The sequence below is a fragment of the Burkholderia sp. AU17457 genome (assembly GCF_002223255.1).
GTDB classification, from domain to species: domain Bacteria; phylum Pseudomonadota; class Gammaproteobacteria; order Burkholderiales; family Burkholderiaceae; genus Burkholderia; species Burkholderia sola.
This window is the reverse complement of sequence record NZ_NKFB01000004.1, coordinates 393,542-504,540: the sequence shown is the minus strand read 5'-3', so window position 1 is coordinate 504,540 and position 110,999 is coordinate 393,542. Positions and strand designations below refer to the sequence as shown.

At 68.0% G+C, this 110,999-nt stretch carries 106 protein-coding genes, 1 tRNA gene and 1 riboswitch (2 of these 108 running past the window's edge); of the genes, 55 read left to right on the top strand and 52 right to left on the bottom strand.

What is annotated here, in order from left to right:
* Positions 1 to 1,171 carry the 5' portion of a glycine--tRNA ligase subunit beta gene (glyS, locus tag CFB49_RS14650; protein ID WP_089491641.1) on the bottom strand. It extends 929 nt beyond the left edge of the window, so only the first 1,171 of its 2,100 coding nucleotides appear in the window; the start codon lies at positions 1,169 to 1,171; the stop codon falls past the left edge of the window.
* Positions 1,172 to 1,193: 22 nt separating this feature from the next.
* Positions 1,194 to 2,198 carry a glycine--tRNA ligase subunit alpha gene (glyQ, locus tag CFB49_RS14645; protein WP_006488593.1) on the bottom strand — a complete coding sequence of 335 codons (1,005 nt, stop codon included), beginning with the start codon at positions 2,196 to 2,198 and terminating at the stop codon, positions 1,194 to 1,196.
* A 319-nt stretch (positions 2,199 to 2,517) separates the two neighbouring features.
* Here glyQ and CFB49_RS14640 point away from each other — a divergent pair, with 319 nt between their 5' ends.
* Positions 2,518 to 4,182, top strand: coding sequence for a tetratricopeptide repeat protein (locus tag CFB49_RS14640; protein WP_089491841.1), 1,665 nt, complete (start codon positions 2,518 to 2,520; stop codon positions 4,180 to 4,182).
* A 57-nt stretch (positions 4,183 to 4,239) separates the two neighbouring features.
* Here CFB49_RS14640 and lnt read toward each other — a convergent pair whose 3' ends face one another.
* The 8 genes from lnt to CFB49_RS14605 form a co-directional block, all read right to left on the bottom strand.
* Positions 4,240 to 5,943, bottom strand: coding sequence for an apolipoprotein N-acyltransferase (gene lnt / locus CFB49_RS14635; protein ID WP_089435602.1), 1,704 nt, complete (start codon positions 5,941 to 5,943; stop codon positions 4,240 to 4,242).
* A gap of 52 nt (positions 5,944 to 5,995) precedes the next feature.
* Positions 5,996 to 6,883 (bottom strand): HlyC/CorC family transporter, encoded by an 888-nt coding sequence (locus tag CFB49_RS14630; protein ID WP_021160150.1) that lies wholly within the window; start codon positions 6,881 to 6,883, stop codon positions 5,996 to 5,998.
* A gap of 296 nt (positions 6,884 to 7,179) precedes the next feature.
* Positions 7,180 to 7,329, bottom strand: a complete 150-nt coding sequence (locus CFB49_RS36330; protein ID WP_176730229.1) for a hypothetical protein — start codon at positions 7,327 to 7,329, stop codon at positions 7,180 to 7,182.
* Positions 7,330 to 7,399: 70 nt separating this feature from the next.
* Positions 7,400 to 8,032, bottom strand: a complete 633-nt coding sequence (locus CFB49_RS14625; RefSeq protein ID WP_069619612.1) for a gamma-glutamylcyclotransferase — start codon at positions 8,030 to 8,032, stop codon at positions 7,400 to 7,402.
* 12 nt (positions 8,033 to 8,044) lie between these two features.
* On the bottom strand, positions 8,045 to 8,821 hold the full coding sequence (gene ybeY, locus CFB49_RS14620) for an rRNA maturation RNase YbeY (RefSeq protein ID WP_069619613.1): 777 nt from the start codon (positions 8,819 to 8,821) through the stop codon (positions 8,045 to 8,047).
* A 152-nt stretch (positions 8,822 to 8,973) separates the two neighbouring features.
* Positions 8,974 to 10,020, bottom strand: a complete 1,047-nt coding sequence (locus tag CFB49_RS14615; protein WP_050014641.1) for a PhoH family protein — start codon at positions 10,018 to 10,020, stop codon at positions 8,974 to 8,976.
* Positions 10,021 to 10,053: 33 nt separating this feature from the next.
* A complete protein-coding gene (gene miaB, locus CFB49_RS14610) occupies positions 10,054 to 11,427 on the bottom strand; it encodes a tRNA (N6-isopentenyl adenosine(37)-C2)-methylthiotransferase MiaB (RefSeq protein WP_089491640.1) in 1,374 nt (457 codons plus the stop codon).
* A 213-nt stretch (positions 11,428 to 11,640) separates the two neighbouring features.
* Positions 11,641 to 12,573, bottom strand: coding sequence for a LysR family transcriptional regulator (locus CFB49_RS14605; protein ID WP_089491639.1), 933 nt, complete (start codon positions 12,571 to 12,573; stop codon positions 11,641 to 11,643).
* Between the two features lie 147 nt (positions 12,574 to 12,720).
* On the opposite strand from CFB49_RS14605, the gene CFB49_RS14600 reads away from it, so the two are divergent.
* The 3 genes from CFB49_RS14600 (at position 12,721) to ribB (ending at position 15,958) form a co-directional block, all read left to right on the top strand.
* On the top strand, positions 12,721 to 13,896 hold the full coding sequence (locus CFB49_RS14600; RefSeq protein ID WP_089435844.1) for an MFS transporter: 1,176 nt from the start codon (positions 12,721 to 12,723) through the stop codon (positions 13,894 to 13,896).
* A gap of 219 nt (positions 13,897 to 14,115) precedes the next feature.
* The gene (locus CFB49_RS14595) at positions 14,116 to 14,802 is read left to right on the top strand and encodes a helix-turn-helix domain-containing protein (protein WP_069619617.1); all 687 of its coding nucleotides are present in this window, start codon (positions 14,116 to 14,118) and stop codon (positions 14,800 to 14,802) included.
* 178 nt (positions 14,803 to 14,980) lie between these two features.
* A riboswitch (FMN riboswitch) is annotated at positions 14,981 to 15,129 on the top strand.
* Between the two features lie 118 nt (positions 15,130 to 15,247).
* On the top strand, positions 15,248 to 15,958 hold the full coding sequence (gene ribB / locus CFB49_RS14590) for a 3,4-dihydroxy-2-butanone-4-phosphate synthase (protein ID WP_006489272.1): 711 nt from the start codon (positions 15,248 to 15,250) through the stop codon (positions 15,956 to 15,958).
* Positions 15,959 to 16,029: 71 nt separating this feature from the next.
* Here the strand turns inward: ribB and CFB49_RS14585 are convergent, their stop codons facing one another.
* From CFB49_RS14585 to glpD, 4 genes are all read right to left on the bottom strand, one after another.
* Complete coding sequence (locus CFB49_RS14585) at positions 16,030 to 16,716, bottom strand: HAD family hydrolase (RefSeq protein ID WP_069619618.1); 687 nt, start codon at positions 16,714 to 16,716, stop codon at positions 16,030 to 16,032.
* Positions 16,717 to 16,999: 283 nt separating this feature from the next.
* The gene (locus tag CFB49_RS14575; RefSeq protein ID WP_050014615.1) at positions 17,000 to 17,716 is read right to left on the bottom strand and encodes an MIP/aquaporin family protein; all 717 of its coding nucleotides are present in this window, start codon (positions 17,714 to 17,716) and stop codon (positions 17,000 to 17,002) included.
* Between the two features lie 80 nt (positions 17,717 to 17,796).
* The gene (gene glpK / locus CFB49_RS14570) at positions 17,797 to 19,299 is read right to left on the bottom strand and encodes a glycerol kinase GlpK (protein ID WP_089491637.1); all 1,503 of its coding nucleotides are present in this window, start codon (positions 19,297 to 19,299) and stop codon (positions 17,797 to 17,799) included.
* A gap of 111 nt (positions 19,300 to 19,410) precedes the next feature.
* Complete coding sequence (gene glpD / locus CFB49_RS14565) at positions 19,411 to 20,934, bottom strand: glycerol-3-phosphate dehydrogenase (RefSeq protein ID WP_089491636.1); 1,524 nt, start codon at positions 20,932 to 20,934, stop codon at positions 19,411 to 19,413.
* Positions 20,935 to 21,096: 162 nt separating this feature from the next.
* Between glpD and CFB49_RS14560 the strand changes: the two genes are divergently transcribed.
* On the top strand, positions 21,097 to 21,465 hold the full coding sequence (locus tag CFB49_RS14560; RefSeq protein WP_179234904.1) for a hypothetical protein: 369 nt from the start codon (positions 21,097 to 21,099) through the stop codon (positions 21,463 to 21,465).
* Positions 21,466 to 21,559: 94 nt separating this feature from the next.
* Here CFB49_RS14560 and CFB49_RS14555 read toward each other — a convergent pair whose 3' ends face one another.
* Together CFB49_RS14555 and CFB49_RS14550 are read right to left on the bottom strand one after the other, a co-directional pair.
* The gene (locus CFB49_RS14555) at positions 21,560 to 21,757 is read right to left on the bottom strand and encodes a hypothetical protein (RefSeq protein WP_050014609.1); all 198 of its coding nucleotides are present in this window, start codon (positions 21,755 to 21,757) and stop codon (positions 21,560 to 21,562) included.
* 300 nt (positions 21,758 to 22,057) lie between these two features.
* Positions 22,058 to 22,837, bottom strand: coding sequence for a DeoR/GlpR family DNA-binding transcription regulator (locus CFB49_RS14550; protein ID WP_069619622.1), 780 nt, complete (start codon positions 22,835 to 22,837; stop codon positions 22,058 to 22,060).
* A gap of 211 nt (positions 22,838 to 23,048) precedes the next feature.
* On the opposite strand from CFB49_RS14550, the gene CFB49_RS14545 reads away from it, so the two are divergent.
* The 3 genes from CFB49_RS14545 (at position 23,049) to CFB49_RS14535 (ending at position 26,420) form a co-directional block, all read left to right on the top strand.
* Positions 23,049 to 24,689 carry a gamma-glutamyltransferase family protein gene (locus tag CFB49_RS14545; RefSeq protein ID WP_089491634.1) on the top strand — a complete coding sequence of 547 codons (1,641 nt, stop codon included), beginning with the start codon at positions 23,049 to 23,051 and terminating at the stop codon, positions 24,687 to 24,689.
* A gap of 326 nt (positions 24,690 to 25,015) precedes the next feature.
* Positions 25,016 to 25,843 carry a ferritin-like domain-containing protein gene (locus CFB49_RS14540; protein ID WP_011546143.1) on the top strand — a complete coding sequence of 276 codons (828 nt, stop codon included), beginning with the start codon at positions 25,016 to 25,018 and terminating at the stop codon, positions 25,841 to 25,843.
* 70 nt (positions 25,844 to 25,913) lie between these two features.
* A complete protein-coding gene (locus CFB49_RS14535) occupies positions 25,914 to 26,420 on the top strand; it encodes a hypothetical protein (RefSeq protein ID WP_089491633.1) in 507 nt (168 codons plus the stop codon).
* Here the strand turns inward: CFB49_RS14535 and CFB49_RS14530 are convergent.
* The 3 genes from CFB49_RS14530 to CFB49_RS14520 all read right to left on the bottom strand — a co-directional run bounded on the left by CFB49_RS14530 (position 26,414) and on the right by CFB49_RS14520 (position 30,073).
* The gene (locus tag CFB49_RS14530; protein WP_069619625.1) at positions 26,414 to 27,853 is read right to left on the bottom strand and encodes a DEAD/DEAH box helicase; all 1,440 of its coding nucleotides are present in this window, start codon (positions 27,851 to 27,853) and stop codon (positions 26,414 to 26,416) included. The genes CFB49_RS14535 and CFB49_RS14530 overlap by 7 nt on opposite strands.
* Before the next feature lie 137 nt (positions 27,854 to 27,990).
* The gene (locus CFB49_RS14525; RefSeq protein ID WP_006477897.1) at positions 27,991 to 29,289 is read right to left on the bottom strand and encodes a c-type cytochrome; all 1,299 of its coding nucleotides are present in this window, start codon (positions 29,287 to 29,289) and stop codon (positions 27,991 to 27,993) included.
* Between the two features lie 19 nt (positions 29,290 to 29,308).
* A complete protein-coding gene (locus tag CFB49_RS14520) occupies positions 29,309 to 30,073 on the bottom strand; it encodes a c-type cytochrome (protein ID WP_050014600.1) in 765 nt (254 codons plus the stop codon).
* A gap of 390 nt (positions 30,074 to 30,463) precedes the next feature.
* On the opposite strand from CFB49_RS14520, the gene CFB49_RS14515 reads away from it, so the two are divergent.
* Entirely contained in the window at positions 30,464 to 31,396 is a 933-nt protein-coding gene (locus CFB49_RS14515) for a CopD family protein (RefSeq protein WP_069619626.1), read from the top strand.
* 133 nt (positions 31,397 to 31,529) lie between these two features.
* Here CFB49_RS14515 and dgoD read toward each other — a convergent pair whose 3' ends face one another.
* Entirely contained in the window at positions 31,530 to 32,678 is a 1,149-nt protein-coding gene (gene dgoD, locus CFB49_RS14510) for a galactonate dehydratase (RefSeq protein WP_034208311.1), read from the bottom strand.
* Between the two features lie 145 nt (positions 32,679 to 32,823).
* On the opposite strand from dgoD, the gene CFB49_RS14505 reads away from it, so the two are divergent.
* A complete protein-coding gene (locus tag CFB49_RS14505) occupies positions 32,824 to 33,507 on the top strand; it encodes a FadR/GntR family transcriptional regulator (RefSeq protein ID WP_089491632.1) in 684 nt (227 codons plus the stop codon).
* Positions 33,508 to 33,542: 35 nt separating this feature from the next.
* On the opposite strand, the gene CFB49_RS14500 is transcribed toward CFB49_RS14505, so the two are convergent.
* On the bottom strand, positions 33,543 to 33,788 hold the full coding sequence (locus tag CFB49_RS14500; RefSeq protein WP_006483256.1) for a DUF1272 domain-containing protein: 246 nt from the start codon (positions 33,786 to 33,788) through the stop codon (positions 33,543 to 33,545).
* 148 nt (positions 33,789 to 33,936) lie between these two features.
* Here CFB49_RS14500 and CFB49_RS14495 point away from each other — a divergent pair, with 148 nt between their 5' ends.
* Complete coding sequence (locus CFB49_RS14495) at positions 33,937 to 34,284, top strand: GFA family protein (RefSeq protein WP_089491631.1); 348 nt, start codon at positions 33,937 to 33,939, stop codon at positions 34,282 to 34,284.
* Positions 34,285 to 34,323: 39 nt separating this feature from the next.
* On the opposite strand, the gene CFB49_RS14490 is transcribed toward CFB49_RS14495, so the two are convergent.
* From CFB49_RS14490 to CFB49_RS14475, 4 genes are all read right to left on the bottom strand, one after another.
* Positions 34,324 to 37,431: a transglycosylase domain-containing protein gene (locus CFB49_RS14490; protein WP_089491630.1), complete on the bottom strand. Its 3,108-nt coding sequence runs from the start codon at positions 37,429 to 37,431 to the stop codon at positions 34,324 to 34,326.
* A gap of 247 nt (positions 37,432 to 37,678) precedes the next feature.
* On the bottom strand, positions 37,679 to 38,566 hold the full coding sequence (locus tag CFB49_RS14485) for a LysR family transcriptional regulator (protein WP_089491629.1): 888 nt from the start codon (positions 38,564 to 38,566) through the stop codon (positions 37,679 to 37,681).
* 448 nt (positions 38,567 to 39,014) lie between these two features.
* A complete protein-coding gene (locus CFB49_RS14480) occupies positions 39,015 to 39,326 on the bottom strand; it encodes a cupin domain-containing protein (protein WP_069621228.1) in 312 nt (103 codons plus the stop codon).
* A 59-nt stretch (positions 39,327 to 39,385) separates the two neighbouring features.
* Positions 39,386 to 40,069, bottom strand: a complete 684-nt coding sequence (locus tag CFB49_RS14475; RefSeq protein WP_089491628.1) for a DJ-1/PfpI family protein — start codon at positions 40,067 to 40,069, stop codon at positions 39,386 to 39,388.
* Positions 40,070 to 40,185: 116 nt separating this feature from the next.
* Between CFB49_RS14475 and CFB49_RS14470 the strand changes: the two genes are divergently transcribed.
* Positions 40,186 to 41,160 carry a GlxA family transcriptional regulator gene (locus tag CFB49_RS14470; RefSeq protein WP_089491627.1) on the top strand — a complete coding sequence of 325 codons (975 nt, stop codon included), beginning with the start codon at positions 40,186 to 40,188 and terminating at the stop codon, positions 41,158 to 41,160.
* Positions 41,161 to 41,392: 232 nt separating this feature from the next.
* On the top strand, positions 41,393 to 42,367 hold the full coding sequence (locus tag CFB49_RS14465) for a LysR family transcriptional regulator (protein WP_089435587.1): 975 nt from the start codon (positions 41,393 to 41,395) through the stop codon (positions 42,365 to 42,367).
* 108 nt (positions 42,368 to 42,475) lie between these two features.
* Here CFB49_RS14465 and CFB49_RS14460 read toward each other — a convergent pair.
* The 4 genes from CFB49_RS14460 to CFB49_RS14445 form a co-directional block, all read right to left on the bottom strand.
* A tRNA-Met gene (locus CFB49_RS14460) sits at positions 42,476 to 42,552 on the bottom strand.
* 157 nt (positions 42,553 to 42,709) lie between these two features.
* Complete coding sequence (locus CFB49_RS14455) at positions 42,710 to 44,368, bottom strand: MFS transporter (protein WP_089435586.1); 1,659 nt, start codon at positions 44,366 to 44,368, stop codon at positions 42,710 to 42,712.
* 227 nt (positions 44,369 to 44,595) lie between these two features.
* Entirely contained in the window at positions 44,596 to 46,149 is a 1,554-nt protein-coding gene (locus tag CFB49_RS14450) for a sensor histidine kinase (protein WP_089435585.1), read from the bottom strand.
* Between the two features lie 17 nt (positions 46,150 to 46,166).
* On the bottom strand, positions 46,167 to 46,895 hold the full coding sequence (locus CFB49_RS14445; protein WP_089435843.1) for a response regulator transcription factor: 729 nt from the start codon (positions 46,893 to 46,895) through the stop codon (positions 46,167 to 46,169).
* On the opposite strand from CFB49_RS14445, the gene CFB49_RS36325 reads away from it, so the two are divergent.
* The 10 genes from CFB49_RS36325 (at position 46,894) to CFB49_RS14395 (ending at position 56,281) form a co-directional block, all read left to right on the top strand.
* On the top strand, positions 46,894 to 47,034 hold the full coding sequence (locus CFB49_RS36325; protein ID WP_160300515.1) for a hypothetical protein: 141 nt from the start codon (positions 46,894 to 46,896) through the stop codon (positions 47,032 to 47,034). The genes CFB49_RS14445 and CFB49_RS36325 overlap by 2 nt on opposite strands.
* A gap of 50 nt (positions 47,035 to 47,084) precedes the next feature.
* Positions 47,085 to 48,155: a recombinase RecA gene (recA, locus tag CFB49_RS14440; RefSeq protein ID WP_006486701.1), complete on the top strand. Its 1,071-nt coding sequence runs from the start codon at positions 47,085 to 47,087 to the stop codon at positions 48,153 to 48,155.
* Positions 48,155 to 49,051, top strand: a complete 897-nt coding sequence (gene recX, locus CFB49_RS14435; RefSeq protein ID WP_089435584.1) for a recombination regulator RecX — start codon at positions 48,155 to 48,157, stop codon at positions 49,049 to 49,051. The genes recA and recX overlap by 1 nt, the downstream gene beginning before the upstream one ends.
* Before the next feature lie 146 nt (positions 49,052 to 49,197).
* Positions 49,198 to 49,806 carry a DUF2889 domain-containing protein gene (locus tag CFB49_RS14430; RefSeq protein ID WP_050014576.1) on the top strand — a complete coding sequence of 203 codons (609 nt, stop codon included), beginning with the start codon at positions 49,198 to 49,200 and terminating at the stop codon, positions 49,804 to 49,806.
* Between the two features lie 68 nt (positions 49,807 to 49,874).
* Positions 49,875 to 51,041 (top strand): ADP-forming succinate--CoA ligase subunit beta, encoded by a 1,167-nt coding sequence (gene sucC, locus CFB49_RS14425; protein ID WP_006477915.1) that lies wholly within the window; start codon positions 49,875 to 49,877, stop codon positions 51,039 to 51,041.
* Positions 51,042 to 51,110: 69 nt separating this feature from the next.
* Positions 51,111 to 51,992 carry a succinate--CoA ligase subunit alpha gene (gene sucD, locus CFB49_RS14420; protein ID WP_006477916.1) on the top strand — a complete coding sequence of 294 codons (882 nt, stop codon included), beginning with the start codon at positions 51,111 to 51,113 and terminating at the stop codon, positions 51,990 to 51,992.
* Positions 51,993 to 52,149: 157 nt separating this feature from the next.
* On the top strand, positions 52,150 to 52,851 hold the full coding sequence (locus CFB49_RS14415) for a TerC family protein (RefSeq protein ID WP_089435583.1): 702 nt from the start codon (positions 52,150 to 52,152) through the stop codon (positions 52,849 to 52,851).
* Positions 52,852 to 52,946: 95 nt separating this feature from the next.
* The gene (locus CFB49_RS14410; RefSeq protein WP_089491626.1) at positions 52,947 to 53,543 is read left to right on the top strand and encodes a pilin; all 597 of its coding nucleotides are present in this window, start codon (positions 52,947 to 52,949) and stop codon (positions 53,541 to 53,543) included.
* Positions 53,544 to 53,698: 155 nt separating this feature from the next.
* A complete protein-coding gene (locus CFB49_RS14405) occupies positions 53,699 to 55,477 on the top strand; it encodes a PglL family O-oligosaccharyltransferase (RefSeq protein ID WP_089491625.1) in 1,779 nt (592 codons plus the stop codon).
* A 453-nt stretch (positions 55,478 to 55,930) separates the two neighbouring features.
* A complete protein-coding gene (locus tag CFB49_RS14395) occupies positions 55,931 to 56,281 on the top strand; it encodes a TonB family protein (RefSeq protein WP_069619643.1) in 351 nt (116 codons plus the stop codon).
* Between the two features lie 148 nt (positions 56,282 to 56,429).
* On the opposite strand, the gene CFB49_RS36785 is transcribed toward CFB49_RS14395, so the two are convergent.
* The 4 genes from CFB49_RS36785 to moaC form a co-directional block, all read right to left on the bottom strand.
* Positions 56,430 to 56,618: a hypothetical protein gene (locus CFB49_RS36785; protein WP_249190542.1), complete on the bottom strand. Its 189-nt coding sequence runs from the start codon at positions 56,616 to 56,618 to the stop codon at positions 56,430 to 56,432.
* An 88-nt stretch (positions 56,619 to 56,706) separates the two neighbouring features.
* Positions 56,707 to 56,856, bottom strand: coding sequence for a hypothetical protein (locus CFB49_RS36780; protein WP_249190543.1), 150 nt, complete (start codon positions 56,854 to 56,856; stop codon positions 56,707 to 56,709).
* A 227-nt stretch (positions 56,857 to 57,083) separates the two neighbouring features.
* Positions 57,084 to 57,257, bottom strand: a complete 174-nt coding sequence (locus CFB49_RS36320; protein ID WP_179234903.1) for a hypothetical protein — start codon at positions 57,255 to 57,257, stop codon at positions 57,084 to 57,086.
* Between the two features lie 47 nt (positions 57,258 to 57,304).
* On the bottom strand, positions 57,305 to 57,793 hold the full coding sequence (gene moaC, locus CFB49_RS14380; protein WP_050014564.1) for a cyclic pyranopterin monophosphate synthase MoaC: 489 nt from the start codon (positions 57,791 to 57,793) through the stop codon (positions 57,305 to 57,307).
* A 267-nt stretch (positions 57,794 to 58,060) separates the two neighbouring features.
* On the opposite strand from moaC, the gene CFB49_RS14375 reads away from it, so the two are divergent.
* Positions 58,061 to 59,755: a M48 family metalloprotease gene (locus CFB49_RS14375; protein WP_089491623.1), complete on the top strand. Its 1,695-nt coding sequence runs from the start codon at positions 58,061 to 58,063 to the stop codon at positions 59,753 to 59,755.
* A 39-nt stretch (positions 59,756 to 59,794) separates the two neighbouring features.
* On the opposite strand, the gene CFB49_RS14370 is transcribed toward CFB49_RS14375, so the two are convergent.
* The 6 genes from CFB49_RS14370 to CFB49_RS14345 all read right to left on the bottom strand — a co-directional run bounded on the left by CFB49_RS14370 (position 59,795) and on the right by CFB49_RS14345 (position 64,354).
* Positions 59,795 to 60,382, bottom strand: a complete 588-nt coding sequence (locus CFB49_RS14370; RefSeq protein ID WP_089435578.1) for a DUF2946 family protein — start codon at positions 60,380 to 60,382, stop codon at positions 59,795 to 59,797.
* Entirely contained in the window at positions 60,375 to 61,412 is a 1,038-nt protein-coding gene (locus tag CFB49_RS14365) for a hydrolase (RefSeq protein ID WP_089491622.1), read from the bottom strand. The genes CFB49_RS14370 and CFB49_RS14365 overlap by 8 nt, the downstream gene beginning before the upstream one ends.
* A 33-nt stretch (positions 61,413 to 61,445) precedes the next feature.
* Entirely contained in the window at positions 61,446 to 61,892 is a 447-nt protein-coding gene (locus tag CFB49_RS14360) for a nuclear transport factor 2 family protein (RefSeq protein ID WP_006477934.1), read from the bottom strand.
* A 115-nt stretch (positions 61,893 to 62,007) separates the two neighbouring features.
* The gene (gene waaF / locus CFB49_RS14355) at positions 62,008 to 63,045 is read right to left on the bottom strand and encodes a lipopolysaccharide heptosyltransferase II (RefSeq protein ID WP_027785312.1); all 1,038 of its coding nucleotides are present in this window, start codon (positions 63,043 to 63,045) and stop codon (positions 62,008 to 62,010) included.
* 140 nt (positions 63,046 to 63,185) lie between these two features.
* Positions 63,186 to 63,380 carry a zinc-finger domain-containing protein gene (locus tag CFB49_RS14350; protein WP_006482499.1) on the bottom strand — a complete coding sequence of 65 codons (195 nt, stop codon included), beginning with the start codon at positions 63,378 to 63,380 and terminating at the stop codon, positions 63,186 to 63,188.
* A 50-nt stretch (positions 63,381 to 63,430) separates the two neighbouring features.
* On the bottom strand, positions 63,431 to 64,354 hold the full coding sequence (locus tag CFB49_RS14345; protein WP_089435576.1) for a branched-chain amino acid transaminase: 924 nt from the start codon (positions 64,352 to 64,354) through the stop codon (positions 63,431 to 63,433).
* A gap of 207 nt (positions 64,355 to 64,561) precedes the next feature.
* On the opposite strand from CFB49_RS14345, the gene CFB49_RS14340 reads away from it, so the two are divergent.
* The 3 genes from CFB49_RS14340 to CFB49_RS14330 all read left to right on the top strand — a co-directional run bounded on the left by CFB49_RS14340 (position 64,562) and on the right by CFB49_RS14330 (position 67,114).
* A complete protein-coding gene (locus CFB49_RS14340; protein WP_050014553.1) occupies positions 64,562 to 65,317 on the top strand; it encodes an AzlC family ABC transporter permease in 756 nt (251 codons plus the stop codon).
* Positions 65,314 to 65,637 carry an AzlD domain-containing protein gene (locus CFB49_RS14335; RefSeq protein WP_089435574.1) on the top strand — a complete coding sequence of 108 codons (324 nt, stop codon included), beginning with the start codon at positions 65,314 to 65,316 and terminating at the stop codon, positions 65,635 to 65,637. Before CFB49_RS14340 ends, CFB49_RS14335 begins: the two co-directional genes overlap by 4 nt.
* A gap of 280 nt (positions 65,638 to 65,917) precedes the next feature.
* Entirely contained in the window at positions 65,918 to 67,114 is a 1,197-nt protein-coding gene (locus tag CFB49_RS14330; RefSeq protein ID WP_089491621.1) for a phosphoglycerate kinase, read from the top strand.
* Positions 67,115 to 67,271: 157 nt separating this feature from the next.
* Here CFB49_RS14330 and CFB49_RS36775 read toward each other — a convergent pair whose 3' ends face one another.
* The gene (locus tag CFB49_RS36775; protein WP_256975618.1) at positions 67,272 to 67,400 is read right to left on the bottom strand and encodes a hypothetical protein; all 129 of its coding nucleotides are present in this window, start codon (positions 67,398 to 67,400) and stop codon (positions 67,272 to 67,274) included.
* On the opposite strand from CFB49_RS36775, the gene pyk reads away from it, so the two are divergent.
* From pyk to CFB49_RS14300, 6 genes are all read left to right on the top strand, one after another.
* A complete protein-coding gene (pyk, locus tag CFB49_RS14325) occupies positions 67,399 to 68,835 on the top strand; it encodes a pyruvate kinase (RefSeq protein WP_089435572.1) in 1,437 nt (478 codons plus the stop codon). The two genes, CFB49_RS36775 and pyk, sit on opposite strands and share 2 nt — an antisense overlap.
* 317 nt (positions 68,836 to 69,152) lie before the next feature.
* On the top strand, positions 69,153 to 70,217 hold the full coding sequence (gene fba / locus CFB49_RS14320; protein ID WP_006481730.1) for a class II fructose-bisphosphate aldolase: 1,065 nt from the start codon (positions 69,153 to 69,155) through the stop codon (positions 70,215 to 70,217).
* 233 nt (positions 70,218 to 70,450) lie between these two features.
* Positions 70,451 to 71,341, top strand: coding sequence for a phosphoribosylaminoimidazolesuccinocarboxamide synthase (locus CFB49_RS14315; protein WP_027785305.1), 891 nt, complete (start codon positions 70,451 to 70,453; stop codon positions 71,339 to 71,341).
* Positions 71,342 to 71,357: 16 nt separating this feature from the next.
* On the top strand, positions 71,358 to 71,879 hold the full coding sequence (gene purE / locus CFB49_RS14310; protein ID WP_089435571.1) for a 5-(carboxyamino)imidazole ribonucleotide mutase: 522 nt from the start codon (positions 71,358 to 71,360) through the stop codon (positions 71,877 to 71,879).
* A 90-nt stretch (positions 71,880 to 71,969) separates the two neighbouring features.
* Complete coding sequence (locus tag CFB49_RS14305) at positions 71,970 to 73,166, top strand: 5-(carboxyamino)imidazole ribonucleotide synthase (protein ID WP_089435570.1); 1,197 nt, start codon at positions 71,970 to 71,972, stop codon at positions 73,164 to 73,166.
* Between the two features lie 11 nt (positions 73,167 to 73,177).
* Positions 73,178 to 74,206 carry an L-threonylcarbamoyladenylate synthase gene (locus CFB49_RS14300; protein ID WP_089491620.1) on the top strand — a complete coding sequence of 343 codons (1,029 nt, stop codon included), beginning with the start codon at positions 73,178 to 73,180 and terminating at the stop codon, positions 74,204 to 74,206.
* 89 nt (positions 74,207 to 74,295) lie between these two features.
* Here the strand turns inward: CFB49_RS14300 and CFB49_RS14295 are convergent, their stop codons facing one another.
* The 3 genes from CFB49_RS14295 to dacB form a co-directional block, all read right to left on the bottom strand.
* The gene (locus CFB49_RS14295; RefSeq protein ID WP_089435568.1) at positions 74,296 to 75,435 is read right to left on the bottom strand and encodes an SGNH/GDSL hydrolase family protein; all 1,140 of its coding nucleotides are present in this window, start codon (positions 75,433 to 75,435) and stop codon (positions 74,296 to 74,298) included.
* Positions 75,436 to 75,531: 96 nt separating this feature from the next.
* Positions 75,532 to 76,446: a sterol desaturase family protein gene (locus tag CFB49_RS14290; RefSeq protein WP_089491619.1), complete on the bottom strand. Its 915-nt coding sequence runs from the start codon at positions 76,444 to 76,446 to the stop codon at positions 75,532 to 75,534.
* A gap of 329 nt (positions 76,447 to 76,775) precedes the next feature.
* Positions 76,776 to 78,308 carry a D-alanyl-D-alanine carboxypeptidase/D-alanyl-D-alanine endopeptidase gene (gene dacB / locus CFB49_RS14285; protein WP_089491618.1) on the bottom strand — a complete coding sequence of 511 codons (1,533 nt, stop codon included), beginning with the start codon at positions 78,306 to 78,308 and terminating at the stop codon, positions 76,776 to 76,778.
* A 185-nt stretch (positions 78,309 to 78,493) separates the two neighbouring features.
* Between dacB and CFB49_RS14280 the strand changes: the two genes are divergently transcribed.
* From CFB49_RS14280 to CFB49_RS14255, 6 genes are all read left to right on the top strand, one after another.
* A complete protein-coding gene (locus CFB49_RS14280) occupies positions 78,494 to 79,156 on the top strand; it encodes a response regulator (protein WP_050014536.1) in 663 nt (220 codons plus the stop codon).
* Positions 79,157 to 79,159: 3 nt separating this feature from the next.
* Complete coding sequence (locus CFB49_RS14275) at positions 79,160 to 80,506, top strand: ATP-binding protein (protein ID WP_089435565.1); 1,347 nt, start codon at positions 79,160 to 79,162, stop codon at positions 80,504 to 80,506.
* 112 nt (positions 80,507 to 80,618) lie between these two features.
* Positions 80,619 to 82,100: a DegQ family serine endoprotease gene (locus tag CFB49_RS14270; RefSeq protein WP_089435564.1), complete on the top strand. Its 1,482-nt coding sequence runs from the start codon at positions 80,619 to 80,621 to the stop codon at positions 82,098 to 82,100.
* A gap of 104 nt (positions 82,101 to 82,204) precedes the next feature.
* A complete protein-coding gene (locus CFB49_RS14265) occupies positions 82,205 to 82,642 on the top strand; it encodes a carboxypeptidase-like regulatory domain-containing protein (RefSeq protein ID WP_069621480.1) in 438 nt (145 codons plus the stop codon).
* A gap of 128 nt (positions 82,643 to 82,770) precedes the next feature.
* Positions 82,771 to 83,130, top strand: a complete 360-nt coding sequence (locus CFB49_RS14260; RefSeq protein ID WP_089491617.1) for a DUF427 domain-containing protein — start codon at positions 82,771 to 82,773, stop codon at positions 83,128 to 83,130.
* 28 nt (positions 83,131 to 83,158) lie between these two features.
* On the top strand, positions 83,159 to 83,866 hold the full coding sequence (locus CFB49_RS14255; protein ID WP_089435561.1) for a CoxG family protein: 708 nt from the start codon (positions 83,159 to 83,161) through the stop codon (positions 83,864 to 83,866).
* Between the two features lie 51 nt (positions 83,867 to 83,917).
* Here the strand turns inward: CFB49_RS14255 and CFB49_RS14250 are convergent, their stop codons facing one another.
* Positions 83,918 to 84,931: a helix-turn-helix domain-containing protein gene (locus CFB49_RS14250; RefSeq protein ID WP_089491616.1), complete on the bottom strand. Its 1,014-nt coding sequence runs from the start codon at positions 84,929 to 84,931 to the stop codon at positions 83,918 to 83,920.
* A 152-nt stretch (positions 84,932 to 85,083) separates the two neighbouring features.
* Between CFB49_RS14250 and CFB49_RS14245 the strand changes: the two genes are divergently transcribed.
* Positions 85,084 to 85,749, top strand: coding sequence for a cysteine hydrolase family protein (locus CFB49_RS14245; protein WP_089491840.1), 666 nt, complete (start codon positions 85,084 to 85,086; stop codon positions 85,747 to 85,749).
* Between the two features lie 37 nt (positions 85,750 to 85,786).
* On the opposite strand, the gene CFB49_RS14240 is transcribed toward CFB49_RS14245, so the two are convergent.
* Positions 85,787 to 86,428: a TetR family transcriptional regulator gene (locus tag CFB49_RS14240; RefSeq protein WP_089491615.1), complete on the bottom strand. Its 642-nt coding sequence runs from the start codon at positions 86,426 to 86,428 to the stop codon at positions 85,787 to 85,789.
* A 398-nt stretch (positions 86,429 to 86,826) separates the two neighbouring features.
* Here CFB49_RS14240 and CFB49_RS14235 point away from each other — a divergent pair, with 398 nt between their 5' ends.
* From CFB49_RS14235 to CFB49_RS14225, 3 genes are read left to right on the top strand one after another with little or no spacing between them, the layout of a single operon-like run.
* A complete protein-coding gene (locus CFB49_RS14235) occupies positions 86,827 to 88,101 on the top strand; it encodes an efflux RND transporter periplasmic adaptor subunit (RefSeq protein WP_089435558.1) in 1,275 nt (424 codons plus the stop codon).
* 15 nt (positions 88,102 to 88,116) lie between these two features.
* Positions 88,117 to 91,317: an efflux RND transporter permease BpeB gene (gene bpeB / locus CFB49_RS14230; RefSeq protein ID WP_089435557.1), complete on the top strand. Its 3,201-nt coding sequence runs from the start codon at positions 88,117 to 88,119 to the stop codon at positions 91,315 to 91,317.
* Positions 91,317 to 92,837 carry an efflux transporter outer membrane subunit gene (locus CFB49_RS14225; protein WP_089435556.1) on the top strand — a complete coding sequence of 507 codons (1,521 nt, stop codon included), beginning with the start codon at positions 91,317 to 91,319 and terminating at the stop codon, positions 92,835 to 92,837. The genes bpeB and CFB49_RS14225 overlap by 1 nt, the downstream gene beginning before the upstream one ends.
* 194 nt (positions 92,838 to 93,031) lie before the next feature.
* On the opposite strand, the gene CFB49_RS14220 is transcribed toward CFB49_RS14225, so the two are convergent.
* Complete coding sequence (locus CFB49_RS14220) at positions 93,032 to 94,408, bottom strand: nucleobase:cation symporter-2 family protein (protein ID WP_050016976.1); 1,377 nt, start codon at positions 94,406 to 94,408, stop codon at positions 93,032 to 93,034.
* A gap of 439 nt (positions 94,409 to 94,847) precedes the next feature.
* Between CFB49_RS14220 and CFB49_RS14215 the strand changes: the two genes are divergently transcribed.
* Entirely contained in the window at positions 94,848 to 96,299 is a 1,452-nt protein-coding gene (locus CFB49_RS14215) for a xylulokinase (RefSeq protein WP_089491614.1), read from the top strand.
* On the opposite strand, the gene CFB49_RS36315 is transcribed toward CFB49_RS14215, so the two are convergent.
* Positions 96,283 to 96,423: a hypothetical protein gene (locus CFB49_RS36315; RefSeq protein ID WP_179234902.1), complete on the bottom strand. Its 141-nt coding sequence runs from the start codon at positions 96,421 to 96,423 to the stop codon at positions 96,283 to 96,285. The two genes, CFB49_RS14215 and CFB49_RS36315, sit on opposite strands and share 17 nt — an antisense overlap.
* Positions 96,424 to 96,512: 89 nt before the next feature.
* Here CFB49_RS36315 and CFB49_RS14210 point away from each other — a divergent pair, with 89 nt between their 5' ends.
* The 3 genes from CFB49_RS14210 (at position 96,513) to CFB49_RS14200 (ending at position 99,022) form a co-directional block, all read left to right on the top strand.
* Positions 96,513 to 97,619, top strand: a complete 1,107-nt coding sequence (locus CFB49_RS14210; RefSeq protein WP_006483756.1) for an S-(hydroxymethyl)glutathione dehydrogenase/class III alcohol dehydrogenase — start codon at positions 96,513 to 96,515, stop codon at positions 97,617 to 97,619.
* A gap of 16 nt (positions 97,620 to 97,635) precedes the next feature.
* Positions 97,636 to 98,484, top strand: a complete 849-nt coding sequence (fghA, locus tag CFB49_RS14205; protein WP_089435553.1) for an S-formylglutathione hydrolase — start codon at positions 97,636 to 97,638, stop codon at positions 98,482 to 98,484.
* A gap of 202 nt (positions 98,485 to 98,686) precedes the next feature.
* A complete protein-coding gene (locus CFB49_RS14200; RefSeq protein WP_143328592.1) occupies positions 98,687 to 99,022 on the top strand; it encodes a hypothetical protein in 336 nt (111 codons plus the stop codon).
* 24 nt (positions 99,023 to 99,046) lie between these two features.
* Here the strand turns inward: CFB49_RS14200 and CFB49_RS14195 are convergent, their stop codons facing one another.
* Genes CFB49_RS14195 through CFB49_RS14180 form a run of 4 tightly spaced genes read right to left on the bottom strand, consistent with a single transcriptional unit; the run spans position 99,047 to position 102,152 of the window.
* Positions 99,047 to 99,829 carry a metal ABC transporter permease gene (locus CFB49_RS14195; RefSeq protein ID WP_089435841.1) on the bottom strand — a complete coding sequence of 261 codons (783 nt, stop codon included), beginning with the start codon at positions 99,827 to 99,829 and terminating at the stop codon, positions 99,047 to 99,049.
* The gene (locus tag CFB49_RS14190) at positions 99,822 to 100,712 is read right to left on the bottom strand and encodes an ABC transporter ATP-binding protein (protein WP_089435551.1); all 891 of its coding nucleotides are present in this window, start codon (positions 100,710 to 100,712) and stop codon (positions 99,822 to 99,824) included. The genes CFB49_RS14195 and CFB49_RS14190 overlap by 8 nt, the downstream gene beginning before the upstream one ends.
* 20 nt (positions 100,713 to 100,732) lie before the next feature.
* Positions 100,733 to 101,644 (bottom strand): metal ABC transporter solute-binding protein, encoded by a 912-nt coding sequence (locus CFB49_RS14185; RefSeq protein ID WP_089435550.1) that lies wholly within the window; start codon positions 101,642 to 101,644, stop codon positions 100,733 to 100,735.
* 46 nt (positions 101,645 to 101,690) lie between these two features.
* Positions 101,691 to 102,152 (bottom strand): Fur family transcriptional regulator, encoded by a 462-nt coding sequence (locus CFB49_RS14180; RefSeq protein WP_050017093.1) that lies wholly within the window; start codon positions 102,150 to 102,152, stop codon positions 101,691 to 101,693.
* A 330-nt stretch (positions 102,153 to 102,482) separates the two neighbouring features.
* Between CFB49_RS14180 and CFB49_RS14175 the strand changes: the two genes are divergently transcribed.
* From CFB49_RS14175 to CFB49_RS14140, 8 genes are all read left to right on the top strand, one after another.
* Positions 102,483 to 103,259 (top strand): L-iditol 2-dehydrogenase, encoded by a 777-nt coding sequence (locus CFB49_RS14175; protein WP_089435549.1) that lies wholly within the window; start codon positions 102,483 to 102,485, stop codon positions 103,257 to 103,259.
* Between the two features lie 96 nt (positions 103,260 to 103,355).
* Positions 103,356 to 104,312, top strand: coding sequence for a sugar kinase (locus tag CFB49_RS14170; RefSeq protein ID WP_089491613.1), 957 nt, complete (start codon positions 103,356 to 103,358; stop codon positions 104,310 to 104,312).
* Positions 104,300 to 105,664 carry a D-tagatose-bisphosphate aldolase, class II, non-catalytic subunit gene (locus CFB49_RS14165; protein WP_089435547.1) on the top strand — a complete coding sequence of 455 codons (1,365 nt, stop codon included), beginning with the start codon at positions 104,300 to 104,302 and terminating at the stop codon, positions 105,662 to 105,664. Before CFB49_RS14170 ends, CFB49_RS14165 begins: the two co-directional genes overlap by 13 nt.
* 72 nt (positions 105,665 to 105,736) lie before the next feature.
* Positions 105,737 to 107,062, top strand: a complete 1,326-nt coding sequence (locus tag CFB49_RS14160; RefSeq protein ID WP_006477974.1) for an ABC transporter substrate-binding protein — start codon at positions 105,737 to 105,739, stop codon at positions 107,060 to 107,062.
* Between the two features lie 113 nt (positions 107,063 to 107,175).
* Entirely contained in the window at positions 107,176 to 108,129 is a 954-nt protein-coding gene (locus tag CFB49_RS14155; protein WP_011546081.1) for a carbohydrate ABC transporter permease, read from the top strand.
* Positions 108,126 to 108,977: a carbohydrate ABC transporter permease gene (locus tag CFB49_RS14150; RefSeq protein ID WP_089435546.1), complete on the top strand. Its 852-nt coding sequence runs from the start codon at positions 108,126 to 108,128 to the stop codon at positions 108,975 to 108,977. Before CFB49_RS14155 ends, CFB49_RS14150 begins: the two co-directional genes overlap by 4 nt.
* Complete coding sequence (locus CFB49_RS14145; protein ID WP_089435545.1) at positions 108,974 to 109,702, top strand: HAD family hydrolase; 729 nt, start codon at positions 108,974 to 108,976, stop codon at positions 109,700 to 109,702. The genes CFB49_RS14150 and CFB49_RS14145 overlap by 4 nt, the downstream gene beginning before the upstream one ends.
* Before the next feature lie 62 nt (positions 109,703 to 109,764).
* Positions 109,765 to 110,874 carry an ABC transporter ATP-binding protein gene (locus CFB49_RS14140; protein ID WP_089435544.1) on the top strand — a complete coding sequence of 370 codons (1,110 nt, stop codon included), beginning with the start codon at positions 109,765 to 109,767 and terminating at the stop codon, positions 110,872 to 110,874.
* A gap of 25 nt (positions 110,875 to 110,899) precedes the next feature.
* Here CFB49_RS14140 and CFB49_RS14135 read toward each other — a convergent pair whose 3' ends face one another.
* Positions 110,900 to 110,999, bottom strand: partial view of a LysR family transcriptional regulator gene (locus CFB49_RS14135; RefSeq protein ID WP_089491612.1) — the 3' end only. 785 nt of this gene lie beyond the right edge of the window; the window shows 100 of its 885 coding nt (coding positions 786–885); its start codon lies off the right edge, out of view; the stop codon is at positions 110,900 to 110,902.

Genomic DNA, 110,999 nt, shown 5'->3' with positions numbered 1-110,999 from the left:
CGGCGCCGATCGCCGGGGCGATCTCGCCGGCCAGCGCCTCGAGGCGCTCGACGCGCGCGAGCGCCGAGCCGAGCTTGTTGTGATAGACGACGTTCGCGAGTTGCGGCACGCGCTCGGCGAGCGGCTTCTTCTTGTCCTGCTCGAAGAAGAACTTCGCATCGGCGAGGCGCGGGCGCACGACGCGCTCGTTGCCTTCGATGATCTCGCCCGGCGTCTTCGTCTCGATGTTCGACACGATCAGGAAGCGCGAGCGCAGCTTGCCGGCGACGTCGGTCAGCGCGAAATACTTCTGGTTCGTCTGCATCGTGAGGATCAGGCATTCCTGCGGCACCTGCAGGAATTCGTCCTCGAAGCGGCACGGGTAGACGACCGGCCATTCGACCAGCGACGTGACTTCGTCGAGCAGCGATTCGGGCATCACGACCGTGTCGCCGTTCGCATGTTCGTTCAGTTGCGTGCGGATCGTTTCGCGGCGATCGGCGAAGTGGGCGATCACGCGGCCCTTGTCGCGCAGCGTGTCCGCGTATGCATGCGCATGCTGGATCGCGACGAGGCCGTCGGACAGGAAGCGGTGGCCGAGCGTCGTATCGCCGGCATCGACGCCGAACGCGGTGACGGGCACGACGCGGTCGTCGTGCAGCACCGTCAGGCGATGCACCGGGCGCACGAACTTCACGTCCGAGCCGTCCGGGCGCTGATACGTCATGAATTTCGGGATCGGCAGCTTCGCGAGCGCTTCGTCGAGCGCGGCCTGCAGGCCGTCGGCGAGCGTGGCGCCGGCCGCCGAGTAGTTGATGAAGAATGCTTCGGCCTTGCCGTCCTGCGCGCGCTCGAGATCGGCGATCGACGCGTTCGGGTGGCCGAGCGCCGCGAGCTTCTTCGCGAGCGGCGCCGTCGGCTTGCCTTCGGCGTCGAGCGCGACCGACACGGGCAGGACCTTTTCGCGGACCTGTTTGTCGGGTGCGACGGCGCGCACGTTCTGCACGACGACCGCGAGGCGGCGCGGCGTCGCGTAGCGCTCGAACACGAGTTCGCCTTCGATGAGGTCGCGCGCGGCGAGGCGTTGTGCGACACCTTCGGCGAATGCGTCGCCGAGGCGCGCGAGGGCCTTCGGCGGCAGCTCTTCGGTCAGCAGTTCGACGAGCAGGGGGGCGGGATGATTGTGCGTCATGGTTGGATTGAATCTCGTCTCGTCAGACCTGATCGATCTTGCGTTCGACCTTGAGCGGCGGCGCCCATGCCGGCTGCGCGGCGTCCTGGGCGTCGGTGGTGAGGCCCGGCACGCCCGGCGGGTTGCCGAGCATCGGGAAGCCGAGCTTCTCGCGCGAGTCGTAGTAAGCCTGCGCGACGAGACGCGACAGCGCGCGGATGCGGCCGATGTATGCCGCCCGCTCGGTGACCGAGATCGCGCCGCGCGCGTCGAGCAGGTTGAACGTGTGGCCGGCCTTCAGCACGAGCTCGTACGCGGGCAGCGCGAGCTGCGCGTCGATCATCTTCTTCGCTTCCGCTTCGTAGCTGTTGAAGAACGTGAACAGCAGGTCGACGTTCGCGTGCTCGAAGTTGTAGGTCGACTGCTCGACCTCGTTCTGGTGGTACACGTCGCCATACGACAGGCGGCGCAGCTCGGGGCCGTTCGGGCCTTGCTCTTCCCACTCGGTCCACACGAGGTCGTACACGTTCTCGACCTTCTGCAGGTACATCGCGAGGCGCTCGAGGCCGTACGTGATCTCGCCGAGCACCGGCTTGCATTCGAGGCCGCCGACTTCCTGGAAATACGTGAACTGCGTGACTTCCATCCCGTTCAGCCACACTTCCCAGCCGAGACCCCACGCGCCGAGCGTCGGGTTTTCCCAGTCGTCCTCGACGAAGCGCACGTCGTTCTGCTTCAGGTCGAAGCCGAGCGCCTCGAGCGAGCCGAGGTACAGGTCGAGGATGTTTTCCGGCGCCGGCTTGAGCACGACCTGGTACTGGTAGTAATGCTGCAGGCGGTTCGGGTTTTCGCCGTAGCGGCCGTCCTTCGGGCGGCGCGACGGCTGCACGTACGCGGCGCGCCACGGCTCGGGGCCGACCGCGCGCAGGAACGTGTGGACGTGCGACGTGCCCGCGCCGACTTCCATGTCGATGGGCTGGAGCAGGGCGCAACCCTGCTTGTCCCAGTAGGACTGCAGCGTCAGGATGATTTGCTGAAACGTAAGCATGAAGAGCCTTCGTGGCGCTGGCGCTCCGTTGCGGACGGCGCTCCGGGCGGGCCCGGAGGGTCGGCTCGCGCGGCGGCGCGGCTTGTTAGTGTGCTGAAACGCGTAATTTTACCGGATCGGCGACCGGATGCGGCCGGAAGGCGGATGCGGGCGCCGCCGGCCCGTTTCCGGCGGCCCGCGCACCCATGGCCCGCATGCGCCGCGCAGCCGCGTGCTGGGCCGCCGCGACGCGCATGTCGCGGCGCTTCGCGCGGGCGGTAAGATGCGCGTATTGCGGCGCGCGATGCGTGCCGCGTCACCGCTTGCCGACGCTTACTGCATGGACGAACCGACCGACATCCTGATTCCGCTGCTTCCGCCGTTCCTCGGGCTGCTCGGGCAGGCCGCCGACGCGCGGGCGCGCGGCGAGCACGCCGCACGCCAACAGTGGCTTGCCGCCGCCGCCCATCTGCATGCGGTCGATGCGCCGGCAATCGCGCAGCTCACGGCCACGCTCGTCGCGCGGCAGCGCACGGACGACGCGATTGCGCTCGCCGAATGCGCGGCGCGCGCGCAGCCGGGCGCGGCCACCCACTTCAACCACGGCTACGCGCTGCAGATGGCCGGCCGTCACGCGGAGGCGGTTGCGCCGTACCGCGCGGCGCTCGCGATCGATGCCGGCTGGCCGTCGCTGCGCAACAACCTCGCGATCGCGCTGCGCTTGTCGGGTGCGAGTCGCGCGGAGGAAATCGCGCTGCTCGACGCGGCCGTGAAGCACGATCCGCGGGACGTGCAGGCATGGATCAACCTCGTCGTCGCGCGGATCGCGACGCACGACCTCGACGGCGCGCTCGCGTGCGCCGCGCGGCTCGCGGACCTTGCGCCCGACAACGCGCTCGCGATGAACAACGTCGCGATGGCGATGAAGGAGGCGCAGCGCTGGGACGACGCCGAACGCCATGCGGCGCGTGCATGCGAGCTGGCGCCCGACGACGCGTCGTTCCGCTTCAATCTCGCGATCATCCAGCTCGTGCGCGGCAACTACGCGGCGGGCTGGCGCGGCCATGAGGCGCGCTGGGACGGCGCGGGCGAGCTGCGCGGCCGCCGGCCGGCGCTGCCGGGCCCGCGCTGGCAGGGCGAGCCGCTCGCCGGCAAGACGCTGCTGGTATGGGGCGAGCAGGGGCTCGGCGACGTGCTGCAGTTCTGCCGCTTCGTCGCGCCGCTCGCCGAACGCGTGCATCGCGAGGGCGGCCGGCTCGCGTGGAATACGTTTCCGGCGCTCGGCACGCTGATGCAGCGCAGCCTCGGCGCGCACGCGGACGTGTTCGGCGCGGGCGGCGGCGTCGATGCGCTGCCGGCATTCGATTACGAAGTGCCGCTGATCGGCCTGCCGCTGATGCTCGGCATGGAGGCGTCGACGCTCGCCGCGTCGGTGCCGTACCTGCGGGCCGAGCCGGCCGCATGCGACGCATGGCGCGCACGGCTCGCGGGCGACGGCCGGCTGAAGGTGGGGCTCGTGTGGACGGGCAGCGCGGGCCACCAGCGCAATCCGTTCCGGCGCGTCGGGCTCGAGCGCTACGCGAACGCGTTTCGCGGGATCGACGGCGTCACGTTTTATTCGCTGCAGCCGGGGGCGGACGCGGATGTCGCCGCCGCGCGTGCGGCTGGTTTCGCGATCGAAGACTACACGGACGAATTGAAGCGCTTCGACGATACGGCCGCATTCATCGGCGCGCTGGATCTCGTGATCACCGTGTGCACGTCGGTCGCGCATCTGGCCGGCGCGCTCGGCGCGCGCACCTGGGTGCTGCTCGACGTGAATCCGCACTGGCCATGGCTGCTCGATCGCCGGGACAGCCCGTGGTATCCGACCGCGACGTTGTACCGGCAGCCGACGTTCGGCGCATGGGCGCCGGTGATGGAGGAAGTGGGCCGCGACCTGCGGGCCCTCGCCGCGCAGCCGGAACCATCGGCTCGATCGGAGCGGCCGGCCCGGCACGCCTGAGCGGCCGGCCGGTTCGCGGTCACTGGCCGCCGCGCGCGGCGGCGGCGGTCCGCTGCATCATTCCGCTTCGCCGCCGCCGGGCTGCTTCCGGCCGTTGCGCCGGCGCAGCCCGGGCCCGAACGTGAAGCCGAACGCGAGCAGCACGAACGACACCGCGAGCACGATGTTGTTGCCGCTCGTCACGTACGGCGTGAAGCCGCTCGTGCCTTCGATCCGCACGTCGAGCGAGCCGATCGTGAACGGCTTCAACTGACCGAGCACGCGGCCGCGTGCGTCGATCGCGGCCGTCATCCCCGTATTGGTCGAACGCAGCATCGGCCGGCCCGTTTCGAGCGAGCGCATCCGCGCGATCTGCAGGTGCTGGTCGAGCGCGATCGTGTCGCCGAACCACGCGAGGTTCGTCACGTTGACGAGCACGCCGGGCGGCTGCGGATTGTCGCGGATCGTCGCGGCGATTTCCTCGCCGAACAAATCCTCGTAGCAGATATCGGCCATCACCGGCTGGTTGTGCACGAGGAACGGCTTCTGCACCGGCGCGCCGCGCGCGAAGTCGCCGAGCGGCATCTTCATCAGGTTGACGAACCACCGGAAGCCCCACGGAATGAATTCGCCGAAGGGCACGAGGTGATGCTTGTCGTAGTGATAGATGTCGCGCGAATTCGGCGTCACGCCGTACAGGCTGTTCGTGTAGTCGACGTAGCGGCCGTCCTCGGTCACCGACGCGCCGACCGCGCCGAACAGCACGGCCGAGCCGGTCGTGTCGCTGAACTTGCGGATCGCGACGGCGAACGGCTCGGGCAATTCCTGGATCATCACCGCGATCGCGGTCTCGGGTGTGACGATCAGGTCGGCCGGCTTCTCGACGATCATCTGCTGGTACATCTTGATCGCCGCGTCGATGCCTTCCTGCTCGAACTTGATGTCCTGCTTCACGTTGCCCTGCAGCAGTCGCACGGTGAGCGGCGCGTTCGCGGGCACGGTCCACGTGACCTGCGACAGCCCGAGGCCGGCCGCGACGAGCGCGACGGCGATGCCGGCCGGCGCGGCGATGCGCACGCGAGCGTCGCCGCTCGATGCGCCGGCGTCGCCGTCACGCACCGGCGACGGCCGCGCGGCGGCGAGCGCCTGCACGACGAGTGCGGCGAACAGCGCGAGCACCCACGCGATCCCGTACACGCCGACCACCGGCGCAAAGCCCGCGAACGGGCCATCGACCTGCGGGTAGCCGCTGCCGAGCCACGGAAAGCCGGTGAACACGGTGCCGCGCAGCCATTCGCCGAGCGCCCACGCGCTCGCGAACGCGAACGCGCCGTGCCAGGTCGGCGAGAACGGCCGCGGGTCGGGCTCGCGGCGGTGCCACGCATGACCGGCGCAGAACGACCACAGCCCGGCCGAGAACGCCGGGTACAGCGACAGGTACAGCGCGAACAGCACGAGCGCGCCGCCCGCGAGCGGCGCGGCCATCTCGCCGTACACGTGCATGCTGATGTAGAGCCACCAGACGCCGCTGATGAAGTTGCCGAAGCCGAACGCGCCGCCGGTGAGCGCGGCGCCGCGCCAGCTCGACGTGCGCGTCAGCTGCGCGAAAAACCAGACGAATACGACGAGCTGCAGCCAGCCGCCATGCGGCGTGGGCGCGAAGCTGAGCGTATTGGCCGCGCCGGCGAGCAGCGCGGCCGGATAGTGCCAGCGCGGCAGCGCGCGGCCGGGCGTCGGCGCGAGAAGGCCGCCAGCCGGGCGGGACGGAATCGGATCGTCCATGTGAAGCGGAAGAGGGCGAGCGGTTGAAGGAAGCGCGGCTGGCGCGGAACGGTCAGTCTTCGTGCGAGGTTTCGGCGCGACGGCTGGCGAGCGGGTTGCGGCGCACCAGCAGCACATGAACCTGGCGCGCATCGCCGCGCTGGATTTCGAACACGAGGTTGCCGAGTTGCAGCTTCTCGCCGCGGTGCGGCACGCGTCCGAAATGATGGGTGATCAGGCCGCCGATCGTGTCGACTTCGTCGTCGGGGAAATCGGTGCCGAACGTCTCGTTGAACTGCTCGATCTCGGTGAGCGCGCGTACGCGGTAGCGGCCGTCCGGCCCCGAGATGATGTTGCCGGCTTCCTCGTCGAAGTCGTATTCGTCCTCGATGTCGCCGACGATCTGTTCGAGCACGTCCTCGATCGTGATCAGGCCCGCGACGCCGCCGTATTCGTCGACGACGATCGCCAGGTGGTTGCGGTTCACGCGGAAGTCGTGCAGCAGCACGTTCAGGCGCTTCGATTCCGGAATGAACACGGCCGGGCGCAGCATCCCGCGCACGTCGAACTCCTCCTCGGCATAGAAGCGCAGCAGATCCTTCGCGAGCAGCACGCCGATCACGTTGTCGCGGTTCTCCTCGTATACGGGGTAGCGCGAGTGCGCCTTTTCGAGGACGAACGGGATGAAATCCTCGGGCTTGTCGGCGATGTTGATCGCGTCCATCTGCGCGCGCGGCACCATGATGTCGCGCGCGCACAGATCGGAGACCTGGAACACGCCTTCGATCATCGACAGCGAATCGGCGTCGATCAGGTTGCGTTCGTGGGCGTCCTGGAGGATTTCCAGCAGCTCGCCGCGGGATTCGGGCTCGGGCGAGATGAAGTCGGTCAGGCGCTCGAGCAGCGAGCGCTTTTCTTGCGGTTTGTCGGTTGGCTTACGACTGGGATACGAATCGTTCATGGTGGTGCGCCCGGGTCATGCCGGGGCGCGCGGTCACGGAGTAGGCAAGGATACACCAAGGGCACGACGCGACCGTGTCACCCGGCCGTACGGCCAGGGTGGGCGGCTCACGCGGGCCCCGCTCGCGGACGGCCGCGCCGGGCGCGACGTCGTCGTCGGGTCCATCCTATCGCAGAAAGCGCCGGCGGGGCATGGCGGCAAAAAAATGGCGGCGGGCAGGGCGGCGCGGCCGGACGCGGGAAACGGCCGGCGACGGCGGCATTCCGCCGCAGGCGGGCGCACGCGTCGCGCGCCGCTCAGAACCGCATGCCGGCCGAGCAGCCGCCGGCGGCCGCGCCGTTGGTCGCGGCGCCGCCGCAGCCGAGTATTCCGCAGCCGGACAGCGCAACGCTCGCGACGACGAGCAGTGCGGCGATCCTGCAACGCGACCGGCGTGACGGTTTCATCGGGTGTGTCCTCGTGCGGATGCGCGGGTGGCGCGGAGTCGCATGGCGGCAGCCCGCGCGTCGTGCCGGATCACCGGCATCGCGCCAGCAGCCCTTCGAGCGCGCGGTCGGGGATGCCGCTCGCGCGCAGCGCATCGACCGTGCGGCTCACGTAGTCGAGCGTCGTGCCGTAGCGGCCGGCCGCGCAGCGGAACACTTCCTTGACGACGGGGTCGGTCAGCTTGCCCGTATAGGTCGGTGCGTCGCGGCGCATCACGAACGCGAGCGCGTTCACGCGTTCGCCGGTCTCGAGCGAGCACGGCAGCCACGCGGGCCGGTACGAGCCCATCGGCATTTCGCGCTTCCACAACGTCTCGAGATGCGGCTGCGCGGTCGGGCCGGAGAGCCGGAATGCGATGCCCGAGCACGAGCCGCCGCGATCGAGCGCGAGCACGAGGCCCGGCCGTTCGGGGGTGCCGCGATTCACGCGCGACCACAGGTAGAGCCCGCGATGGTAGCCGTGCACCTTGCCGCGCACGGCGGCGACGGTCGGCAGCCCGGGGTTCCAGATCAGCGAGCCATAGCCGAACAGCCAGAGATCCTGCCGGCCGTCCCAGTCGCGCATCGTCTGCGCGAGCGACGCCGCGAGCTCGTCTTCCGTCAGCAGGCGTCCTTCGCCGATCGACGGCGGGTAGGCGGGCGGCAGCATCGCGGCGTTGCGCATCGGGCGGACGGCTTACTGGTACGGGTTCGGGAAACCCAGTTTCGCGAGAATGTCGACCTCGAGCGCTTCCATTTCGGCCGCGTCCTCGTCGCTCGTCTCGTGGTCGTAGCCCTGCGCGTGCAGCGCGCCGTGCACCAGCAGGTGCGCGTAATGGGCCGCGAGCGGCTTGCCCTGCTCGTGCGCTTCCTTCTCGACCACCGGGCAGCACAGCACGAGGTCGCCGATCACGGTGCCATCGGGCGCCGGGTCGTACGCGAAGGTCAGCACGTTGGTCGGATAGTCCTTGTGGCGGTAGCCGGCGTTCAGCGTACGGCCTTCGTTCTCGCCGACGAAGCGCACGGTGAGCTGCGCGCTCGCGAACAGCGCCGGCTCGATCCATTCGGCGATCAGCTTGCGCTTCGGCAGCGTCTTGCGCACGTCGCTCGTGATCTCGTCGCCGTACTGCACGGACAGGTCGAATTCCAGCGCGCGCGGCTCGTCTTCGGGATCGTCCTCGCGCGGCGCGAACTCGGCGCCGACGTGCAGCGTCACGCTGTCGTAGTGCTCGGGCTGCAGCGCGAGCTTCGCGCGCATCGCCGGATCGTTGTGCTGCGCGACGATCGCGACGGCCGCGTCGCCCGAGCTGCCCGACAGGTCGAACATCAGGCTGCGGCCGTCCGGGAAGTCGATCCGCAGCCCTTGCGCGTTGACGGTCCGGGCTTTGCCCTTCGCGTCGAACAGCGAAAGGCGGGGGGATTCGGACGCGGCGGACGGGGCGCGGCCGGACTTGCGGGAACGGGAGGATTTCATGACGCGTGCGGCGATTGGGACGCGTTGAGGATACACCAAACGGCCGATCGCGCCCGAATTCGGACCGGCCGTGCGCGGGCGAAAAAAAGCCCGGCGCGCCGTCTGGCGGGCCGGGCCGGCAGGCCGGGGGAGCGCGCGGGCGGCCGCGCCGCTCAGCCGTCCTGATGCTGCGCGTGGAACTCGTCGTACGCCTCGACGATGCGCGCGACGAGCGGATGGCGCACGACGTCCGCGCTCGTGAAGCGCGTGAGCGCGATGCCGCGTACGCCGCCGAGCACCTGCTGCGCCTCGACGAGGCCGCTCTTGTGGCCGCGCGGCAGGTCGACCTGACTCGTGTCGCCGGTCACGACGGCCTTCGAGCCGAAGCCGATCCGCGTGAGGAACATCTTCATCTGCTCGGGCGTCGTGTTCTGCGCCTCGTCGAGGATGATGAACGCGTGGTTCAGCGTGCGGCCGCGCATGTACGCGAGCGGCGCGATCTCGATCATCTGGCGCTCGAACATCTTGGCCGTCTTGTCGAAGCCGAGCAGGTCGTACAGCGCGTCGTACAGCGGGCGCAGGTACGGGTCGACCTTCTGCGCGAGATCGCCCGGCAGGAAGCCAAGCCGCTCGCCGGCCTCGACGGCCGGGCGCGTCAGCACGATCCGCTTGACCTGGTCGCGTTCGAGCGCGTCGACCGCGCACGCGACCGCGAGGTAGGTCTTGCCGGTGCCGGCCGGCCCGATGCCGAACGTCACGTCGTGCTGCAGGATCTGCTTCAGGTATTCGCGCTGCGCGGGCGTGCGGCCGCGCAGGTCGGCGCGCCGCGTGTAGAGCTTCGGCCCCGGCTCTTCCTCCGGTTCGCTGGCGTCGAGCTGCGCGACGGGCTCGTCGAACGGATGGTCGGGGTCGCCGCGAAAGCGCACGTCGAGCGTGTCCTGGCGGCCGTTGCCGGCCGTGTGGCGCACTTCGACCAGCGCGAGCTGGATGTCGTCGACCGACAGCGGATCGCGCGCGCGGTTGTAGAAGTTTTCGAGCGCGGCGAGCGCGAGCTTGGCGCCGCGCCCGCGGATCGTGATCCGGTGGCCGCGCCGCGCGAGCGTGACGTCGAGCGCCTGTTCGATCTGCCGCAGGTTTTCGTCGAGCGGACCGCAGAGGTTGGCGAGGCGCGCGTTGTCGTCGCGCGGGGCGGTGAATTCCAGTGCTTGGACGGTCTTCAAAGTAGCGTCGGGCTCCTGTCGGGCGGCGGTCGGTCAGTGGGTGGCCGCGCTCGCGTCGTCGCTGACGAGCACGAGCTCGCCGCGCAGCGAGTGCGGGTACGCATGGTTGATCTTCACGTCGATCATCTGGCCGATCAGGCGCGGGTGCGACGCGAGCGGCGCCGGGAAATTCACCACGCGGTTGTTCTCGGTGCGGCCCGCGAGCTCGTTCGGGTCCTTGCGGGACGGGCCCTCGACGAGGATCCGCTCGACCTTCCCGACCATCGACTGGCTGATGCGCGCGACGTTCTCCTCGATCGTCGCCTGCAGATGTTGCAGGCGTTTGAGCTTCACTTCGCGCGGCGTGTCGTCGGCGAGGTTCGCGGCCGGCGTGCCGGGGCGCGGGCTGTAGATGAACGAGAAGCTGGTGTCGTAGCTCATCTCGTGCACGAGCGCCATCATCTTGTCGAAATCCTCGTCGGTCTCGCCGGGGAAGCCGACGATCATGTCGGTCGACAGCGACAGGTCCGGGCGGATCGCGCGCAGCTTGCGGATCACCGACTTGTATTCGAGCACCGTGTAGCCGCGCTTCATCGCCATCAGGATGCGGTCGGAGCCGTGCTGGACCGGCAGGTGCAGGTGGCTCACGAGCTTCGGCACCTTCGCGTACGTGTCGATCAGGCGCTGCGTGAATTCCTTCGGGTGCGACGTCGTGTAGCGGATCCGCTCGATGCCGGGGATGTCGGCGACGTATTCGATCAGCGTCGCGAAATCGGCGATTTCCGACGAGCCGGCCGCGAGCGCGCCGCGGTAGGCGTTCACGTTCTGGCCGAGCAGCGTGACTTCGCGCACGCCCTGGTCGGCGAGGCCGGCCACTTCGGTCAGCACGTCGTCGAGCGGGCGCGATACTTCATCGCCGCGCGTGTACGGCACGACGCAGTAGCTGCAGTATTTCGAGCAGCCTTCCATGATCGACACGAACGCGCTCGGCCCCTCGACGCGCGCGGGCGGCAGGTGGTCGAACTTCTCGATTTCGGGGAACGTGATGTCGACCTGCGCGCGGCCGCTCGCGCGGCGCGCGTCGATCATCTGCGGCAGGCGGTGCAGCGTTTGCGGGCCGAACACGAGGTCGACGTACGGCGCGCGCGACACGATCGACGCACCTTCCTGGCTCGCGACGCAGCCGCCGACGCCGATCAGCAGGCCGGGCTTCGCTTCCTTCAGCTCGCGCACGCGGCCGAGATCGGAAAACACCTTCTCCTGCGCCTTCTCGCGCACGGAGCACGTGTTGAACAGGATGATGTCCGCGTCTTCCGGCGTGTCGGTCTTTTCGAGGCCTTCGGCCGCATTGAGCACGTCTACCATCTTGTCCGAGTCGTACTCGTTCATCTGGCAGCCGAAGGTCTTTACGTAAACTTTCTTGGTCATGGGGATTCGCCGTTCGCAGTGGTTGACCTGGGGGCGTCGTCAAGGGTGAATCGGGACGGCCGTGCGCGGCACGCGAACGCGCGCATCGGACAGGAAAGGCCGTCGGGAAAGCCTTCCATTATAGCTTTTCACGCCACGACGGACGGGCGGCCGGTTGCGGGCGCGCGACGCCGGTTTTCGCGTTCCGACCCCGGTGGCGTGGCGGGCCGGCCGTCAGCGGCATGCGTTCAGCAGGTCGTCGAGCGCGGCTTCCTCGCGCGCGAACCGTTCGGCGAGAAAGTCGAGCAGCGCGCGTACGCGCGGCGCCATGTAGCGCTTGCTGTGATAGATCGCGTGCAGCGGCGCGTCCTGGTGCCGCCAGTCGGGCAGTAGCACGCGCAGCCGGCCGGCGCGGACGTCGTCGGCGATGTCCCACAGCGACTTCAGCGCAATGCCGTGGCCGCGCAGCGTCCATTCGCGCGTGAGGCCGCCGTCGTTGGTCTCGAACGCGGTCGACACCGGCACCGTATGGATCTGCACTTCGTCGCCGCGCGTGAAATGCCAGGTGTTCATCGGACCGGACGCGATCGTGATCACGTTGCAAGGAAAGCGGGCCAGATCGTGCGGGTCGGCCGGCACGCCATGGCGTTCGACGAACAACGGCGCCGCGCACAGCACGCGCCGGTTGGTCGCGAGCCGGCGGGCGATCAGCGCGCCGTCGGGCGGCGCGGCGAAGCGGATCGCGAGGTCGATCTCGTCCTGCCACAGGTTCGACGATGAATCCGACGCCGTCAGCGAGAACGTGACGCCCGGATGCAGCGTCGTGAATTCGTGGAGCCAGTCGAGCAACTGGTGGCGGCCGAAATCGGACGTCGACGACAGCCGCACCTTGCCGCTCACGACGTTGCGGCCTTCCTGCAGCATCGCATCCGCGTCGTCGAGCGCCTGCAGCGCCTGGCGGCAGCAGTTCAGGTACAGCTTGCCTTCGTCGGTGAGCCGCAACTGCCGCGTCGAGCGCTCGAACAGCCGCGTCGCGATCTTCGCCTCGAGCTTCGCGAGCCGCGCGCTCGCGGCGGCCGGCGTGAGGTTCAGCTTGCGCCCGGCGGCGGACAGGCTGCCCAGCTCGGCCGCCTCGACGAACAGCCGGATGTCGCCCAGTCGGTCCATGCGATTTTCCAGAAATATTTGAAAATGGTTCAAATGCCACGCCAATTATCAAATATAGGCGTCTTCGGGACAATGCGCGCACATCCCGCTTTCTTGTGCGGTGCGGCACCGACCGGGCGCCGCAGCCGCCGCCTTCCGGAGAACGTCATGCCCATTCCGTTACTGGCGCTCGCGATCAGCGCCTTCGCCATCGGTACCACCGAATTCATCATCATGGGCCTGCTGCCCGAAGTCGCGCACGACCTCGCCGTGTCGCTGCCGTCGGCCGGCCTGCTCGTCACCGGCTACGCGCTCGGCGTCGCGGTCGGCGCGCCGCTGCTCGCGGTGCTGACGAGCCGCATGCCGCGCAAGGCCGCGCTGCAGTTGCTGATGGCGATCTTCATCGTCGGCAACGTGCTGTGCGCGACGGCGTCCGGCTACGCGATGCTGATGGTCGCGCGCGTCGTCACGTCGTTCGCGCACGGCTCGTTCTTCGGCATCGGCGCGGTGGTCGCCGCGTCGCTCGTGCCGGCCGACAAGCGTGCGAGCGCGATCGCGCTGATGTTCACGGGGCTCACGCTGTCGAACGTGCTCGGCGTGCCGTTCGGCACGTTCGTCGGCCAACTGCTCGGCTGGCGCGCATCGTTCTGGATCGTCGCCGCGCTCGGCGTGCTCGCGCTCGGCGGCGTGGCCGCGCTGGTGCCGAACCGCCACGACAGCGGGCCGGTCGGCCTCGGCCACGAAGTGCGCGTGCTGAAGGAGCCGCAGGTGTGGCTCGCGTTGCTGATGACCGTGCTCGGCTTCGGCGGCGTGTTCGTCGTGTTCACGTACATCGCGCCGATTCTCGAGACCGTGTCGGGCTACTCGCCGCGCGCGGTCGCGCTGATCCTCGTGCTGTTCGGCGCGGGCCTGACGATCGGCAATACGATCGGCGGCAAGCTGGCCGACCGCGCGCTGATGCCGTCGCTGATCGCGATCCTCGTCGCGCTGATGGCCGTGATGGCCGTGTTCGCGAAGACGAGCCACCTGCCGGTCGCGGCCGCGGTCACCGTGTTCGTCTGGGGGATCGCCGCATTCGCGACGGTGCCGCCGCTGCAGGCGCGCGTGGTCGAGAAAGCCGCGAGCGCGCCGCATCTCGCGTCGACGCTGAACATCGGCGCGTTCAACGTCGGCAATGCGGGCGGTGCGTGGCTCGGTGGCGTCGCGCTGGAACACGGCTTCGCGCTCGATGCGCTGCCGTGGGTCGCGGTCGCGGTGACGTTCGCGGCGCTGGTCGTCACGTGGCTCGCCATGCGGCTCGATGCGCGCGGCCCGGCGCGCGGCGCGGCGCCGGCCGCGCAGTGAGCGTCCCCACGGCGCCCTGCGCGGCGACGCCATAGCGGCGGGAAAAGGTTCGCGAGAAACGTATTCCTCCGCGATGCTGATAACGGTGTGAAGATAACTTCGTTTGCCCGTATCAGGCCGGGTGATAGCGTCTCGATACGCGCCAATGACCGGCGCAACCCGATTCCGATTCCGGCTTACCCCCTACGCAGGGCCGCGCCGCGGCCCGGAGGCAATGCTATGTCTTCATCCCTGGCGCTCGTGCGCGACGTGTCTTCCTTCGAGTCCGGCAATGCCGCCGACGGACGCGGCGCCGCGTCGCTCGACGTCCTCGAGCAGGTCGTCGGCGTGAATCTCGCGCGCTTGCGCGCCGAGCGGCAACTGTCGCTCGACGCGCTCGCGCGGCTGTCCGGCGTGTCGCGCGCGATGCTCGCGCAGATCGAATCCGCGCGCAGCGTGCCGTCGATCAAGGTGCTCTGCAAGATCGCCGCGGCGCTGAAGGTATCGGTCGCCGCGTTCCTGCGGCGCCATGCGGTGAACGGTTTCGAGCATCTGGCGGCCGAGCGCGCGTCGCGCGTCGTCAGCTCGAACGGCCGCTTCTCGGCACGTGCGCTGTATCCGGAAGGCGAGCCGGCCGCGGCCGAATTCCACGAGCTGCGGATCGCGCCGCTGCATACCGAGCCCGGCGCGCGCCGCGCGCCCGGCACGACCGTCAACCTCGTCGTCAGCGAAGGCACGCTCGAAGTGAGCGTGCACGACCGCCGCCAGTTGCTCGCGACCGGCGACGCGATCGTGTTCGACGCCGACCAGCCGTACAGCCTGCGCAACCCGGGCGACAGCGAAGCGCGTGCGTTCCGCGTGACGGTGAGCCCCGAAGTGCCGCCGCGCTGGCTCGTGCCCGACGCGACGCACGCGGCCGTCAACTGATCGCGCAGGCTGCGCGGCGCGGCTGCGATCCGCGCTTTTCGCGGGATCGTGGGTTCGTCCGCCGGCCGTTCGGACGATGCCGTTAGACGGGGTCGTCAGTAAGGTTTTACGCTGCGCGTCGCGCGCGGCTGATGTATGCTTGGCCCGCCGGTCACGGGGTGTTCCCGCCCGGCAATCAGTGCGTCTTCAGGGCGGGGCGAAATTCCCCACCGGCGGTAGGCTGGCGTAAGCCGGCGAGCCCGCGAGCGCCCGCGCATCCGCGCGGGGTCAGCAGATCTGGTCAAATGCCAGAGCCGACGGTCATAGTCCGGATGAGAGAAGATGTGCAGATAGTCATGTCCGTCAGGGCCGCTTCGCGCTGCATGCGAAGCGGATTGTCGTTCTGTCTGTTTGCAATGCCCTGAAACGTTTTTCGCCCAAATCGTATTTGCGAGGAGCGTTTCACATGTCCTTGATGTCCGTTTCGTCGGCGCCTGCCGACGCCTTTGCCGATCTCCCGTTACTGGATTCCGAACCGGTGCCGCCGCGCATCGCCGCCGCGCTCGACGCGATGCGCGCGGGCCGCGCGGTCGTGCTGCAGGACGACCACGACCGCGAGAACGAAGCCGACCTGATCGTTGCCGCCGAGCGCATCACGCCCGAGACGATGGCGCTGCTGATTCGCGAGTGCAGCGGCATCGTGTGCCTGTGCCTCACCGACGACACGGTGCGCGCGCTCGAACTGCCGCCGATGGTGCAGACCAACGAAAGCCGCAACGGCACCGCGTTCACCGTGTCGATCGAGGCGCGCGAAGGCGTGCATACCGGCGTGTCGGCGGCCGATCGCGTGACGACGATCCGCGCGGCGATCGCCGACGGCGCGAAGCCGCACGACATCGTGCGCCCGGGCCACGTGTTTCCGTTGCGTGCGCAACCGGGCGGCGTGCTCGCGCGCCGCGGTCACACCGAAGGCACGGTCGACCTGTCGATCCTCGCGGGCCTGAAGCCGGCCGGCGTGCTGTGCGAGCTGATGAATCCGGACGGCACGATGACGCGCGGCGACGATGTCGAGCGCTTCGCGCAACGGCACGGGCTGCCGATGCTGACGATCGCGGAACTCGTCGAGTTCCGCGAGGCGCTGGCGGCGGCGCGTGAGCGCTGCTGCGAGCCGGCCTGAGCGAAGGAAAGGCGGGCGCGCTCGCGCGCCCGTGGCGCGGCCGGATCGACCCGATCCGGCTCGCATGACGATCAGGACTGCACGTCGCCGAATTCGCCGCGCATGCCGGCTTCGACGAGCGCCGGCAGTTCGTCCATCCTGCGCATGATCCGCGTGATGCCCATCGCGCGCAGCGCGTCCGCGTAGTTGTCGGGGATGTGGCTCGCGCCGACGAACGCGATCGTCTTCATCCCGGCCGCCCGCGCGGCATTCAACCCCGAGATGCTGTCCTCGACGACGACGCAGCGCGCCGGCGCGACACCGAGTGTTTGCGCCGCGTGCAGGTAGACGTCGGGGTAGGGCTTCGGCCGCGCGACTTGTTCGGAACTGAACACCCGCTCGCCGAAGATCTCGGTGAGCGACGCCCGCTTCAGCGAGCTGCGCACGCGCACGAGCCGGCTGTTCGACACGACGGCGGCCGGCAGCGTGACCTTCAGCAGCGCGTCGCGCACGCCGCTGATCGGCGCGAGCGATTGCGCGAGCGCGACTTCGATGTTGTGCTCGATGGTCTCGATGAAGTTGGCGGGCATTTCGATCCCGAAGCGGGCTTCGATGCCGGTGAGGAAACGCGACGTCTGCTGGCCGAATGCCGACTTCGCGGCGGCTTCGAAATCGAGGTTCGGGAACGTGGCGGACAGCGTGTCGAGCAGCACGCGGTCGGCGATGACTTCGCTGTCGACGAGCACGCCGTCGCAGTCGCAGATGAGGTGATCGAGCATGGTGAGGAAAACGCGGGATATCGGCGACGCCGATCGATTCGCCATCATACGTGCTTTCACGCGCAGGCCCCGCGACGCGGCGGTAAATGTGCCCGATGCGGCGCATACGCGTGCCGGGAGCGTTCGGGCAAGAACGGCCCCGGCACGTCCGTCGCGATGCCGCCCGCATGGCGAATGTAGTCGGCCGGCGGCGCGCCCGGGCCGCGGCTCGTGACGGCCGACAGAAAAAAGAGGGGAGTGAAGCGCGCGACAGCGAACGCCGCGCGCTTCGTTCGCACCGCGATCAGGCCATCGCGTGCAGACGCAGATACAGGCCGGCTGCCGCGGCGCCGCCGAGCAGCGGGCCGATCACCGGCACCCACGCATAGCGCCAGTCGCTGTCGCGCTTGCCCGGAATCGGCAGCAGCGCATGCATGATGCGCGGCGACAGGTCGCGCGCGGGGCTCATCGCATAGCCGGTCGGGCCGCCGAGCGAGATGCCGATGCCGAGCACCAACAAGCCGACGGGCAGCGCGTCGAGTGCGCCGAGGCCGACCTGCGGCGACGCGAGGTACAGCACGCCGAGAATCAGCACGAACGTGCAGATCGCTTCAGTCAGCACGTTGTGCGTGGTGCTGCGGATCGCCGGCGCCGTGCAGAACACCGCGAGCTTCAGGTCCGCGTCGGCTTCCTTCGCGAAGTGCTGGCGATACGCGAGCCATACGAGCAACGCGCCCGCCATCCCGCCGAGCATCTGCGCGAGCACGTAGCCGCCGACTTTCGACCACGCGAACTTGCCCGCGAGCGCGAGACTGATCGTGACGATCGGATTCAGGTGCGCGCCGCTGAACGACGCGGTCACGTAGACCGCGACGAATACCGCCATCGCCCAGCCCATCACGATCACGATCAGGTCCGCGCCTTTGCCCTTGGTCTTTGCAAGCAGCACGTTTGCGACCGCGCCGTTGCCGAGCAGCACGAGGATCGCGGTGCCGATGAATTCTGCAATATAAGGTGACATGATTGTCTCTCGAAGTCACGGCGGACTCGCGCGCTGCGCGGTCCGCCGGTGTTGTTGTATTTCGTTTGGCTTTATTTGGATTACTGGGTGTCGTCGGCCCATGCCTTCGCGGCGCGCACCGCGCGCTGCCAGCCGGCCATGCGCTGTTCGACCTGCTCCTTCGGCATCGACGGTGCGAAGCGGCGATCGAGCTGCCACTGGTCGCGCACTTCGTCGAGGTTCTTCCAGTAGCCGATCGCGAGGCCCGCGAGATAGGCCGCGCCGAGCGCGGTCGTCTCGGTGATCTGCGGACGCACCGCGTCGACGCCGAGCAGGTCGGCCTGGAACTGCATCAGCAGGTCGTTCGCGCTCGCGCCGCCGTCCACCCGCAGCTCGCCGATGCTGATGCCCGAATCGGCTTCCATCGCGGCCAGCACGTCGAGCGACTGGTACGCGATCGCATCGAGCGCCGCGCGCGCGAGGTGCGCGGCGCTCGTGCCGCGGGTGACGCCGAACAGCGAGCCGCGCGCCCGCGCGTTCCAGTGCGGCGCGCCGAGGCCGGCGAACGCGGGCACGAGGTAGACGCCGTCGGTATGCGGCACGCTCGCGGCGAGCGCTTCGATCTCGGCGGCCGTCTTGATGAGGCCGACGCCGTCGCGCAGCCACTGCACGACCGCACCCGCGATGAAGATGCTGCCTTCCAGCGCGTACTGCACGTCGTCGCCGATTTGCCACGCGATCGTCGTGACGAGGTTGTTCTTCGACTCGATCGGCTTGTCGCCGGTGTTCATCATCAGGAAGCAGCCGGTGCCGTAGGTGTTCTTCACCATGCCCGACGTCGTGCACATCTGGCCGAACAGCGCCGCGTGCTGGTCGCCGGCGATACCCGCGAGCGGAATCTTCGACGCGAACACGGTGGTCTTCGTGTGGCCGTAGATCTCCGACGACGCCTTCACTTCCGGCAACATGCTGCGCGGGATGTCGAGCAGTTCGAGCAGCTCGCTGTCCCACTCGCGCGTATGGATGTTGAACAGCATCGTGCGCGACGCGTTCGTCACGTCGGTCACGTGCAGTTCGTGCTTCGTGAAGTTCCATACGAGCCAGCTGTCGACGGTGCCGAACGCGAGCTTGCCCTGGCGCGCCTTGTCGCGCGCACCCGGCACGTTGTCGAGGATCCAGCGGATCTTCGTCGCGGAGAAGTACGAGTCGATCGGCAGGCCGGTCTTCGCGCGCACCTTCGCTTCGAGCCCTTGCTTCTTCAGCGAGTCGCAGAAGTCGGCCGTGCGGCGGTCCTGCCAGACGATCGCGTTGTAGACGGGCTGGCCCGTCTCGCGATCCCAGACGATCGTCGTCTCGCGCTGGTTCGTGATGCCGATCGCGGCGATCGACGTGCCGTTCAGTCCCGTGCGCGTGACGGCTTCCGCGGCGACGCCGGCTTGCGTCGACCAGATTTCCTGCGGGTCGTGCTCGACCCAGCCGGGTTGCGGGTAGATCTGTTCGAATTCCTTCTGGGCGATCGATACGATATTGCCCTGGCGATCGAACAGCATCGCGCGGGAACTCGTGGTGCCCTGGTCAAGCGCGAGGATGTACTGGTCCTGCATGTCTCTCATCTCCATCCGTGGATTGGCTTAGTTGTGATGCGCGCCGCATGTGGGCGGCGCGTCGGTGAATCAACGTCGGTCAGGCAACGGCAACTGCAATGTGCATTCGGGTCAGGCGTGCGGTGCATGCGCGGTGGCGAACCACGTGTCGACCGCGGCGGTCACGGCGTCGAGCGTACCGGGCGCGACGTGCAGGCCGAGCTTCGAGCGGCGCCACAGTACGTCCTGCGCGCAGGTCGCCCATTCGGCGTCGCGCAGGTAGCGCAGTTCGGCGTCGTGGATGCCCGGTGCGATTTCGGCGCCGAGGTCGGCGAGCGACTTCGCGCCGTCGACCACGCGCTCCGCACGCGTGCCGTACGCGCGCGCATAGCGGCGTGCGAGTGCGGCGGGCAGCCACGGATGGCGTTTCGCGAACGCGCCGGCGAACACGTCGAACTTCGCATCGGCGATATCGCCGCCCGGCAGCGCGACGCCGGCGGTCCAGGTCTTCGCTTCGCGGCCGAGCGCGCGGCACAGCATGTCGCCGGCTTCTTCCGCGAGCTTGCGGAACGTCGTGATCTTGCCGCCGAACACCGACAGCAGCGGGGCGCCCGCGCCGTCGTCGAGTTCGAGGCGATAGTCGCGCGTGACGGCCGACGCATTCGCCGCGTTCTCGTCTTCCAGCAGCGGGCGCACGCCCGAATAGGTCCAGTGCACGTCGGCAGCCGAGATCTTGCGCTTGAAGTAGCGGTTGATCGAATCGCACAGATATTGCGTCTCGTCGCGATCGATCGCGACCTTCGCGGGATCGTTCGTGTATTCGACGTCGGTCGTGCCGATCAGCGTGAAGTCGTGCTCGTACGGAATCGCGAAGATGATCCGCTTGTCCGGGTTCTGGAAGATGTACGCGTGATCGTGATCGAACAGCCGGCGCGTGATGATGTGGCTGCCCTTCACGAGCCGCACGCTGTGATGCGCGCCGCGGCCGAGCGCGCCGTGCAGCACGTCGCCGACCCACGGGCCGGCCGCGTTCGCGATCGCGCGCGCGTGCACGACGCGGATCGAACCGTCGGCGTGCTGCAGCCGCGCCTCCCATTCGTCGCCGCGGCGTTCGGCGGAAACGAGTTTCGTGCGGGTGAGGATCTCGGCGCCGCGCTCCTTCGCATCCATCGCGTTCAGCACGACGAGGCGGGCATCGTCGACCCAGCCGTCGGAATACACGAAGCCGCGCTTGATCGAGTCGATCAGCGGCGCGCCGGCCGCATGGCGGCGCATGTCGATGCCGCGCGAGCCGGGCAGCAGTTCGCGTTTCGCGAGGTGATCGTAGAGGAACAGGCCGATGCGGATCAGCCAGGCCGGGCGCAGGTTCGGCATGTGCGGCATCACGAAGCGCAGCGGCCACATGATGTGCGGCGCCGCGCGCAGCAGCGTCTCGCGCTCCTGCAGCGCCTTGCGCACCAGTCCGAACTCGTTGTACTCGAGGTAACGCAGGCCGCCGTGAATCAGCTTCGTGCTGGACGACGACGTGTGCGACGCGAGGTCGTCCTGCTCGCAGAGCATGACCGACAGGCCGCGGCCGGCCGCGTCGCGCGCGATCCCCGCGCCGTTGATGCCGCCGCCGACGACGAGCAGATCGTAGCGATTCGGTTGGGTCACCTACTGTCCTTATCGTCTGTTGAAATGAGGCGAACATGAAATGTTCGAATTCGAAATTTAACGAACGAAATCGAAAAAGTAAAGTTCGAAAAAGCGGGGCCAGTAGCGCGCGACACGATCCCGGACGATACTGGCGAAATCGACCGTTTCGCGAGGTGAATCATGCGTATTGGGATGTGGGCCGGCGTGTGCGCCATCCTTCTGGCGGGGTGCGGCGCGGGTACGCCGCCGCTCGCCGGCAATTGGCGCGCGCCGTCGCTCGTCGACCTGCAGACGTCGTGCGGCGGCGCCGCGCGCGACTGGGGCGCGGACGCGCAGCCGGTCTATTCGACGCTGTACGACGCGTACGTCGCGAAACGCTATCGCGGGCTGACCGAAGCAAACTATTGTGCGTTCGTAAACGAACTTTCGATCCACTATGTGGCGCCTGACGCGGCGGCACGCGCGGGCTGGATCGCGTATTTCAACGACGCACGCGCACAGGCCATCAGCTGGCGGGCGGCGGTCGATCCGACGCTGCGCGGCGGTTGAAGCCGGCGGCGGCGAACGGGCAGGCGGGAGGCGGGAACGATCGCGCGGCCGGATGCCGGCCGCGCGATCAGGTCAAGGTCGGGAACAGCGGGGCTTACGAATAGCGGTACTTGACGGATCGCAGCGTGGCGTCGCCGGTCTCGGTCACGCAGTATCTGCGCCCCGAGCCGAGCCCTTCCAGGCGGACGAGCTGTTGTTCGAGCAGGATGTCCAGTTCATCCCGATCCATGTCGCGCTGATCAGGCGCGTCCTTCACAAGCAAGAGCGTGGCGAATTCATGCGGACTCAGCATCGTTCTCTCCATGGCAATCGGACTGCCCGCGCGGCCGGCGCATACGCCGACGCGCGATACCCGCGGGGGTATGGCTTGGGGGGAAAGCTGTATTCGCCGGCCCTGCAATTCGCACCGCCCTGGCACAGGCGGATCGGCGAACGGGCCGGGGAACTGGAGTCTAGTCGAGCGCGCACGCAACGACAAATCGTGCCCCGTTAATTTTCCGTTTGACAGAAGCGCATGCCACAAGCGGTTCGTGCGCGGCGCCAACTTCTTGATTTCACTTGAAGTTTCAGGTGCGGTGCAGCATCGCGACCGTCATTCCGCGACGTACACCTGGGTGCCGGCGGCGGCCACCGTGTCGTCCATCTCGGGCGGCAGCGGCTTGTCGGTGAAGAGCGCGTGCACCTGGCTCAGATGGCCCTGGCGCACGAGCGCCGGGCGGCCGACCTTCGAATGATCGGTGACGAGGTAGACCGTGCGCGCATGCTGCATGATCGCCTCGGCGACGCGTACCTCGCGTGTGTCGAAATCGCGCAGCGTGCCGTCGGCCTCGATCGCCGACGTGCCGATGATCGCGTAGTCGACCTTGAACTGCCGGATGAAGTCGATCGCGAGCTCGCCGACGATGCCCTTGTCCCACGGCCGCACGATGCCGCCCGTGATCAGCACCTCGCAGTCGGGATAGCCGCTCATCATCGACGCGACGTTCAGGTTGTTCGTGATCACGTGCAGCCCGTGATGGCGGTTCAGCGCGCGCGCGACTTCCTCGGTCGTCGTGCCGAGGTTGATGAACAGCGACGCCTGGTCGGGGATGTGCGACGCCGCGAGCGCCGCGATGCGCCGCTTCTCGTCGTGGAACATCCGCTGGCGCGCGGTGTACGACACGTTCTCCGAGCTGGTCGGCAGGCTCGCGCCGCCATGGTAGCGGCGCAGCAGGTTCAGGTCGGCGAGCCAGTTCACGTCGCGGCGGATCGTCTGCGGCGTGACCGCGAAGTGCGCGGCGAGATCGTCGACGGTCACGAAGCCGTCGCGCTGCACCCATTCGAGCAATTCCTGCTGGCGCGCGTTGAGGGTGAGGCGGGGATCTCGGGTCATGGCTCGATGGTCGTGTCGTGAGACGGAGCGGGTATTGTAAGGGCGGCAACGGCGTTCGGCCGGCCTGCCGGACATCGGCGCGCACGATTCATGCGGAAACTACATGGATTCATGTGACAAATGAATTTGTGCGATCGCGCCGATCGCGCTGGAATGGCGGATTGCCCGCTCGCGCGGGCCCGTTCATTCAGCTTTCGACGAGGTGGTCTCGATGAGTGGCTTCAACTGGCACAACCCGTATCCGTCGACCCGTATTCCGGTGTTCGCGCGCAATGTCGTGTCGACGTCGCACCCGCTTGCCGCGCAGGCCGGGCTGCGGATGCTGTGGAAGGGCGGCAACGCGGTCGACGCGGCGCTGGCCGCGGCCGCCGCGATCACGGTCGTCGAGCCCGTGTCGTGCGGGCTCGGCGGCGATGCGTTCGCGCTCGTCTGGGATGGCGAGCGACTGTCGGGGCTCAACGCATCGGGCGTCGCGCCGGCCGCATGGAACGTCGACTACTTCCGCAAGCGCCACGGCGAGGATGCGCGCGGCATCGCGAACAAGCCGACGCGCGGCTGGGACACCGTTACCGTGCCGGGCGTGATCGCGGGCTGGGAAGCGCTGCACGCGAAGTTCGGTTCGCTGCCGTTCGCGGACCTGCTCGAGCCGGCGATCGAGATCGCGGAGCGCGGCTATTCGGTGCCGCCGATCGTCGCGCACAAGTGGGCGGCGGCCGTCCCCGAACTGCAGGGGCTGCCCGGTTTCGCGGACACCTTCATGCCGCGCGGCCGCGCGCCGCTCGTCGGCGAACGCGTGTGCCTGCCCGGTCATGCGCAGACGCTGCGCACGCTCGCGAAGGACGGCGCGCGGGCGTTCTACGAAGGCGCGCTCGCCGAGCGCATCGCCGCGTTCGCGCGCGAAGGCGGCGGCGCGCTGACCGAAGCCGACCTGCGCGCGTACCGGCCGGAATGGGTCGAGCCGATCGGCAAGCGTTTCGGCCGTCACACGATTCACGAGATCCCGCCGAACGGGCAGGGCATTGCCGCGCTGATCGCGCTCGGCATCGCCGAGCATGCGGGCGTGACCGAGTGGCCGGTCGACTCGGTCGATTCGCAGCATCTGCAGATCGAGGCGATGAAACTCGCGTTCGCGGACGTCTATCGCTACGTCGCCGATCCGCGCGCGATGGACGTCACGCCCGAACAGATGCTCGACGATGCGTATCTCGCCGAACGCGCGAAGCTGATCGATCGCGCGCGTGCGACGCACTTCGCCGCCGGCCGTCCGCGTTCGGGCGGCACGATCTACCTGTCGGCGGCCGACGAGCGCGGGATGATGGTGAGCTTCATCCAGTCGAACTACATGGGCTTCGGCTCGGGGCTCGTCGTGCCCGGCACCGGCATTGCGCTGCAGAACCGCGGGCACGGCTTCTCGATGGACCCGGCTTCGCCGAACGTCGTCGCGGGCGGCAAGCGGCCGTTCCACACGATCATCCCGGCGTTCGTCACCGAGGAGGCCGACGGCCGCACCGAGGCCGTGATGAGCTTCGGCGTGATGGGCGGCGACATGCAGCCGCAGGGCCACCTGCAGACCATCGTGCGGATGCTCGGCTATGGCCAGCAGCCGCAGGCCGCGTGTTGCGCGCCGCGCTGGAAGGTCAACCGCGACTTCACGCTCGACGTCGAGGCGACGATGAACCGCGCGACGGTCGACGCGCTGGCCGCCCGCGGCCATACGATCCAGTCGATCGACGATCCTTACATGGATTTCGGTTCGGGGCAGTTCGTGTGGCGCCTCGATCCCGACGATCCGGAGCGCGGCTACGTGGCCGCGAGCGACAGCCGGCGCGACGGGCTCGCGGCCGGTTTCTGACGGATCGCTTCCAGCTCGCGCTGCAGTTTTTCCCCATCACGGGCGGCCCGGCGGCCGCCCGTTTCGTTTGGCGCGCCGCATACCATCGAACGCGCGCAAGCGGTTTGAAGGACTCGTCTAACGAACGGCAACAGACGCCGTGGAACTGCGCTCGTCGGGTATGGTCAGTGCTCTGGAGCACGAACTTCAAAGTCCGGCTAAGATGCCAGGATGGTTCGGCCGGACCGACTCACTATAAACGCAAGTAAAACGCCGCCTGCGGATCGGCTGGCGCCTGTGCCCCAGGCATGGGCCGGCCTCCGCGCGACGACTGGGAGCGCACTACCATGGACACCAAAACGACGCATGTGATGCCGTGGCGTATCGAGGACATCGACCTGAACCGGATCGATCGCCAGCGTGCCGCCGCGAACGAGGATCTGCTGCTGCTGCTGTGCGCGTCGTCGTTCATCGAGAGCGGCTCGGATCTCTATACGAGCAATCTGAGCGAATTCTTCAATGACGATCCGGAAGTCTCCGCATGGCTCAACAATGCATGGGAGCCCGAAGAATTGCAGCACGGCCGCGCACTGAAGGCGTACATCGCGCACGTGTGGCCCGAGTTCGACTGGGATACGGCCTTCGCGAATTTCTTCGCCGAGTATTCGAAGACCTGTTCGGTCGAGGCGTTCGAAAAAACCCGCGCGCTCGAAATGGTCGCGCGCTGCGTCGTCGAGACGGGCACGGCCACGCTCTATCGCGCGATCAACGAATGCTCGGACGAGCCGGTGCTGAAGGAAATCACCGACAACATCCGCACGGACGAAGTGCGTCACTACAAGCACTTCTTCAAGTTCTTCAAGAAGTACAACCAGGTCGAAGGCAACGGCCGGCTCGCGGTGCTCGGTGCGCTCGCGCGCCGCGTGATGGAAATCAAGAACGAGGATTCCGAGATCGCGCTGCGCCACGTGTTCGCGATCCGCTATCCGGACCGCGTCGGCGACAGCCAGTACAACCGCGAGCGCGCCGCGCGCATCAATTCGCTGGTCCGCCGCAACCTGTCGGCCGACATGTGCGTGAAGATGCTGCTCAAGCCGCTCGACCTGCCCGCGAAGATCCAGCCGGGCGTCCACTATCCGCTCACGAAGATCACGCGGCACGTTTTCCTGCGCTGATCGCCGCGGCGCGGCCCGTCGCGCGTATGCTGGCACTTCCTCATCCGATCCGCAGCCGGGCCACGCCATCATGACCGATACTCATCGCCACGCACTCGAACAATGGACGTTCGACGCGTGGCCGTCCGCCGTCGTGTCGCTGTTCGACGGCACCGCGCTCGAGCGTCACGCGGACATTGCCGCGTCGCTGATCGTCGCGACCGACGATGGCCAGCTGCGCACGACGCTGCTCGGCGTCGGCGAGATCTATGCGCACGATGCGCGCACGCTGCTGATCGCGCTCTGGCCGCAGTCGCGGGCGGCGCGCGCGATCGCGCAACGGCGTATGGCCGCGTTGACGCTCGTCGCGGACGGTGCGTTCTTTCAGGCGCAACTGGAGATGATGCCGCTCGAAGGGGATGTCGGCGGATTGGCCGGATTCGCTGCGACGATCGCGCACGGCGATGCGCAGCGGGTGGGCTATGCGCGTCTCGCGACAGGCGTCACGTTCACGCTGGAAGGGGAGCGCGCCGCGGTGCTCGCACGCTGGCGACGCCAGATCGAGCACCTGCGGCGCGCGGCCGCGCGGCTTCAGTGACCGCGCTGGCCGCTGCGCGACGAACGGTTGCGGTTCGGATGCGCGGCATTGCCGCTTGCCGGGCGGGCGCCGTTGCCGCCGCCTGCCGGACGTCCGCCGCCATTGCCACCGGCACCGGCGCCGCCTTGCGTGCGCGGCTTCGCGGCCTTCTGCTGCGTCGCCTTCGGTTGCGCGTTGCCGTCGCGTTTCGCGGCAGGCTGGCCTGAGCCGCCGGCACGCGGCTGGCGATTGCCGCCGCCGCGCGGTTGCTGCTGGCCGCGGCGCTGCTGGATCGGCTCCGGTTTCGCGTTCGGATCGGGTTCGAAGCCCGCGATCACTTCCTGCGGGATCTCGCGCTTGATCAGCCGCTCGATGTCGCGCAGCAGCTGCTTCTCGTCGACGCACACGAGCGACACGGCTTCGCCGGTCGCGCCGGCGCGGCCCGTGCGGCCGATCCGGTGCACGTAATCCTCGGGCACGTTCGGCAGGTCGAAGTTGACGACGTGCGGCAACTGGTCGATGTCGATCCCGCGCGCGGCGATATCGGTCGCGACGAGCACCTGCAGCGTGCTGTTCTTGAACTCGGCCAGCGCGCGCGTACGCGCCGACTGGCTCTTGTTGCCGTGGATCGCCATCGCGCTGATGCCGTCCTTCGTCAACTGCTCGGCGAGCCGGTTCGCGCCGTGCTTGGTGCGCGTGAACACCAGCACCTGGAACCAGTTGTGTTCGCGGATCAGGTGCGTGAGCAGCTCGCGCTTGCGGTCGCGGTCGACCGGGTGGATCTTCTGCGCGACGCTCTCGGCGGTCGTGTTGCGGCGGGCGACCTCGATCAGCGCGGGCGAGTCGAGCAGGCTGTCGGCGAGCGCCTTGATTTCATCGGAGAAAGTGGCCGAGAACAGCAGGTTCTGGCGCTGCGGCGGCAGCTTCGCGAGCACGCGCTTGATGTCGTGGATGAACCCCATGTCGAGCATCCGGTCGGCTTCGTCGAGCACGAGGATGTCGAGATCCGACAGGTCGATGGTCTTCTGCTGCATGTGGTCGAGCAGGCGCCCCGGCGTCGCGACGACGATGTCGACGCCGCGCTTGAGCGCATCGATCTGCGGATTGATGCTGACGCCGCCGAACATCACGGTCGAACGCAGCTTCAGGTACTTGCTGTACGCGCGCACGCTTTCCTCGACCTGGGCGGCGAGTTCGCGCGTCGGCGTGAGGATCAGCGCGCGGACCGCGCGCTTCGCGCCACGGTGCTCCGCGTAGAACGTGTGCAGGCGTTGCAGGATCGGCAGCGTGAAGCCGGCGGTCTTGCCGGTGCCGGTTTGCGCGCCGGCGAGCAGGTCGCCGCCGCCGAGGACGGCCGGGATCGCCTGCTGCTGGATCGGGGTCGGCGACGTGTAGCCGAGCTCGTTGACCGCCTTGACCAGCGGTTCGGCCAGGCCGAGAGATTCGAAAGACATAGATACCACTCTTGAGTTTTATGATCGGCGATGCGTCGCGCGGCCCGCGCGTCAAACCTGCATCGCAAAACAGCCAAAAAGCAAAAGGGCGCGGCCGCGGTTTCCCGCAGCCGCGCCCCGTTTGTGTGAGCCGCTTCTTAGTCGAGCGGCGCGGAACGCAGATCGCTCACCTGTTGCGGCGAGATCGGCGTACCGTTGTTACCCCAAGACATCCGGATATACGTGACGACCGCCGCGACTTCCTGGTTCGACAGCGACTGCGCGAACGGCGGCATCCCGTACGGACGCGGATTCTTGAACGTGCTCGGCGGATAGCCGCCATTCAGCACCATGCGGATCGGGTTGACGGCCGATTCCATCATGATCGAGTGGTTGCCCGCGAGCGGCGGATAGGCCGGCGGCTTGCCCGCGCCGGTCTCGGCGTGGCAGGTCGCGCAGTTGTCCGCGTAGATCTTCTTGCCCTGGTCGAACAGCGCGTTGCCGAACTGCTTCGACGGCTCGTACTGCATGTTCTTCGGCGCTTCAGCCTTCTGCGGGATCGACTTCAGGTACGTCGACATCGCGCGCGTATCTTCGTCGGTCATGTACTGCAGGCTGTTGTGGACCACGTCCGCCATCGGGCCGAATACCGCACCCTTCTGCGACACGCCGGCTTGCAGCAGGTCGGACAGCTCCTGCACGTGCCAGTCGCCGAGGCCGAGTTCCTTGTCGTTCGTCAGCGACGGCGCATACCAGTTCTGCAGCGGGATCAGGCCGCCGGCGAACGCCGACGAGCTCACCGGGCCGCCCATCATGTTGATCGACGTGTGGCACATCGAGCAGTGGCCGAGACCTTCGACGAGATACGCGCCGCGGTTCCATTCGACCGACTTCGTCGGATCCGGCTTGTACTCGCCTTCCTTGAAGAACAGCGTGCGCCAGCCGATCAGCAGGTTGCGGTTGTTGAACGGGAACTTCAGTTCGTGCGGACGGCTCGGCACCGACACCGGCGGGACCGAACGCAGGTACGCGTAGATCGCGTCCGAATCGGCGCGCGTGACCTTCGTGTAGCTCGCGAACGGGAAACCCGGGTACAGCAGGCTGCCGTCCTTCGAGCGACCCGTGTGCATTGCACGGTAGAAGTCGTCCGACGTCCACTTGCCGATACCGTTCTGGTCGTCGGGCGTGATGTTCGGCGTGTACATCGTGCCGAACGGCGTCGCCATCGGCAGGCCGCCCGCGAACGACTTGCCGCCGCGCACGGTGTGGCACGCGATACAGTCGCCGACGCGCGCGAGGTATTCGCCCTTCTTGATCAGCGCGGCCTGGTCGGCCGGCGTGGCCGCGACGGCGGCAGCGCCGTGCAGCGTGTCGTTGCCCGGCCACAGGACCGGCACGAGGGCGGCAGCCGCGACGATCGCGACGGCCGAGAGTGCAAACAGGGACTTGCGTTTCATTGTGTCTGTCTCCCTTGCCTTATTGCGGTTCGCTGCCGCAGGCGAGCGGAGTCTTCATCGAACGCGCCGGGGCCGGCACGGGGTTGGCGGGCGCCGGTTGCGCGGCGAGCCACGCGGTCACGGCCGTCACGTCTTCGTCGGAAAGCTTCGCGGCGATGTCGTGCATGCAATCGGGCGCCTTCGCGTGGCGGTTGCCCGAGCGCCATGCGCCGAGCTGCGCGCTCAGGTAATCGGCGTGCAGGCCGACGAGGCCCGGGATCGCCGGCTGCATGCCGGTCAGCCCTGCGCCGTGGCAGGCCACGCAGGCCGGCAGCTTGCGCGACGGGTCGCCTTGCGTGACGAGCTGCTTGCCGCGTGCGAGCGTCGCGGCCGGCAGCGTCGGCTTCGCCGGCGTCGGGTACGGCGGACGTTCGGCCGAGAAGTGCTCGGCGATTTCCTTCAGGTAATCGTCGTTCAGGTACGTCAGCAGATAGTTCATCGGCGGGTACTTGCGCCGGCCGTCGCGGAAGTTGACGAGCTGGTTGTACAGGTACTCGGCCGGCTTGCCGGCAAGACGCGGGAAGTAGTCGTTGTCCGTGCCCTGGCCGTGGACGCCGTGGCATGCGGTACAGCCGCGCACGCGCTCGGCCATGGTATCGGGTGCCTTGAGCGGCGCCTGCTGGGCGTGCGCTTGCTCCGTGGGCTTGGTCTGCGCTTGGGCAGCGCTCATAAGGCCCGCGCCGCCGATCATCAGAACGGCGAGCAGCGGACGGAAGAGGCGTCTTGAAGACACACGAGACTCCATGTTTATTCGTCGGGGACCTTGTCCGGGCTACGATCGGCTCGGCGCATGGACGGCAGGACAGCCGGGCTGCTGCGACGCGGCATTCTATCATCGATGGGTAATGACGGCTATTTGGCAAAAGGACATCGGTTCCTGTCCGTTTGCGACTTGCGACAATTTGACGCGCATTGCGCCGGCGTCATGTGAACCGGCGTGCGTTTTCCCCATCGAAGACCGTACACTCGCGGGTCGCGCGGCGCCGCCTCCGCCGCAGGTCCAGTCGTTTCTCCCGTTTCCGGATTCATCGATGACGTTTTCTACCGTGCCGTTGCCTGCCTCCCGCCGTCCGTCCCGCCGTCCGCCCCGTTGCCGCCGCACTGCCGGCCTGCCGCTTGCGGGAGGGCGTGCGCGATGAAGTTCGACAGCTTGTGGATCGGTCAGGTCGCGCTCGCGGCGCTGATGGATGCGGCGTTCGCGATGGCGGTCGGCTCGGCGCTGTTCAAGGCGTGGCTCGGCAAGGACGGCGCGCGGCCGGTCATTGCGCCGTCGCACCCCGCATGGCTGCGCGCGCAACATTCGCTCGTCGCGGCGGCGCTGGCGCTCGTGCTCGCCGATCTCGGCTGGCTCGTCTACGAAGCCGCGGCGATGAGCGGCGCGGGGCTCGGCGGCGCGTTCGCCGCGATTCCCGTCATGCTGATGCAGACGCATACGGGCTTCGCGTGGAGCGTCGCGTTCGCCGGCGCGGTGCTGCTCGCGATCGTCGCGCTCGCGAAGCCGGACGGCCCGGTCGCGCATGCGGTGCTGTGGCTCGCCGTGATCGTGGTCGCGGCCGGCAAGGCGTCGCTCGGCCATGCGGCCGATAGCGGCGTGCTGTCCGCGGCGGTCGGCGTGCAGACGCTGCACCTGCTGGCCACCGCCGTGTGGGGCGGCCTCGTGCTCGCGGGCGGGCTCGCGGTGCTGCCGGCGCTCGGGACGTCGGTCGCGCGCGGCGCATTGATCCGCATCGGCCAGCACCTGTCGCGCACGTCGATCGTCGCGGTCGTCTTCGTGCTCGGCACCGGCGTGCTCAACGCGATCCGCGGGCTCGGCGGCTCGCTCGCGCCGCTCGACGGCAGCACGTGGGGGCGCGTGTTGCTGCTGAAGCTGCTGCTCGTCGCGCTCGCGCTCGTGCTCGGCGGGCTCAACCGCTTCTCGGCGCTGCCGCGCCTGCGCCGCACCGCGTCGACCGAGGACGCGTACACGTTCCGCAACATCCTGCATCTCGAAGGGATGACGATGATTGGCGTGTTCGTCGCGGCGGCCGTGCTGTCGTTCAGCGTGCCGGGGTTCGCGGCGCTCGGCTGACGGCCGAACGGCGCAGGGCGGGGCGCCGCATGCGTGGTACGGATGCAAGAACGGCCGCCGTGTCGGGGCGGCCGTGTCGAACGCACTGCGCGGCGCGCGCCGCGCCACACATCTTTCTTATCTCAAGCGTTCATCACCACTCGGCGACGCTGCCGTCCGCGTGGCGCCACACCGGGTTGCGCCAGCGATGGCCGGTCTTCGCCATCTCGCGCACCTTCTCCTCGTTCACGTCGATGCCGAGCCCCGGGCCTTGCGGGATCGCGACGAAGCCGTCCTCGTAGCGGAACACCTCGGGATTGCGCAGATAGTCGAGCAGGTCGTTGCCCTGGTTGTAATGGATGCCGAGGCTCTGTTCCTGGATGAACGCGTTGTAGCTGACCGCGTCGAGCTGCAGGCACGCGGCGAGCGCGATCGGCCCGAGCGGGCAATGCAGCGCGAGCGCGACGTCGTAGCTTTCCGCGAGCGTCGCGATCTTGCGGCACTCGGTGATGCCGCCGGCGTGCGATGCGTCCGGCTGGATGATGTCGACGTAGCCGCCCGCGAGGATGTGCTTGAAGTCCCAGCGGGAGTAGAGCCGCTCGCCGAGCGCGATCGGTGTGTTGGTCTGGTTGACGATGTCGCGCAGCGCCTCGGCATTCTCCGACAGCACCGGTTCCTCGATGAACATCAGCTTGTACGGATCGAGTTCCTTCGCGAGCACCTTCGCCATCGGCTTGTGCACGCGGCCGTGGAAGTCGACGCCGATCCCGACGTGCGGGCCGACCGCATCGCGCACCGCCGCGACGTTCGCGATCACCTGCTCGACCTTGTCGTAGGTGTCGACGATCTGCAGCTCCTCGGAGCCGTTCATCTTCACGGCCTTGAAGCCGCGTTCGACCACCGCGCGTGCGTTGTTCGCGACGTCGCTCGGCCGATCGCCGCCGATCCACGAATACACCTTGATGCGATCGCGCACCTGGCCGCCGAGCAGCGCATGCACGGGCACGCCGTGATGCTTGCCCTTGATGTCCCACAGCGCCTGGTCGACGCCCGCGATCGCGCTCATCATGATCGGGCCGCCGCGGTAGAAGCCGGCGCGGTACATCACCTGCCAGTGATCCTCGATCAAGAGCGGGTCGCGGCCGACGAGATAGTCGGCCAGTTCGTGCACGGCGGCCTCGACCGTGTGCGCGCGGCCTTCGACGACCGGCTCGCCCCAGCCGATGATGCCCTCGTCGGTTTCGATCTTGAGGAACAGCCACCGGGGCGGGACGACGAACGTTTCGAGGCGGGTGATTTTCATGACGCGTGTCTCCATGATTGACCGGCGCGCCCGCGCGGGCGCGGCGCACGATCCGTGCTTTCGCGGTTATCCTAGCGTAGTCGAACAAAAAATAGTATTAATAGCATTAATGTGCAGATAGTGGGCAGCCGCCCGACGGAGAACGATCATTCAACGCGACCTGCATGGACAGACGGCCTTCCGGCTCGCGACGGCGATCCTGCGCGGCGACTATCCGCCCGAATCGCTGCTGCCGAGGGAACCCGACCTGATGGAGATGTACGGCGTGAGCCGCACGGTGATGCGCGAGGCGCTGCGCACGCTGACGTCGAAGGGGCTGGTCGAATCGCGGCCGAAGGTCGGCACGCGCGTGCGGCCCCGCCGTGCGTGGAACCTGCTCGATGCCGACCTGCTCGACTGGTATGCGCGGGTCGCGCCGCCGCTCGCGTTCGCGCTGAAGCTGCAGGAGATGCGCGAGATGATCGAGCCGCACGCGGCCGCGCTCGCCGCGCGCACCCGTACGCCCGAAGCATTCGACGCGATCGATGGCGCGGTGCGCGCGATGGCCGCCGCGCGCAACGTCGACGAATGGGTGCGCGCCGACCTGCACTTTCACCTGAGCGTGCTGGAGGCCGGCGGCAACGAGTTGCTGGTGCCGCTCGGCGCGCTGATCGATCGCACGCTCGAGGCGCAACTGCAATTGAATGCGCGCCGGGCGGACGTGTACAACGCGTCGCTTGCCGAGCATGCGGCCGTCAGCGACGCGATCCGCGTACGCGACGAGAACGGCGCGCGCCGCGCGATGGCGACGCTGCTCGCGGTGACGCGCGCGCGGATCGAGCTGTCGTGACGGGAGCGGGGCGGGCGGCGCCCCGCAGCGTACCGTCAGGCGTTCGCGCAGCCGCCCGGCTTGTGGATGCGCTCCGTTGACGGCGGGTACTTCGCGAGCAGGCTCGCCGGCCGCCGCGGCCGCGCGACCAGGTCGCCGCCGCAATTCGGGCAGCGGCCCTTCAGCACGTCGTCCGCGCAAGTCGCGCAAAACGTACATTCAAACGTACAGATGCGTGCTTCCGCCGAATCGGGCGGCAGGTCCTTGTCGCAGCATTCGCAGCCGGGGCGCAGTTCGAGCATGATGGTCTCCTGGGTCGACGAGGGATGGGCGCCGCCCGGACATTGCGTGCGGCGCATGCGAGCGCTACTGTACGCGTTTGGATCGGCCCGGCCAACGGCGTCCCGCCTGGGCGCCGGTGCTGCGCACGGGCTGCACCGGGAGACGACCATGCATTATCGCGGAAGCTGTCATTGCGGCGACGTGACGTTCGAGGCGGAAGGCGACCTGCAGGGCGTGATGGCGTGCAACTGCTCGATCTGCCAGCGCAAGGGCGCGCTGATGTGGTTCGTGCCGCGCGACCACATGACGCTGCTGACGCCCGACGAAAATCTCGCGACCTACCTGTTCAACAAGCACGTGATCCGGCATCGCTTCTGCAAGCGCTGCGGGATTCACGCGTTCGGCGAAGGCGTTCATCCGGACGGCACCGCAATGGCCGCGATCAATGTGCGCTGCGTCGAGGGCGTCGATCTCGACGCGCTGCCCGTCACGCACTACGACGGCCGCTCGCACTGAGCGGCGCGCGGTTGCGGGCGCCTGCGCGGCGCGACTCGATCACGACGGTTGCACGGCCGCCACGTTCGCCGCAGGCGTTTCCGTCTGCGGCGCCGGGCCGGCGGTGCGCGTGCCGGCGTCGGCCGGGCGTTCGATCAGCGGCGCGAGCGCCGGCGCCATCGACTTCAGCAACTGCACGGCCATCGCGCTCGTGAAGTCGTAGCGCGCCGCATACGGCTCGTGCGCGGTCGCCGTCAGCACGCCGAAGAACCGGTCGCCGATCGCGAACACGAAGGTGCCGCTGCGGTTGACCTTGCGCGACTCGATCAGCCGCGCGCCGCGTGCGTAGACGTTGAAGCGCTGGTCGCCCGTCCCCGTCTTGCCGTACACGTCGAGCGTCTTGCCGTCCGGCAGCGTGAGCCCGCCCGCCAGGCGGCGCGCGGTGCCATGGAGCACGACGTCGCGCAGCAGCGTGTGCGCCACGTTGACGATCTCCGGCGCCAGCATCGGCTGCGGTTGCGCGGCCGCGCGCACGAAACGCGTTTCGTACGGCGTGCCCTTCGCGAAATCGAGCCGCGTGATCGTCTCGGTCGGCGCCTTCTGGCCGCCGTTCGCGATCAGGCCGATCAGCTTCGCGAGTGCGTCCGGCTGGTCGCCCGACGCGCCGATCGCGGCCGCGTACGACGGCGTCACTTCCGCGAACGGGTAGCCGAGCGCGCGCCACGACTTCGTGATCTCCGCGTACGCGCGCAGCTCGACCATGCGGCGGATGCGGCGGTCCTGCGTCGCGTGGTAGCGGGTCTTGTACAGCCACGAGTACGTGTAGAAACGCGCATCGCGACTGTCGCGCTGAACCTCGGCGAGCGACGCGGTCGGGTGCGCGCGCAGGTAGTTGAGCGTCCACAGCGCGAGCGGATGGACGCTCGCGATATAGCCGCGATCGTTGAGATTGAAGCGGTCGATCGCATACTTCGCGTAGAGCGCGGCGAGATCGTCGTCGGACAGCGTCGCGGCTGGCGTGCCTTTCAGTTGCGCGCGCATCTGCGCGTCGAACCATGCGAGCGATTCGTTCGGCGCGACGCTGCGCAGCACCGTCGCGAGCTTCGGCGGCGACTTGCGTACGTCGCGCAGCATCAGCGCGAGTGCTTCGTCGGGCGCCTTGCCCGCATAGCGCGTGTAGTAGCGCTTCACGTAGACCTGGCTTTCGCCGTCGACGAATTGCTGCAGGTAATGCTGGCGCTGCGCGGGATCGTTGAGCCACGACGACGACGGGCCGGCCGCCTGCAGCGTTTCGTAGTGAACGATGTCGCGCATCAGCCGCACGAACACGAGGTTGACCGAGTGCTCGAACGCCGCGTGCAGCGTCAGGATGCGGCCGTTGTCCGACTTCTCGAAGTTCGAAAACACCTGCGCGCCGCCGCCCGTGTAGAACACGTCCGGGCTCGCCGAATACTTGCGCTCGACCGACGCATCGAGCATCGCCTGCAGCGAGCGCTCGCGCGTATGCGACAGGTAGTCGAGCGCCCAGCGCGACAGCCCGTCGATCGGATCGGGCTTCACGCGCGCCAGCTCCGCGTTCGACAGGTGCGCATAGCGCGCGTGCAGGTCGGCGACGATCTGCAGGTACGTGATCAGCGTGCGCAGCTTCGCGGTCGAGCCCAGGTTGATACGGCCGCCGCGATTCACGTCGAACGGCTGGTTCACGCTGTCGGTCTGCACGCGCAGCATGTTCGCGCCGTTGCGGTGCTCGTACAGCGTGAAGCTGTACGTGAGGTGCGACGGGTCGTCCTTCGGCGCGAGCATCTCGAAACCGTACAGGCCGGCGGCCTGCGCGCCGCCGCGTGTCGATGCCCGCGCGAGCCGCTCGGCGACCGCCTGCTGCACGCCGTTGTCGAGCGTGCTGGTGGCCTGCAGGTCGAGCTGGTCGAGCTGGTACAGGTCGCTGATGCCGAGCGCCGACAGCAGCGACGCGCGCGCGGAGGTCACGGCCTTGCGCGACACGAACGACTGCACGCGCGCGGCGGCTGGCGGCGCGCTGCGTTCGATCTGCGCGGCCAGCGCGGCATCGCGCAGCGCGGGCGAGATCACGCCGCCGTTCGACAGCAGCCGCAGATAGCTGTCGGTCAGCTTTTGCAGCGCCGGATAGCCGCGGTTGAGGAAGTACGACGGCGCGCGCTGCGCGATCAGCAGCGACAGCGCCTCGCGGAACATCTTGCCCTGCTGATCGACGTTGTCGCCGGTCGTCGGCGCGGACAGCACGCGGTTCACGTCGTTGAAGTCGCGGCCGTACCACGCGGCGAGACCGTCGCCGATGCCGGTGATTTCTCCGATGTGCGGCCGCGCGGCGAGCGGCACCGAGTTCAGGTAGCGCACGACGATCGTGCGGCGCGCGAGCATCGTCTGCGGGCCGTTCAGGTACGCGCGCACCGACGCGGACGCGATCTGCCGCAGCTTCTCGGGCGGCGTCGCGGTGCGGCCCTCGGGCGAATGGCGGAATTTTTCGATCTGCGTCGCGAGCGTGCTGCCGCCCGGGCGTGCCTGATGGCGATTGACCACGTGCAGCGCCTGGTCGGCCAGCGCGCGGCTGAAGCGCCCCCAGTCGATCGCCGGGTTGCGGTTCGGTTCGTTCGCATCGAGCAGATAGCGATCCTCGATGAACAGCAGCGAATCGGTGATCACGCGCGGCACCGTGTCGAAGTCGGCATAGACGCGCTGCGGGAACACGGTCGCGAACAGCGGCGAGCCGGTCGAATCGAACAGCATCAGGCCCGTCTGGTCTTTCTCTTCGTATGGGAGAAACAACCCGCGCTCGCCGAGCGACAGCATCCGCTGCGAATCGCGCGCCTGTTCGCTGACGACGAAGCCGCGCGCGAGCAGCCGCTGCTGGAACGCGGGGATCATCGCGTAGCCGAAGCGCTGGTCGTACGGACCGTTCCCGGGGAAGCGGATGTGATCGCTCGGCCCCGCTTCGACCGTGTAGCCGACGTCGCGGGTGAGCTCGGACAGGTAGCGCGCCTGCAGCCGGGACGTTTCGATCTCGGTCTGCACGAGCCGCGCGACGATCGCCACCGCGATCAGCAATGCGGCGAGCAAAGACCACTTGACCCACGTCCAGACCGATGCGGGACCGGTCACGCGCGGGAGGATACGATTCAGCGGCCGATTCATGGCGGCGTCTCCCTGAGGGCGCGGTTGTCCGGCCACACCCCATTAAGGATTAGTGTAGTCCTCCGCGGCGGACTGCCAAGGGCGGTTGACTACCGAGATGCGCCGGCGCAACAGGCGTGCCCGCCCCAGCCGGGCGACGGGTCGATGGCGGTCGGGGCGCCAGCCGGCGCGGGCGCGCCAGCCCGGCGCGGTCGAGCGGGCGGCGGCGAGCCAGCGTGGAAAAATGGTGCGCGCTTTCACCGTTCATTCAACTGACGAAATGCTCGATCAGGTGATCGACGAACAGCCGTGCCTTGCGCGGAAAATGCCGACGGGTCGGGTACGCGACATTCATCTCGAGGGCCTCCAGTCGATAGCCGGGCAGCAGCGCGAGCAGCCGGCCGTCGTCGAGATCCGGCTTGACGAGGAAATCGGGCAGGACCGCGATGCCCATGCCGGACCGCGCCCAGTTCCGGATCAACCCGACGTTGTTCGACGATGCGGATTTGTTCGGGCGCACGGTGATGCGCGTCTGTTCGTGTTCGAACGACAGGTATTCGCCCGCGAAATCGGCATGGAATGCCAGGCCCGCGTGCGACGCGAGATCGTGCGGATGACCGGGCGCGCCGTGCCGTTCGACATAGTGCGGCGCCGCGCAGACGATCCGGTTGATGCGCGTGAGCGGGCGCTTCACGAGCGTGTTGTTGCTGATGTGCTGCGACAGCAGCAGCCCGATGTCGAAGCCCTCGGACACGAGGTCGACGTGACGGTCCACGATCGTGACTTCCGGCACGATGGCCGGATGCCGCGTCTTGAACGTGTCGATGGCCGGCGCGAGCACGTGCATGCCGAACATGACCGGCGCGGCGATTTTCAGCGAGCCGATCGGTTCGTGATGCATCGAGGCGATCGTTTCCTCGACCCGGTCGATCTCGTCGATCACGTGACGTATCTGCGCCAGATAGAGGTGGCCCGCGTCGGTCAGCGACAGGCTGCGGGTGGTGCGATTCAGCAGGCGTGCGCCGAGCCGATCCTCGATGCTCATCACGAGGCGGGTGGCCGACGAGTTGGAGATGTTCAGTTCCGTGGCTGCGCGCGCGAAACTGCGAAGTTCGGCGACCTTGACGAATAGTCGCATCGGGAGGAGTTCGTCCATTTTTTATCGATAAACAGAAAGCGTGGATTCAATTCTATCCATCGATTTGATGAATTTTAACGGACGTTTTTAACGAATGATTATTATGGAATCGCGTATTTATCGGGTGCGAGAACGGTCGGAGAATGACGGGTTTCAAGGCCTTAAGGTCATTGAATTGGCGATTTGATTGCGATTGCAATTAGACCTTTTTGATGAATTTGTATTTAGTAATTGTACGAAAATATAGGCTAATTTTTTCGTTAAAGCCTCGGACGTTATCGATGCGATGTGATACCGAACCGTATACGTCCCTGTTGCGTTGGCAGCTTCGCGCGTTCGTGCCGGCGCACGGCCTCGACGGAACGGCGGATCGGGTAGTCGCAGGCAAGCGGGACGATTTCGGGCTGGGCCCCGCCGCGCGCAGGCGCTCGTCGCCCGCGCGGCATCGAGGCCCCGATAGCCGCCGTCAGACGCTGCCCGCGGTCTCGATCACGAGGATGCGCGCAGCGCCGAGCGGATGCGCGACGTGCTCCGTGCCGACTGTCGCGTGAAAGACGTCGCCCGTCTCGAGCACCGTCGCATGCTCGACGCCTGCGTCGCGGTAGCGCATCTCGACGCGGCCGTCGAGCACCGCGAACACTTCCTCGCCGTCGTTCACGTGCCAGCGATACGGCTGGTCGGTCCAGTGCAGCCGGACCGTGATGCCGTTCAGGTTCGCGATGTCGAGCGCGCCCCACGCGCGGTCCGCCGTGAATGCGGCACTCCGGATGATCTTCATCGATGTGTTCTCCGGCACGCGTGTGTGCCGCCTTCCCGTGATTTTTCCGACATCCGCATTCAGCGCGACGTCGCGCGCAGCGCCTGCTCGACGATCTGCTTGCGCTTCGCGAAGCCGGCTGCCGTCCGTTCGGTGACGCGCGTCACGACCGCAGCCGGCGCGGTGTCGGGCGAGCCGGCGTCGAACGGCGGCGCGGGCGCATATTCGAGCTGCAGCTGGATCGCCTGCGCTTCTTCGTCGCCGACCAGCTCCGCGGCGATCGTCAGCGCGAAGTCGATGCCGGCCGTCACGCCGCCGCCCGTGATCAGGTTGCCGTCGCGCACCACGCGCTCGCGTACCGGTATCGCGCCCAGCGGTTCGAGCAGCGAGTGGAACCTCCAGTGCGTCGTCGCGCGCCGGCCGCGCAGCAGGCCGGCCACGCCGAGCAGCAGCGCGCCCGTGCAGACCGACGTCACGTAGCGCGCGGTGGCCGCGCGCTGCTGCACGAACGCGATCGTTTCGGCATCGAGCAGCAGCTCGTTGATGCCGATTCCGCCCGGGATGCAGATCACGTCGAGCGGCGGGCAGTCGTCGAACGTACAAGTGGGCGCGAGCGCGAGGCCGCTGCTCGACGCGACCGCGTCGCGCGACTTCCACACCAGATGGACGGCCGCATCGGGCAGCGACGCGAGCACGTCGTGCGGACCGGTGAGGTCGAGTTGCTGGACGCCCGGAAAGACGAGAAGGCCGATATGCAGGGTCATGCGAAGACTCCGTCTGGAAGGGAACGCGCGCCGTTCGGCACGGGATGGACAGATCGATTCTAGGCGCGTAGTGTTTGGCGAAATTGCCATATCACCCACGTTTTAAGCCAATCGCCATGCCTGCCGCCGCCCCGCGTTCGATCCTGGTCCTCGCGTTTCCCCGTGCGCAACTGCTCGATGTAACGGGGCCGCTGCAGGTGTTCGCGTCCGTCAACGAGCTCGCGCTGGAGCGCGGGCAGCCGGCGCCGTATGCGCCGCGCGTCGTGGCCGTCGAAGCCGGGCCCGTCGAGACGTCGTCGGGCCTCGTCGTGATGGCCGAGTCGCTGCACGCGGCCGCGCGCCGTCCCGATACGCTGATCGTCGCCGGCGGCAAGGGCGTGCATGCGGCGTCGAAGGATGCTCGCGTGGTGAGTTGGGTGCGGCAGCAGGCCGGGCGCGCGCGGCGCGTGGCGTCGGTCTGCACCGGCGCGTTCCTGCTCGCCGAGGCCGGCCTGCTCGACGGGCGGCGCGCGGTCACGCACTGGGCGCGCTGCGACGAATTCGCGGCGCGCTACCCGAACGTGCGCGTCGAACCGGACCCGATCTTCATCCGCGAAGGCGCGCTGTGGACGTCGGCCGGCGTGACGGCCGGCATCGACCTCGCGCTCGCGCTCGTCGAGGAGGATCTCGGGCGGGCGACCGCGCTCGACGTCGCGCGCGAACTCGTCGTGTTCCTGAAGCGTCCGGGCGGGCAGGCACAGTTCAGCACGATGCTGTCGATGCAGCGCACCGCCGACCGGTTCGGCGAACTGCACGCGTGGATGGCCGAGCACCTGACGGCCGACCTGTCGGTGCCCGCGCTCGCCGAGCGCGTGAGCATGAGCGAGCGCAGCTTCGTACGCCACTATCGTGCGGAAACCGGCCGCACGCCCGCCCGCGCGGTCGAGCAGATCCGGGTCGAGGCCGCGCAACGCCTGCTCGGCGAAACGGCGTGGCCCGTCAAGCGAATCGCTGGGCGGTGCGGCTTCGGTTCCGAGGAGACGCTGCGGCGCAGTTTCGTGCGCGTGCTCGGCGTGTCGCCGCAGGGATATCGCGAGCGGTTCGTGCGGTAACGGACGACGGCTTCATCCCGGTGCGATGATCCGACGATGTTTGCGGGTGCGGCGCGTCGCCGGGATGAGCGGGGCCGGCGCGGGCGCTGCCGGAAGGAACTGCGCGGAAACCGATCGATTTCCGGTCCGAAGCGCCGAAACTATTCAGGATCGGACAACAATAGGCGGGGGCTTGTGCCGCGCCCGCCGCGGGCTCTATTCTGTTCCGTTGGCGATTCGAAGGGGAAGCAGCATGGACCGAATCCAGGCAATGGAAGTTTTTACCCGCGTGGTCGACGCGAACAGCTTCACGCGGGCGGCCGACACGCTGGCGATGCCGCGTGCGTCGGTGACGACCATCATCCAGAATCTCGAGGCGCTGCTCGGCGTGCGCCTGATGCACCGGACGACGCGCCGGCTGTCGTTGACGCCGGAGGGCGCCGCGTACTACGAGCATTGCATGAAGATCATTGCGGAGATCGCCGAGGCCGACGCGAGTTTCCAGGCCGGCAACCGCAAGCCGAGCGGCATGCTGCGCGTCCACATGCCGAGTTCGCTCGGGCGGCGCGTCGTGCTGCCGTCGCTGTCGATCTTCCGGCAGCGCTATCCGGACATCACGCTCGAGCTGGGGCTGTCCGACCGCTACGTCGATCCGGTCGAGGAGGGCATCGATTGCATGATCCGGGTCGGGCCGCTCGAGGATTCGTCGATGGTCGCGCGGCGCATCGGGATGCTCAAGCGCGTGACGTGCGCGTCGCCCGATTACCTTGCCCGCCACGGCGAGCCGAACGAGATTGCCGATCTCGTCGAACATCATGCGGTGAATTTCCGCGCGAGCCACGGCGCGCGGGCGATTCCGTGGGTGTTCATGATCGATGGCAAGCCGTTCGAGGTGCGGATGAACGGCAGCGTCACGGTCAACGATTCGGATGCGTACGTGACGTGCGGGCTCGAAGGCTTCGGGATGATCCAGCCGACGCTGTTCATGGTGCTGCCGCACCTGCTCGACGGCTCGCTGGTCGAGGTGCTGCCGGACAGCAATCCGAAGCCGAAGCCGATCTCGATCGTGTATCCGCACAACCGGCATCTGTCGCAGAAGGTGCGCGTGTTCGCCGACTGGATCGCGGAGGTGTTCGAGTCGACGCCGGCGCTGGAAGGTGGGGAGAACTGGCGGGGGAAGGTGGGGGTGCAGGCGGCGAAGGCGCAGCGCGGAGCGGTGGTGGCGTAGTCGAGGCGCGTGGCTGGGGGGGACGGGCAACGCGCCGCGACACCGCGTGCGCCGGATGAAGCAATGAAAAAAGCCGCTGTTTCTTTCGAAACAGCGGCTTTTCGCATTTGGTGGCGAATCAGGGATTCGAACCCCGGACCTGCGGATTATGATTCCGTCGCTCTAACCGACTGAGCTAATTCGCCGAAGACTTGAATTATGTCGATCGGCCGGTCGGCTGTCAATACCTTTTTCCATCTTTCCCGAAAAAAGTTGCCGGCAGTCCGTGCCGGCCTCGGTCACTGGCGGGGGCGGCCACCGGAAGGCGTCCCTCCGCCGGCCGTCCCCGCTCCGCGCCCAACATCAATCCTGCGCGTAGATGTCCGAGTCCTTCGTCTCCTTGACGAACAGCAGGCCGATCACGAACGTGACCAGTGCGATCACGATCGGATACCAGAGCCCCGAATAGATGTTGCCCTTCGCCGCGACGATCGCGAACGCGGTCGCCGGCAGGAAGCCGCCGAACCAGCCGTTGCCGATGTGATAGGGCAGCGACATCGACGTGTAGCGGATCCGCGTCGGGAACATCTCGACCAGCATCGCGGCGATCGGGCCGTAAACCATCGTCACGAAGATCACGAGGATCGTCAGGATCACGATCGTCATCGGCCAGTTGAGCTGCGCCGGGTCAGCCTTGGCCGGGTAGCCGGCCCCCTTCAGCGCCGACGCGAGCGTCTTGTCGAATGCCGCGCCCTGCGCCTTCGCGTCGGCCGCCTTGCCGTCGTAGGTCTGGATCACCGTGTCGCCGACCTTGATCTGGGCCGGCGTCCCGGCCGGCGCCGCGACGTTCTCGTAGTTCAGGCCGGCCTTCGCGAGCGCGCTCTTCGCGATGTCGCACGAGCTGGTGAACTTCGACGTGCCGACCGGATTGAACTGGAACGAGCAGGCGGCCGGATCGGCGATGACCGTGATCGGCGCCTTCTGCGTCGCGAGTTCGAGCTGCGGGTTCGCGTAGTGCGTGAGCGCCTTGAACAGCGGGAAGTACGTCAGCGCCGCGATCAGGCAGCCCGCGAGGATGATCGGCTTGCGGCCGATCTTGTCCGACAGCGACCCGAAGAACAGGAAGAACGGCGTGCCGATCAGCAGCGCGATCGCGATCAGGATGTTCGCGCTGGCGCCGTCGACCTTCAGCGTCTGCGTGAGGAAGAACAGCGCGTAGAACTGGCCCGTGTACCAGACGACGGCCTGGCCGGCCGTCAGGCCGATGAGCGCGAGGATCACGATCTTCAGGTTCTTCCACTGGCCGAACGCTTCGGTCAGCGGCGCCTTCGACGTCTTGCCTTCCGCCTTGATGCGCAGGAACACCGGCGATTCGTTCAGCTGCAGCCGGATCCACACCGACACCGCGAGCAGCAGGATCGACGCGACGAACGGCACGCGCCAGCCCCAGCTGCCGAACGCTTCCTCGCCGATGAACGTGCGCACGCCCAGGATCACGAGCAGCGACAGGAACAGGCCGAGCGTGGCCGTCGTCTGGATCCACGCGGTGTAGAAGCCGCGCCGGTTGGCCGGCGCATGCTCGGCGACGTAGGTCGCCGCGCCGCCGTACTCGCCGCCGAGCGCGAGGCCCTGCAACAGCCGCATCGCGATGAAGATCACGGGAGCGGCGATGCCGATCGACGCGTAGCCGGGCAGGAAGCCGACCACGAACGTCGAGACGCCCATGATCACGATCGTCACGAGGAACGTGTGCTTGCGGCCGACGAGGTCGCCGAGCCGGCCGAACACGATCGCGCCGAACGGCCGCACCGCGAAGCCGGCCGCGAAGCCGAGCAGCGTGAAGATGAACGCGGCGGTCGGATTGACGCCGGAGAAGAAGCTCTTGCTGATGTAGGCCGCGAGCGAGCCGGCCAGGTAAAAGTCGTACCACTCGAACACGGTGCCGAGCGACGACGCGAAGATCACCTTCTTCTCTTCGCCCGTCATCGGCGAGTGCGAAATTTGCCCGCCTAACGTTGCCATGAATCGTCTCCAAGTCCCTTGATATAAATGTGCGGCCGCCTTGGGAGGGGCGGGCCTGTCGACGATTATTGGCACGGAAACTTACGGCCCACTGACTCGCGCGTACAAAACGACTGCGCGTTAACCCGCGTCGAATCGGCCGCTTCGCGCGCCGATCGTGGCGTGAACGGCCGGTAAATCCCCGGTCTCGACGTGGTTGCGCCGAGCCGCGGCGGCGCGCGTCAGGGTTAATCCGGGGCGGTGTCGGCGAGCGGCAGGCTGATGCGCACGAGCGTGCCGGCGAGGCGCGGTGCGTGCTGGTAGACGTGATCGTCGAGCGTCAGCGTGCCGCCGTGCTGCGTGGCGATCTCGCGCACGATCGCGAGCCCGAGGCCGCTGCCGTCGCCTTCACGGCCGAGGATCCGGTAGAAGCGCTCGACGACGCGCTCGCGCTCGCCGGCCGGGATGCCGGGGCCCGTATCTTCGACTTCGAGATGGACGCGCCGCGCCGCGCGGTCGGCGCGCACGCGCACCGTGATGCGGCCGCCTTCCGGCGTATAGCGGATCGCGTTGTCGACCAGGTTGCCGAGCATCTCGCGCAGCATCACCGGATTGCCGTCGACGTCGAGCGGCGCGTCGTCGTCCGGGCCTTCGTAACCGAGGTCCATCCGTTTCGCGAGCGCGGCCTGCACCCAGTCGCGCACCGTGCGCCGCGCGAGCGCGCCGATCTCGACCGGCTCGAACGTGAGCCCGCTCGCGCGGTTTTCGGCACGCGCGAGCGCAAGCAGTTGCGTGACGAGACGCGCGGCCTGCTCGGAGCTCGTCGCGATCTGCTCGAGCGAGCGCTGCACGTCGGGCGGCACCGGGTGGCGCAGCGCGAATTCGGCCTGCGTGCGCAGGCCCGCGAGCGGCGTCTTCATCTGGTGCGCGGCGTCGGCGATGAAGCGTTTCTGCAGCGCCATGTTCTGCTCGAGCCGCGCGAGCAGGTCGTTGAACGACGTGACGAGCGGTTCGATCTCGGGCGGCGCGCGCTGCGCCTCGACGGGCGACAGGTCGTCGGGTCGCCGCGCGCGGATGTGCGCCTGCAGCGCGTTGAGCGGCGCGAGCCCGCGCGACAGCCCGAACCAGACGAGCAGGATCGCGAGCGGCAGGATCACGAATTGCGGCAGGATCACGCCCTTGATGATGTCGTTCGCGAGCGCGTTGCGCTTGTCGAGCGTCTCGCCGACCTGCACGAGCACGGGCTGCGCGCCGCTCGCCTGCGGCAGCGCGACGGTCGTATAGGCGACGCGCACGTCGTTGCCGCGCAGCAGGTCGTCGCGGAACACGACGACGCCCGGCGGCGGGCGGTCCTCGTCCCGCGGCAGCGGCATGTCGGCTTCGCCCGCGACCAGCTCGCCGCGCGTGCCGAGCACCTGGAAGTAGACGCTGTCGATGTTGTCCGCGCGCAGGAAGTCGCGCGTCTGCTCCGGCAGCGTCAGTTCGGCGACGCCGTTGACCGGATGGATCTGCCGGGCGAGCACGTACGCGTTGGTCTCGAGCGCGCGGTCGAACGGACTGTTCGCGATCGTCTTCGCGACGAGATAGGTGACGGCGATGCTCATCGGCCACAGCAGCAGCAGCGGCGCGAGCATCCAGTCGAGGATTTCGCCGAACAGCGAGCGCGGGCGCGGCGTTTCGGGCGATTCGGTTTCGTCGGGCGGCGCGAACGGGTTCTCGTAACGGGCGTCGCGCGCCTCGTCGGCAGCGGACGACGGCGCGCCGGTCGGGTGGCGGGAATGGGAATGGGCCGGCGTGGCCATCGCGGCGCCGCCCGGCGTCAGCGCAGCGGCGTGCCGGCGGCCGCGGGCTGGGACGCTGCGGTGTCGGCCGGCGTCGCGGGCGCGACCTTCTCGAGGCAATAGCCGAGGCCGCGCACGGTCGAGATCCGCACGCCGCTCGGTTCGATCTTCTTGCGCAGCCGGTGCACGTAGACTTCGATCGCGTTGTTGCTGACTTCCTCGCCCCATTCGCACAGGTGGTCGACGAGTTGTTCCTTCGACACGAGGCGGCCGATCCGCTGCAGCAGGACCTCGAGCAGGCCGAGTTCGCGTGCGGAGAGATCGAGCACGTGATCGTTCGCATACGCGATGCGGCCGACCTGGTCGAATGCGAGCGAACCGTGGCGCACGACCGTCGGGCCGCCGCCCGCGCCGCGCCGGGTCAGCGCGCGCACGCGCGCCTCGAGCTCGTTGAGCGCGAACGGCTTGGCCATGTAGTCGTCGGCGCCGAGGTCGAGCCCTTTCACGCGTTCGTCGACGCTGTCGGCGGCGGTCAGGATCAGCACGGGGAGATTGGAATTGCGCGCGCGCAGGCGCTTGAGCACGTCGAGCCCGGACATTTTCGGGAGCCCGAGATCGAGGATCAGCAGGTCGAAAGTCTGCATCGACAGCGCGGTGTCGGCGTCGACGCCGCTCTTCACGTGATCGACGGCATAGCCCGATTGGCGGAGTGACCGGGTGAGGCCGTCCGCGAGTATGCTGTCGTCTTCGGCGATGAGAATTCGCATGTTGCTGACCGATGCCGGCAGGGCGTTCGCGCCGGCGCGGCTGTCTCCGAAGTTATTCGTGTACAACGCAACCCGCATTGCGGGCTTGCATAAACCACTGTTTTTTTATACAGTGTCTGCATTCGTGGGCAGCGCTTGAATGCGGGCGCGCCTCCAACAGACGCTGCTCATCATAGCAAAGGACGATTCATGGAAGATAGCAAGAAGGGCTCCGGGATGACCGCCGAGAAGAGCAAGGCGCTGGCGGCCGCGCTCGCGCAGATCGAGAAGCAGTTCGGCAAGGGCTCGATCATGCGCATGGGCGACGGCGAAGCGGCCGAGGATATCCAGGTCGTCTCCACGGGGTCGCTGGGTCTCGACATCGCGCTGGGCGTCGGCGGCTTGCCGCGGGGCCGGGTGGTCGAGATCTACGGTCCGGAATCGTCCGGTAAAACCACGCTCACGCTGCAGGTCATCGCCGAACTGCAGAAGCTGGGCGGCACCGCGGCGTTCATCGACGCCGAGCACGCGCTCGACGTTCAATATGCCGCGAAGCTCGGCGTGAACGTGCCGGAGTTGCTGATTTCGCAGCCGGACACCGGCGAGCAGGCGCTCGAAATCACCGACGCGCTGGTGCGCTCGGGCTCGATCGACATGATCGTCATCGACTCGGTCGCGGCGCTCGTGCCGAAGGCCGAAATCGAAGGCGAGATGGGCGATTCGCTGCCGGGTCTGCAGGCCCGCCTGATGTCGCAGGCGCTGCGCAAGCTGACCGGCACGATCAAGCGCACGAACTGCCTCGTGATCTTCATCAACCAGATCCGGATGAAGATCGGCGTGATGTTCGGCAACCCGGAAACCACGACGGGCGGCAACGCGCTGAAGTTCTACTCGTCGGTGCGTCTCGACATTCGCCGGATCGGCTCGATCAAGAAGAACGACGAGGTGATCGGCAACGAAACCCGCGTGAAGGTCGTCAAGAACAAGGTGTCGCCGCCGTTCCGCGAAGCGATCTTCGACATCCTGTACGGCGAAGGCATTTCGCGTCAGGGCGAAATCATCGATCTCGGCGTGCAGGCGAAGATCGTCGACAAGGCCGGCGCCTGGTACAGCTACAACGGCGAGAAGATCGGCCAGGGCAAGGACAACGCGCGTGAATTCCTGCGCGAAAATCCGGAAATCGCGCGCGAGATCGAGAACCGCATCCGCGAATCGCTCGGTGTCGTCGCCATGCCCGACGGCGCGGGCAACGAAGCCGAGGCGATGGACGAAGAAGAGTGATGATTGCGCGCCGAGGTCAGGCCGGCGAGCCGGAGGAGCACGACACGCCCGAAACGGCGGGTCGCTCCGGCCAGCGGGCCGGCCCCTCGGGCGCCAGCCGGCGGGACGCAAGCGGCAACGCAGCGAACCGCACCGCGACGAGGGCATCCGACGATGCCCTCGTTTCGTTTGAGATTGCCGCACCGGACGATCCGTTCGACGACGATGAATCGTTCGACGCACACGATCGCTCCCGCCGTCGTGTGTCCGGTGTCCGCTTCCCGGGCGATCGCGCCCCGAGCGATCGCGCCCCGGACGATCGCACAGCCGATGCGCCCGCGACGGAAGATGTCTATACGCGCAGCAGCCAGCATCCGCGCCGCACACGCCGTGCATCCGGCGCATCTTCCGGCGGCGCTGCTTCAAGCGACACCCCGGGCGCTCGCGAACGCAAGTCGTCGAAGCCGCCGCGGTCGTTGAAGGGGCGCGCGCTCGGCTACCTGTCGAGGCGCGAATACAGCCGTGCGGAGCTCGCGCGCAAGCTCGCACCGTACGTCGGCGAGGACGAATCCGTCGACCCGGTGCTCGATGCGCTGGAAAAGGAAGGCTGGCTGTCCGACGCGCGCTTCGCCGAGAGCCTCGTGCATCGCCGCGCGTCGCGCGTCGGCGTCGCGCGCATCGTCAGCGAACTGAAGCGCCATGCGGTCGGCGACAGCCTCGTCGAAGAGGTGAATGCCCAATTGCGCGAGACCGAGTGGACGCGTGCGCAGGCCGTGTGGCGCAAGAAATTCGGTGCGCTGCCGCAAACGCCTGCGGAGCGCGCGAAGCAGGCGCGCTTCCTGGCCGCGCGCGGCTTCTCGAGTGCGACCATCGTGAAGTTGCTGAAGGTCGGCGACGATTTCCCGATCGACGACTGAGCCGCCCGGTCGCGCGCGTGGCGCGCGATTTTGCTGCATCGCAACCGCTTCCGGACAGGCGGGAATACCCGCCGTCGGGGCCGAATGCCTCAAATACCCAATATGCTAAAATCCACGGGTTTTCCTCTTCGGCCTCAACCTCCAGCATGCCGCTATCCGAGCCCGTGCCCCGTCAGTTGCGACATCGACGCGCAATCCGAGCGGAAGCCTACGAGCGCGGCGACGGCTTGTGGGACATCGAAGCCTGCCTGACCGACCACAAGCCGCGCGATGTCGCGCTTGCGTCGGGCATCCGGCCCCAGGGCCTGCCGATCCACGAACTCTGGCTGCGCGTGACCATCGACCGTGACCTCAATGTCGTCGACGCCGAAGCGTCTTCGGAATGGGTGCCCTATCCCGGTCACTGTCAATCCGCTTCCCCCGCCTATCGGGCCCTCATCGGGCTCAATCTCTTCCGCAATTTCCGCCGCAACGCGAACCGGCTGCTCGCCGGCGTCGCAGGCTGTTCCCATCTCACCGAACTGTGCGCCGTGCTGCCGACGGCCGCGATCCAGGCGTTCGCCGGTGACGTATGGAACGTGCGCGAGGAGGGCGGCGAAGGGCCGGATCACGACGGCGTGCACGCCGAACCGCCTTTCCAGCTCGGCCGCTGCCGGGCGCTGCGATTCGACGGCGAGGTCGTGCGGCAATACTACCCGCGCTGGTATGGCCCGATTCGGCCGGATCTGCCCGGTGAAGGCAGCACGAAGGAATGAACGGAAATCATTCGAAGAAGCGTCTTAAGCGACATTTCATCCAACTCTCAGACTGAAGGGAATCACGCATGAAGATTCACGAGTACCAGGGTAAGGAAATCCTGCGGAAATTCGGCGTCGCGGTACCGCGCGGCAAGCCGGCGTTCTCGGTTGACGAAGCCGTCAAGGTGGCGGAAGAGCTCGGCGGCCCGGTATGGGTCGTGAAGGCTCAGATCCACGCGGGTGGCCGTGGCAAGGGCGGCGGCGTGAAGGTCGCGAAGTCGATCGAGCAGGTGCGCGAATACGCGAACCAGATCCTCGGCATGCAGCTCGTCACGCACCAGACGGGCCCGGAAGGCCAGAAGGTCAACCGTCTGATGATCGAAGAAGGCGCGGACATCAAGCAGGAACTGTATGTCAGCCTCGTCGTCGACCGCATCTCGCAGAAGATCGTGCTGATGGGTTCGAGCGAAGGCGGCATGGACATCGAAGAAGTCGCCGAAAAGCACCCGGAACTGATCCACAAGGTCATCGTCGAGCCGTCGACGGGCCTGCTGGATGCGCAGGCCGACGATCTCGCCGCGAAGATCGGCGTGCCGGCCGCATCGATTCCGCAAGCGCGCGCGATCCTGCAAGGCCTGTACAAGGCATTCTGGGAAACCGACGCATCGCTGGCTGAAATCAACCCGCTGAACGTCTCCGGCGACGGCAAGGTCACCGCACTCGACGCGAAGTTCAACTTCGACTCGAACGCGCTGTTCCGCCACCCGGAAATCGTCGCGTACCGCGATCTGGACGAAGAAGATCCGGCTGAAATCGAAGCGTCGAAGTTCGACCTCGCATACATCTCGCTCGACGGCAACATCGGCTGCCTCGTGAACGGCGCAGGCCTCGCGATGGCCACGATGGACACGATCAAGCTGTTCGGCGGCGAGCCGGCGAACTTCCTGGACGTCGGCGGTGGTGCGACGACCGAGAAGGTTACGGAAGCGTTCAAGCTGATGCTGAAGAACCCGGACCTGAAGGCGATCCTCGTGAACATCTTCGGCGGCATCATGCGCTGCGACGTGATCGCGGAAGGCGTGATCGCCGGTTCGAAGGCCGTGAACCTGAACGTGCCGCTCGTCGTGCGCATGAAGGGCACGAACGAGGACCTCGGCAAGAAGATGCTGGCCGATTCGGGCCTGCCGATCATCTCGGCCGACAGCATGGAAGAGGCTGCGCAGAAGGTCGTCGCGGCTGCCGCAGGCAAGTAAGCACGCGCTAATGAACACGTAGGGCGGCGCGGCTTGCACGCGACGCCCATCGAACAGAGGTCAAAATACATGTCGATTCTGATCAACAAGGACACGAAGGTCATCACGCAGGGCATTACCGGCAAAACCGGTCAGTTCCATACGCGCGCCTGCCGTGAATACGCAAACGGCCGCGAGGCATTCGTCGCGGGCGTGAACCCGAAGAAGGCCGGCGAAGATTTCGAAGGCATTCCGATCTACGCGAGCGTCAAGGAAGCGAAGGCGGAAACCGGCGCGACCGTGTCGGTCATCTACGTGCCGCCGGCAGGCGCGGCTGCTGCGATCTGGGAAGCGGTCGAAGCCGATCTGGATCTCGCGATCTGCATCACGGAAGGCATTCCCGTGCGCGACATGATCGAAGTGAAGGACCGCATGCGTCGCGAAGGCCGCAAGACGCTGCTGCTCGGGCCGAACTGCCCGGGCACGATCACGCCCGACGAGCTGAAGATCGGCATCATGCCGGGTCACATCCACCGCAAGGGCCGCATCGGCGTCGTGTCGCGTTCGGGCACGCTGACGTATGAAGCGGTTGCGCAGCTGACGGCGCTGGGCCTCGGCCAGTCGTCGGCAGTCGGTATCGGCGGCGACCCGATCAACGGTCTGAAGCACATCGACGTGATGAAGATGTTCAACGACGATCCGGATACGGACGCGGTCGTGATGATCGGCGAAATCGGCGGTCCGGACGAAGCCAATGCCGCCGAGTGGATCAAGGACAACATGAAGAAGCCGGTGGTTGGCTTCATCGCGGGCGTCACGGCGCCTCCGGGCAAGCGCATGGGCCACGCCGGCGCGCTGATCTCGGGCGGTGCGGATACGGCCGAAGCGAAGCTGGAAATCATGGAAGCGTGCGGCATCACCGTCACGCGCAACCCGTCGGAAATGGGCCGTCTGCTGAAGAAGGCGCTGTAAGTATTTCCATCGGGTCCGTCCTGCAGAAAACGCCGGCCTTGCCGGCGTTTTTTGTTATGCTCCCGCAATGAATTCGTAAGCACCAGGCATGCGTCCTGCATGTGCCGACGATGAACCGGGTCGCCCGTGAGGCGGCCGCTGCCCTTTCCTCACCGCCATGCTCGAATTCCTGACCTCGCTCCACTGGGGCGCCATTCTCCAGATCGTCATCATCGATATCCTGCTCGGCGGCGACAACGCGGTCGTGATCGCGCTTGCGTGCCGCAACCTGCCGGCGAACCAGCGGCTGCGCGGGGTCGTCTGGGGCACCGCAGGGGCGATCCTGCTGCGCGTCGCGCTGATCACGTTCGCGGTCGCGCTGCTCGACGTGCCGTTCCTGAAGCTCGGCGGCGGTCTGCTGCTGCTGTGGATCGGCATCAAGCTGATGGCGCCGGCCGCCGACGCGCACGACAACATCAAGCCGGCCGACCGGCTGTGGGATGCCGTGAAGACGATCGTGATCGCCGATGCGGTCATGAGCCTCGACAACGTGATCGCGATCGCCGGCGCGGCCGAGCAAGCCGATCCGTCGCACCGGATCGCGCTCGTGATCTTCGGGCTCGTCGTCAGCGTGCCGATCATCGTGTGGGGCAGCACGCTGGTGCTGAAGCTGCTCGACCGTTTCCCGGTCGTCGTGGCGCTCGGCGCCGGGCTGCTTGGCTGGATCGCGGGCGGGCTGATCGTGAACGACCCGGTCGGCGACCGCTGGCCCGTGCTCGATACGCCGGAAGTGATCTACGGCGCGAGCATCGTCGGCGCACTGTTCGTCGTCGCGATCGGTTACGCGCTCAGGAAACGCCGCGACGTGCCGCAGCACTGACTGGCCATCCGGCCGACTGCCGGCTTCGCGGCCCGCTGGCTACGATCGAGACGCCTGCCTTTGTCGGCAGGCGTTTTTCGTTTCCGGAGCCTGCCATGTTCGAAGCCTTTTCCGTTTCCCTGTTCCGTCGCGTTGCCGCCGATCTGCGGCGCGCGAACCGGCCGTCGTCGCGCTGGCGGCTGGCCGGGTTCACGCTGATCGAACTGATGATCGTGTTGGCGATCGTCGGCGTCGTCGCAGCCTATGCGATTCCCGCGTACCAGGATTACCTCGCGCGGTCGCGTGTCGGCGAGGGGCTTGCGCTCGCGTCGTCGGCGCGGCTCGCGGTCGCCGACAATGCCGCGAGCGGCGCGAGCCTCGACGGCGGCTACAGCCCGCCTGCCGCGACCCGCAACGTCGAATCGGTTGCGATCGACGGCGCCACCGGCCAGATCACGGTCGCGTTCACCACCCGCGTCGCCGCGGCCGGCACGAATACGCTGGTGCTCGTGCCGTCGGCGCCCGACAAGGCCGACGCGCCCACCGCGCGCGTGCCGCTTAAAAAGGGGGCGATACAGGCGGGCGCGATTGCGTGGGAATGCTTCGCCGCCGGCAAGGACGCGTCGTCGCTGCCGGCGCCCGGCGCGGGGCCGTTGCCCGGTAATGCCGCGACGCTGCCCGGGAAATATGCGCCCGCGGAGTGCCGTGCATAAGGCTGGCGGAGAAGGAGGGCGGCCGCGCATGCGGCCTCGCCGGCCGCTGCTTCGGCCGGCGAGGCTGCGGCTCGCGCCGGCTCGCGGAGCGACAGCCCCGCACAGAGCAGGGAAAGTTTTGTATAGTGCGCCGGTTGCTGACATCCGGTTCGCTCATGCCTTCCACTTTTTCCCGTTCGTTGTCGCTCGTTGCGCTGGCTGTCGCCCTGATCGTGCCGTACGCGATCACGAATCACACGTATCCGATCCCGACCTTCTATTCCGAGTTTTCCGCGCTGGTGCTGTATCTGCTGCTGGGCGTGTCCGTCGTGCTGCTCGCACGCACCGGCCGCCCGGCCCAGCCGTTTGCCGCGCCGGCGGCGTTCACCGTGCCGCTCGGTTTTGCGGTGGTGCTGATCGCGCAGGTCGCGCTGATCCCGCTCAAGGTGCCGTCAATGAACTGGCTGGCGGTCGGCTATCTCGCCGCCGCGCTGGTCGCGATGCAGGCCGGGTATGCGCTGGCGCGCGACGGGATGGCGGAAATCGTGTCGCGGATGATGGCCGGTGCGCTGCTCGTGGGCGGCGTGTTCGCGGTCGGCACCCAGATCGTGCAGCTGTTCCACCTCGAATCGGCCGTCTCGCCGTTCGTCGTGGTGTACAACATCGCGGTCGACCGCCGCCCGTACGGCAACATGGCGCAGGCGAACCATCTGGCCAGCTACATCGCCTTCGCGCTCGCGGGTGCGCTGTATCTGGTGCAGACGCGCCGGCTCGCGGTGTGGGCATGGCTCGCGTTGTCGCTCGTGCTGTCGGTCGGTCTCGCGCTGACGGTGTCACGCGGGCCGTGGCTGCAGGTGGCGGTGATGGTCGTCGCGGGTTTCTGGATGGCGTGGGTCGAATCGCGCCGCACGCCGGGCAATGCGCGTGCGTGGCTGATACCGGTCGTGCTTGCGGTCGCGTTCATCGCAGTGAACGTCGCGGTGCGCTGGGCCAACGTGCACTACCACCTGAATCTCGCGGAGTCGGCAGCCGACCGGATGCGCGATGCCGGGCAGATCGCGCCGCGCCTCGCGCTGTGGAAGTACGGGCTCGCGATGTTCCGCGAGCATCCGCTGCTCGGGGTCGGCTGGGGCGAGTTCCCGTCGCACCAGTTTGCGCTCGTGCGCACGCTCGGCGGCGTCGAGATCGCGAACAACTCGCACGACATCTTCATCGATCTGCTCGCGAAGTCCGGTCTCGTCGGGCTCGGCGTGCTCGCCGTCACGCTCGTCACGTGGTTCGTGCGCGCGGTGCGGGCGCCGCAGTCGAGCATGCGCGTGTTCGGCTTCGCGCTGATCGGCATCCTGCTGATGCATGCGCTGGTCGAGTATCCGCAGCAATACATGTTCTTCCTGCTGCCGGCGATGTTCGTGATCGGGCTGCTCGAGGTGAAGCCGCTGCGTATCCTGCCGGGGCGCGCGGCATTCGGGCTGTTCGCGGTGCTGTCGTTCGGCGGCGTGCTGGCGGCGGTGCCGGTGCTGCGCGACTACCAGCGCGCGGAAGTGCTCTATTACGGCAGCAATCCGGCCGCGCAGTACCGCGATGCGCCGTCGCGGCTGTTCGGCGCGTGGGGCGATTACGGTGCGGCGACGCTGCTCACCATTTCGTCGGACAACCTGCCGCTCAAGCTCGCCGCGCACGAGCGCGCGATCGCGCTGCTGCCCGGCGAGACGGTGCTGCGCCGCTATGCGGTGCTGCAGGCGTTGGCCGGCCGTGAAGCCGACGCGCTCGATACCGTCGCGCGGCTGCATGTGTTTGCGAAGGAATTGAAGGACTGGCCGCAACAGTTGGCCGCGTTGTACAAGCTGTGCGACCAGGAGCCGGCGCTGAAGTCGTTCAGGGCGGCCGTCGTCGCGAAGTACGGGGAAGCGCCGGCAGACGAGGGCGACGATTCGGACGACGACGATTCGGATTGACGCCCGTCGTGCACGCCGGAACGGGACATTCCGGCGTCGACCGCGCCGCGCTGACGGCGGCTGACGTCGGAGCAACACGGCCCGACGCATGGCGCGCCAAACCGGTCGGGGTATCGATTACGTCGCGGATCGCGTGGATTCCGGTCGAATGGGCAGCGATTCGCGTCAACCATTGTCAAATCGCCGCCACTGACGGGGCGGCGCGTGCACAATGCGCGAAAGCGCTCGCGTGCCGCCGGCGCGGGGCGTAGCCGGTGTGAATACGGAGAATGTCCCGGCCATCCGGGCATTCCCCCGAGCAGGATCGCGATCGAGCATCGCTCGGCCGCGCGGCCGTAACGGGGCGCCGGTCCGATGGCCGCGGCGCAGTGCGACACATGCGATGCGGCCGACGGAAGGCTGCCGGCGCACGACGCATGTGCCCAGAACAGTACTGAAGAACGACATTCGACCATGGCCTTTCGCTCCACACTCCTGATCCTGCCTGCCGTCGCCGTGCTGTTTTCCGGCTGCGCGATGCTGTCGTCGTCGCAGGAAAGCAAGCTGACCTGCCATATCCCGCGTGCCGTTTATCCGGATAGCGCGAAACCGCTCACGCGTCCGGTCACCGTGCTCGTGCGCGCGCTGATGACGACGTCCGGCGAAGCGCAGAACGTGACCGTGACGACGAGCAGCCGCAACGCGGCGGCGGACCGCGCGGCCGTCGACGCGATGACGCACGCGACCTGCGTGCAGACCGGCGCGACCGCGAATCCTTTCTTGTTGACCCAACCGTTCGTGTTCGAGCCGCGGCGCGCCCAGTGACGGGCGTGCCGCGCGCCGATGGCCGTATCGTTGCACGCGGGCACCGAAAGTCGATCCGTGCGGCGGCTGTGCCGCGCGCTCGACGTGCGCTGCCGCGGAGCCGGCACCCGAATCGCGACGGCGCCCCGCGGGAATCGCATCGGAACGGTCAGAACTGCCGCTTCTTGAGCGTATAGGCGACCAGCGAATACAACGTGTTCGTTTGGGCATTGAGATACCAGCCCTGAGTCGGTTTCTCCCTGCTCGAGCTCCGGGTCTTTCCCGCGTTGCTGCTGACGAACGTGAGATCGAGCGGTGTGCCGTTGCGGCTGGCGCCGGTTGCGTAGACGAGCAGCAATCCGTCCCCGGCCGACGCTCAGGCTATCGAGCGTCAGCGTGTCGTCAAACGAATGCAACTGCCGCACCTGTTCGGGTGCGCCGTTCGTTCAGGTCGAAATGGCGCCGACGCGTTTTCCCTTGTCGGCGGGATTATCGAAATTGCGCGGTTCGCCGAGACGCGACAGCGCGTACAGCGCATAGTGATCCGACGCGGTCGGTGACGAGGACAGGTTGACGATCCCCTGTTCAGGCAACACGGTGTCCAGGACGAACCCGGATTGTTCCTAGCCGAGCCGATAGACAACGCTTCTGGCGGGAGCGTACTCGGATTTTTCGACGTGGTATGCCATGCGCAAGGTACCGTCCGGGCCGAGGTCGATGCCGTCAAAGGTGCGACGGGGTTTGCCGGCGTCCGCGGCACCCGGTCAGAACGATGAACACGACTGCCGCGCCGAGCGACAGCGTCGGGAATTTTCTCGTCATTTCATTTCGGCCTCAGTCCAACAGGCCCGAGCCCGGCCGGAGCGTCGTCGAGACAGGCGAGAGGATGGGTCTTGAACGCGTCAGTCTTGAAGGTGCCGTCGTCCAGTTCGAGCGAGTACGACGGCACGTTCATCGTGCAGCTATCGCTATTCGGCTTCTTGCCCCTGGTCGACATGGCGTCGCCGCGCATGTTCTGCTGCCGGGCCGGCTGCGCCCGGCCGTTCACCCCGCCGCGTCTTCCGCCTTCCAGTCCCCCGACTTCCCGCCGCGCTTTTCCCGCACGCTCACGTCCGTGATCACCATCCCGCGATCGACGGCCTTGCACATGTCGTAGACGGTCAGCAGCCCGACCTGGACGGCCGTCAGCGCTTCCATCTCGACGCCGGTTCGGCCGAACGTCTCGACCTGCACGACGCAATGCACGCCCGGCAGCGCGTCGTCGAGTTCGAAGTCGACGGCCACGCGCGTCAGCGCGAGCGGGTGGCACAGCGGAATGAGGTCGGCCGTGCGCTTCGCGCCCTGGATCGCCGCGATGCGCGCGACGCCGAGCACGTCGCCTTTCTTGGCCTTGCCGTCGCGGATCAGCGCGAACGTGGCCGGCAGCATCCGGATCGTGCCGCGCGCGATCGCGATGCGACGGGTTTCCTGCTTGTCGCCGACGTCGACCATGTGCGCATGGCCGGCGGCATCGAAATGGGTGAGTCCTGACATGTCTTCCTCTCGTGGAGCGGCGTGCGCGCGCACGTCCGTCGATCCGGCTTCGCGATCGGCCGCGCGTCGAATCCCGTACCGGCGCGACGAACCGATCCAACCGCGCAGCGGGCGCCTATCATAGCAGCGGCGTCCGCGTTGCCGCAGGCGCAGATGACGCACGCGCGGCACGGGACAGTCGTCGCGGCGCCGGTACAATGACCCGAATATTCAGACCACACGCCGCGATGCGCGCCGCGCGCGGGACGGCGTCGTTTTCATCCTGCCATGCGTGTCAAACAGTTGCTTGCCGTGTCGCTGTCGGCCGCGCTCGCGCTGCCGCCGGGCGGCCATGCGCAAAGCGCATCCGCGCCGCCGCTCGAGCCGGCGGCGGGCGGCGCGACGTCGATATCCACCGTGCCGTCCGGCATCGCGACCGGCGTGTTCGGGACGTACGGCGGCGCGGAGAGCCGGTTCTCGGGCGCGGACGGTGCGTCGGCGCCGGTCGCGAGCCTGCGCGCGCCGCTGCGTGCGCTGGAGCTGCCCGATCTCGGCGACGGCTCCGGCGGCGCGCTGACGCCGCAGGCCGAGCGCCGGCTCGGCGAGCGCGTGATGCGCGAAGTGCGGCGCGATCCCGACTATCTCGACGACTGGCTCGTGCGCGACTACCTGAACGCGATGGCGGCGCGGCTCGCGGCCGCGGCGGCGGCGCGCTACATCGGCGGCTACACGCCCGACTTCGACCTGTTCCCGGTGCGCGATCCGCAGATCAACGCGTTCTCGATGCCGGGCGGCTTCATCGGGATCAACAGCGGGCTGGTGGTGACGACGCAGACGGAGTCGGAGCTCGCATCGGTGGTCGGCCACGAGATGGGACATGTGCTGCAGCGCCACATCGCACGGATGATCGGTGCGAGCGAGAAGACAGGCTACACGGCGCTCGCGACGATGCTGCTCGGCGTGCTGGCTGGCGTGCTCGCGCGCAGCGGCGATCTCGGCAGCGCGATCGCGATGGGCGGGCAGGCGTACGCGGTCGACAACCAGCTGCGCTTCTCGCGTTCGGCCGAGCGCGAGGCCGATCGCGTCGGCTTCCAGCTGCTCGCGGGGGCCGGCTACGACCCGTATGGCATGCCGGGCTTCTTCGAACGGCTCGACCGCGCGTCGATGGGCGATGCGGGTGTGCCGGCCTACGCGCGCACGCACCCGCTGACCGGCGAGCGGATTGCCGACATGGAGGATCGGGCGCGCCGCGCGCCGTACCGACAGCCGCGCCAGTCGGCCGAATACGGGTTCGTGCGTGCGCGACTGCGCATCCTGCAGAACCGGGCGCCGACCGACATCTCGGCCGAGGCGCGCCGGATGCAGCTCGAGATCGACGATCGCACCGCGCCGAACGTCGCGGCGAACTGGTACGGCATCGCGCTCGCGAACACGCTGCTCGGCCAGTACGATGCGGCGGACAAGGCGCTCGCATCGGCGCGCGGCGCGTTCGACGAGCGCGAGCGGCGCGACGACGATCCGGCGACCAGTTCGCCGAGCCTCGACGTGCTGGCCGCCGACATCGCCCGCCGCGCGGGCCGGACCGACGATGCGGTACGGCTGTCGGCGCTTGCGCAGCGGCGCTGGCCGGCGTCGCACGCGGCGATCGTCGCGCACCTGCAGGCGCTGATCGCCGCGCGGCGCTTCGCCGACGCGCAGACGCTCGCGCGGGCGCAGGCGAAGGCCGACCCCGAACAGCCGGACTGGTGGGATTACCTCGCGAAGGCGAGCGACGGCAAGGGCGACGTGCTCGCGCGGCGCCGGGCGCTGGCGGAGAAACTGGCGCTCGACGGCGCGTGGCCGTCGGCGATCCGGCAACTGAAGGAAGCGCGCGACGCGAAGGACGTGTCGTTCTACGAGCAGTCGATCATCGGCGCGCGGCTGCTGGAATTCGAGGCGCGCTACAAGGAAGAGCGCGACGACGAGAAGAACGGCCGCGGGTAGCGACCGCCGCGCAGCGAGCGCGGCCGGCGCCGCCGCGGCTCACTGGCCGCTGTCGGCGGCGTCGCGCGCGTGGCGCGCCGGGCTGGCGACGTAGCCGAACCGCGCCGGTACGTCGGCGCACGCGATGCGGCCGAGCCGCAGCGTACGGCCGTCGCGCCAGCGCAGCACCGGCGGCTCGGCATCGAAATCCGCGTGATCGGCGAACAGCCCGAGGTCGTGATCGTGCAGCGCCGCGATGCGCGCGGGTGTGCCGGCATCGCGAAACAGCACGCCGCCGCCGTCGTCGAGCCACGCTGCATCCGGTTCGAACGGGGCACCCGTCTGGTCGGTGAGCGCAAGCTGTCCGTCATGCTCGGCGAGCCGCACGACCCACGGCGTATAGGCGAGTTCGACGTATACGCGCTGCGGCCCGTTCTGGAAGAACCACTGGCCCTGCGCGTCGCACGCGTAGTTGCGGCCGATGAACGCGTTCAGCGCCGCATGCCGGATCGGCGAACCGAGTTCGCCGGCCGCCTGCGCGGCGTCGTCGCGCAGCCGCCATGCGCCGCGCCGGTCGAGCAGCAGCCAGCCGGTGCAATGCGGCACGTTCGGCCATTTGGCGAGCGCCTGTCTGACGATGTCATCCATGGTCGACGAATTTCGAGCAATAGCCGAACACCCGCGCCGACAGCCAGTCGAGGCGGCCGGGGAACGGCCCGGTCATGAAACCCGCATGGCCGCCGTGCGCGGGCTGGTCGAGCTCGACGGCCGGCGACACGTCGGCCGGGCCCGGCAGCGCCGATTCGGGCAGGAACGGATCGTTGCGGGCGTTGAGGATCAGCGTCGGCACGTCGATCGCGGGCAGCAGCGGCCGCGTGGTCGCCTTCGTCCAGTAGTCGTCCGCGTTCGCGAAACCGTGCAGCGGCGCGGTCACGACCTCGTCGAAGTCGCGCATCGTCACGGCCTGCAGCATCGCGTCGCGGTCGAACAGCCCCGGATACTGGTCGAGCTTGGCGAGCGCCTTGCGCTTGAGTGTCTTCAGGAAGCTGCGCGTGTAGACCATCGCGAACCCCTGCGACAGCGCGCGGCCGCCGGCGTGCACGTCGATCGGCGTCGAGATCGCGGCGGCGGCGCGCACGATCGACGTGTCGCTGCGATGCTCGCCGAGCCAGCGCAGCAGCACGTTGCCGCCGAGCGACACGCCGGCCACGACCAGCGGCCCGCGGTGCTGCGCGGCGAGCCGGCGCAGGATCCAGTCGACCTCGGCGCTGTCGGCGAGATGGTAGAAGCGCGGCTGGCGGTTGATCTCGCCGCTGCAACTGCGGAAGTGCGGGACGACCGCGTGCCACCCGTTCGCGCGCGCGGTGGCCATCATCGCGAGCGCGTAATGCGAGCCGGAACTGCCTTCGAGGCCGTGGAACAGCACGAACAGCGGCGCGTCGGGCGCTGGCGCCGCGCTGTCGAGGTGCGCGACCCAGTCGAGGTCGATGAAGTCGTGGTCGGGGGTTTCCCATCGCTCTCGCCGATAAGCGACAACCGGACGCCGCGCGAACAGCGCGGGCACGATGGTTTGCACATGGCTGTTCGGCAGCCAGCGCGGTGCGCGATAGCGCAATGAATCGTCGTCGGGGGCCGGGGGCCCGGTCAGCGGCGAGGTGGGCGGAGAAGCCGTACTCATGATCGCCCCGCTAATGCGTTGCTTCGTTTTTCGTCAGTGCAGCGGACCCTGCCCGTGACGGATCTTCGCGGCGAATTGTCCGGCCGCTTGTTCAGGAATCGGGCTCGCGTGGATGTGCGCGATGCGCCATTCGCCACGTTCGTGGATCATCACGTACGTCGCGAAAACCATGTCGGGTTCGGCCGTCAGGTCGGCCTGCTGATGCGCTTCGGCGATCGTATAGACGACCGTGCCGAGGCTGTCGTACACGCGGATGTCGAGCGGCTCGATCGTGACCGGGCGCGTCGCGAGCCGGTTGGCGAGCCCGCCGCGGATCTGGTCGAGGCCGTGCAGATGCTCGCCGTCCGCCCAGACGCAGCTGGCGAAATCCTCGTCGATCCACAGCGCCAGCAGCGCGTCGAGATTGGCATCCGCGACGGCCTGGTAGTAGGCGTTCAGCGTATCGGCAGCAGCTTCGAACAGGCGGGCAAAACGTGGCATCGGGGTTGTCTCTCGCGCGCATCGCGCGCCGTATTCAGCACGGCGGCCCGGATCGAGCCGCCGTACACCGGTGAATCGGATTGCCCGGCGCGCCGTGCGACGCTGCCGGTCAGGGTCAGCGCTGCCCGACGAGCATGCCGCGCAAATCGCCGAATACCTGCTCGGGACCGAGTTCGCGCAGGCACTTCAGGTGGCCGAGCGGGCACTCGCGTTCGAAGCAGGGACTGCATTCGAGATGCAACCATTGTACCTTCGCCAGATCCGACAGCGGAGGGGTGTGGCGCGGATCGGTCGATCCGTACAACGCGACGAGCGGCCGGCGCAACGCGGCGGCGACGTGCATCAGCCCCGAATCGTTGGTGACGACCGCGTTCGCGCGCGCGATCAGCGCGCACGCCTCGGACAACGACGTCTGCCCGCACAGGTTGCGCACGTTCGGCGCGTGGTCGGCGATCGCCTGCGCGGCCGCCGCATCCTTCTGCGAGCCGAGCGCGACGATCTGCGTATACGGGAACGACTGGTGGACGATGGTCGCGAGCGACGCGAAGTGCTCGGGCGGCCAGCGCTTGGCCGGGCCGTATTCGGCGCCGGGGCAGAACACGACGAGCGGCTTGCGCGTATCGAGATTGAAACGTGCGGACACGCGCGCCGTCTCGTTCAGGTCGGCATCCAGGCGCGGCGCGGGCAGCGTCTTCATCGACTCGGGCAGCTTCGCGCCCGGCGCGTACGCGAGCGCCGCGTAGTGGGTCGTCATCGGCGGCCGCTCGCCCGACTTGGTCGGGTTCGCGTGCCGCACGTTCAACAGCCCGTAGCGGTGCTCGCCCGTATAGCCGATCCGCAGCGGGATGTTCGCGAGCCACGGGATCACCGCGGATTTCAGCGAATTCGGCAGCACGTACGCCGCGTCGTAGCCGACGTCGCGCAGGTCGCTCGCGAGCTGCCAGCGGCGCAGCAGCTGCAGCTTGCCGTGCGCGAGATCGGTCGCGTAGACATCGTGGATCTCGGGCATCCGCTCGAGCACGGGCGCGACCCAGGAGGGTGCGACGGCATCGATCGCGATGCGGGGATGGAGCTTTTTCAGCAGCGCAAAAAGCGGCTGCGCCATCAATGCGTCACCGATCCAGTTCGGTGCGATAACCAGCGCTCGACGCATCAGGTCGACTTCCGATGTCGTAATGAAGCACGGCGCACGGGCGCCGCGTTCGGGTTGCCATAATGGGGAAGGGCGGCGCGCCGGATTTCCGGCTGCGCCGCCTTGCGGGTCGGCGGGCCCACGGGCCCGGCCACCGGGGCTCAGTGGCCCTTGACGACCTCGCCGTCGCGCAGCTTGTAGCGCGTGCCGCAGTACGGGCAGCGCGCCTCGCCGTGCGATACGTCGATGAAGACGCGCGGGTGCGCATTCCAGCGCGTCATGGCCGGGTTCGGGCAGTAGGCGGGAAGATCCTTGGCCGTCAGCTCGACCAGCGGCATTTCCTTGATTTCGCTCATGAGACTTTCTCTTATCACTCTTGTGTGGGGCGGTCGGTGGCGCGGCGCGCTCAGACCTTCGTCAGCCAGTGCGCGTACTTCGCGTTCTTGCCCGACACGATATCGAAAAACGCCGACTGGAGCTTTTCCGTGACGGGGCCGCGCGCGCCGCTGCCGATCGTGCGGTTGTCGAGTTCGCGGATCGGCGTGACCTCGGCGGCCGTGCCGGTGAAGAACGCTTCGTCGGCCGTGTAGACCTCGTCGCGCGTGATGCGCTTCTCGATGACGTCGATGCCGGCGTCCTTCGCGAGCGTGATGACCGTGTCGCGCGTGATGCCGTCGAGGCACGACGACAGGTCGGGCGTGTACAGCTTGCCGTTGTTCACGAGGAAGAAATTCTCGCCGGAGCCTTCGGACACGTAGCCGTCGACGTCGAGCAGCAGCGCTTCGTCGTAGCCGTCGGCCGTCGCTTCCTGGTTCGCGAGGATCGAGTTCACGTACCAGCCCGACGCCTTCGCCCGCACCATCGACACGTTCACGTGGTGGCGCGTGAACGACGACGTCTTCACGCGGATGCCCTTCGCGAGGCCGTCCTCGCCGAGGTACGCGCCCCACGGCCACGCGGCGATCGCGACATGGATGGTATTGCCCTTCGCGGCCACGCCGAGCTTTTCCGAGCCGACCCAGATGATCGGGCGCAGGTAGCACGACTCGAGGTGGTTCTCGCGCACGACCGCGAGTTGCGCGGCTTCGAGCGTTTCACGGTCGAACGGCACGTCCATCTGGAAGATCTTCGCCGAATTCAGCAGACGTTTGGTGTGCTCGCGCAGGCGGAAGATCGCGGTGCCGCCGTCGGCCGTCTTGTACGCGCGCACGCCCTCGAAGACGCCCATGCCGTAGTGCAGCGTGTGGGTCAGGACGTGGATCTTGGCGTCGCGCCAGTCGATCAGCTTGCCGTCCATCCAGATCTTGCCGTCGCGGTCGGCCATTGACATAGGATTCTCCTGGAAGCGGTGATGTGCTGCGGGTGGTGTGCAGCGTTGAACCGGAAAGACGCTTATTTTAGCGTCATTTGGGGACGATCCGGTCGGGTGGCACGGGGCCGGCGCTATAATCGTCCGGTACCGATTCCAATAACGATGGGTCGCACCGGCAGGAGGCGCCGGCGGCCCGACGAACCGCCCGCCGCGGCCCGCTTTCCGATGCTCGCTCGATTGTCCGCCACCGACCGCTTCGCGCTGATCCAGGGCGCGCGCGACTATTCCCCGACACTGATGGCGATCCTGTCCTGGGGGCTCGTCACCGGCATCGCGATGAGCAAATCCGTGATGACGCTCGGGCAGGCGAGCGCGATGTCGCTGTTCGTCTACGCGGGCTCGTCGCAGCTCGCGGTGCTGCCGCTCCTCGCGGCGAAGCTGCCGATCTGGACCGTGCTGCTCACGGCCGCGATGGTCAACCTGCGCTTCGTGATCTTCAGCGCCGGGCTCGCGCCCCATTTTTCCTACCTGCCGCTGTGGCGGCGCCTCGCGATCGGCTATTTCAACGGCGACGTGATCTATCTGCTGTTCCAGAAACAGGGCTTCGCGTACGGCCGCGTGCCGGGCAAGGAAGCCTATTTCTGGGGGATGGCGCTCGCGAGCTGGGCGTCGTGGCAGGTGTCGTCGCTCGCCGGCATCCTGCTCGCGAGCGTCTTTCCCGCGAGCTGGGGGCTGGAGCTGGCCGGCACGCTCGCGCTGATCCCGATCATGGTGTCGGCGGTCGCGAACCGCTCGACGCTCGCGGCCGTCGCGGTCGCGGGCATCGTGTCGCTGATCGCGTTCGACCTGCCGTACCGGCTCGCGCTGCCGATCGCGGTGCTGGCCGCGCTCGCGGCCGGCTGCGCGGCCGATTTCTTCGTCGAGCGCGCCGACTGGCGGCGCATCCGGACCGAAACCGTGCACGAAAAGGACATCGAATGAGCGCGACCGAGATCTGGATCGTCATCGTCGGGATGACGATCGTCACGGCCGTCACGCGCGCGCTGTTCCTGATCGGCGGCGAGCGCACCGTGCTGCCCGAACGCGTGCAGCGCGCGCTGCGCTACGCGCCGGCCGCCGCGCTGGTCGCCGTCGTGCTGCCCGACGTGCTCGAAACGCCGGCCGGGCTGTCGTTCGGGCTGTCCAATCATCCGTTCTACGCGGCGCTCGCCGGCCTCGGCTGGTTTTTGTGGCGACGCAGCATGCTCGGCACGATCGTCGTCGGCATGCTCGTGTTCACCGCGCTGCGCCTGATCTTCTGATGCGCCGCCGTTCCGGCTTGCCGGGCACGGCCCGCCTGCGTCTGCGGATTGCTGCAATGCGGCAAGGCTTCCGTTCCGGCGCGCGATCCCAAATAGGCGGAATTCGCCGCCGCACGGGTCAGTCTGTCGGATGGATCGGCTAGAATGCCCGTTCGAGATTTTTTACCCGTGCGCGTCTTGCGAACCGCCAGCCACGGCCGCATCCGGCGCCCTTTCGCGGCAGCCCGCGCACGTCCAGCGTGAACCCCCTTTCCCCATCCACTACTTCAATCTGTTCAACATGAGCCAAGTCAAGCGTCTTACCGACCTGATCGCCGCCGGCCAGCTCGCCGGCAAGCGGGTGTTCATCCGCGCCGACCTGAACGTCCCGCAGGACGACCAGGGCAACATCACCGAGGACACGCGCGTGCGTGCGTCCGTGCCGGCCATCCAGGCCGCGCTCGACGCCGGCGCGGCCGTGATGGTCACGTCGCACCTCGGCCGTCCGACCGAAGGCGAATTCAAGCCGGAAGACTCGCTCGCGCCGGTCGCGAAGCGTCTCGCCGAACTGCTCGGCCGCGACGTGCCGCTCGTGTCGAACTGGGTCGAGAACGGCGTGGACGTCGCGCCGGGCCAGGTCGTGCTGCTCGAGAACTGCCGCGTGAACAAGGGCGAGAAGAAGAATTCGGACGAGCTCGCGCAGAAGATGGCGAAGCTCTGCGACGTGTACGTGAACGACGCGTTCGGCACCGCGCACCGCGCGGAAGCGACCACCCACGGGATCGCCAAGTACGCGCCGGTCGCGTGCGCGGGCCCGCTGCTGGCCGCCGAGCTCGACGCGCTCGGCAAGGCGCTCGGCAACCCGGCGCGCCCGCTGGTGGCGATCGTCGCCGGCTCGAAGGTGTCGACCAAGCTGACCATCCTGAAGTCGCTGGCCGGCAAGGTCGACCAGCTGATCGTCGGCGGCGGCATCGCGAACACGTTCATGCTCGCGGCCGGCCTGTCGATCGGCAAGTCGCTCGCGGAAGCCGATCTCGTCGCCGAGGCGAAGGCGATCATCGACGAAGCGCGCGAGCGCGGCGCATCGGTGCCGATCCCGACCGACGTCGTCACCGCCAAGGAATTCTCGCCGACGGCCGCGGCCACGGTGAAGCAGGTCGCCGACATCGAAGCGGACGATATGATCCTCGACATCGGCCCCGATACGGCCAGGGCGCTCGCCAGCCAGCTCGAGAAGGCCGGCACGATCGTGTGGAACGGCCCGGTCGGCGTGTTCGAGTTCGACCAGTTCGGCAACGGCACCAAGACGCTCGCCGAAGCGATCGCCAAATCGTCCGCGTTCTCGATCGCGGGCGGCGGCGACACGCTCGCGGCCATCGCGAAGTACGGCATCCACGACCAGGTCAGCTACATCTCGACGGGCGGCGGCGCCTTCCTCGAGTTCCTCGAAGGGAAGAAGCTGCCGGCGGTGGAAGTGCTCGAAACGCGGGCGGCCTGAGCGTGGCGGCGCGCGCAGGGGTGACGAAGGCCGCGCGCTCCGCGAAAGCGGAGCAGCCGGCCGGCGCGGGCAAGCGCACACGCGCGCCCGCGCGGGCGAACACCGCCCCGCGCGCACCGGCGGCCGCCGGCGACGCGGCCGTGCAGCACCACGAGATTCAGAACAAAGCGATGCCGGGCGCCAGCACCGGCACGCCCCCCGGAACGGCGGCCGCTGGGCCTGCCGGTTCCGGCTCTCGCAGCGTTTCACCCAGCGCATCCACCTTGATCCAGATGAGGAGTTTCATGCAGCGCGCCACCAAGATAGTCGCCACGATCGGCCCGGCATCCAGTTCGCCGGAGATTCTGCTGCAGATGATGCAGGCGGGCCTCGACGTCGTGCGGCTCAATTTTTCGCACGGCACGGCCGACGATCACCGCCAGCGCGCCGAAATGGTGCGCGAGGCCGCCCGCAAGGTCGGCCGCGAGATCGCGATCATGGCCGACCTCCAGGGCCCGAAGATCCGCGTCGGCAAGTTCGAGAACGGCAAGACGACGCTCGCGCCGGGGCAGCCGTTCATCCTCGATGCGGGCTGCGAACTCGGCAACGACGAGCGCGTCGGTCTCGACTACAAGGAACTGCCGCGCGATCTGAAGCCGGGCGACCTGCTGCTGCTGAACGACGGCCTGATCGTGCTGACCGTCGAGCGCGTGCTCGGCGACGAGATCCACACGATCGTCAAGGTGGGCGGCGAGCTGTCGAACAACAAGGGGATCAACCGCCAGGGCGGCGGCCTGTCGGCGCCGGCGCTGACCGCGAAGGACATGGAAGACATCCGCACCGCGATGTCGCTCGGCGCGGACCTCGTCGCGGTGTCGTTCCCGAAGAATGCGACCGACATGGAAATGGCGCGCCAGCTCGCGAACATCGCGGGCGCGCCATACGGCATCAAGCCGAAGATGATCGCGAAGATCGAGCGCGCGGAGGCGATTCCGGCGCTGCAGAGCATCCTCGACGCGTCCGACGGCATCATGGTCGCGCGCGGCGACCTCGCGGTCGAAGTGGGCAACGCGGCCGTGCCGGCGCTGCAGAAGCGGATGATCCGGATGGCGCGCGAGTCGAACAAGCTCGTGATCACCGCGACGCAGATGATGGAATCGATGATCTACGCGCCCGTGCCGACCCGCGCGGAAGTGTCGGACGTCGCGAATGCGGTGCTCGACGGCACCGACGCGGTGATGCTGTCGGCCGAGACGGCCGCCGGCAAGTACCCGGTCGTCACGATCGAGACGATGGCGGCCGTGTGCGTCGAGGCGGAAAAATCGGAAGAAGTCGAGCTGGACAAGGATTTCCTCGACCGCACGTTCACGCGGATCGACCAGTCGATCGCGATGGGCGCGCTGTTCACCGCGTACCACCTCGGCGCGAAGGCGATCATCGCGCTGACCGAATCGGGCGCGACCGCGCTGTGGATGTCGCGTCACTACACGCACGTGCCGATCTTCGCGCTGACGCCGCGCGTCGGCAGCGAGCGCACGATGGCGCTGTACCGCAACGTGACGCCGCTGCACGTCGACTTCAACAGCGACCGCGATTCGGCGCTGCAGGCGGCGCTGGAGATCGTCGTCAAGCAGGGCTACGTGCAGCACGGCGACATGGTCGTGCTGACCGTCGGCGAGCCGATGGGGCAGGCGGGCGGCACCAACACGCTGAAGATCGTGCGGGTCGGCGAGCACTATTGAGTGCCGGCTGAGCCGTATCGAACCGGCCCGCGGGCCGGCGGCCCGGATCGGCCGGAATCGATCCGGCACTGTTTTTTGCGCAAGCGCCGCGCGGGGTCCGAAGCCCCGCGCGGCTTTTTTTCTCCTTTTTGGCCGGATTGTGCCGTGCGAACGTAACAAATTGCGAGCGGGCGCCACCCAGCGGTCGGAATCGGAGGCGCTTCGCGATAAAATGCGGCTATTCGACGCTCAGCCGCGCCGCGCCGTCCCGGTTCAGAGGGGAGCGAGCGCCGCGCCGGCGTCAGGGCGCACCGGTTTTCATTCCAAGGAGTTCCACAATGCCTCTCGTATCAATGCGTCAATTGCTGGACCACGCGGCAGAGCACGGTTACGGCCTGCCGGCCTTCAACGTGAACAACCTGGAGCAGGTCCAGGCGATCATGGCGGCGGCGGATCAGGTCGGCGCGCCCGTGATCATGCAGGCATCGGCCGGCGCGCGTAAGTATGCGGGCGAGCCGTTCCTGCGCCACCTGATCGAAGCGGCGGTCGAATCGTATCCGCATATCCCGGTCGTGATGCACCAGGATCACGGCCAGTCGCCGGCGGTCTGCACGGCCGCGATTCGCAGCGGCTTCACGAGCGTGATGATGGACGGTTCGCTGGAAGCCGACGGCAAGACGGTCGCCTCCTACGAATACAACGTCGACGTGTCGCGCAAGGTCGTCGAGATGGCGCACTCGATCGGCGTGACGGTCGAAGCCGAACTCGGCGTGCTCGGCTCGCTCGAGACGATGAAGGGCGACAAGGAAGACGGCCACGGCGCGGAAGGCACGATGACCCGCGAGCAGCTGCTGACCGATCCGGAGCAGGCTGCCGACTTCGTGAAGCTCACGCAGTGCGACGCGCTCGCGATCGCGATCGGCACGTCGCACGGCGCGTACAAGTTCTCGAAGAAGCCGACGGGCGACATCCTGTCGATCCAGCGCATCAAGGAAATTCACGCACGCATTCCGAACACGCACCTGGTGATGCACGGTTCGTCGTCGGTGCCGCAGGAACTGCTGGCCGAGATCCGCGAATTCGGCGGCGACATGAAGGAAACCTACGGCGTGCCGGTCGAGGAAATCCAGGAAGGCATCAAGCACGGCGTGCGCAAGATCAACATCGATACCGACCTGCGTCTCGCGATCACCGGCGCGATCCGCCGCTACCTGTTCGAGAACCCGGGCAAGTTCGATCCGCGCGACTACCTGAAGCCCGCGCGCGAAGCCGCGAAGAAGGTGTGCGTCGACCGTTACCTCGCGTTCGGCTGCGAAGGCCAGGCCGGCAAGATCAAGCCGGTGTCGCTCGACAAGATCGCCGAACAGTACAAGTCCGGCGCGCTCGCGCAGGTCGTGCGCTGAGACTGTAGTACGATTGCCCCGCCCGGTTCTGCCGCCGGGCACGGGCTGGCCGCCCGGTTGGCCGGATCCGATCCGGCCCCGGCAGCCGTTCCGTCCGGCCGAACGAGGGCCGGCCGGCAGCCGCCCGGGCGTTGCGCCCGCCGGTTCGCCGACGTATTGCAAGACCGCCGTTCCCGCCTGCCGCGGGGAACGGCGTTTCCCTTTTTGTTTGGCTCCTTATCTGCGAAAAGACGATGTCTACCCTTTACGAATCCACGCTCCGCTCGCTGCCGCTTCTCGGTCGCGGCAAGGTTCGCGACAACTACGCGGTCGGCAACGACAAGCTCCTGATCGTCACGACCGATCGCCTGTCGGCTTTCGACGTGGTGATGGGCGAGCCGATTCCGAACAAGGGCCGCGTGCTGAACCAGATGGCGAACTTCTGGTTCGACAAGCTCGCGCACATCGTGCCGAACCACCTGACGGGCGACGCGCCGGAAGCGGTCGTCGCGGCCGACGAGGTCGAGCAGGTGAAGGGCCGCGGCGTGGTCGTCAAGCGCCTCGAGCCGATCATGATCGAAGCGGTCGTGCGCGGCTACCTGGCCGGCAGCGGCTGGAAGGAATACCAGGCGTCGGGCGCCGTGTGCGGCGTGCAACTGCCCGAAGGCCTGCAGAACGCACAGAAGCTGCCCGAGCCGATCTTCACGCCGGCCGCGAAGGCCGAGATGGGCGAGCACGACGAGAACATCACGTTCGAGGAAACCGAGCGCCGCATCGGCACCGAGCTGGCCGCGACGATCCGCGACATCTCGATCCGCCTGTACAAGGAAGCGGCCGACTACGCGGCGACGCGCGGGATCATCATCGCCGACACGAAGTTCGAATTCGGCCTCGACAACCACGGCAAGCTGTACCTGATGGACGAAGTGCTGACCGCCGATTCGTCGCGCTTCTGGCCGGCCGACCAGTACGAAGTGGGCACGAACCCGCCGTCGTTCGACAAGCAGTTCGTGCGCGACTGGCTGGAGGCGCAGCCGTGGGGCAAGACGGCGCCGGCGCCGGCGCTGCCGGCCGACGTCGTCGAGAAGACGGCCGCGAAGTACCAGGAAGCGCTCGAGCGCATCACGGGCCAGTCGCTTGCCTGATCGAGGAAGATAAGAAATGAGTGAAGTCCAGACCGCCCACACGCACGGCGCGCCGCTCATCGGCGTGCTGATGGGCTCGAGTTCCGACTGGGACGTGATGAAGCATGCGGTCGCCATCCTGCAGGAATTCGGCGTGCCGTACGAGGCGAAGGTCGTGTCCGCGCACCGGATGCCCGACGAGATGTTCGACTATGCGGAGAAGGCGCGCGAGCGCGGGCTGCGCGCGATCATCGCGGGCGCCGGCGGCGCCGCGCACCTGCCCGGCATGCTGGCCGCGAAGACCACGGTGCCCGTGCTGGGCGTGCCGGTCGCGAGCAAGTACCTGAAGGGCGTCGATTCGCTGCACTCGATCGTGCAGATGCCGAAGGGCGTGCCGGTCGCGACGTTCGCGATCGGCGAGGCCGGCGCCGCGAATGCCGCGCTGTTCGCGGTGTCGATCCTGTCCGGCAACTCGGTCGACTACGCGAACCGGCTCGCCGCGTTCCGCGTGCGCCAGAACGAAGCCGCGCACGCGATGGTGCTGCCGCCGCTGGAATGACGGCATGGCGCGCGGCCGCACGAGGCGGCCGGCGCCGGATTTTCCTACTGCGGCGGGCATTTCCGCGTTCCGCCGCGACCGACCACTGACATGACCGCAACTCCTGATTCCGTTTCCCCGATCCTGCCCGGCGCGTGGCTGGGCATGGTCGGCGGCGGCCAGCTTGGCCGCATGTTCTGCTTTGCCGCCCAGTCGATGGGCTACCGCGTCGCCGTGCTCGATCCCGATCCGACGAGCCCCGCCGGCGCGGTCGCCGATCGCCACCTGCGCGCGGCGTACGACGACGAAGCCGCACTCGCCGAACTGGCGGACCTGTGCGACGCCGTATCGACGGAGTTCGAGAACGTGCCGGCCGCGAGCCTCGATTTCCTCGCGCGCACGACGTTCGTCGCACCGGCCGGCCGCTGCGTCGCGGTCGCGCAGGATCGCATCGCGGAGAAGCGGTTCATCGAGGCGTCGGGCGTGCCGGTCGCGCCGCACGTCGTGATCGAATCGGCGGCGGCGCTCGCCGCGCTCGACGATGCGGCGCTCACCGCGGTGCTGCCGGGCATCCTGAAGACGGCCCGCCTTGGGTACGACGGCAAGGGCCAGGTGCGTGTCGCCACCGCGCAGGAAGCGCGCGACGCGCATGCCGCGCTCGGCGGCGTGCCGTGCGTGCTGGAGAAGCGCCTGCCGCTGAAATACGAAGTGTCGGCGCTGATCGCGCGCGGCGCCGACGGCCGCTCGGCCGCGTTCCCGCTCGCGCAGAACGTGCATCACAACGGCATCCTCGCGCTGACGGTCGTGCCGGCGCCGGCCGCCGATGCCGCGCGCGTCGAGGAGGCGCAGCAGGCGGCCGTGCGGATCGCCGATACGCTCGGCTACGTCGGCGTGCTGTGCGTCGAATTCTTCGTGCTGGAGGACGGCTCGTTCGTCGCGAACGAAATGGCGCCGCGCCCGCACAACTCCGGCCACTACACGGTCGATGCGTGCGCAACGAGCCAGTTCGAGCAGCAGGTGCGCGCGATGACGCGCATGCCGCTCGGCAACCCGCGCCAGCATTCGCCGGCCGCGATGCTGAACATCCTCGGCGACGTGTGGTTTCCCGATGGTGCGGCGGCCGAGGCCGTCACGCCGCCGTGGGACACGGTCGCCGCGATGCCGGCCGCGCACCTGCACCTGTACGGCAAGGAAGAAGCGCGCGTCGGCCGCAAGATGGGCCACGTGAACTTCACGGCCGAGACGCGCGACGAAGCCGTCGCCGCCGCCACCGCGTGCGCGCAACTGCTGCGCGTGCCGCTCGACTGAGGCGCCGGCCGATGTCCATCGATCTCCCGAAGCACGTGACGCCCGCGCAGATCGACGCGGCCGCCGCGTTGCTCGACGCAGGCCAGCTCGTCGCGTTTCCGACCGAGACCGTCTACGGGCTCGGCGGCGACGCGGCGAACCCCGAAGCCGTCGCGCGCATCTATGCGGCGAAGGGGCGGCCCGCGAACCATCCGGTGATCGTGCATCTGCCGCCCGGCGGCGATCCGGGCTATTGGGCCGACGACCTGCCGGCCGACGCGCACGCGCTGATCGATGCATTCTGGCCGGGCCCGCTCACGCTGATCCTGAAGCGCCACGCGCGCATTCCGGATGCCGTGAGCGGCGGGCAGGATTCGGTCGGGCTGCGCTGTCCGTCGCATCCGGTCGCGCAGGCGCTGCTGGCCGCGTTCAGCGCGCGACGCGGCGGCCACGGCGGCGTGGCCGCGCCGTCCGCGAACCGGTTCGGCCACGTGAGTCCGACGACCGCGCAGCACGTGCGCGACGAATTCGGCGATACCGTGCACGTGCTCGACGGCGGCGCATCCGAAGTCGGCATCGAATCGACGATTCTCGACCTGTCTCGCGGTTTCCCGGCACTGCTGCGCCCGGGCCACGTGACGCCGCAACAGATCGCCGACGTGCTCGGCCGCGCGCCGAAACTGCCGGACGGCAGCGACGCGACGGCGCCGCGCGCGTCGGGCACGCTGAAAGCGCATTACGCGCCGCGTACGCCGCTCGCGCTGCTGCCGTTCGACGCGCTCGAGCCGCTGCTCGCGGCCGCGCAAACCGACGGCGAGCGCGTCGCGCTCGTTGCCCGCGCGTCGCGGGCAGGACACTGGGCGCAGGCCGACGGCGTGCATTTCGTCGCGGCGCCGGAAGATCCGCAGGCCTATGCACGCGACCTGTACGGGATGCTGCGGGCGCTCGATCGCGCGCAGGTCGCGCGCATCCTCGTCGAGAAGCTGCCCGAGACCGTCGAATGGATCGCGGTCAACGATCGCCTCGGCCGCGCGGCGGCCGCGTTCGACGCGCGCGATTGACGCAGTCTTCGCCTTCCGCTCGGGAATGAAAAAACGCCTGACCGGCGCGAACCGGTCAGGCGTTTTCGTTTGCGCGCGTGGCCGGCGGCTTACTTGCCGACGCCGGATTTCGCGATCTGCTGTTCGACGTACTGCGCGAACAGCGCATGCAGGCGCGTCGTCGGGTGAACCGTGTCGGCGAACATGTAGGTCTGGTCCGCATTCGCGACCGTGTAGGTCTGCGGCGAGCAGAACAGCGACGAGCCGAACGCGGTCGCGTTCGCGACGCCGTACTGCGTCGCGGCCTGGACCATCGCCTTCAGGTTGCAGGCCGTATCGGTGTTCTTCACGCTGAAGCCGTTCGCCTGGTAGTTGGCCGCGATGCCGTCCTGCCACGTGAACGAATCGACCACCGCAACCTTCGTCGGGTCGACCTTCAGCGCGGCCAGCGTGCCGGCCAGCGTCTGGTTGAAGAGGCCCGACAGTTGCGTGAACGCGGCCTGCGTGCCGCCCTGCAGCGCGAGCGGCGTGCCGCCGATGTCCGGCACGTTCGCGACGAACACGTGCGTGGCGCCCGCCGCGACGATCTGCTGGACGATCCCGCCGAGCTGCTGCGCGGCCAGGCCGATCGCCTGCGCCGCCGCGAGCTGCGCGGCCGGCGTATTGCCTTGCGCCTGCGCGACCTGGGCCTGGTAGAAGATGTCGTTCGCGCCGCCGTTGATCAGCACGATCTGGCCGGCGTTGAAGCTGCCGTGCTGCGTCAGGTACTGCTTGACCTGGTCGGCGATCGGCGTGGTGGTCGCCTGCGCGTAGTCGGGGTTCGGCACGCTGGCGTCCGCATGGCCGATGCCCGGCTGCAGCGTCACGCGCGAGCCGCCCTGCGCGTAGCCGAGGCCGCCGGTGGCCTGCAGCGGGATGCCGAAGCCGCCCTGGTTCGCGGGCTGCAGCGTGTCGCCGTAGTACTGCGCGACGTTCTGCGTCCACACCTGGCCCGGGTTGGTCGTGAAGCGGCCGCCGCCGAAGCCGAGCTTGATCTGCGAGTAGGTGCCGACGTCGGACAGGCTGTCGCCGAACGACACGATCTGCATCTTCACGCCCGACGGCGGCGTGGTCGATGCGCTGCTGCCGTTGTTGTCGTCACCGCCGCCGCATGCGGCGAGCAGCGCGAGCGCGGCGCCGGCGATCGCGACCTGGGCGGTGCGCAGCATGCGCTGACGCGTGCGGGAAAGTGCGTGTTGTTGTGTCTGCATCGTTCTATCTCCTCGTAGATATGGCCCTGATGTGTTTCTCATCTGCCGCGTGCCTGCTCGGTTCCGGGCTGCGCGGCGGCCGTTGGCTGAAACGGTTTATCGGTCGCGCGCAGCCGCCGGCGGCGCGGTGCGCGAATCCTGGTTCGCGGCCTCGGCAATCTGCGCATGATAAGCGCTCGCCCATTCGGGCGGGCCGAAAATCGCGCGCAGCTTGTTGCGCCATCCGCCGACGCGCCACGCGTCGGACGCCATCGCCACCCACTCGTGGAACGTCGCGACGAGCGGGTTGTTCGAGTCGAGCCGCTCGACGATCCCGTACTGCGGCGGATCGTCGGGCGTTTCGTCGACGTAACTGCCGAACAGGCGATCCCAGATCACCAGGACGCCTGCGTAATTGCGATCGATGTAGCGCGCGTTGCGCGCGTGGTGCGCGCGGTGGATCGACGGCGTGTTCAGCACGTATTCGAGCCAGCCGAGCTTGCCGATCGCCTGCGTGTGCACGAAGAACTGGAACGCGAGGTTGATCAGCACGATGCCGACGACCTGTTGCGGCGGAAAGCCGGCGAACGCGAGCGGCAGCCAGAACAGCCACATGCCCGCGACCGGGTACATCAGGCTCTGGCGGAACGCGGTCGAGAAATTCATCCGCTCGGACGAGTGGTGCACGACATGCGCGGCCCACAGCCAGCGCACGCGATGGCTCGCGCGATGGAACACGTAGTAGAGGAAGTCCTGCGCGACGAACAGCACGGCGAACGACAGCCAGCCGTCGTGCCACGTGTAAAGACGATAGTGCCGGTAGCAGTACGCATAGACGGGAATCACGAACAGCCATGCGAGCTTGTCGGCGCCCTGGTGCATCAGCGCGAGCGCCGCGTTGCACAGCGTATCGCGCCACGCATAGATGCGGTCCTGCGCACGGGTGCGGGCGAGGTGCCAGGCCTCCCACGCGATGCAGAGCAGGAAGACGGGCGCCAGCGCGAGCAGAAGCAATTCGACGTCGAATCGCATGGGCGTGTCTCCTTCGTTCCCCTGCAAGCCATGAGGCCGGGCGTGTGGCCCGTTGTAGATATCGGTCAGGCCAACAGCCTACGCAATCGTCACGCGCTAGGCGAGGGGGGAGCGTAGAGGGTTCCCTCTGAGGACAGGGTTTCTACGGAATCCGTACTGCGCGGGGCCGGGCGGTGCGGCCCCGTTTTGCGTGCGCGGCGTGCGCGCCGCGCGTCACGCGAGAGGGGCGGCGGCGTTTCAAACCGCGCGGCGCGAAATTTCGCGGGCGAAAGAGGACGGGAAGCGCGGGCCGCGTTGTCACGACGGCCCGATGCACGGTGCGCGGACCGTCAGTGCGCGCCCGCGTAGATCCACTCGAGCAGCGTGTCGTGCGCGGCGCGTGCGCCTTCCGCGCGATCGTCGTTGATGAAGCTGACCACGACGTAGCTCTGGCCGTCCGCGCCGGCGACGTAGCCGGCGATCGCGCGCACGTCGCGCAGCGTGCCGGTCTTGATGTGCGCGTTGCCGAGCACGCCCGCGTTGGTGAGGCGGTTCTTCATCGTGCCGTCGATGCCGGCGATGGGCAGCGAATCGACGAACGCCTGCGCGACGGGGCTCGCGTTCGCGGCTTGCAGCAGCGCGGCGAGCGACAGCGCGCTCACGTGCTCCTCGCGCGACAGCCCCGAGCCGTTCTCGAGCACGAGGTCGGACATCGCGATGCCGTTCTTCTGCAGGAATGCCTGGATCGCGCGGCTCGACTGCTCGGGCGTCGCGGGCGGCTTGCCGCTGACCGCGCCGATCGTCAGGAACAGGTTGCGCGCCATCACGTTGTTGCTGAACTTGTTGATGTCGTAGACGATGCTGCCGAGCACCGGGCTGTGATGCACGGCGAGCGGCCGCGCGGTGGTCGGCACCTTGCCTTCGCTCACCGGCCCCGTGATCGTGCCGCCGTCCTGCTGCCACAGCGCGAGGAAGCCGCGCGCGAAGAACGTCGTGTGATCGAGGATCGCGAGGTTGGTCGTGTGCGCGCCGCAGCGCAGCGGGTAGTCGCCGGCGAACGACGCGGTCATGATCCCGCCGCCGGCCGTCAGCGTCGGGCGTGCGGCCGCGGCGGCCGCGCTGCACGAGCCCGAGCCTTCGACGAGCTGGTTGTCGATCGACAGGTCCGCGAGCGGCGGCAGCACGTCGACGGCGACCTTGCCGTCGTCGCCCGGCGTGACCGTGAACGACACGGCCTTGAATGCGTACAGCAGCGGATCGGGGCCGACGTTGTAGGGTGCGCTCGCATCGTCGTCGAACGACGGCAGGTCGCGCGTCGACGCCGCGAAATAGCTCTTGTCGAGCACGAGGCCGCCGGCCACGCGCTTGACGCCGGCCTTGCGCAGCTTGTCGACGAGGTCGATCAACTCTTCGGGCACGAGCTTCGGATCGCCGGTGCCCTTGATGTACAGGTTGCCCTGCAGCGTGCCGTCGGGGTCGACCGTGCCGTCCGTGTACGCGGTCGTGCGCCAGCGGTAGTCGGGGCCGAGGATCGACAAGCCCGAGAAGGTCGTCACGAGCTTCATCGTCGAGGCCGGCAGCATCGGCCGGCTCGCATTCCATGCGATCAGCGGTTGCGGATCGCCGACGCGCTCGACCACCACGCTCATCGCCGACGCCGGCACCTTCGCGCGCTGCAGCGCGACGAGCACTGATGCGGGCAAGCCGGCCGCGCGCGCGGCCGGCGACACGACGGCGCTCTTGCGTGCTTCCTTGTGGAGTTTCTTGCGGGCCTGCGCGGACGGCGCGAACGCGAGCGCCGTGCAGGTGGCGACGACGGCGGCCGCCCGCAGGCAGACGCGGGCGCGGGGGGCGAACCGCGCGGAAAGATCGGAAATCGGCATGGGCGAATACGGGAAAAGCAGGGGCTCGGGCAGGGCGCGCGGGGCGCCGAAGCGCACATTGTAGAGACAAGTCGCGGCAGGCCCCTTGCAATCCGCCTTACTGTTGCATTGCAGCGTGCCGCGCACGCGATTCGCGGCGCTACAATGGTCGCCGTGTTTGACTCGCCCCATGGATGCGTGGCCCGATGCGGATTCTGCTTGTCGAAGATGATCGAATGATTGCCGAGGGCGTGCGCAAGGCGCTGCGCTCGGACGGCTTTGCGGTCGACTGGGTGCAGGACGGCGACGCCGCGCTGACGGCGCTCGGCGGCGAGACGTACGATCTGCTGCTGCTCGATCTCGGGCTGCCGAAGCGCGACGGCATCGACGTGCTGCGCACGCTGCGCGGGCGCGGGCTGGCGCTCCCCGTGCTGATCGTCACCGCGCGCGACGCGGTCGCCGATCGCGTGAAGGGGCTCGACGCGGGCGCCGACGACTACCTCGTCAAGCCGTTCGATCTCGACGAGCTCGGCGCGCGGATGCGCGCGCTGATCCGCCGCCAGGCCGGGCGCAGCGAGTCGCTGATCCGCCACGGTGCGCTGACGCTCGATCCGGCCGCGCACCAGGTGACGCTCGACGGCGCGCCCGTCGCGCTGTCCGCGCGCGAGTTCGCGCTGCTCGAGGCGCTGCTCGCGCGGCCGGGCGCGGTCCTGTCGAAGAGCCAGCTCGAGGAGAAGATGTACGGCTGGGGCGAGGAGATCGGCAGCAACACGGTCGAGGTCTACATTCACGCGCTGCGCAAGAAGCTCGGCTCGGACCTGATCCGCAACGTGCGCGGGCTCGGCTACATGGTCGTCAAGGAAAGCTGACGCGTGCGGTCGATTCGTCATCAATTGCTGATCTGGCTGCTCGCGATCGTCGTCGCGGGCGTGGGCATGGCCGGCTGGCTCATCTATCGGCAGGCGCTCGCCGAGGCGAACGAACTGTTCGACTACCAGTTGCAGGAAATCGCCGCGGCGCTGCCGTCGGAGCCGTTCTCGCAGGTGTTCGGCTCGCGCACCAACGGCGACGAAGGCATCGTGATCCAGATCTGGAATCGCAACGGCGTGCTGATGTACTTCTCGCATCCGCGCGCGCCGATCGCGCCGCGCGCGGAGCTCGGCTTCTCGACCGAGCGCACCGATCGCGGCGAATGGCGCGTGTATGGCGCGATCGTCGGCGACAACGTCGTGCAGCTCGCGCAGCCGCTGTCGGTGCGCAACCGGCTGGCGGCGAACGTCGCGCTGCGCACGCTATGGCCGCTGATCGTGCTGCTGCCGTTCCTCGGTGCGGCGGTGTGGGGGATCGTCGGGCGCGGGCTCGCGCCGCTCGGCCGCGTGACGCGCGCGGTCGAGGCGCGCCGGCCGGAAGCGCTCGATCCGCTCCCCGACGGCCGGCTGCCGCTCGAGGTGCAGCCGCTCGTGCGGGCGCTGAACGGGCTGCTCGCGCGATTGTCGTCGGCGCTCGACACGCAGAAGGCGTTCGTCGCCGACGCCGCGCACGAATTGCGCACGCCGCTCGCGGCCGTGCAGATCCAGGCGCAGCTCGTCGCGCGCGCGAAGGACGATGCGTCGCGCCGCGAGGCGATCGCGGATCTCCAGGACGGCGTGTCGCGCGCGACGCGTCTGACCGAGCAACTGCTCGCGCTCGCACGCGCCGAGCCGGACGGCGCGACGATGCGCGAACCGGTCGACCTGCAGGCGCTGCTCGCCGAATGCGTGGCCGCGCATGCGCCGCTCGCGCAGCGGCACGACATCGATCTCGGCTTCGAGGAAACGCACGCGGCGAGCGTCGTCGCGGACGTCGGCGCGCTGCGCGTGATGTTCGGCAACCTGCTCGACAACGCGGTGAAGTACACGCCCGACGGCGGCCGCATCGACGTGTCGCTGACGCGCGACGCGGCCGGCCGCGCGTGCGTGCAGATCGCCGACAGCGGGCCGGGCATTCCGGCCGACGAGCGCGAGCGCGTGTTCGACCGCTTCTATCGCGACAGCACGGCGCGCGCGCGCACCGACGTGTCGGGCAGCGGTCTCGGGCTCGCGATCGTCAAGCGCGTGGCCGCGCAGCAGGGCGCGACGGTGTCGCTCGGCGATGCGGCCGCGGGCGGCCTGCTCGTCAGCGTCGTGTTCCGCGATGCCGAGATGCCGGCCCAGGCGCCGCAGCCTTCCGAATCCGCCTGAACGGGCCGTGCCAGCCCCGCGACGGAGGCCGCTTAAGCCCCGCTTAAGGCTGATTAAGCCTCCTTTAAGTCAGGGTCGTTACGCTGCGTCCTAACAACGAGGAGGTCCTACGATGAACACCCGATTCCTTGCGCGCGGCACCGTCGCGGTCGCCGTGGCGGCCGCCCTGTCGGCAGGCTATTTCGCCGGTACCCGCCGCGCCGATCCGCAGATCATCACGCCCGCGCAGGCCGCCATGATGCCGGCCGAAGCCGCCGCCAAGACCGGCATTCCCGATTTCTCCGGGCTCGTCGAGACCTACGGCCCGGCGGTCGTGAACATCAGCGCGAAGCATGTCGTGAAGCAGGTGTCGCGGCGCGCGCCGCAGCCGCAACTGCCGATCGATCCGAGCGACCCGTTCTACCAGTTCTTCAAGCACTTCTACGGCCAGGTGCCGGGCATGGGCGGCGACGCGCAGCCGGACGACCAGCCCAGCGCGAGCCTCGGGTCGGGCTTCATCGTCAGCGCCGACGGGTACATCCTCACCAACGCGCACGTGATCGACGGCGCGAACGTCGTCACGGTCAAGCTGACCGACAAGCGCGAATACAAGGCGAAGGTCGTCGGCTCCGACAAGCAGTCCGACGTCGCTGTGTTGAAGATCGACGCGAGCGGCCTGCCGACCGTGAAGATCGGCGATCCGGCACAGAGCAAGGTCGGCCAGTGGGTCGTCGCGATCGGCTCGCCGTACGGCTTCGACAACACGGTCACGTCGGGCATCATCAGCGCGAAGTCGCGCGCGCTGCCGGACGAGAACTACACGCCGTTCATCCAGACCGACGTGCCGGTGAACCCCGGCAACTCGGGCGGCCCGCTGTTCAACCTGCAGGGCGAAGTGATCGGCATCAACTCGATGATCTACTCGCAGACGGGCGGCTTCCAGGGCCTGTCGTTCGCGATCCCGATCAACGAGGCGATCAAGGTGAAGGACGAACTCGTGAAGACCGGCCACGTGAGCCGCGGCCGTCTCGGCGTGGCCGTGCAGGGGCTGAACCAGACGCTCGCGAGCTCGTTCGGGCTGCCGAAGCCGGACGGTGCGCTCGTCAGCTCGGTCGACGCCAACGGTCCGGCCGCGAAGGCCGGCCTGCAGCCGGGCGACGTGATCCTCGCGGTCAACGGTTCGCCGGTCGCCGATTCGACGTCGCTGCCCGCGCAGATCGCGAACCTGAAACCGGGTTCGAAGGCCGACCTGCAGATCTGGCGCGACAAGTCGAAGAAGTCGATCAGCGTGACGCTCGGCGCGATGGCCGATGCGAAGCTCGCGTCGAACGACGGCGGGCCGGTCGAGCAGGGCCGCCTGGGTGTCGCGGTGCGGCCGCTGTCGCCGCAGGAGCGCAACGCCGACAACCTGTCGCACGGGCTGATCGTGCAGCAGGCCGGCGGGCCGGCCGCCAACGCGGGCATCCAGCCCGGCGACGTGATCCTCGCGGTGAACGGCCGCCCGGTCACGAGCCCCGAGCAGTTGCGCGACGCGGTGAAGGGCGCGGGCAACAGTCTTGCTCTCTTGATCCAGCGCGATAATGCACAGATCTTCGTGCCGGTCGACCTGAGCTGACCGGCCACGGCCGACGGCCGGCCCGGCCGGCCGCGGCGGGCGCCGCCGCCGCTCGATCGCGTGACGCTGCGCCCCGTATGTGTTCCGACCCCAAGGAGAGAGCCATGCAATATCTACGCAACGTGTCCCGATTTGCCGTCGCCGCGGCGCTGACCGTCGGCCTCGCGGCCGGTGCGACCGGCGCGTACGCGCAGTCGGACGGTCTGCCCGCCGCGAGCCAGCAAGGCGATATCAGCTATGTGTCGGGCGGTATCGGCAAGGACCAGTCGACGGCATTCCAGAATAACGAGGCGTCATGGCCGCTCGCGCTGCGCTTCACCGGCAAGGGCGGCGAGTTCCTGGCCGACGTCCATGTCCGGATCGTCGACGGCAAGGGCACCGAGGTGCTGGCGACCGACGCGCGCGGGCCGTACATGCTGGTGAAGCTGCCGCCGGGGCGCTATACGGTGCATGCGTCGTACCAGGGCAGCGATGAATCGCGCGCCGTCACGGTCGGCGCGAAGGGCGGCGCGAAAGCCGCGTTCCAGTGGAGTGCGCAGTAGCCGCCGGCGCGCGGTCCGGGCCCGGGACGCGCAATCGGACGCAGTTTCGCCCATAATGAAAGCCACGGCATGCGTGCCGTGGCTTTTTCGTTTCCTGCCCGGCCTGGCGGCCGCCCGAAGGAGAAACGATGTCCGATGCAGCCGACCCCCGACTCGAAATCGTGCCGAACCGTCATCGCGTGCGCGTGATCCATCGCGGCATCACGTATGCCGATTCGCACGGCGCGCTGACCGTGCGTGAAGCGGGGCTCCCGGACATCCACTACCTGCCGCGCAGCGACGTCAACATGCACCGGCTCGTGAAATCGGGCGTCACGACAGCCTGCCCGTTCAGGGGGCAGGCCGTACATTTCGATTTGCAGACGGAAGACGGCGTGATCGAGAACGCCGCATGGAGTTACGAAGAACCGAAGGAGGCGGCCGCCGTGCTCGCGCACTACGTCACCTTCGATGTCGCACGGGTCGACAGTCTCGTCGAGACGTCCTGATGCGGCGCGCGTTCATCGGGGAGGCGTCATGGAATTGAACGACACGTTACGCGTACCGCTCGCGCCGCCTGTCGTGCGGGAAGCGCTGGAGGATCTCGCGCTGCTGCGGGCGAGCTTCGATCATTGCGAATCGTTCGTGAAACTCGCGCACGGCGAGTTCGCGCTGACGATCACGGTGCCGCTCGGCCCGCTGCGCGCCCGCTACGACGTGCGCGCGCATGCGGCCGCCGAGCAGGGCGACGCGCAAGGGCAGTCGCGCCGCGTGCTCAACTTCAAGGCGCGGGCCGACGGCCTCGGCGCGCTGCGCGGCCAGGTCGAACTCGTGCTGATGCCGGATGACGAGGCGACCGCCACGCGAATCGAGTACGTGGTCTGGGCGACGGCGAGCGGGCCGCTCGCGGAGTTGCCGGGGCGGCAGATCGACAATGCGCTGCGCGAATGGACCGACACGTTCTTCCGTGAGTTCTGCGCGGTCGTGCAGGCGAAGCACGGCCTCGCCCCGAATCGCGCGAGCGCCCCCGCACAGCGACGCCAGCATGTATTTCTGCGGCCGGCATCGCTGATGGCCGCAACGAAGCGTTCGCTGCCGCCGCACCTCGGCGGCACGCTGAGCGGGCGGGCGGCGAGCGCGCTCCGGCATCGCGATTCCGGCACGGTGCCCGTGTGGGCGTGGGCGGTGATGATCGTGTTCGTCGCGCTGCTGCTTTACGCGGCACGCTGGTTCAACGGCGGCTGAGCGGCTGCCCGGCTTTGCGTCACGACGTGTCCGCCGCCCGCGCGGCGGGCGTCACCGTCCCGCGTCGGCACCGGTGCCGGCGCCGCGAAATTCCCTTCGATACGCAGACGGCGACGTGCCGAGCGCGCCCGCGAAATGCTGGCGCAGCGACACGCTCGAGCCGTAGCCGGCCGCCTGCGCGATCGCGTCGATCGATTGTCCGGTGGTTTCGAGCAGGTGCTGCGCGCGCGCGAGCCGCTCGGCCTGCAGCCACGCGGTGACGGTCGTGCCCGTCGCCTGGCGGAAGTGGCGCGTGAACGTGCGCCGGCTCATCAGCACGCGTTCGGCGAGCGAATCGACGCTGTGCGCGGCGTCGAGATGGGCGCGCACCCAATCGAGCAGGCTCGCGAGCCGGGCGTCGCGCGGGTGCGCGGCGACCGGCTGCGGCACGTACTGGGCCTGGCCGCCCTGGCGGTGCGGCGGGATCACGAGGCGGCGCGCGATCCGGTTCGCGGCGTCCGAGCCGAAGCGCCGCCGCACGACGTGCAGGCAGCAGTCGAGGCCTGCCGCCGTGCCGGCCGACGTCATCAGGTTGCCGTCGCTTACGTACAGCACGTCGGGATCGAGTTTCACGCGCGGAAAGCGCTGTGCGAAATCGTCGGCCCACGCCCAGTGCGTGGTGGCCGGGCGGCTGTCGAGCAGGCCGGCCGCGGCGAGCACGTAGGCGCCGAGGCACAGGCCGACGAGCTCGGCGCCGCGCGCGGCGACCGCACGCACTGCATCGAGCAGCGCGTCGGGCGGCGTTTCGTCCGGGTCGCGCCAGGAAGGCACGATGACGATATCCGCATCGTCGAGCGCGTCGAGCCCGTACGGCGCGGTGATCGTGAAGCCGCCCGTCGTCGCGAGCGGGCCGCGCTCGGCCGAGCAGACGCGGAATTCGAACACGGGCGACACGGCCGCATCGCGTTCCTTGCCGAACACGACCGACGGCACCGACAGGTGGAACGGGCTGATGCCGTCGTACGCGATCACGGCGACGACGGTCGGTGCGGACGTGGCAAACGGGATGGACGCGGCGGCGGGCATGGCGGACTCCGGAACGGCGATGGCCCGATTTTATCGAAGAATGGCTATCGGGCCACTATCGGCGCACGCCACGCGGTCCGACAATGCATCGCATCGCACTGCTGGCCGCCCCGCTCCGGGGCGGGGCAGCGCCTCCCGACCAGGAGCCCGCCATGTCGAACACCGTCCCGCATTCCGCTTCCCGTCCCGCCAACCGCCGCGCACTGATCGTGATCGACGTCCAGAACGAATACGTGACGGGCAACCTGCCGATCGAATATCCGCCGCTCGACGTGTCGCTCGCGAACATCGGCCGTGCGATCGACGCCGCGCACGCGGCCGGCGTGCCGGTGATCGTGGTGCAGCACGTCGCGCCGGCCGGCGCGCCGATCTTCGCGCCCGGCAGCGACGGCGTCGCGCTGCACGCGGTGGTCGCCAGCCGGCCGTACGCGCACCGGATCGAAAAGGCGCACGCAAGCTCGTTCGCCGGCACCGATCTCGCCGCGTGGCTCGACGCGCACGGGATCGACACGCTCGCGGTGGCCGGCTACATGACGCACAACTGCAATGCGTCGACGGTCTATCACGCGGCGCATGCGGGGCTGAAGGTCGAGTACCTGAACGACGCGACGGGCACGCTGCCTTACGAGAACGAAGCGGGTGCGGTGAGCGCGGAAGAGATTCATCGCGCGTACGGGGTGGTGTTCCAGTCGAATTTCGCGGCGGTGATGTCGACCGACGCGTGGATCGCGGGACTGGCCGGCGCGCCGATGCCGGCGCGCGATTCGGTGGCCGCGTCGAACCGGCGGGCCCGCGCGCGGCGCGCGAAGGCGGCCTGACCCGGCGCGGCGGCGCGGCGCGCGATGCGCCGCGCGCTCAGTCGCCGTCCTTCAGCATCGCCGGGCTGTAGCGCAGCATGTCGAAGCAGCCGTCGACGAGCTTTTCCGCATGCTGCTCGGCGTCGATCTCGTCGGGCAGCATCAGCATGTCGCGCACGAAGCCGCTGACGAGCGTGTGCAGCATCAGCGTCGCGCGCCACGTATCGAGCCGCTCGGGCAGCAACCCGAGCCCCACGGCCACCGCGAGATCGGCGTCGATCATGTGCAGCGCCTCGCTCATCCCCGCGCGGTTGCGCTGCAGCAGCGGCTCCATGTCCGCGACGTATTCGCACTTCATGAACAGGATGCTGAACACGCGCCGCAGCTGCGGGTCGCGCTGCACGCCGAGCAGGCACCAGATCAGGATCTGGCGCACCTTCTCGAGCGGATTGCCGCCCGGCGCGTCGAGCGGCATCCGCTTCAGTTCGTCGATCGGCAGGAACACGCGGTCGAACATCGCATCGAACAGTTCGGTCTTGTTCGCGAAATGCCAGTAGATCGCGCCGCGCGTCACGCCGGCGTGCTTGGCGATGTCCGCGAGCGACGTGTGCGACACGCCTTTCTCGAAGAACACGTGTTCGGCGGCGTCGAGAATGCGATTGCGCGTCTCGAGTGCCTCCTCCTTGGTACGTCTGACCATGTGCAGGCCTGATTGGATCGATCGTCGGTGAATAGAGGGTCGCCACCCCTCGTCGCCGTCATGCAGACGGGCTATGCTTGCTTCCGGTAACAATTCGTAAGACTAGACAGCCGGTGGCGTACAAACGGGCTTTTTACATACATTCGTGAATGTATATACAATACCACCCTACGATCGAATGACCCAAGTGGCAATCAGTTAATATCCCACTCTGCTGATTCCCGCCCTAGTACTTGTCCGCAGTTCGCGGCATCCCGTCGGCATGGAGGTCTCGTGCCGACTTGCTGTATCCAGTAGTCCAGTAATTCAGGTGTTCGATCAGCGCCGCGAGGCGCATCCGTGTTGCGCTCCGCTCGGGCGCGGCACTCATTCCATTGGTTATACACAGAGGTCGCTCCATGCGCGTCGAACGGGTTCCATACCGCTTAATCACTGTCGCGACGGCCGCCGTTTTCCTGGCCGCGTGCGGGAAGAAAGAATCGGCACCGCCGCCGCAAACGCCGGAAGTCGGCGTCGTCACCGTCCAGCCGCAAGCCGTACCGGTCTTCACCGACCTGCCGGGCCGCACCAGTGCATTCCTCGTCGCGCAGGTTCGCGCACGGGTCGACGGCATCGTGCTGCGCCGCGAATTCACCGAAGGTACCGACGTCAAGGCCGGTCAGCGCCTCTACAAGATCGATCCGGCGCCGTACATCGCCGCGCTGAACAGCGCGAAGGCGACGCTCGCGAAGGCGCAGGCGAACCTGGTCACGCAGAACGCGCTGGTCGCGCGCTACAAGGTGCTGGTCGCCGCGAACGCGGTCAGCAAGCAGGACTACGACAACGCGGTCGCCACGCAGGGCCAGGCCGCGGCGGACGTCGCGGCCGGCAAGGCGGCGGTCGACACCGCGCAGATCAACCTCGGCTATACGGACGTCGTGTCGCCGATCAGCGGCCGCGTCGGCATCTCGCAAGTGACGCCGGGCGCATACGTGCAGGCGAGCCAGGCGACGCTGATGTCGACGGTGCAGCAGCTCGATCCGGTGTACGTCGACCTCACGCAGTCGAGCCTCGAAGGGCTGAAGCTGCGTCAGGACGTGCAGAGCGGCCGTCTGAAGACGAGCGGCCCGGGCGCGGCGAAGGTGTCGCTGATCCTGGAAGACGGCAAGACCTATTCGGAAGCCGGCAAGCTGCAGTTCTCGGACGTGACGGTCGACCAGACCACCGGCTCGGTGACGATCCGCGCGGTGTTCCCGAACCCGGGCAAGGTGCTGCTGCCGGGGATGTTCGTGCGTGCGCGGATCGAGGAAGGCGTGAACGAGAACGCGTTCCTGGTGCCGCAGATCGGCGTCACGCACGACCAGAAGGGGCAGGCGATCGCGATGGTGGTGAACGCCAGCAACAAGGTCGAGCCGCGTCCGCTGAAGACCACCGGCATGCAAGGCCAGAACTGGATCGTCGAAGGCGGTCTGCAGGCGGGCGATCACGTGATCGTGCAAGGCGTCGACAAGGTGCGCCCGGGCGCGACCGTGAAGACGGTCCCCGCGCAGCTCGCACCGGCGGCCGATGCCGCCTCGGGTGCTGCTGCCCCCGCCGCGCCGGCCGCCGCCGGGTCCGGCGCCGCTGCCGCTTCCGGTGCCGCCGCATCGGGCGCCGCGCCGGCGAGTGCTGCCGCTGCCTCGAGCGCGAAATAACAGGGAGCCTGTTTCATGGCAAAGTTTTTTATCGATCGCCCGATCTTCGCGTGGGTGATCGCCATCATCCTGATGCTGGCCGGGGTTGCGGCGATCTTCACGCTGCCGATCTCGCAGTATCCGACGATCGCGCCGCCATCGATCCAGATCACCGCGAACTACCCGGGCGCTTCCGCGAAGACGGTGGAAGACACGGTGACGCAGGTGATCGAGCAGCAGATGAGCGGTCTCGACAACTTCCTGTACATGTCGTCGACGAGTGACGACTCGGGCAACGCAACGATCACGCTGACTTTCGCGCCGGGCACCAACGCCGACATCGCGCAGGTCCAGGTGCAGAACAAGCTGTCGCTCGCGACGCCGGTTCTGCCGCAGGTCGTGCAGCAGCTCGGTCTGTCGGTCACGAAGTCGAGCAGCAGCTTCCTGCTGGTGCTCGCCTTCAACTCCGAAGACGGCAGCATGAACAAGTACGACCTCGCGAACTTCGTGGCGTCGCACGTGAAGGATCCGATCAGCCGGTTGAACGGCGTCGGTACCGTCACGCTGTTTGGCTCGCAGTACGCGATGCGGATCTGGCTCGACCCGAACCGCCTGACCAACTACGGCCTCACGCCGGTCGACGTCAGCTCGGCGATCACCGCGCAGAACGTGCAGATCGCGGGCGGCCAGATCGGCGGCACGCCGGCGAAGCCGGGCACCGTGCTGCAGGCGACGATCACCGAATCGACGCTGCTGCAGACGCCCGAGCAGTTCGGCAACATCCTGCTGAAGGTCAACCAGGACGGCTCGCAGGTTCGCCTGAAGGACGTCGCGCAGATCGGCCTCGGCGGCGAAAACTACAACTTCGACACGAAGTACAACGGTCAGCCGACCGCGGCACTCGGTATCCAGCTCGCGACCAACGCGAACGCGCTCGCGACCGCGAAGGCCGTGCGCGCGAAGATCGACGAGCTCGCACCGTTCTTCCCGCACGGCCTCGTCGTGAAGTATCCGTACGACACGACGCCGTTCGTGAAGCTGTCGATCGAGGAAGTGGTCAAGACGCTGCTCGAAGGCATCGTGCTCGTGTTCCTCGTGATGTACCTGTTCCTGCAGAACCTGCGCGCGACGATCATCCCGACGATCGCGGTGCCGGTCGTGCTGCTCGGTACGTTCGCGATCATGTCGATGGTCGGCTTCTCGATCAACACGCTGTCGATGTTCGGTCTCGTGCTCGCGATCGGCCTGCTGGTCGACGACGCGATCGTGGTGGTCGAGAACGTCGAGCGCGTGATGGCGGAAGAGGGGCTGTCGCCGAAGGAGGCGACCAGGAAGGCGATGGGCCAGATCACTGGCGCACTCGTCGGCGTGGCGCTCGTGCTGTCGGCGGTGTTCGTGCCGGTGGCGTTCTCCGGCGGGTCGGTCGGCGCGATCTATCGTCAGTTCTCGCTGACGATCGTGTCGGCGATGGTGCTGTCGGTGCTGGTCGCGTTGATTCTGACGCCGGCACTGTGCGCGACGATCCTCAAGCCGATCCCGCAAGGGCATCACGAAGAGAAGAAGGGCTTCTTCGGCTGGTTCAACCGCACGTTCAACACCAGCCGCGACAAGTACCACGTCGGCGTGCACCACGTGATCAAGCGCTCGGGCCGCTGGCTCATCATCTATCTGGTCGTGATCGTCGCGGTCGGGCTGCTGTTCGTGCGCCTGCCGAAGTCGTTCCTGCCCGATGAAGACCAGGGCCTGATGTTCGTGATCGTGCAGACGCCGTCGGGTTCGACGCAGGAAACGACCGCGAAGACGCTCGCGAACATTTCCGACTACCTGCTGAAGGACGAGAAGGAAATCGTCGAATCGGCGTTCACGGTCAACGGCTTCAGCTTCGCGGGCCGCGGCCAGAACTCCGGTCTCGTGTTCGTGCGCCTGAAGGACTATTCGCAGCGTCAGCATGCGAACCAGAAGGTGCAGGCGCTGATCGGCCGGATGTTCGGTCGTTACGGGAGCTACAAGGACGCGCTCGTGATCCCGTTCAACCCGCCGTCGATTCCGGAACTCGGTACGGCTGCCGGCTTCGACTTCGAGCTGACGGACAACGCCGGTCTCGGCCACGATGCGCTGATGGCCGCGCGTAACCAGCTGCTCGGGATGGCGTCGAAGGATCCGACGCTGCAGGGTGTCCGTCCGAACGGCCTGAACGACACGCCGCAGTACAAGGTCGACATCGACCGCGAGAAGGCGAATGCACTGGGCGTGACGGCGGATGCGATCGACCAGACGTTCTCGATCGCGTGGGCGTCGAAGTACGTGAACAACTTCCTCGACACCGACGGCCGGATCAAGAAGGTGTACGTGCAGGCCGACGCGCCGTTCCGGATGACGCCGGAAGACATGAACATCTGGTACGTGCGCAACGGGTCGGGCGGGATGGTGCCGTTCAGCGCGTTCGCGACCGGTCACTGGACGTACGGTTCGCCGAAGCTCGAGCGCTACAACGGCGTGTCGGCGATGGAAATCCAGGGCCAGGCCGCACCGGGCAAGTCGACCGGTCAGGCGATGGCGGCGATGGAAACGCTCGCGAAGAAACTGCCGGTCGGTATCGGCTATTCGTGGACGGGCCTGTCGTTCCAGGAAATCCAGTCGGGCTCGCAGGCGCCGATTCTGTACGCGATCTCGATCCTCGTCGTGTTCCTGTGTCTCGCGGCGCTGTATGAAAGCTGGTCGATCCCGTTCTCGGTGATCATGGTCGTGCCGCTCGGCGTGATCGGTGCGCTGCTTGCGGCCACGATGCGTGGCCTCGAGAACGACGTGTTCTTCCAGGTCGGCCTGCTGACCACCGTGGGCTTGTCCGCGAAGAACGCGATCCTGATCGTCGAATTCGCGCGCGAACTGCAGCAGACGGAGAAGATGGGGCCGATCGAGGCCGCGCTGGAAGCGGCGCGCCTGCGGCTGCGCCCGATCCTGATGACGTCGCTCGCGTTCATTCTCGGCGTGCTGCCGCTCGCGATCAGCAACGGCGCGGGTTCGGCCAGCCAGCATGCGATCGGCACGGGCGTGATCGGCGGGATGATCACGGCGACGTTCCTCGCGATTTTCATGATCCCGATGTTCTTCGTGAAGATCCGTGCGATCTTCAGCGGCGAGAAGGAAGATGCCGACGAGGCGCTGCGCCTGGCTCAGGAGCACTCGCACCACGAAGAGAAGCCGGGCAACGGCGACCAAGGCAACAAGGGACAGTGATGATGCAAAAACACGCTTTGACTGCAATCGCAGTCGCGCTCTTTGCCACGGGCTGCACGATGGCGCCGCATTACAAGCGGCCCGACGCGCCCGTCGCGCAGGCGTACCCGGCCGGCGGCGTCTACGCGACGCAGCCCGGCGCGGCCGGCGCGCGCAGCGCGAACGGCCAGGCGGCGACTGCCATCGGCTGGCGCGAGTTCTTCGTCGATCCGCGCCTGCAGCGGCTGATCGAGATCGCGCTGAAAAACAATCGCGACCTGCGCGTGTCGGTGCTGAACATCGAGGCCGCGCGTGCGCAGTACCAGATCACGCGCGCGGGGCTGTTCCCGACGCTCGACGGTACGGGCACGGGCAGCATCCAGCGTTTCCCGGCCGGCGTATCGCAGACGGGCCAGCCGCTGATTTCGCGTACCTACAACGTCGGATTGTCGGCGTCGTGGGAGCTCGATCTGTTCGGTCGCGTGCAGAGCCTGAAGGACCAGGCGCTCGCGCAGTACCTGTCGACGTCGTACGCACGGCAGGCGTCCGAGATCTCGCTGGTGTCGCAGGTGGCGGATCAGTACCTGACGCTGCTGTCGACCGATGACCTGCTGAAGGTCACGGAGGACACGCTGAAGACCGCGCAGGCGTCGTACGACCTGACCAAGCTGCAATTCGACAACGGGACGGGTTCCGAGCTCGAGCTGCGTCAGGCGCAGACGGTGGTCGAGACGGCGCTTGCGAACCAGCAGGCGCAGGCACGCGCTCGCGCGCAGGCGCTGAACGCGCTGGTGCTGCTGATCGGCGAGCCGCTGCCGGACGACCTGCCGGCGGGCATGCCGCTCGACGCGCAGAACCTGCTGACGGACGTGCCGGCTGGCCTGCCGTCGGACTTGCTCACGCGTCGTCCGGACGTGATGCAGGCCGAGCAGACGCTGCTGGCCGCGAACGCGAACATCGGCGCGGCGCGTGCGGCATTCTTCCCGAAGATCTCGCTGACAGCCGCGTTCGGCACCGCGAGCCCGACGCTGGGCGGCCTGTTCAAGGCCGGCACGGCGGCGTGGTCGTTCGCGCCGAACATCGCACTGCCGATCTTCGAGGGCGGGCAGAACATCGCGAACCTGGATCTCGCGAACGTGCAGAAGCGCATCGAGATCGCGAACTACGAGAAGGCGATCCAGTCGGCGTTCCGCGAAGTGTCGGACGGGCTTGCCGCACGCGGCACGTACGACCAGCAGATCGCGGCGCTGGAGCGCAACGAGCACGCGCAGCAGCGTCGCTTCGATCTGTCCGACCTGCGTTACAAGAACGGTGTGGACAGCTACCTGTCGGTGCTGACCGCGCAGACGGATCTGTACTCCGCACAGCAGTCGCTGATCAGCGCGCGCCTGGCGCGCTGGACGAATCTGGTCGATCTGTACCGCGCGCTCGGCGGCGGCTGGATCCAGCGCGCGGGCGAAGCGCCGCGCGCGCCGGATGCACCGGTCGACTACGACAAGGCGGCGGCCCCTGCGCCTGCGTCGGCGGCAGCGAACGGGTAAGCACCGAGAAGGGCGGGCGCGGGTTACCGCGCTTGCGCTTCGAACCGGCTGTATGCGCAAGAGAAAACGCCACGGACGAAAGTCCGTGGCGTTTTCTCTTGCGCTGTCGGATCGCGCGGTGAATCAAGCAAAACGCCACGGCATGCCGTGGCGTTTTTCGTTACTGCGTTGAGCCGTCGTTCGGCGCGGCGCAATCAGTGGTGTACGTCGGCGGGCCGTCCGTCGAAGTCGTGCCCCGCGCGCCGAATCTCGCAGCGCGCATCCTTTTCGCCTTTCACGCCGTTGAACACGATGTTCAGGATCACGGCCGACGCCGACGCGAGCAGGATACCGCTGTGCAGGATCGGCGCGAGCGCGGGCGGCAGCTTCGAGAAGAAGTGCGGCGACACGACCGGCACGAGGCCCATCCCGACGCTCACGGCGACGATGAACAGGTTGTGCGAGTTGTTCACGAAGTCGACCTTCGACAGCACCTTGATGCCGTTCGCGGCGACCATCCCGAACATCACGATGCCTGCGCCGCCGAGCACGAACGGCGGCACCGACGCGACGACCTGCGCCATCTTCGGGAACAGCCCGAGCAGCACGAGGATCACGCCGCCCGTCGCACACACGAAGCGGCTCTTCACGCCCGTCACGCCGATCAGGCCGACGTTCTGCGAGAACGACGTATGCGGGAACGAGTTGAAGATGCCGCCGATCAGCGTGCCGAGGCCGTCGACGCGCAGGCCGCGCACGAGGCGCTCCTGGTTGACCGGGCGATCGACCATGTCGCCGACCGCGAGGAACATGCCGGTCGATTCGATGAACGTGACGAACATCACCGTGACCATCGTCACGATCGACAACGGGTCGAAGTGCGGCCAGCCGAAGTGGAACGGCATCACGAAGCCGACCCATGGTGCAAGCGACACGCCTTCCGTATTCACGCGGCCGATCGCGAACGCGATCACGAAACCGGCGACGATGCCGAGCAGCACCGAGATGTTCGCGATGAAGCCGCGGCCGAACTTGTTGATCAGCAGGATCAGCGTGAGCACGAGCAGCGACAGGCCGAGATAGACAGGGCTGCCGTACTCGGGATTGCCGACGCCGCCGGCCGCCCAGTTGATGCCCACTTCCATCAGCGACAGCCCGATCACCGCGATCACCGTGCCGACCACCACGGGCGGGAAGAACCGCAACAGCTTGCCGATCGTCGGCGCGAGCACGATGCCGATGATGCCGGCCGCGATGGTCGAACCGAAGATGTCGAGAATGCCGAGGCCCGGGTTCGTGCCGATCGCGATCATCGGGCCGACGGCCGCGAACGTGCAGCCCATGATGACGGGCAGGCGGATCCCGAAGATCCACAGGCCGAGCGTCTGGATCAGCGTGGCGATGCCGCACGAAAAGAGATCGGCGCTGATCAGGAACGCGATCTGGTCTTTCGGCAGCTTGAGCGCCGCGCCGACGATAAGCGGCACGGCGACGGCGCCGGCGTACATGACGAGGACGTGTTGCAGGCCAAGCGTTACCAGCTTGCCGGTCGGCAGCACCTCATCGCACGGATGGACCGTGTTCGATTGCATCTGTCTCACTCCATGATCTTGTTTTCGGGGTGATACGAAGTTATTCGGATTGAATCCATGCAACAAGAGCACTGGGTTCTATTCCGTTCTTTGCTGGTTCGATATGCCATTTCGGTATGGAACAGGGGGGCGATCATCGGGAAACTGCCGCGGGAGTGAGGTGTACCGGTTTTATAGCGCTTCAAAATAGCGCCGGCCCCCCTGTCAAATATGGGGTGCTTTATGGTGTGTATCGGGCGGGCCGCATAGTGGCAAAAAGCGGTGTGCGCAAATCGTGCCGGGTTAACCCGCGAACGGCCGCTTTTGCGTGCAAGGTGCAGCCCGGTGGAACGCGGCGGCCAGACCGCACGTTCGATGCGTCGAAGCGGCGGCAAAAAGCGGGGCGCGCATCGCGATCCCGTTATCATCGACATCCGTTCATTCGAATCCCGCTTACCTCATGCGCCTGCTCGGAATCGACCTCGGCACCGGCTCCGTCAAACTCGTCACGCTCGATGCCGACGGCGTCGAGCGGGCCGTCGCGAGCGAACCTTACGGGTTGTCGTCGCCGCAGCCCGGCTGGGCGGAAATCGCGCCCGACGCGTGGTGGCAGGCGCTCGTGCGCGCGGCCGCGCGGCTGCCGGCCGACGAGCGTGCGCAGGTCGCGGCGATCGGCTTTTCGGGCCAGATGCATGGCGTCGTGCTGATCGACACGGCCGGCCAGCCGGTGCGGCCCGCGCTGCTGTGGCCCGACACGCGCGCGGTGCGCGAGGCGGACGCGGCCGGCTGGCCCGTCGCCGGATTACCCGTCGTCCCGAACCCCGTCGCGCCCGGCATGGCGGGCCCGCTGTTGCGCTGGCTCTCACTGCACGAGCCCGACGCGCTGCGCGCCGCGCGCTGGGCCGTGCAGCCGAAGGACTGGCTGCGCATCGCGCTCGGCGGTGACGTCGCCGCGGACCCGAGCGATGCGTGCGCAACGGCGCTCGCGACGCCCGACGGCGCGTGGGACAGTGCATTGATCGACACGCTCGGCCTGCCGGCCGACCGCTTCGCGCCGGTTCGCGCGTCCACGGCGCGCTGTGGCGTGCTCGGCGCGCAGGCCGCAGCCGCGCTCGGTCTGCCGGCCGGCGTGCCGCTCGCGACGGGCGCGGCCGATACCGCGTGCGCGGCGCTCGGCAGCGGACTGGCCGCGGCAGGCGATGCGTTGCTGACGACCGGCAGCGGTGGGCAGATCGTCGTGCTCGCGGATGCGTTGCCGCCCGCGCGGCGCGGCTTGCATCGCTATCGTGCGGCGACGGGCGGCGGCTATTACACGATGGCGGCGATGCAGAACGTCGGGCTCGCGCTCGAAGCCGTGCGCGGCTGGCTTGGCTACGCGCGATGGGCCGATGCCTATGACGACGCGTTCGCGCAACCGGCGTCCGAGCGGCTGTGCTTCCTGCCGTACCTGACCGGCGAGCGTTCGCCGTGGATGAATCCGGATGCGCGCGGCGGCTGGCTCGGCCTCGGGCTCGGCGACACGCGCGGCGCAATGATGCGCGCCGCGTTCGAAGGCGTCGCGTTCGCGCTGCGCGCGGGGCTCGATGCGATCCGCGACGCCGATCGTCGCGACGCGGTGACGACGCTGCGCCTCGCGGGCGGCGGCTCGGTCGATCCGCGCTGGCGCCAGTTGCTTGCCGATGCGCTCGGCGCGTCGCTGCACGCGATCGATTGCCCGAACGCCGCGACGCGCGGCGCCGCATTGCTCGCGGGCGTCGCGATCGGGCATTGGCGTGAAGAGGCGTTGCGCGCGCTGGCGCCGAGCGCATCGCCGGTCGCGGCACCGCACGACGACCGTCTGCTGGCCGCACGCCATGCGCGCTTCGTCGATCTGTACGCGCGCACGGATGCATGGTTCACGACGGGCGTTTAAACTCGGACGCTTGTTCTTTTGCGCCAGCGATGACGCATCCTGGCAAGCCGACGACCGTTTCGCGCACGCGATGCGCGGCGGGAGCGGCCATCATGGCGAGCACGATATTGTTGCGCCGTGCCATGCGGCACGGTTTCTACGCCTTGCATGAAACCCCGGCCGGCGTCGACGCGCCGGCCCGGGCCGACCTCACAGACACACAGGAGTGACACGATGAAAACGAAAGCCGCGATTGCATGGAAGGCCGGTGCGCCGCTGACGATCGAGGAAGTCGATCTCGAAGGGCCGCGCGCCGGCGAAGTGCTGATCGAAGTGAAGGCGACGGGCATCTGCCACACCGACTACTACACGCTGTCGGGCGCCGATCCGGAAGGGATCTTCCCGGCGATCCTTGGCCATGAAGGCGCGGGCGTGGTGGTCGACGTCGGCCCCGGCGTCGGCACCGTGAGGAAGGGCGACCACGTGATTCCGCTCTACACGCCCGAATGCCGCGAGTGCAAGTTCTGCCTGTCGCGCAAGACCAACCTGTGCCAGAAGATCCGCGCGACGCAGGGCAAGGGCCTGATGCCCGACGCGACGTCGCGCTTCTCGCTCGACGGCAAGCCGCTGTTCCACTACATGGGTACGTCGACGTTCTCGAACTACATCGTCGTGCCGGAAATCGCGGTCGCGAAGGTGCGCGAGGACGCGCCGTTCGACAAGATCTGCTACATCGGCTGCGGCGTGACGACGGGCGTCGGCGCGGTCGTGTACTCGGCGAAGGTCGAGGCGGGTGCGAACGTGGTCGTGTTCGGCCTCGGCGGGATCGGCCTGAACGTGATCCAGGGCGCGAAGATGGTCGGCGCGGACAAGATCATCGGCGTCGACATCAACCCGAAGCGCGTCGAGCTCGCGAAGAAGTTCGGGATGACGCACTTCATCAACCCGAACGAAGTCGAGAACGTCGTCGACCACATCGTGCAGCTGACCGACGGCGGCGCCGACTACTCGTTCGAATGCGTCGGCAACGTGAAGCTGATGCGCCAGGCGCTCGAATGCACGCACAAGGGCTGGGGCCAGTCGTTCATCATCGGCGTGGCGGCAGCGGGCGAGGAGATCAGCACGCGTCCGTTCCAGCTGGTGACGGGCCGCGAGTGGAAGGGTTCCGCGTTCGGCGGCGCGCGCGGGCGTACCGACGTGCCGAAGATCGTCGACTGGTACATGGAAGGCAAGATCAACATCGACGACCTGATCACGCACACGCTGCCGCTCGAGCGGATCAACGAAGGCTTCGACCTGATGAAGGCCGGCGAGTCGATCCGCTCGGTCGTGCTGTACTGATCGAGAGGGCGCGACCATGCTCGAACTCGTTTCAGCGCACGCATGCCACGGCGGCGAGCAGCGTTTCTACCGTCACGATTCGGCGGCCATCGGCCTGCCGATGAAGTTTTCGGTGTATCTGCCGCCGCAGGCTGCGCACGGGCGCGTGCCGGCGCTGTTCTATCTCGCGGGACTCACGTGCACCGACGAGACGTTCGCGATCAAGGGCGGCGCGCAGCAGTACGCGGCGCAGCACGGCATCGCGCTCGTGATGCCCGATACGAGCCCGCGCGGCGCGGGTGTGCCGGGCGAGACCGATGCGTGGGACTTCGGTGTCGGCGCGGGTTTCTACGTCGATGCGACCGAAGCGCCGTGGTCGACGCATTACCGGATGGAATCGTACGTGACGGGCGAGTTGCGCGAACTCGTCGCGGCCGAACTGCCGATCGACGGCGCGCGGCTCGGCATCTTCGGTCACTCGATGGGCGGGCACGGCGCGCTGACGCTCGCGTTGCGTCATCCGGGCCTGTACCGGTCGGTGTCTGCGTTCGCGCCGATCGCCGCGCCGACGCGCTGCCCGTGGGGCGAGAAGGCGTTCTCCGGCTACCTCGGCGCCGATCGCGAGACGTGGAAGGCACATGACGCGAGCGAGCTGGTCGCACGCGCCGATGCGCCGAAGTTCGCGGACGGCATCCTCGTCGATCAGGGGCTCGCCGATCAGTTCCTCGCGAACCAGTTGAACCCCGACGTGTTCGAAGCCGCGTGCGCGAAGGCGGGCCAGCCGCTGACGCTGCGCCGCCATCCGGGCTACGACCACGGCTACTACTTCATCTCGACGTTCATCGCCGATCACCTCGCGCATCACGCACGCGTGCTGGCGCGGTGAGCCGTCCCTGACGCCACGTCGTTGCGCTTCAACGGGCGACGTGGCTGTCATCCATCGTTACGCATTCTACCGGGGCATTCGCCCGGAAAAATCACCTGCCGTCGCAAATTCGTACTCGTTCTATAGGATGCCAAATCGATTCACCGAATAACGACCGACGATTTAATCGTGGTGAATTTGTTTGAGCGAGGCTTTGGCCTGAATGAGCGACAGGAAGGGCGAGGTGTTAAACAATTCCCCGAACGGTCGTCCCCTTCGCTTCGTCATTCATGTCGCATGTGTCATCGGATTGCTCGTCGTTGTCACGATCACCGGGAACAAGTATGCGTGGATGCACGAAATCGATCCATCCGTCGCGCTCGACGCGATCAAGGGCGAAGCCGGCGACCATACGCTGGTCAGTTATGCACTGCTCATGGTGGTTGCGATCACACAGATCGTGTTGCTCGCGAGGTCCAGGGCCACAGGCGCCAAACCCTGGGTCGGGTTCCTGATGCTCGCGGCAACGGCGGTGTGCGCATGGAAAACGATCACGTAACACCATCCCCACGCATGCGAGTCGTCATGCCCTGCGCAACAGGCTCGCCCCGTACACGAGCGCCGACAGCGCGGTGATCCAGAAGCTCGTCGGCCAGTCGGTGTGATACGCGAGCACGATGCCGGCCCACGCTTCGAACAGTGCGAACAGCGCGGCGAGCAGCACACCCGTCGACAGTCGCGTCGACACGTTCTGCGCGGCCGCGGCCGGCCCAACCAGCAGCGTGAACACGAGCAGCACGCCGACGATCTGCGTCGCCGCGGCCACCGCGAGCGCGCATACCGCGAGGAACAGCATCGACACCGTGCGGAGCGACACACCCTTCGCTTCGGCGAGTTCGGGCTGCAGCGAGGCGAACAGCAGCGGCCGCGCGATCAGCGCGAGCGCGGCGAGGCTCACCGCGCCGATGCCCGCGAGCACCGCGAGCGTGTCGTGACTGACCGCGAGCACGTTGCCGAACAGCAGCGCGGTGACCTGCGTCGCGAACGACGTGTAGAAATGCAGGAACAGCAGGCCGAAGCCGAGCGCGCCGGACAGGATCACGCCGATCGCGACGTCGCGGCCCGCGAGCTTTTCGCCGAGCGCGCCCATGCCGATCCCGGCCGCGAGCGTGAAGCCGACCATCCCCCAGATCGGCGAGATGCCGAGCAGCACCGCGCCCGTCGCGCCGGTGAAGCCGACGTGCGACAGCGCGTGGCCGGCGAAGGTCTGCCCGCGCAGCACCAGGAAATAGCCGACGATGCCAGCGAGCACCGCGACGATCCCCGACGCGGCGAACGCGTTGATCATGAAGTCGTATTCAAACATCGTGCGAATGCCCGGGATGAGCGTGTCCGTGGTGGTGATGGCCGTGGCCGCCGCCACCGCCGTGCGAATGGCCGTCGTCGTCCTCGTGTTCGTGATCGTGCTTTTCGATTTCGACGTCGCCCGACATCACGAAGATCTTGCCGTTCACGCGCATCACGTCGATCGGCGATCCATAGAGCCTCGACAGCACGGGCTTCGTGATCACCTCGTCGACGGTGCCGAGCGCGGCCACGCCGTTGCCGAGATACAGCACGCGGTCGAGCGCGTTCAGCAGCGGATTCAGTTCGTGCGCGGAGAACAGCACGGTGATGCCGAGCTCGCGCTGCACGTTGCGCACGAGTTCGACGACGCCGCGCTGGTGGTTCGGATCGAGGCTGATCAGCGGCTCGTCGAGCAGCAGCAGCTTCGGGTTGCCGAGCAGGCATTGCGCGAGCAGCAGGCGCTGCCGTTCGCCGCCCGACAGTTCGGACAGCGGCCGGCGCGCGAGCGACGGGCCGCCGACGAGATCGAGCACGCGATCGACGTCGCGGCGCGTGGCCGCGTTCGTGTGCGGCAGGCCCCAGCGATGGCCGTCGGCGGCCATCGCGACGAAATCGTAGCCGCGCATCCGGCGGTTCGCGAGGCCGCTTCTGATCTGCGGCATGTAGCCGATCGACGCGTTGCCGCGCGCGACCGGCACGCCGCCGACCGACAGCGTGCCGGCCGACACGGGGACGAGGCCGAGCACCGCGCGCATCAGCGTCGTCTTGCCCGCGCCGTTCGGTCCGAGCACGCCGACGAATTCGCCGGGCTCGATCGAGAAGCTGACGTCGCGCAGGATCGTGCGGCCGCCCAGTTCGAGCGTGACGCGATCGAGTGCGAGGGCGTGGGGAGTGGCGGTCATGTCGTAACGGTCGTCTTCTATTACTTGCCGGCTGAAAGCGCGCTGCCGAGCGCGTCGAGCTGGCCGATCATCCATTGCTGGAATGTCTTGCCGGCCGGCTGCGTCTCGGTGACGCTGACGGTCGGCACGCCGCCGTCGCGCGCGATCTTCAGCATGCGCTTGGTCATCGGTTCTTCGGCCTGGCTGTTGTAGATCAGCGCGCGCACCTGCTTCTTGCGCAGGTCGCCCTCGAACGCGGCGACGTCTTGCGCGCTCGCCTCGGTGTCGTTCATCGTCGCGAGCTGGAAGCGCTGGTTGCGCATGTCGAGGCCGATCGCGTCCGACATGTAGCCGAACACGGGCTCGGTAGCCGTGACCGGCACGCCCTTGTACTTCGCGCGCAGCGCGGCGACCTTGTCGTCGACGGGCTTCAGCGATGCGACGAACTTCTGCAGGTTCGCATCGTACTCGGCCTGGTTCGCCGGGTCGGCGCGGCCGAGTTCGGCCGCGATCGCGCGTGCGGCCGCCGGCATCGTCGCCGGGTCGTACCACAGGTGCGGGTTGTCGCCGGCCTTCTTGCCGACCAGATCGGCGACGACGATCGTCGCGCGCTTCGCCTGCTTCGATGCGCCGAGCAGCTTGCCCATCCACGGATCGTAGTCCGCGCCGTTGTAGATCACGACCTGTGCGTGCTGCAGCGCGCGGGCCGTCTTCGGGCTCGCTTCGAACAGGTGCGGATCCTGGTCCGGATTGCTGAGGATGCTCGTGACCGCGACGTGGCGGCCGCCGATCTGCGACGCGACGTCGCCGTAGAAATTCTCGGCGGCGACGACGTTGACGGTCGCCGCCTGCGCGAACGCGGGCGCGGCGAACGACAGCGCGGCGACGGCGGCGGCGAGCCAGCGGACAGGCGACAGGGCGCGCCGCGGCGCGCGCTTCAGGGCAATGGACATGGAACTCCTCGTTGGAAGGGCGGCGCGGGCGCCGCGCGATGCGGCGTCAGCGCTGCGCGGGCTTGCGCTTGCAGTGCCCGCACAGGCCGTTCAGCTCGACGACCTGGTGATGGACTTCGAATCCGTGCGCGGGCTCGCTCGCGGACAATTGTTTCGCGAGGTCGCTGCCGGGAATCTCGACGGTGTCGCCGCACGAATCGCAGATCAGGAACTGGCCTTCGTGCGGCACCCCGATCTCGCAGCACGCGAGGAACGCGTTCTTCGATTCGATCCGGTGGATGAAGCCGTGCTCGACGAGGAAATCCAGCGCGCGGTAGACGGTTGTCGGCGGCACGCGGCCGCGTTGCGGTTCGAGTTCCGCGAGCAGGTCGTACGCGCCGATCGGGCGCTGCGCGGCCAGCACGCGTTCGTAGACCTGGCGGCGCAGCGGCGTCCACGCGAGCCCGTGCTCGGCGGCGAATGCGTCGGCCCGGGACAGCCGGGCGTCAATGGACGATGAGGTAGCCATGGCGTGAAGCAGGGCGATGAAACACAGTATCGCGATGATATAACGTATCGCCGCGCCGTGCAGCGCGAATTCCATTTTCCGTCGTCGCTCCGTCCCCTTCATCGTCGATGCCACTGCGCCGCACCGCGCGCTTTCCGCCTTGCGGTGCGGGCGCGTCGCCGCGTCGTCGCGCGCCCTCGTGCCGCAGCGCGTCATAGAAAGCCGCCGCGTCGTCTTGACAGCGCGTATCGCGTATCCGATCATTCGATCACTAACAGAGCAATTGATCGGTCGAAGAGCGTTCGCTCACCCCGCGACCGTCGTGCAGCAAGAACGAACCGGAGACAGCCAGTGAGACTGGAAGACAAGGTCGCGATCCTGACGGGCGCCGCAAGCGGCATCGGCGAGGCGGTCGCGCAACGCTATCTGGACGAGGGCGCGCGCTGCGTGCTCGTCGACGTGAAGCCGGCAGGCGGCTCGCTCGCCCGGCTGATCGAGGCCAACCCCGGCCGCGCGGTGGCCGTCACGGCCGACGTCACGCGCCGCGACGACATCGAGCGGATCGTCGCGACGGCGGTCGAGCGCTTCGGCGGCGTCGACGTCCTGTTCAACAATGCGGCGCTGTTCGACATGCGCCCGCTCCTCGACGAATCGTGGGACGTGTTCGACCGGCTGTTCTCGGTCAACGTGAAAGGGCTGTTCTTCCTGATGCAGGCCGTCGCGCAGCGGATGGTCGAGCAGGGGCGCGGCGGCAAGATCGTCAACATGTCGTCGCAGGCCGGCCGTCGCGGCGAGGCGCTCGTTTCGCACTACTGCGCGACCAAGGCCGCGGTGATCAGCTATACGCAATCGGCCGCGCTCGCGCTCGCGCCGCACCGGATCAACGTGAACGGCATCGCGCCGGGCGTGGTCGACACACCGATGTGGGAACAGGTCGATGCGCTGTTCGCGCGCTACGAGAACCGGCCGCTCGGCGAGAAGAAGCGGCTCGTGGGCGAAGCCGTGCCGCTCGGCCGCATGGGCGTGCCGGGCGACCTGACGGGCGCCGCGCTGTTCCTCGCGTCGGCCGACGCCGACTACATCACCGCCCAGACGCTGAACGTCGACGGCGGCAACTGGATGAGCTGACGTGGCGCCGCTCGCACGCGCCAGTCGCCAGCCGGCCCGCGACGCGGCGGCATCGCCGCACGCCGCGGCCGTCGTCGACCGAGGAGGGCTCGCCTGATGGCCGAGATCGTCGTCGCCGGCGAACTGCTGGCCGAATTCGTCGCCGTCGAGCGCGGCCAGGGTTTCGATACGCCCGGCCTGTTCGAAGGGCCGTTCCCGAGCGGCGCGCCGGCGATCTTCGCCGATCAGGCCGCGCGGCTCGGCGCGCGCGTCGCGTATGCGGGCTGTGTCGGCCGCGACGCGTTCGGCGATGCGATCGTCGCGCGGCTCGCACGCGACGGCGTCGACGTCGCGCGCATCCGCCGCGTCGCACGCCCGACCGGCACCGCGTTCGTCGCGTATCGCGACGACGGTTCGCGCAGCTTCGTCTTCACGCTTTCCACGAGTGCGGCCGCATGCGTCGATGCGTCCGACGTCGACACCGCGATGTTCGACGGCTGCCGCTACTTTCACGTGATGGGCTCGTCGCTGACGAGCGAATCGGCGATCGCGGCGGTGCAGCGCGGCGTGATCGAGGCCGCGCGCGCGGGCGCCAAGGTGTCGTTCGATCCGAACGTGCGGCCCGAAATGCTGAGCTTTCGCCCGATGCGCGCGGCGCTCGACGAGATGCTCGCCGCGTGTCACTTGTTCCTGCCGAGCGAAGCCGACCTGCCGTTCTTCTGCGGGCCGCAGCCGGCCGAGCGCGCGATCGCGGGCCTGCTCGCGACGCATCCGCTTCTCGAGCGCGTCGTGCTCAAACGCGGCGCGCAGGGCAGCGTCGCGTTCGATCGCGCGAACCGGGCCGAAGCGCCGGCATTTCCGGTCGACGAAGTCGATCCGACCGGCGCCGGCGACTGCTTCGGCGGCACGCTGGTCGCGAGCCTCGTCGCCGGCGTGCCGATCGACGTCGCATTGCGTCGCGCGAACGCGGCCGGCGCGATCGCCGTCACGCGGCGCGGCCCGATGGAAGGCAACGGCAGCGCGGCCGAGATCGACCGTTTCCTGACCGAACGAGGTATCGCATGTCCGGCCTGACGACCGTTGCCGAGCGCACGCGCACCGCGCACGCGCACGCCGTGCTGCGGATGATCTTCGACGCGAACCGCGCGGACGCGCAGCGCGGCATCTATTCGATCTGCAGCGCGCACCGGCTCGTGCTGGAGGCCGCGTGCGAAGCCGCGCGCGCGGACGGCTCGCCGCTGCTGATCGAGGCGACCTGCAACCAGGTGAACCATCTCGGCGGCTATACGGGCATGACGCCCGCCGATTTTCGTCGCGACGTCGATGCGATCGCCGCACGCTGCGGGCTCGCGCCGTCGGCGCTCGTGCTCGGCGGCGACCATCTCGGCCCGAACCCGTGGCGGCACCGCCGCGCGGCCGACGCGATGCGTGAAGCGGCCGCGATGGTCGCGGCCTACGTCGAAGCCGGTTTCGAAAAGATCCATCTCGATGCGAGCATGGCGTGCGCGGACGATCCGGCGCGGCTCGACGATCGCACGATCGCCGCGCGCGCGGCCGAGCTGTGCCGCGTCGCGGAAGACGCGGCGGCGCGCGCCGGGACCGCGCCCGTCTACGTGATCGGCACCGAGGTGCCGACGCCGGGCGGCGAAGTGAGCGGTGATGCCGGTAGTGACGCGAGCGGCGACGCAATCGCGCAGATCGCGGTCACGCGCAGCGACAGCATCGCGGCGACGCTCGATGCGCACCGCCGCGCGTTCGCGGCGGCCGGGCTCGACGATGCGTGGGCGCGTGTCGTCGCGATCGTCGCGCAGCCGGGCGTCGACTTCGACGATCGCCACGTGCTCGATTACGACAGCGCCAGGGCGGCGTCGCTCGGCGCGAGTATCCTGCAGACACCGCGCCTCGTGTTCGAAGCGCATTCGACCGATTATCAGACCGAAGCCGCGCTCGCCGCGCTCGTGCGCGATCACTTCGCGGTGTTGAAGGTCGGCCCCGCGCTGACGTTCGCGCTGCGCGAGGCGCTGTTCGCGCTGACGTTCATCGAGGACGCGCTGATCGACGACGTCGCGCAGCGCTCGCGATTGCGCGACGTCGTCGATGCGGCGATGCGCGCGCAGCCCGAACACTGGGCGCCGTACTACCGCGGCGACGAGACCGCGCAGCGGCTCGCGCGCCAGTTCAGCTACAGCGACCGCATCCGCTATTACTGGCTGCAGCCGGCCGTCGCGGCCGCGGTCGAGCAACTGTTCGACAACCTCGCGCGGCAGCCGGTGCCGGAGACGCTCGTCGCGCAGTGGCTGCCGGACGTCTACGCGGCGTGCCGCGCGGGCGGCCTCGCGAAGGAACCGCGCGCATGGGTGCGCCACCGGATACGCGACGTGATCGCGCACTATGCGCGCGCGTGCGGGATGCAGCGGCCGGCATGACGGGGCCGCGAAGGAAACGACGCAACACCACGCAAGACCGACGACATTTCGAACAATCACAGGAGACATGCCATGCAACGAAAGATGCTCGACGCCGCCGCACGCTGTTTCGCCGGAGCCGCGCTCGCGACGGCGGCCTGCGCGGCGTCCGCCGGCACGCTGACGATCGCGACGCTGAACAACCCCGACATGATCGAGTTGAAGAAGCTGTCGCCGGCATTCGAGAAGGCGAACCCCGACATCAAGCTGAACTGGGTGATCCTCGAGGAGAACGTGCTGCGCCAGCGCGCGACGACCGACATCACGACCGGCAGCGGCCAGTTCGACGTGATGGCGATCGGCACCTATGAAACGCCGCAGTGGGGCAAGCGCGGCTGGCTCGCGCCGATCACGGGGCTGCCGGCCGACTACGACCTGAACGACATCGTGAAGACCGCACGCGACAGCCTGTCGTACAACGGCCAGCTGTACGCGCTGCCGTTCTACGTCGAAAGCTCGATGACGTTCTACCGCAAGGACCTGTTCGCGGCGAAGGGGCTGAAGATGCCCGACCAGCCGACCTACGACCAGATCGCCGAATTCGCGGACAAGCTGACCGACAAGTCGAAAGGCACCTACGGGATCTGCCTGCGCGGCAAGGCCGGCTGGGGCGAGAACATGGCGTACGTGTCGACGGTCGTGAACACGTTCGGCGGGCGCTGGTTCGACGAGAACTGGAATGCGCAGCTCACGTCGCCCGAATGGAAGAAGGCGATCAATTTCTACGTGAACCTGCTGAAGAAGAACGGCCCGCCGGGCGCGAGCTCGAACGGCTTCAACGAGAACCTGACGCTGACCGCGTCGGGCAAGTGCGCGATGTGGATCGACGCGACGGTCGCGGCCGGGATGCTGTACAACAAGCAGCAGTCGCAGGTGGCCGACAAGATCGGCTTCGCGGCCGCGCCGGTCGCCGCGACGCCGAAGGGTTCGCACTGGCTGTGGGCGTGGGCGCTGGCCGTGCCGAAGACGTCGAAGCAGCAGGACGCCGCGCGCAAGTTCATCGCGTGGGCGACGTCGAAGCAGTACATCGAGATGGTCGGCAAGGACGAGGGCTGGGCGTCGGTGCCGCCGGGCACGCGCACGTCGACGTATCAGCGGGCCGAGTACAAGGCCGCCGCGCCGTTCTCCGACTTCGTGCTGAAGGCGATCGAGACGGCCGATCCGAACGATCCGTCGCTGAAGAAGGTGCCGTACACGGGCGTGCAGTACGTCGGGATTCCTGAATTCCAGTCGTTCGGCACGGTGGTCGGCCAGTCGATCGCGGGCGCGGTTGCGGGCCAGATGTCGGTCGACCAGGCGCTTGCCGCGGGCCAGGCCGCAGCCGACCGCGCAGTGCGGCAGGCCGGCTACAAGAAGTAACGCGCAAGCCGTCGCGCGGCCCGCATCGTGCGCCGTGGCACACGGCGCGGGCCGGCGAGGCCGACAGGCGGGCAGGCCGTTCGCGCCCGCGCATCAACCGGAGGGACTCCGTCATGCGTCACCTGCGTCTTCCCCTGAGTCACGCTCACGCGCCGTCGGTCGGCGACGCGTCGTCGCCGCCCGGTGCGCCGCGCCGGGCGCGCGGCGGCGCGAGCTGGCTCGTATCGCCGTCCGTCGCGGTGCTGCTGCTGTGGATGTCGATTCCGCTCGCGATGACGATCTGGTATTCGTTCTCGCGCTACAACCTGCTGAACCCGGACGTGAAGGGCTTCGCCGGGTTCGACAACTACCGCTTCCTCGCGACCGATCCGTCGTTCCTGCCCGCGATCTGGCACACGCTCGTGCTGATCGGCGCGGTGCTCGCGATCACCGTGATCGGCGGCGTGCTGATGGCCGTGCTGTTCGATCGCAAGTTCTACGGGCAGGGCGTCGCGCGCCTGCTCGCGATCGCGCCGTTCTTCGTGATGCCGACGGTCTCCGCGCTGATCTGGAAAAACATGATCCTGCATCCGGTGTACGGGCTCGTCGCGAACGCGATGCGCGCGCTCGGGATGACGCCGATCGACTGGTTCGCCGACTACCCGTTGACCGCGGTGATCATCATCGTCGCGTGGCAATGGCTGCCGTTCGCGTTCCTGATCCTGTTCACCGCGATCCAGTCGCTCGACCAGGAGCAGAAGGAAGCCGCGCGCATCGACGGCGCCGGCCCGATCGCGATGTTCTTCTACATCACGCTGCCGCACCTGAAGCGTGCGATCGCCGTGGTCGTGATGATGGAGACGATCTTCCTGCTGTCGATCTTCGCGGAAATCTACACGACGACCGGCGGCGGCCCCGGCGACGCGACGACCAACCTGTCGTACCTGATCTACGCGCTCGGCCTGCAGCAGTTCGACGTCGGCCTCGCGTCCGCGGGCGGCATCATCGCCGTCGTGGTCGCGAACGTCGTGTCGTTCTTCCTCGTGCGGATGCTCGCGCGCAACCTGAAGGGGGAGTACGAGAAATGAGCGACCTGACTTTGGAAGGCCGGCGCGCGCCGGCCGTGTTCGACCTCGTGCGGCGCGCGCTGCCCGGCACGCTCGCATGGCTGATCGCGCTGTTGCTGTTCTTCCCGATCTTCTGGATGGCGATCACCGCGTTCAAGACCGAGCAGCAGGCGTACGCGTCGTCGCTGTTCTTCATCCCGACGCTCGACAGCTTCCGCGAGGTGTTCGCGCGCAGCAACTACTTCGGGTTCGCGTGGAATTCGGTGCTGATCTCGGCCGGCGTCACGCTGATCTCGCTGCTGTTCGCGGTGCCGGCCGCGTATGCGATGGCGTTCTTCCCGAACCATCGCACGCAGAAGGTGCTGCTGTGGATGCTGTCGACGAAGATGATGCCGTCGGTCGGCGTGCTCGTGCCGATCTACCTGCTGTGGAAGAACGCGGGGCTGCTCGATACGGTGTCGGGGCTCGTGATCGTCTACACGCTGATCAACCTGCCGATCGCGGTGTGGATGACCTTCACGTATTTCAACGAAATCCCGAAGGACATCCTGGAGGCCGGGCGCATCGACGGCGCGTCGACGTGGCAGGAGATCGTCTACCTGCTGATGCCGATGGCGCTGCCGGGGCTCGCGTCCACCGCGCTGCTGCTCGTGATCCTGTCGTGGAACGAGGCGTTCTGGAGCATCAACCTGTCGAGCTCGAACGCGGCGCCGCTGACCGTGTTCATCGCGTCGTACTCGAGCCCCGAAGGGCTGTTCTGGGCGAAGCTGTCCGCCGCATCGCTGCTCGCGGTCGCGCCGATCCTGATCGTCGGCTGGCTGTCGCAGAAGCAGCTCGTGCGCGGGCTCACGTTCGGGGCGGTTAAATGAACGATGCAAGCAAAGACGCGGCCGGCAAACGTGCGGCCGGTCACGGCATGAACGTGCTGATCTGCGATTGCGACGGCGTGCTGATCGACAGCGAGGCCGTCGCCGCCGACGTGATCGTGCGCGAACTCGATGCGCGCTGGCCGGGCGTCGATGCGCGGCCGGCCGTGATGCCGCTGCTCGGGCTGCGCATCGAGCGCGTGCTGGCCGGCGCGTCCGAGGCGGTGGGGCAGGCGCTGACGAACGACGACGTCGATGCGATCCGTCGCGCAGTCGAGGCGGCGGCCGTCAATGCGCCGATGGTCGAAGGCATCGACGCGGCGCTGGCCGCGATCGACCTGACGACGGCCTGCGCAAGCAACAGCTATCGCGCGTACGTCGAAGCGGCGCTCGCGCGCACCGGCCTCGCGCGCTTTTTTGGCGACCGGCTGTTCTGCGCGGATTCGGTCGCGCGGCCGAAGCCGGCGCCGGACGTGTATCTGGCAGCCGCACGCGCGCTCGGCGCGGTGCCCGCGCAATGCCTCGTGGTCGAGGACAGCGCGACCGGCATCACCGCCGCGGCCGCGGCCGGCATGACCGTGCTCGGCTTCATCGGCGGCGGGCACGCATCCGCGGCCCAGATCGACGCGCTGCGCGGCATCGGCGCGCGTCACGTATTCGACGACATGCACGAGCTGCCCGGCTACGTCGCGCGCTGGCAGGCGACGGGCGAGGTGCTGCCGAACTAGCAATCAGGAACGAAGGCGCGCCGCTTTCAACGCGGCGCATCACGAACGAACGGAGACAGATCATGGCAAGCGTGCTCCTGCGCAACATCGCGAAGCGCTACGACGACACCGAAGTGCTGCGCAACGTGAACCTCGACATCGCCGACGGCGAATTCGTCGTGTTCGTCGGCCCGAGCGGCTGCGGCAAATCCACGCTGATGCGGATGATCGCCGGCCTGGAGGACATCTCGAACGGCGATCTGCTGATCGACGGCGCGAAGGTCAACGACGTGCCGAGCGCGAAGCGCGGCATCGCGATGGTGTTCCAGTCGTATGCGCTGTACCCGCACATGACGCTGTACGACAACATGGCGTTCGGCCTGAAGCTGGCCGGCGCGAAGAAGCCCGAGATCGACCAGGCGGTGAAGCAGGCCGCGAAGATCCTGCACATCGATCACTTGCTCGACCGCAAGCCGAAGCAGTTGTCGGGCGGCCAGCGGCAGCGCGTCGCGATCGGCCGCGCGATCACGCGCAAGCCGAAGGTGTTCCTGTTCGACGAGCCGCTGTCGAACCTCGACGCCGCGCTGCGCGTGAAGATGCGGCTGGAATTCGCGCGGCTGCACGACGAGCTGAAGACGACGATGATCTACGTGACGCACGACCAGGTCGAGGCGATGACGCTCGCCGACAAGATCGTCGTGCTGTCGGGCGGCGCGGTGCAGCAGGTCGGCACGCCGAACGCGCTGTATCACGCGCCGGCGAACCAGTTCGTCGCGGGCTTCATCGGCTCGCCGAAGATGAACTTCCTGAAGGGCACGGTCGAATCGGCCGATGCGGGCGGCGTGCTCGTGCGCTTCGACAGCGGCGAGACGCAGCGTGTCGCGGTGGACGCGGCGGGACTGCAGCGCGGCGCGGCGGTGACCGTCGGCGTGCGCCCCGAGCATCTGCTGGTCGATGCGGCGGCGCCGGGCGTGGCCGCCCGGACGATGGCCGTCGAGTCGCTCGGTGACGCCGCGTATCTGTATGCGGAGTCGGCCGTCGCGCCGGACGGGTTGATCGCGCGGATTCCGCCGCTCGACACGTACCGCACCGGCGACACGCTGCGCGTGCATGCACAGGCCGAGCACTGCCACCTGTTCGACGAAAACGGGCAGGCGTTCCGGCGGCTGAGCGTGCACGCGAAGGCGGCGTGACGCACGGCACGTGCGCCTGCGCGGCTCAGAGGCGCAGGTGCTCGGCCATGTAGTCGACGAACGCGCGCAGCTTCGGCGTCGGGTGCCGGCCTGACGGCCACAGCACGTAGAACGGCGTGCGGCTC

Coding starts and splice junctions, on each gene's coding strand:
- CFB49_RS14330 (WP_089491621.1), top strand. CDS start 65,918: ATGAGCCAAGTCAAGCGTCTTACCGACCTGATCGCCGCCGGCCAGCTC.
- CFB49_RS36775 (WP_256975618.1), bottom strand. CDS start 67,400: ATGAAACTCCTCATCTGGATCAAGGTGGATGCGCTGGGTGAAACGCTG.
- CFB49_RS14475 (WP_089491628.1), bottom strand. CDS start 40,069: ATGACCCTGCATATCGGCCTTCTCGTCTTTCCGGGCGTCCAGCAACTC.
- CFB49_RS14250 (WP_089491616.1), bottom strand. CDS start 84,931: ATGCCCGCCGCCGCGTCCATCCCGTTTGCCACGTCCGCACCGACCGTC.
- CFB49_RS14305 (WP_089435570.1), top strand. CDS start 71,970: ATGACCGCAACTCCTGATTCCGTTTCCCCGATCCTGCCCGGCGCGTGG.
- CFB49_RS14405 (WP_089491625.1), top strand. CDS start 53,699: ATGCCTTCCACTTTTTCCCGTTCGTTGTCGCTCGTTGCGCTGGCTGTC.
- CFB49_RS14605 (WP_089491639.1), bottom strand. CDS start 12,573: ATGGACCGACTGGGCGACATCCGGCTGTTCGTCGAGGCGGCCGAGCTG.
- CFB49_RS14270 (WP_089435564.1), top strand. CDS start 80,619: ATGAACACCCGATTCCTTGCGCGCGGCACCGTCGCGGTCGCCGTGGCG.
- CFB49_RS14530 (WP_069619625.1), bottom strand. CDS start 27,853: ATGTCTTTCGAATCTCTCGGCCTGGCCGAACCGCTGGTCAAGGCGGTC.
- CFB49_RS14210 (WP_006483756.1), top strand. CDS start 96,513: ATGAAAACGAAAGCCGCGATTGCATGGAAGGCCGGTGCGCCGCTGACG.
- CFB49_RS14470 (WP_089491627.1), top strand. CDS start 40,186: ATGCCTGCCGCCGCCCCGCGTTCGATCCTGGTCCTCGCGTTTCCCCGT.
- CFB49_RS14555 (WP_050014609.1), bottom strand. CDS start 21,757: ATGCTGAGTCCGCATGAATTCGCCACGCTCTTGCTTGTGAAGGACGCG.
- CFB49_RS14375 (WP_089491623.1), top strand. CDS start 58,061: ATGCGTGTCAAACAGTTGCTTGCCGTGTCGCTGTCGGCCGCGCTCGCG.
- CFB49_RS36320 (WP_179234903.1), bottom strand. CDS start 57,257: ATGTCGACCAGGGGCAAGAAGCCGAATAGCGATAGCTGCACGATGAAC.
- CFB49_RS14220 (WP_050016976.1), bottom strand. CDS start 94,408: ATGCAATCGAACACGGTCCATCCGTGCGATGAGGTGCTGCCGACCGGC.
- CFB49_RS14595 (WP_069619617.1), top strand. CDS start 14,116: ATGTCTTCATCCCTGGCGCTCGTGCGCGACGTGTCTTCCTTCGAGTCC.
- CFB49_RS14335 (WP_089435574.1), top strand. CDS start 65,314: ATGAGCGCGACCGAGATCTGGATCGTCATCGTCGGGATGACGATCGTC.
- CFB49_RS36330 (WP_176730229.1), bottom strand. CDS start 7,329: ATGAAACCGTCACGCCGGTCGCGTTGCAGGATCGCCGCACTGCTCGTC.
- CFB49_RS14360 (WP_006477934.1), bottom strand. CDS start 61,892: ATGCCACGTTTTGCCCGCCTGTTCGAAGCTGCTGCCGATACGCTGAAC.
- CFB49_RS14445 (WP_089435843.1), bottom strand. CDS start 46,895: ATGCGAATTCTCATCGCCGAAGACGACAGCATACTCGCGGACGGCCTC.
- CFB49_RS14410 (WP_089491626.1), top strand. CDS start 52,947: ATGTTCGAAGCCTTTTCCGTTTCCCTGTTCCGTCGCGTTGCCGCCGAT.
- ybeY (WP_069619613.1), bottom strand. CDS start 8,821: ATGAAATCCTCCCGTTCCCGCAAGTCCGGCCGCGCCCCGTCCGCCGCG.
- CFB49_RS14160 (WP_006477974.1), top strand. CDS start 105,737: ATGCAACGAAAGATGCTCGACGCCGCCGCACGCTGTTTCGCCGGAGCC.
- CFB49_RS14150 (WP_089435546.1), top strand. CDS start 108,126: ATGAGCGACCTGACTTTGGAAGGCCGGCGCGCGCCGGCCGTGTTCGAC.
- CFB49_RS14500 (WP_006483256.1), bottom strand. CDS start 33,788: ATGCTCGAACTGCGCCCCGGCTGCGAATGCTGCGACAAGGACCTGCCG.
- CFB49_RS14515 (WP_069619626.1), top strand. CDS start 30,464: ATGAAGTTCGACAGCTTGTGGATCGGTCAGGTCGCGCTCGCGGCGCTG.
- waaF (WP_027785312.1), bottom strand. CDS start 63,045: ATGCGTCGAGCGCTGGTTATCGCACCGAACTGGATCGGTGACGCATTG.
- dgoD (WP_034208311.1), bottom strand. CDS start 32,678: ATGAAAATCACCCGCCTCGAAACGTTCGTCGTCCCGCCCCGGTGGCTG.
- CFB49_RS14195 (WP_089435841.1), bottom strand. CDS start 99,829: ATGTTTGAATACGACTTCATGATCAACGCGTTCGCCGCGTCGGGGATC.
- CFB49_RS14240 (WP_089491615.1), bottom strand. CDS start 86,428: ATGGTCAGACGTACCAAGGAGGAGGCACTCGAGACGCGCAATCGCATT.
- CFB49_RS14535 (WP_089491633.1), top strand. CDS start 25,914: ATGACCGATACTCATCGCCACGCACTCGAACAATGGACGTTCGACGCG.
- CFB49_RS14315 (WP_027785305.1), top strand. CDS start 70,451: ATGTCTACCCTTTACGAATCCACGCTCCGCTCGCTGCCGCTTCTCGGT.
- CFB49_RS14540 (WP_011546143.1), top strand. CDS start 25,016: ATGGACACCAAAACGACGCATGTGATGCCGTGGCGTATCGAGGACATC.
- glyQ (WP_006488593.1), bottom strand. CDS start 2,198: ATGCTTACGTTTCAGCAAATCATCCTGACGCTGCAGTCCTACTGGGAC.
- CFB49_RS14185 (WP_089435550.1), bottom strand. CDS start 101,644: ATGTCCATTGCCCTGAAGCGCGCGCCGCGGCGCGCCCTGTCGCCTGTC.
- CFB49_RS14235 (WP_089435558.1), top strand. CDS start 86,827: ATGCGCGTCGAACGGGTTCCATACCGCTTAATCACTGTCGCGACGGCC.
- CFB49_RS14430 (WP_050014576.1), top strand. CDS start 49,198: ATGCCGCTATCCGAGCCCGTGCCCCGTCAGTTGCGACATCGACGCGCA.
- recA (WP_006486701.1), top strand. CDS start 47,085: ATGGAAGATAGCAAGAAGGGCTCCGGGATGACCGCCGAGAAGAGCAAG.
- CFB49_RS14560 (WP_179234904.1), top strand. CDS start 21,097: ATGCGTATTGGGATGTGGGCCGGCGTGTGCGCCATCCTTCTGGCGGGG.
- miaB (WP_089491640.1), bottom strand. CDS start 11,427: ATGACCAAGAAAGTTTACGTAAAGACCTTCGGCTGCCAGATGAACGAG.
- purE (WP_089435571.1), top strand. CDS start 71,358: ATGAGTGAAGTCCAGACCGCCCACACGCACGGCGCGCCGCTCATCGGC.
- moaC (WP_050014564.1), bottom strand. CDS start 57,793: ATGTCAGGACTCACCCATTTCGATGCCGCCGGCCATGCGCACATGGTC.
- CFB49_RS14200 (WP_143328592.1), top strand. CDS start 98,687: ATGAGCGACAGGAAGGGCGAGGTGTTAAACAATTCCCCGAACGGTCGT.
- fghA (WP_089435553.1), top strand. CDS start 97,636: ATGCTCGAACTCGTTTCAGCGCACGCATGCCACGGCGGCGAGCAGCGT.
- CFB49_RS14640 (WP_089491841.1), top strand. CDS start 2,518: ATGGACGAACCGACCGACATCCTGATTCCGCTGCTTCCGCCGTTCCTC.
- CFB49_RS14265 (WP_069621480.1), top strand. CDS start 82,205: ATGCAATATCTACGCAACGTGTCCCGATTTGCCGTCGCCGCGGCGCTG.
- CFB49_RS14495 (WP_089491631.1), top strand. CDS start 33,937: ATGCATTATCGCGGAAGCTGTCATTGCGGCGACGTGACGTTCGAGGCG.
- CFB49_RS14455 (WP_089435586.1), bottom strand. CDS start 44,368: ATGGCAACGTTAGGCGGGCAAATTTCGCACTCGCCGATGACGGGCGAA.
- CFB49_RS14625 (WP_069619612.1), bottom strand. CDS start 8,032: ATGCGCAACGCCGCGATGCTGCCGCCCGCCTACCCGCCGTCGATCGGC.
- CFB49_RS14300 (WP_089491620.1), top strand. CDS start 73,178: ATGTCCATCGATCTCCCGAAGCACGTGACGCCCGCGCAGATCGACGCG.
- CFB49_RS36325 (WP_160300515.1), top strand. CDS start 46,894: ATGTTGCTGACCGATGCCGGCAGGGCGTTCGCGCCGGCGCGGCTGTCT.
- CFB49_RS14350 (WP_006482499.1), bottom strand. CDS start 63,380: ATGAGCGAAATCAAGGAAATGCCGCTGGTCGAGCTGACGGCCAAGGAT.
- CFB49_RS14190 (WP_089435551.1), bottom strand. CDS start 100,712: ATGACCGCCACTCCCCACGCCCTCGCACTCGATCGCGTCACGCTCGAA.
- CFB49_RS14480 (WP_069621228.1), bottom strand. CDS start 39,326: ATGAAGATCATCCGGAGTGCCGCATTCACGGCGGACCGCGCGTGGGGC.
- CFB49_RS14575 (WP_050014615.1), bottom strand. CDS start 17,716: ATGTCACCTTATATTGCAGAATTCATCGGCACCGCGATCCTCGTGCTG.
- CFB49_RS14485 (WP_089491629.1), bottom strand. CDS start 38,566: ATGGACGAACTCCTCCCGATGCGACTATTCGTCAAGGTCGCCGAACTT.
- CFB49_RS14145 (WP_089435545.1), top strand. CDS start 108,974: ATGAACGATGCAAGCAAAGACGCGGCCGGCAAACGTGCGGCCGGTCAC.
- CFB49_RS14345 (WP_089435576.1), bottom strand. CDS start 64,354: ATGTCAATGGCCGACCGCGACGGCAAGATCTGGATGGACGGCAAGCTG.
- CFB49_RS14365 (WP_089491622.1), bottom strand. CDS start 61,412: ATGAGTACGGCTTCTCCGCCCACCTCGCCGCTGACCGGGCCCCCGGCC.
- CFB49_RS14525 (WP_006477897.1), bottom strand. CDS start 29,289: ATGAAACGCAAGTCCCTGTTTGCACTCTCGGCCGTCGCGATCGTCGCG.
- CFB49_RS14165 (WP_089435547.1), top strand. CDS start 104,300: ATGTCCGGCCTGACGACCGTTGCCGAGCGCACGCGCACCGCGCACGCG.
- CFB49_RS14550 (WP_069619622.1), bottom strand. CDS start 22,837: ATGACCCGAGATCCCCGCCTCACCCTCAACGCGCGCCAGCAGGAATTG.
- CFB49_RS14245 (WP_089491840.1), top strand. CDS start 85,084: ATGTCGAACACCGTCCCGCATTCCGCTTCCCGTCCCGCCAACCGCCGC.
- CFB49_RS14255 (WP_089435561.1), top strand. CDS start 83,159: ATGGAATTGAACGACACGTTACGCGTACCGCTCGCGCCGCCTGTCGTG.
- ribB (WP_006489272.1), top strand. CDS start 15,248: ATGTCCTTGATGTCCGTTTCGTCGGCGCCTGCCGACGCCTTTGCCGAT.
- sucC (WP_006477915.1), top strand. CDS start 49,875: ATGAAGATTCACGAGTACCAGGGTAAGGAAATCCTGCGGAAATTCGGC.
- CFB49_RS14450 (WP_089435585.1), bottom strand. CDS start 46,149: ATGGCCACGCCGGCCCATTCCCATTCCCGCCACCCGACCGGCGCGCCG.
- CFB49_RS14260 (WP_089491617.1), top strand. CDS start 82,771: ATGTCCGATGCAGCCGACCCCCGACTCGAAATCGTGCCGAACCGTCAT.
- dacB (WP_089491618.1), bottom strand. CDS start 78,308: ATGCCGATTTCCGATCTTTCCGCGCGGTTCGCCCCCCGCGCCCGCGTC.
- CFB49_RS14370 (WP_089435578.1), bottom strand. CDS start 60,382: ATGGATGACATCGTCAGACAGGCGCTCGCCAAATGGCCGAACGTGCCG.
- CFB49_RS14180 (WP_050017093.1), bottom strand. CDS start 102,152: ATGGCTACCTCATCGTCCATTGACGCCCGGCTGTCCCGGGCCGACGCA.
- CFB49_RS14395 (WP_069619643.1), top strand. CDS start 55,931: ATGGCCTTTCGCTCCACACTCCTGATCCTGCCTGCCGTCGCCGTGCTG.
- CFB49_RS14630 (WP_021160150.1), bottom strand. CDS start 6,883: ATGAACGATTCGTATCCCAGTCGTAAGCCAACCGACAAACCGCAAGAA.
- bpeB (WP_089435557.1), top strand. CDS start 88,117: ATGGCAAAGTTTTTTATCGATCGCCCGATCTTCGCGTGGGTGATCGCC.
- fba (WP_006481730.1), top strand. CDS start 69,153: ATGCCTCTCGTATCAATGCGTCAATTGCTGGACCACGCGGCAGAGCAC.
- CFB49_RS14225 (WP_089435556.1), top strand. CDS start 91,317: ATGATGCAAAAACACGCTTTGACTGCAATCGCAGTCGCGCTCTTTGCC.
- glpK (WP_089491637.1), bottom strand. CDS start 19,299: ATGCAGGACCAGTACATCCTCGCGCTTGACCAGGGCACCACGAGTTCC.
- CFB49_RS14290 (WP_089491619.1), bottom strand. CDS start 76,446: ATGCGATTCGACGTCGAATTGCTTCTGCTCGCGCTGGCGCCCGTCTTC.
- recX (WP_089435584.1), top strand. CDS start 48,155: ATGATTGCGCGCCGAGGTCAGGCCGGCGAGCCGGAGGAGCACGACACG.
- CFB49_RS14170 (WP_089491613.1), top strand. CDS start 103,356: ATGGCCGAGATCGTCGTCGCCGGCGAACTGCTGGCCGAATTCGTCGCC.
- CFB49_RS14215 (WP_089491614.1), top strand. CDS start 94,848: ATGCGCCTGCTCGGAATCGACCTCGGCACCGGCTCCGTCAAACTCGTC.
- lnt (WP_089435602.1), bottom strand. CDS start 5,943: ATGGACGATCCGATTCCGTCCCGCCCGGCTGGCGGCCTTCTCGCGCCG.
- CFB49_RS14490 (WP_089491630.1), bottom strand. CDS start 37,431: ATGAATCGGCCGCTGAATCGTATCCTCCCGCGCGTGACCGGTCCCGCA.
- CFB49_RS36315 (WP_179234902.1), bottom strand. CDS start 96,423: ATGGCACGGCGCAACAATATCGTGCTCGCCATGATGGCCGCTCCCGCC.
- sucD (WP_006477916.1), top strand. CDS start 51,111: ATGTCGATTCTGATCAACAAGGACACGAAGGTCATCACGCAGGGCATT.
- CFB49_RS14415 (WP_089435583.1), top strand. CDS start 52,150: ATGCTCGAATTCCTGACCTCGCTCCACTGGGGCGCCATTCTCCAGATC.
- pyk (WP_089435572.1), top strand. CDS start 67,399: ATGCAGCGCGCCACCAAGATAGTCGCCACGATCGGCCCGGCATCCAGT.
- CFB49_RS14140 (WP_089435544.1), top strand. CDS start 109,765: ATGGCAAGCGTGCTCCTGCGCAACATCGCGAAGCGCTACGACGACACC.
- CFB49_RS14340 (WP_050014553.1), top strand. CDS start 64,562: ATGCTCGCTCGATTGTCCGCCACCGACCGCTTCGCGCTGATCCAGGGC.
- CFB49_RS14545 (WP_089491634.1), top strand. CDS start 23,049: ATGAGTGGCTTCAACTGGCACAACCCGTATCCGTCGACCCGTATTCCG.
- CFB49_RS14520 (WP_050014600.1), bottom strand. CDS start 30,073: ATGGAGTCTCGTGTGTCTTCAAGACGCCTCTTCCGTCCGCTGCTCGCC.
- CFB49_RS14295 (WP_089435568.1), bottom strand. CDS start 75,435: ATGCAGACACAACAACACGCACTTTCCCGCACGCGTCAGCGCATGCTG.
- CFB49_RS14600 (WP_089435844.1), top strand. CDS start 12,721: ATGCCCATTCCGTTACTGGCGCTCGCGATCAGCGCCTTCGCCATCGGT.
- CFB49_RS14280 (WP_050014536.1), top strand. CDS start 78,494: ATGCGGATTCTGCTTGTCGAAGATGATCGAATGATTGCCGAGGGCGTG.
- CFB49_RS14465 (WP_089435587.1), top strand. CDS start 41,393: ATGGACCGAATCCAGGCAATGGAAGTTTTTACCCGCGTGGTCGACGCG.
- CFB49_RS14155 (WP_011546081.1), top strand. CDS start 107,176: ATGCGTCACCTGCGTCTTCCCCTGAGTCACGCTCACGCGCCGTCGGTC.
- CFB49_RS14585 (WP_069619618.1), bottom strand. CDS start 16,716: ATGCTCGATCACCTCATCTGCGACTGCGACGGCGTGCTCGTCGACAGC.